This is a genomic window from Thermodesulfobacteriota bacterium, assembly GCA_040754335.1.
Classification (GTDB): Bacteria; Desulfobacterota_D; UBA1144; order Nemesobacterales; family UBA2774; genus 2-12-FULL-53-21.
Genome location: JBFMCV010000003.1, coordinates 402358 through 517138 on the forward strand (window position 1 = coordinate 402358; position 114781 = coordinate 517138).

A 114781-nucleotide genomic window follows, 5' to 3' on the forward strand; every position below is an offset into this window, starting at 1 on the left:
GTCTCCCCACACGTTTACCGTCGTCCTGAAGCGGTCTAGCAGCCAGTCTATCGCCAGTATCAGCCCTATACCCTCGACCGGGAGGCCAACCGATTTGAGCACGAGCACCATCGTCACGAGCCCCGCCTCCGGTATGCCCGCAGCCCCGATCGACGCGAGCGTCGCGGTAAAAAATACGATCACCATCTGCGCTATGCTCAATTCAATGCCGTAGCTCTGTGCTATGAATACCGCTGCGACCGCTTCATAGAGCGCGGTGCCGTCCATATTTACGGTCGCTCCCAACGGGAGCACGAACCTCGCGACCTTCGGACTAACCTTCGCCTCCTCGATCACGCCTTCCATAGTGAGAGGCAGCGTGGCCGAAGAAGAGGCCGTCGAGAACGCTGTGAGGAGCGCCTTGCTCAGGCGCGAAGCATACTCAAAGGGGTTCCGCCCGGAAAACAGGAAAAGTATAAAGGGCAATATGATTACCCCGTGAATAAAGAGCCCAGATATGACGCATAGGAAATATTTCCCAAGCTCGGCCGCAAGCGCGATCACCTGGCTCCCGCCCCCGGCAAGGCCTATCCGCTCGGCAATCAGTCCGAATATGCCGAGCGGGGTGAATATCATCATCCAGTGGACTATCTTCATAACGGCCTTGTCGAGCAGTGTGAACAATTCGACGGCCGGCTTGCTTTCCTTTCCGAGTGCGGCGAAAGCCGCGCCGAACAGAATTGCGGCAACGATAAGCGGGAGCACGTCGAACTCCGCAGCCGAGCTGAAAAGGTTTGGAGAGACGAACTCCAGTAAGAGTATCTCGACGATACTCATATTTTCTTTTCCCTTTATTATTTCCGGCATTACGCCCGTAAGAACGGCCCCCCCTTCGCCGGGGTGTACGAGACTCACGATGACGATGCCCAGCATGACGGCAATGGCTGTAGTCGAAAGAAAATAGACGAACGTTTTGAGACCCAGACGTCCCAATCTCTCGACCTTCATGATGCTGAGCGTTACCGAGACCAGTATCAGCGGGAGCACTATCATCTTTAAAGCGTTTATAAAAAGCTTCCCGAGGAATCCTGCTCTCACGCCCGTCTCGGGATAGACAGAACCCACGATCCCGCCGAGAACCACGCCCGCGATTATGCCGGCGATGAGATAATTTCGTCTAAAAAACTTCGTCAACGGTCACACCGATCACAAACGGAACCCATGATTATTTTCGAAATTGCGTGCCGTATAGATTCCGCTGCAGCCCGCATTATGAATGGACATAATATCATTTTTGACCTGATTATAATACCTCGAAGTCCGTCAATACCACCCGTCTGAATCCGAAAACAGTGACTGCGGCACTGACCCCGGTTATGTATGCGGTTATAATTCTTAACATGAATAAAACGAGTTATATAACCTTCATAACCATCTTTCTGATATGCATACTGACAGCTCCCTTCCCGGCGCGTCCTATGAGCGTACCGTCTATGAGCAAAAAGGAGGAAGGCTCCTTTGTCACCTCTTACAAGGAAGGAGGGACGAGGTGGAAAGCGACCTGGAGCACGGAAGAGTTCATCGAGGACGGCGAGAGAAGAGTGAGAGTGGTGCTGAATGCGGAGGGGATCACGAGCCCCTTCTCGAGGGACATGCGCTGGAAAGCAATCTCGGTCTGGAGGGCGGCATCGGGTTTTACCCCACTCGAATCCGCGACAGAGGTAAAGGATACGAAGGGTAAACTTGTCATGACCGAGAAAATTACCGTGGACGACGCCGGAGGAACAGTATCGTTCGCGAGGCGGGATTATGAAGGCGACGGGACAGCGGACGAGACGTACGTGACCGATCGGAACATACTGATCGTCGAGGGGCTCGTCCTCGCGCTCCGCTCGCTGCCTTTCGGCACCGGAGAAACGGTGAAGGCCCAGTTCCTCACGAACGAGCCCGAACTCTATAACGTCGAGTTCAAGCAAAGGGGAATCGAGAAAATAATTACGCCCGAAGGCGAAACGGAGTGCTATAAAGTCGAGCTGGTACCGAAATTAGGCGCGCTCAATCTGTTCAAAGTCTTTTTCCCGAAGACGTATTTCTGGTTTACGGTTGAGTCCCCTCACAGGTGGGTGAGATACGAGGGGTTCGAGAACGGACGCGATTCTCCCGTGGTCGTTATGGAAGCCTTGTCGTTTAAAGAATTCGGGAAGTGAAGATTTCCCCGGAACGCCCCTATTTCCTCTGGCTCCCGTCGGCGCAGAGCTGAGTGAGGATGCTGCACGGTTTTTCACTCCGGCCGTCGCACTCCTCCATCGCGGCCTTCACCGCCTCGTTCATGTCGGCGTAGTAGCCCCATCCGAGAGCGCCGTCCTCGCTCCTCGCCAGAGCTCCGCAATCGGTGAACGAAATCCTCATCTGACAGTTAGGCCCGTACTTCACACACTCGTCGACGGAAGCCTTCTCCGCCTGGACCCTCGTGGGATAGTTCCAGGCCACCCCGTATTGCCCGTTGTCCGCCGTGGCTATGGCGCCCCAGACATTAACCCGCTTGACGCTCCCGTCGGCGCACAGCTCGATGAACGAAGTACAGAGGTCGCTCGTATATTTGTGACATTCGGTGACGGCGTTGTTTCTCGCGAGATTGACCGTAGAATTAGTAGCCCACCCGTAGGAACCGTCAGGCGCCGTGGCGTATACAGCACAGTTATTGAACGCGACCCTCAGCTCGCAGCCCGTGTTGAATTGACTGCACCTCTCTATGGCGTCCTTCTCGGCCGACTGCTTCGAGGGCATGTTAGTTGAGAAACCCCAGCCCCCGCTGGGAGCAATCGTGATAGCTCCCCAGTTCCCCTGGTTGTCGTACGGTCCCGGAGTGGACGTGTTATAAACGGGCGGCGGATTGTAGTCGGTCGGGCCCGGTATTATCTGATTTTGATTATTGTTCGACCCATGGTTGTCGTCGTCACCGCCGCCGAAGATCAGATACCCGGCCAACCCAAGAACCAGAACTGCAGCTATTAAACCTCCGAGCTTCTTCTTATCTTCAGTGAAAGATTTCCCGCCCGAACCGTCCTTCTTCTCAAGAGGCCTTATGGTCTCCATGCGCGGGTCCGGCTCCCTCTTCGCTCCTCCGGTGGCGGGAGGAGAAACGCTGGAATCGGCGGCAACGCCGGCATCGGAAGGAGTCTCCGGACGCGCCCCCTGTCTCGAGAGAAGTAGTTTTATTGTTGACAGCAGCTGTCCCAGGTGCTTTTCGAGCGGCGGGGTCAGCGCGTCGAGCCAGTGCGGAGCGCTTATGAAATATTCGAGGGATTTGTTGGGGTCGACGTCTTCAACCCTGAACGGAATAACGGGTATTCCCTTGCTGACAGCACGCTCTACTTCCCTGATTATCTGCTGGGATTCATTGGCATTCGAGGAGAAAACAAGCACCATTACCCGGCACGCGCTTATGGCGTCTATAATTGCTTCGCCCCACTGGGTGCCCGGTACTATGTCTCTCGGCGCTATCCAGCACCTTATGCCTCCGTTTTCCAGAGTCGCGCATACTGCATCAGCTACAGGTTTATCTTTCGCTGAGTGACTGATGAATACATCATGTGCCATCTGTTTTCCCCCTCTCCAGAGGAAATACTGGAGGATTATAGCTGTGATTGACTACCCAGGCAACACCAAGCGCTTGGATTGAAAGACGATTCTCCAGTCTAGTGTTTCAGAAGACATTACCTCGGCCGTATTCTCGGCGATGCGTCCCAGGAATTGGTAAGAAGGTACGAAATCCGCCTTTTCGAGCTCGTTCCTGAGGTTCTCGAGATGTGCGCTCATGGCCTCGGACCTCTTCGCTATCTGCTCGAATTCCCCCTGAGTCCGGATGCCGTAGAACGCCGCGCCGAAAGCAGGGAACACGGCGCTGCAAAGAGTGAGCCAGTCGGAATGCCAGAAGAAATGGGCGGTCGCCGCGAAGAAAGTCAGCCCAAACAGTCCCATGCCAATTATATGCAGTGTGCCATGGATCCTGTGAAACCGGGGAGAATTTCGTCTATGGTAATTGATCTGTCCGGTTATTTCCTGATCCGACAGGAAGTCCCTGTAGGCGACGAGGTATTCTCTGTCTATCCTGGCGCCGACCATCCCGGCCTCGCGTACTATCGCCCTGAAATGCCAGTTCACCCACGTGCTCCTCGGGTCTCCGTACGTATCGTGCGCAGGCACTCTGAACGCAGGCGTCGTGAGGCCGAGCGGTGTAAGGAACCTTAGCTGCCTCAGCTGCTCGGACAAGAGCCTGTAGTCTATCCACCTCTCGTGCCATCGTTTAAAATTCCCTACCACGGTTATCCCGATTATCAGCACGATCAGTGCCAGCTCGCAGACTATCCAGCGAGTACCGAATCCCTCCGTGGTCGGGATAAGGAGAGCGAAGAAGACCGCGAAACCGGCCATCAGGTAATTGGCCACAAAAGAGCTCCTGTATATATTCGAATAATAGTTGGCGAGCTTGTCAGCCCACGTGTAGTGCAGAAGGAATTTGTCGTTTATCTGCCCCTTCACGGATTGCGGGAAGTCCGGACACGCATCCCAAACCTTCCGCCACTCTTCCGCAGTCTCCTCCTCGAAGTCCCTCACCCTGAATCCCCCGGTGTCTATCCTTTCGCCGCTGAAAATATTGCAGAAAGCCTCGAACAAGAATCCCCACGTCCATGCGGGCTGCTTCTCGTTGAAATACGTGCGGCTGAGGTCGGGTTTCTTCGGGTACTCGGGCTTGAGGATTCTCTTCAGTCTGAGCTCTAGCTCACGCAGGCCCACTTCCCTGAACCCTTCGTATTCCCCGCCCATGAGCACCATTACTTCATGCGGTGTCGCGGAGCTGATCCAGACGACAGGGATTTCGTTTACGAGCGATTCCCTGACGATCTGACCCGTGCCCCCCTTCCCTTTCGCATCCTCCCCGTCCCATATAGCGATAAGCACGTCGCTCTGCGCGAGCACCATACGGCCTACCGTCTGATATGCCTCGTTCTCGAGATCGGGCGTCGCCCGGGAGCCGTCGAGCTCGAGCACCGAAGAAGCGTTCCCCAGCACCGTGCGGTATTTTCCAAGCGACTCCCCGTCAGTGAAATCCTTTTCGTATTCATGCCGGTCGAAGGGAAGCGGGCACTGGAGCTCATACCCTTCCGCGAGCGCAGCTTCGGCCACGAGCATGTCCGCCCCCTCGGCGAGTGGCGATATAAGCCTTAGTATGGGAGGTCCCCCGTCGGTATACAATGATTCGAAAGACGATTTCACCTCGCGGGCGACATCGCTCACGTGCTTCAGGACCTCTTTCACCTTCATCCCGAGCAAGTCGATATCCGCCCTGTCGAGGCCGCTAGGACGGTGACCCGTAACGCCTACCCTGACCGCGAGGCGGGCTTTCGGCGGAGATTCCGTTTTATTTATTGCGTTCATTTCATTCTACCCTTTAGGCACTTCTATGGGCACGTTCCTGTGGGTCCAGAGCCAGTCACTGTTCTCCAAAAGCGCCTCCCTGCCCACGGCGATGAGTATCCTTTCCGGCGGCACTTTGCCGACCTCAAGCTCCCTCTTCGCAGAGGCGTAAGTCCGCTGTGCGAGGCTGTACCTCCTTTCGAGCTCGTCGTAAGCCTTTTTATTCTTATACGCCTGGGCCGCGACTCCTACCGCTGCGATCACACCCAGGAGTATCTGGAAATTATTTATAGCCTCGCTGTTCCCCACCCCCGCGAACAAAACATACATGCCGTAGACAAGAGCGACCAAAAGAGTCAATACAAAGGACAAAAACATGATATTCCCGAACTGTCGCGACCTTACCAGGAGCGGCCTTTTCTTCGATCCGAAATAATCGAGCTGGGATTGTATCCACAGCTTCTCCGTGATATCCAATGATGTCTCTTTTCTCCGAGAAGGCTCTCCATCACCGCCTCTCAGAGTCATTATCTCGATGCTCCTCACGGCCTTCCTGATCCATGTGAGCAGTCCCTCGTACTTGCTCAGGTAATGCGAGGACACGTTCTCGTTTATGCCGCAGAGCGTCCAGAAGAACTGCACTCTGAGCCCTTCGGCAAGCGCCCTGTAGTCGAGGAAACGGTCCTCGACCCTGTCCCTCGAGGTCTTTTTTACCAGGAGCGCGATCGCGGGGATGAGCCCTATATAACACAGGACCAGGTAAGAGCTCCAGTCGATGAGACCATAGAGAACAACGGCTGCAAAAAAGAGGACGTAGATCCAGTTGATGAGGCCCGCTGTCTTTTTTTGATATAACTGTGACAGAACATCCGCGCCAGAGTATAGGCAGATTATTTTACGGAGCGCAGGGTCCCCGGATATCTGCTCGTTATCCGATTCGCTCTGCAGAAGATAGTGTTTGGATTTCATAAGATCTATTTCACCGCGGTCGTCAAAATAATTCTTTATATCGAGGTTGAAACCGTCGATCCTTTCCATTATGCCAATGAATGGCGATCTTTCATATCCGTCCGTGATACCGGCAACGTTCTTTGTAAAGACAGAATCGTAGAGGTTGTCGAGGAGTCCGCTTACAGATTGGACAAGACCGAACAACTTGCTGGATACCGCTCCATAAACGGCGCCGGTTAAGCTGCGGGGTTTCTCAGGGCCAGCGGTCCCCGGTGGCGGAGCATCGTCGGGCGGGGCGTATTCCACTTTTGCCCCGGGACCAGCCGGGTCTATAGAGATTATCATGCTGCTGTCCATTGTATCCAGTCCGGATTTCGTCCCCCTGAGCGAGTACTCACGCGTTATGCCGCCATCACGCATCCATCTGATTATGCTGGCCGTCGCATCGGGCTCGCGCATGTCGCTACAGCCGGAAACTGCGATAAGAATTTCGCTGTGCTCGGCGATAAATGCGGCGGCGAAAGTATCGGTCATAGCCTGATTCTCCTCCGTGCCGTAACCCGCTTCTCCGAGTCTCGACCTCATCAGCGACGGGATATCGACCGACGAAGATGCCAGGGCGAGAAGCTCGGAGAACTCTCCCCTGCTCTTATCGTCCGGGAGCGCGTCCCGGTATTGAGCGGGCGGGAACGCGAGAACAGCTATAAGCACAGCGGAGAGGTGCTCGACCGCGAGCTTCGTAACCAGACAGTCTTCACTACCTGCAAGGGAAGATATAACGATGAACGGGGAGTTGGGAAACGTATTCCTGAGCCTGACCATCTCCGGGATCATCAGAGCCGAGATACTCTCCCGATCGGGGGGATCGCCCTTCCGGCCGCTAATACCAACAACAATCGGGATAAGATAATCATCGCTTATAAGCGGCATATTCGAGTGTTTTCGCTGATTCCGCTGTTCGCTCCGGAAAATCGACAGTATACCGGGGGCGTCTTTCCAATTGAATTCATATGATTCGATCGCGCAGTCCGCACCCTCTCCGCTGAAGAAATCTGGTCCGTCGGGCCTTCAACAGGCAAGTCCCCGTCCTCTGCGACGGCTCCCGCATTCACATCCGGCTCTCCTACCAATATACGATCGAACGGAGTTAAAGTTCCCGGATGCACCGGCTTACCCGAATTAACCATAGTGCGGCAATTACGCATTTGATACTTATTCCCCGCTTAAGCGAGCGATATTACAATTCTAATAATGCGTGAATAATAATTCAATAACGCTCTCAAGCAGGCTGATACCGGATGCCGGCATGGAGAAGCCTCTTCCGTGGTTCGCCACCGAGACATATCCCCCTGTCAGGGCAGGAACGGGTGATGACGGACACAGACCCGGCGCATATATCGGCAAAATGAATAATACTGTTGCCTAAATCGACCGTCACCGGATATAATTGAATGAATTATGCATCGAGTGTCCGTATAAGACCCTCAATACCGGAGGAAGCACCGTTATGAAAAAACAGAAGCTACTGATTCTTCTACTACTGGCGGCAAGTCCCTTTATTCTGACAGGGTGTCTCGCGGCAGCAGCCGTCGGAGGTGCGGCGGCAGCGGGCGCAGGCACGGTTGCATATATAAAAGGCGAGTTAAAAGCCACTGAAGAAGCATCTCTAAACAAGACATGGGCGGCGACGGTGGCCGCGGTCGACGATCTCCAGTTCATCGTGATCAACAAGATAAAAGACGATGTTTCGGGGGAGCTCGAAGCAAAGACAGCCGACAATAAAACGGTAAAGATAAAACTGAACAGGGTCACTGACAATCTGACCGACATCTCTATCAGGATAGGCACTTTCGGCGACGAAAGTCTTTCGCGATACATCCTCAGCAAGATTGAGGCGAGGCTCAAGTAAATCAGGGCCCGAATCCGCACCAGCACGGAATGAAAACATGCGGTACATACCGGCTGCCGAATGAAATCAAACCCATGGATTGATCCGGGACTCAAGACCGATTGAATGATTTCCCGTGAAAAAGCCTTACGGATTGCAAGGGACTGGATTGATTCCTGGAACAGGCACGACCTCGATTCAATCATGTCCCACTACTCCGAAGACGTCGTGCTTATCTCCCCTATTGTGATAAAGCTCCTGGGTGATGATTCCGGAACAGTCATGGGCAGGGACGCTCTGAGAGAGTACTTTAAAAGGGGGCTAGAAGCGTTTCCCGAGCTCAGGTTCGAGATGCTCGAGGTCTTCACAGGCGTCGACAGCTTGGTGCTTTATTACAGTAGACAAAACGGACCCGTGGGGGCGGAGGTCATGGAATTGAACAAAGATGATAAAATCAGGAAGGTCATCGCCCATTATGACCATGCAAAATGAGCTTGAGCACAAAATCGACCCGGAAAAATCGGGGTTTTCACAGAACTTTAACAATATTTTTTCTCCCTATTGCAAAAAAAATCCTAAAATGTTACCATGTGCGAGTCTGCTTTTTACTGATATCCGCTTTATACCCCTGATGAACTGCAATTTCTTCACAAAATCCATCACTTCTGTTGAAATACCTCTTTAACAATGAAACACAACTCCGATGTTCATATAAATATTTTTAGCGTAGAAAAAATTTTTCCCAGTATAACATTCTGTATTTACATGAATTTATTTTCGGATAAATGCGAGTCGACAAATACCCCCTTGACAACCACAACATATTGTGGTTCAATCGATTCATAGCACAATATATTATGTAATTTTACCCAGAGGAGGATGTCCAGATGTCTTCTGAGAAACTCAGCCCGACGCAGACGAACGGAAACGGCCATGGGACGAAGCTGATAGAGAAAAGCCCGGAACCTGAAATCGAATTACAAGCGGCTGAAAACACCCCGGCGGAGGAAGAAGAATTTGTCCAGAAGACGGAAGGAGTTATGGACATCCCGGAAAAAACCCTGAAAGCGTTTGGCGGCGACGAGCTGCGCGCAAGGGTTTTCTACGAAAAGTACGCGCTCAGGGACAAGGCCGGCAGGATCGTGGAGCTCACCCCGGAGGACATGTGGAGGAGGGTGGCGAGGGAAATAGCCTCTCCCGAGAAATCTAAAGAGCTGAGAAAAGAATGGGAAGACAACTTCTACTGGCTCCTTTCGAATTTCAAGTTCATCCCCGGAGGCAGGATCCTCTTCGGCGCCGGTCAGAACAGACGGTCCACGCTGCTTAACTGCTACTTCATGCCGATCAAGGAGGATTCGATCGAGGGCATTTTCGAATGGTGCAAAGAGGCGGCGAGGACATACTCGTTCGGGGGCGGCGTAGGGACAGACATATCCATACTCAGGCCCAAGGGCGCGCCCGTGAACAATTCGGCTATCTATTCCACGGGGGCGGTATCTTTCATGGACCTCCTCTCGACGACGACCGGCACCATCGGCCAGGCCGGAAGACGCGGCGCCCTTATGATAACGATCAACGTCAACCACCCGGACATACAGGAATTTATAGATGTTAAAAACGACACGGAAAGGTCCCGGGTCAAGTTCGCGAATATATCGGTCAAGATCTCGGACGAGTTCATGCGCGCCGTCGAGGAAGACAAAGACTTCGAGCTCAGGTTCGAGAACGAAAAGGTAAAGTACTCGAAAACCGTCCGCGCCAGGGACATATGGGAAAAGCTTGTAAAATCGGCATGGGCGTCTGCCGAGCCGGGCGTAATATTCTGGGATGCGGTGAAGAGGTATTCCCCGACCGAATACTCCGGAATGGAGGTAAACGGCGTCAACCCATGCAGCGAGCAGGCACTCGAGGATTACGGCAACTGCTGTCTCGGTAACGTCAACCTCTCCCCGTTCGTCAAAGACGCATTCACGGAAGAAGCCGCTATCGACTGGGAGAACCTCGAAAGGGCCTTCAAATACTCGGTCAGGTTCCTCGACAACGTGCTCGATTACAACATGAACAAGCACCCGCTCACGTATCAGACAAAGGCGTCCACGCACTCGAGGCGCATCGGCGTGGGCTTTACGGGCTTCGGCGACATGCTCTCGAAGCTCAACATCAAGTACGACACGCCCGAGGCGGTCGAGTTCGCGGACAAGATGTTCGAGCACATCAAGAACACCGTATACGAGGCCAGCTCCGACCTCGCGACCGAGAAGGGCAGTTTCCCTGCTTATGCCAGGGACACCCACCTGTCGGGAACATTCCTGAGAACGATCGACGAGCGTGTGCTCGACAAAATCAAGAGCCAGGGGCTCCGGAACGCCTGCATACTTACTGTGCCGCCGGTGGGCAGCGGTTCTGTGCTAGCTGGAACCACGAGCGGCGTAGAGCCGATGTTCGCGCTCTCGTACTTCAGGCGCTCCAAATCCCTTTCTAAAGGCGAGTTCAAGGTATACCACCCGCTCGTCGATGAGTACATGAAAAAGTACGGCCTCGAAAGCGAAAAAGAACTGCCTAAGACTTTCATAACATCGCACGAGATCGAGCCCGAAATGAGGGTGCGCATGCAGGCCGCGATACAGAAGCACATCGATTCCTGCATTTCCAGCACCGTCAACCTCCCGACCGACATCACGCTCGACGAGGTGGAGAAGATATACTTCCTCGCGTGGAAGCTCGGCTGTAAGGGCATTACCGTTTACAGGGAGGGCTCGAGAGAGGGCATACTGGTCACTGAGGACCAGGCGAAGGCCCAGCAGCAGACTAAAGACGAAACAAAGCTTCCGACCCAGACCCAGGACGAGGGGATGAAAAAAACCCATCACCCCAACCCCATCTCATCCCTTCGTCCATCCTTACTGCCGGAAATAAAGCCTATAAAAAGGCCGCAGTTCCTGCAGGGGTTCACGGAGGTCATAAAAACGGGGTACGGAAATCTCTACGTTACAATCAATACCTACGACGGGAGGCCGTTCGAGGTCTTCGTCCAGATCGGCAAATCGGGGTATTCGACGATGGCCGACGCCGAGGCCACGGGGAGGCTGGTTTCACTCGCGTTGAGATCGGGTGTGAGCGTAAAGGACGTAGTGGAGCAGCTCGAAGGGATCGGGGGCTCGTCCCCTGTCTTCTCCGAAGGTAAGCTCGTTATGTCCATACCGGACGCGATAGCGACCGTATTAAAGAAACACTTCGTCCAGTCGGCCGAGAACCCGGCGGAATCGGCAAAGCGGGCTGTGGATCTGAACCTCGAGCGCTGTCCCGACTGCGGAGACAGGGCGCTCGCGTTCGAGCAGGGATGCATGACCTGCCGAAGCTGCGGCTTTTCCAAGTGCGACTGACAGATTAAAAACCCTAGAAGAGGATGATGTTAAGCAAGAGGCCCGATCCCCCTAAAGGTTGGGTTCCTTGCTTTAATAGGATATTTTATATAATGACTTTTCAATCCCGCCCGCGGGTAACGATATGACGGCTGAACAAAAGAAAGGAAGTATTGTAGCCGGGCTCTTCTGGATGCTCGTCATATCCATTCTTCTTTTCTGGATACCCACCATAGGCCCCCTCATAGCCGGAATCGTGGGAGGGAAGAAGTCGGGCGGCGTGGGAAATGCAATACTCGCTGCTCTTCTCCCGGCGATCCTGATGGGCGTTCTGCTCTTCTTTTTCGGGTCACTCCTCACGGGCGCCCCTCTGATCGGCTTCGTGGCGGGCATGGGCGCGTTCGTTCTCGTAGTCTCGAACGTAGGCCCGCTCCTTATCGGCGCTATAATCGGGGGACTCCTCGCCGATTAGCCTGAGCTTGTCGTTCCACGCTCATAGCCGGAATCGTGAGGTTAAAGGGTTACCGGAGTCTATCTGAGAAAACTTTCCAGATGATCCTTGATATCAGAATTGGCGAGCTTCCACAGTGCCGCCTTCTCGATCTGCCTTATTCTCTCCCTCGTGAGGTTGAACTTCCTGCCGATCTCGTCGAGGGTGTATGTGCTGTGCTGGTCGATCCCGAACCTGAGCCTCAATATCTCCTCCTCCCTCGGATTCAATAGCATGAGGGCTTCTCTCAGCTTGTCGGTGAGATCGGATTTGGCTACGAGGGAATCGGGAATAACGGTATCGTTATCCGCGATGGAATCGAGGAGCGTCGTCTTCTCCCCGTCGAGTATAGGCGTGTCGAGGCTGATTGCGTCCTTTGTGGACCTCAGTATGCGCTTGACAACCTCGACCGATATGCCGGATTTGCGGGCTATCTCCTTGGGGGTGGGTTTTCTGCCGAGCTTTTTCGACAGGAGCGCATTTACCTTGTAGACCCTGTTGGCCTGCTCGAGGAGGTATACGGGGACTTTAATAGTCCTCGTCTGTCCCTGAAGCGCCCTCAGTATCGCCTGGTGTATCCACCACGAAGCGTATGTCGAGAACTTGAAGCCTTTTCTGTGGTCGAACCTTTCGACCGCTCTCATGAGCCCCATATTCCCTTCCTGTATGAGGTCGGAAAGCGGGAGTCCCCTGCCCATATACTTCCTCGATATCGTGATGACGAGCCTGAGATTCGCCTTTACGAACCTCTGTTTAAACCTTTTTGCGTTTTCCGAATAGACCCTGATAAACGCGTGAAGGCTCTTTATGCGTTTCTCGATATAGCCGTTCTTGAGTCTTTTATGTCCGTTCCTGTGGCGCGCAGAGCCGTTCATCTTTAACTTTCCGTCAGCCAATTTACCGACTAGGCTCACGAGCTCCCTCGACCTCGATTCGCATTTCTTTATTTTCGCCGAGATCTCGACCTCTTCCTGTGCGGTGAAAAGTGGCTCGACCGACATGTCCTTGAAATAGACGTAGAGGAGACGGAGCTGCTCGTCAGGCGTATCGTCGGATTTCGACTTCGAGCTTATTTTTCCAGAACCGTATTCATTTTCATTCCCCTCGTCCCTGGAATAGCTGTCCTTGAAATTTATGGATGAAACCTCGTCGTCATCCCTCTCGAACTCAACATACTCGCTTACGGATACAGTTTCATCGAACTCGTTGTATTTTGTTTCCATATCTTCATCCTTTTAAGAATATTCAATTGCTGAAACAAAACCGAAGGTGTTCCCGGGGATTAAAACTCAATAACAAGCTTTGGGAAAGAAAGGGGCGGGAAATTACCATTCCTCCTGATACTAAATCCGGCACATAAGTAGCTTTGCTTTTAAACAATCCTCTACCGTATACCAAGCAATTTCTTCGAATAACCAAAACGTCCTGCCTTCCGGTTACCGCCAATTCTATCAAATTCTAAAAACTATTGCAACCTACTTTGCCGAAGCGTAATTAGAAGCCACCTGCTTCCAGTTAACGACGTTCCACCAGGCCGCTATGTAGTCGGGTCTCCTGTTCTGATAATGGAGATAATACGCATGCTCCCAGACGTCGAGGCCGAGGATCGGGGTCAAACCTTCCGAGAGCGGGCTGTCCTGATTGGGGGTCGAAGAAAGTACCAATTTCCCGCTTTTGTCGACAGAAAGCCAGGCCCAGCCGCTCCCGAACCTGCCGGCAGCCGCCTTCGAAAACTGGTCCTTAAAGCCGTCGAATCCGCCGAAAGCGGATTTTATGGCGTCGGCAAGCTCTCCCGAGGGCTCCCCCCCGGCCTTAGGACCCATTATTGTCCAGAAAAGGCTATGGTTCGCATGCCCCCCGCCGTTATTCCTGACAACGGTCCTTATGTCTTCAGGCACCGCGTTCAGATCCCTGATCAGGTCCTCCACGCTCTTCTCCGCGAGCGCCGGGTACTTTTCCAGGGCCGCATTCACATTGTTAATGTACGTCTGATGGTGTTTTGTATGATGGATTTCCATGGTGCGGGCATCGATATGAGGCTCCAGGGCATCGTAACTATAAGGAAGTTTCGGTAATTGATACGGCATGGTTTCTCCCCCTAAATTAAAATTTTTTTCAAATGGAGAACCGATGTTTCAGGTATTTCACATTGAAAAATAGCTCTACAGCAAAGAACCTTGAATCAGAATGAGCCGGGTTTCAGGACCCGTCCAATCGATTTATTTTAACCAGTAATACCGGCCCTGTCAAAGCTTTTTCAGCGCTGCGTCCGCCCCGATTTTTATCTTCGGCTGAATTTACGGTATATTAAATGTGGCTCCGGGTACTCAAAATTGACAGAATCCTCTACAGCTGGTAATTTTTACCATATAGTAATTTGTATATCCTGGATTCATAATATCCATAATAGGGTACAATAATGCAGGTAACCAAAACGCTCGACTACGCCGTAAGATCTCTCACTTATATGGGGCACGAGCCCATAGTCAAACACAGCATGAAGGAGATTTCCGAGCACCAGCACATACCCATTAATTATCTTGCAAAGATCATGAGAAGGCTTGTCAAGAAAGGTATCGTCAGGTCTATGGTGGGACCTGATGGCGGCTATACACTCCGCAAAGCCCCGAGGGATATAAGCCTGCGGGACATTTATGAAGCGATAGAGGGAGAGATAAGGGTAGTGGACTGTATGGATAAAAGCGCTATATGTCATTTACACGAATCCTGCCCTCAGCTCCCGGTTTGGGACAGGGTACAGCTATCCATGGTAAAAATTCTGGAAGAGACGACGCTGGAGCAGATGCTTTCGGACAGGGGCCTGCACGGCTTTACCAGGGTGAATTAAGGAGGCTATATATAATGAGTATCGATTTGGAGAAATTGGCCGAGCAGGAATATAAATACGGATTCTTCACGGACATCGAGCAGGAGATCGCCCCCAAAGGACTCAGCGAAGACACGATAAGGCTGATTTCAGGCAAGAAAGAAGAGCCGGAATGGCTCCTCGAATGGAGATTGAAGGCGTATAAGCATTGGCTCACGATGAAGGAGCCCCGCTGGGCCCATATATCATTCCCGCCTATAGACTATCAGAACATAAGCTATTACGCTGCCCCCAAGGCCAAGGCGAGGCCAAAGAGCCTTGATGAGATAGACCCGGAAATAAGGGCGACGTACGAAAAGCTCGGCATTCCCCTTGACGAGCAGAAGATGCTCGCCGGGGTCGCCGTAGACGCTGTTTTCGACAGCGTGTCCGTAATCACTACCTTCAAGGAGAAGCTCGCTGAGGCGGGCGTTATATTCTGCTCTATTTCGGAAGCGGTACAGGAGCACCCGGAGCTCGTAAAAAAGTACCTCGGGTTCGTTGTGCCCCACAACGACAACTTCTACGCCGCTCTCAACTCGGCGGTATTCACGGACGGCTCGTTCGTATACGTCCCCAAGGGCGTCCGGTGCCCGATGGAACTTTCGACCTATTTCAGAATTAACGCCGAAAGCACGGGGCAGTTCGAAAGGACGCTAATAATCGCGGAGGAAGGAAGCTACGTGAGCTACCTCGAGGGGTGCACGGCTCCCAAGAGGGACGAGAACCAGCTCCACGCAGCGGTGGTCGAGCTCATTGCCCACAAGGACGCGACGATAAAGTACTCGACTATCCAGAACTGGTACCCCGGCAACGCAGAAGGCGAAGGCGGAATCTACAACTTCGTCACCAAGAGGGGAAGGTGCGTAGGCCGGAACTCCCATATATCGTGGACACAGGTGGAGACGGGTTCGGCTATCACATGGAAATACCCGAGCTGCATCCTGGAAGGCGACGGCTCCGTCGGGGAATTCTACTCAGTTGCGCTGACAAACAGGCGCCAGCAGGCGGATACAGGCACGAAAATGATACACATAGGAAAAAATACGACGAGCACGATCGTATCGAAAGGGATATCGGCGGGTCACGGACAGAATACATACAGGGGACTCGTGCAGATAGGAAAGGACGCGTCGGGAGCGCGAAACTACACGCAGTGCGATTCGATGTTAATCGGAGACAAGTGCGGTGCGCACACGTTCCCGTACATAGAGGTCAAGAACTCGACGGCTAGGATGGAGCACGAGGCCTCGACGTCGAAGATCGGCGAAGACCAGATCTTTTACTGTCAGCAGCGCGGTCTGTCCGCCGAGGACGCGGTATCGCTCATCGTGAACGGCTTCTGCAAGGAGGTCTTCAAGGAGCTCCCGTTCGAGTTCGCGATCGAGGCCGAGAAGCTTCTGAGCATAAGCCTCGAGGGTAGTGTTGGATAATAACTGCCGCCCGGAATAATTACCTGTAAAGAAAAAGCTAAGGAGACAGGACATGCTGGAAATAAGGAATCTGCACGTGAGCGTCGCAGATCAGGAAATAATCAAGGGACTCGACCTCAAAGTGAATGCCGGGGAAGTGCATTCCATAATGGGCCCGAACGGCTCGGGGAAAAGCACACTGGCGCAGGTGCTCGCAGGCCGCGAATCCTACGAGGTCACGGAAGGGGAAATCATATTCGAGGGGAAAGACCTCCTCGGGCTCGCTCCGGAAGAAAGGGCGTGCGAAGGGATATTCATGGCGTTCCAGTACCCGGTCGAGATACCGGGCGTTGCGAATACGTATCTTCTGAGAGAGGCGCTCAATTCTATCCGCAAATACAGGGGTCTCGAGCCTCTCAAGCACGTGGAATTCGCGAGGCTCGCCAAGGAAAAAATGGGAATCATGGGAATGGCCGACAATCTTCTCAAACGCTCCGTCAACGAGGGGTTCTCGGGCGGGGAGAAAAAGAAGAACGAAATATTCCAGATGCAGGTGCTCGAGCCCAAGCTCGCGATACTGGACGAGACCGATTCAGGGCTCGACATCGACGCCCTTAAAATAGTGGCCGACGGCGTAAACGCCCTGAGGAACCCCGAGAGGGCGTTCATCGTGATCACGCATTATCAGAGGCTTCTCGAATACATAGTGCCCGATTTCGTTCACGTGCTGGTAAACGGGCGGATAGTCAAATCGGGCGGCAAGGAGCTCGCTCTAGAGCTCGAGGACAGGGGCTACGGCTGGGTGGAAGAGGAAGCGAGGAAAGCGGTCAACAATTAAGGAGTATTTACCGGATGGGCATTATCTTCAGCAAAGAAAACGACGGTTACATGAAGGGGTTCGAGGAATTCAGAAAGGACGCCGCGGGTAAAGGGATACCGTGGGTTGAATCGCTCCGCGAGGAAGGGATCAAAAAATTCATTGAGCTTGGGTTCCCGACTCCCGAAAACGAGGATTGGCGGTTTACCAACGTAGCACCGATAGCACGAACAGCATTCAGCATCGAGAAGAACGGCCACAAGCAGGTTGCCCCAGCAGCGCTGGACAAATATACGTTTCCGAAATTAAAAACGATAAAGCTCGTTTTTGTGGACGGCTCTTATACTCAGGAGCTCTCCGATGTATCGGTCCTGCCCAGGGGCGTCGAAGTAATGAGCCTCGCTTCCGCTTTAAGCGGCGAAGAAGAGCTCGTAAAAAAATATCTTTCGAAATACGCCGATTTTAAGGACGAAGCGTTCACCGCGTTAAATACGGCCTTCATGCAGGACGGGGGCTTCATATATATACCCCGCGGCACGCGCCTGAAAGAGCCCGTGCATCTCCTCTACATCACGGTCAAGAGCGATAACGCCACGATAACCAACCCGCGAAACCTCGTAATTGTCGAAGACAACTGCGAGGCCAACATTATCGAGCATTATGTCTCTCTCGACGAGGGCGTATACTTCTCGAACGTGGTGACTGAGCTCGTGGTCGGAGAGAACAGCTCGGTCGGCCACTACATGATAGAATGCGAGAGCAGTAAGGCTTTCAACGTCTCTACGCTCCGCGCGCAGCAGGGGAGAAGCTCGAACATCCGCTCCCACTCGGTGCTCCTCGGAGGCGCTCTCGTAAGGAACAACGTCCACCCCGTGCTCGCCGGCGAAGGGTGCGACTCGCTCATCAACGGGCTCTACATGTCGACGGGCAGGCAGCACATGGATAATTACATGAAGGTCGAGCACGCAAGCCCCCACTGCGACAGCAGGCAGTTCTATAACGGCGTGCTGGACGGGAAGTCGAGGGGAGTATTCCACGGGCGCATCATAGTACACAAGGACGCGCAGAAAACGGACGCGAAGCAGACCAACCGCAACCTCCTTCTCTCGGACAGCGCGCAGATCGACACGAAGCCTCAGCTCGAGATTTACGCCGACGACGTAAAGTGCACTCACGGCGCGACCATAGGACAGATGGACGAGAACGCCGTATTTTACCTCCGCTCGCGAGGCATCGATGAGACTTCGGCGAGGGATCTGCTCCTGAGCGCCTTCACGAGCGGCACTCTCGAAAGCATGCAGCTTGAAGAGATAAGGAATTACTGCGAAGCGCTCGTAGCCGAATGGTTCGCCCGCAGAAAAAGCGAAACCGATTGAGATAATATCCCCCGAAAAACCCGGGAAACGCGCTATGGCCGAGTATCAGAAGATAGCTAAGACCGGAGACGTCCCGCCTGGCGAAGTCAGGTCTTTCCCCGCGGGGAGCGAGATGATCGCCGTCTGCAACGTGGACGGCAGGTTCTATGCCTTCAGGGACGAATGCACGCACCAGGCGTATCCCCTTTCGGACGGCATGCTCGAAGGCAGGAAGCTCACCTGCATCTACCACGGCGCCGAGTTCGACGTCGAAACGGGTGATGCCCTCTGCCTCCCCGCGACCGACGCGGTCGAGACCTACGACGTAAAAGTCGAAGGGGACGATATTTACGTCCTGATCGAGGATTAAGTTCAGTTATTCGCACCTGATTACGTAATCCCGATACAGCCGTAACTTTAGCAATCCGATACAAAATCGGCCCATCGATATAAATTCGTAATAGAGTATTCTCTTAATATGGCAATCAAGCTAAAACGCGCCTACGATAAGCCCGAACCGGACGACGGAATCCGCATACTGGTAGAAAGGCTCTGGCCTAGAGGGTTGTCCAAGAAAGACGCTCATGTTGATGAGTGGCTCAAGGATATAGCTCCATCAACAGAGCTCCGCAAGTGGTTCTCACACGACACAGCGAAGTGGGAAGAGTTCAGGAGGCGATATCATAAGGAGCTGCATAACAACCGGGACGCGGTAAAGAAGCTCTTGGATATTACGGAAGGAAAAGATGTCACTTTCGTCTACTCCTCGAAAGAAGAACGGTACAATAGCGCTTCCGCGCTGAAAGATTATATAGAAAAGCTCGGCAAATTTAAGTAGCCTGCTGTGCTGCGAGTCTGACGCCTGTCTTGATAACCTGTTCGTATTCCGCGAGCTTTCTCAGACTCACTCCGTGGTTATCAACGACTACGTAATGACAATACCTGTCGTTCCAGCAGCCAGTATTGAAATACTCGACCCCGTCCCGCCTCATATTGAAAGCCCTGTGCGTATGTCCGCAGAAAACGACATCGGCTTCCTGAAGTCTGCCGTACTCGAGAGCCCCGTCGGTCACGATGTTCGACGACCGCTTCCACGCCCTGTTCTCGAAGCAGAGCCGGTGGAAAATGTCTTTTCCGAGCACGAGGTCTATCCTCTGCAGCAATCTGTATAGCTCCCCCGCGCACGAGGCGAGAAACGTCTTGTTCCTGCTGTAGAAATCGAACTGGTGTCCGTGGATCGCCAGAAGTTTTTTCCCGTTCGACGTCCACTCGAATTCTTTCTCGGCTCGAATATTCAGAAGAGAGGGGATCGTATCGTAAAGACCTTCGTCGTGGTTCCCTTCCACCCAGATTATCTCCTTCCGGTGAGACATGCTCTTTACGAGATCGAGGAACTCCCATTCTTCGTCCCGTAGCCTTTCGATACTGGGCTTATCGAACAGATCCCCCAGGATTATCAGTCTGCTGTAACTCGCCGACCTGATAAACACGGACAACTCCCTGGCCCTGTTATAGAAGGAGCCGAGGTGTACATCCGAAACAATGAGTGTAGTCATATTCTTCCCGCCAACCTCCTTTTTTCGTATCTCCGACCGCATACCTTCACCCTTGTTGCCGCTTCATCCTCAAAACCATCATTTTTCATCATGCTAATGTTATAAAGTACGCAGTTTAAGGGAGTATTAGGGTTGGCTTAAGGAATTGTTAAAAAGGGTAAAAAATTAGGAAAAACTCCTATTTTTCGGAATTATTAGAAGTGAAATTTAAGGTTGTACGAGAAGTTCGGAAGTCTGGTTCCCTGAAAAACGGAAAAAGAGGGCGCAGGGCTCAAACCCTCCGCCCTCCAAAACTCAAAATCACTCCTGAAGCGTGAATACCTCCGTACACATATTCGGGGGATCTTCACAATCGAGCGTCAGCTGATCTTCCCCAGGACCGCATGTCAGTGTGCACTCATGACCGTTCTGACCAAAAATTATCAGGTTGTCGCTGTTAGATGAAAAGACTGTAGGTTCCAGGGGAAGCTGCATGAACTTGACATCGCCAGGGTTCGCACCGAATCCCGTAACTGTCAATTCGCCGCTGGTGATATCAGATACAGTAAAAGTCCCAATACCGCATCCGGCGCTCTGACTATTGTAAGTACCCACTTGAGCGCATGGTTCAACTGGCGGAGGCGTAGGGCTAGGCGGTCCTTCGCACATAACACCTTTACTCACAAAAAAACGATACTCGTGAGCATTCGATTGTCCACCAAAAAAAAAGGTACGGAAAGTAATCGTGGTTCTAGAGGCATATTTCCCCGTCCCAGGTGGACCGCATTTATAAGGCAAAGGCGATTCAGCGGACGACCCGGTTGGGTCAGTACCAATCCTCAAAGGCTGTTCGCCGAGATACAAAACAGGGGCCACGGAAAAATCTCGATAAATAAGTTGTTCAGTTATTTGTATGTTGTCTTGTTGTCCCTGAGCAAGAAGATTGGCAGTAAATGGGGAATTAGCGGGATGTATATCAGGAACGCCGCTAACAGTTAAAATTAATCCGTCAGCTGCTTCCGAGAGGTCTGAAAAATGGCTCAGCTCACCCGAAACTGTAGTCGTGTTTTCATCCGCATTGACGTCCTGAGTAAGATTCGCCAGTACCTCGAACTCCCCGTTTGAAGAAGTGAAGAGCAAGGCTCCCTCTGTTGCAATCGAGCCGTCACCCTGCACCGGTTTCTCGTCCAGAAGAAAACTGGCGGTCACAGGGACATTAAACTCGATGCCGTCGGGCTCAAGATTATATGTAAACTGCGGTTCCAAACCATCGGATTTGGCACGAGCTTCACCCCCATTAATGTCCGTTATCGTAATCTCCGTATCTTCCGGGAGTGCCCCGGGCGGGAATGTAAGCATAAGCCTCCCGTCCTTGCTCGTTATAGTTCCCCCTTCGGGTCCGATCACTTCGCTAACACCCCCTCCCCCATTTCCTCCGTTTTCCTCACAGGCGAAGAAAGAAAATGCAAACAGGACAACAAAGCATATCAATGATAATTTTCTCACGGTAATCCCCTCCTTAATTTTTTTTAGCTTTGTTTCCCGCGTAAAACGGGGAGGAATAACTCGGACAACTTCATCATATGAGCATAATACCGTCTGATAATTGAGCGAATACAGGGCGGTTTAGCAGATAGTCTGCTTTTAGTCCGTTATGCCGGATCGGAAGATGAGTAAATGGAATGTGGAACATGAACCTTGCCCTAAGCCGCGAATATCCCTCTTGCTCCAATTATCACACCTAAAGGGATTCAGTGTCAATATGGCATTTCTGCTTAATAAAAATTAAAGCTGAAAAGAGAATACTGTCAGTTTTTATCCGTCACAGCACCTTCGGACGCCGAGGAAACGAGCTTCGCATATTTTGCAAGCGCGCCCCTCTCCGCCTTCGGTTTGGGCTTCTTCCATGCCGTGAGGCGCCTCTTTATCTCGCTTTTCGGGATTTCGAGATTTATCTCACGCTTCAGGGCGTCGATGGTTATGGTATCGCCGTTCCTGATTACGGCGATAGCCCCGCCGTCAACTGCTTCAGGCGTGATGTGTCCCACGACGAATCCGTGGGTCCCTCCCGAGAACCTCCCGTCCGTGATCAGGGCCACGTCCTTCCCCAACCCCTTTCCCATGACCGCGGATGTCGGCGAGAGCATCTCCCTCATGCCGGGCCCGCCGCGGGGGCCTTCGTAGCGAATCACTATGACGTGCCCTTTTTTAACTTTCCCCGCCAGTATCGCTTTCAGCGCCTCTTCTTCGGAGTCAAAAACGATCGCCTTCCCGGTGAACGAAAGACCTTCCTGTCCGGAAATCTTCGCGACCGCTCCCTCGGGGGCCAGGTTCCCCCTCAGTATGACGATATGGCTGTCCTTCTTGAGGGGATTGCCGACGGGCCTTACTATCTCCTGACCCTTCGGATAAGTCCCCGCCCCTTTCAGGTTCTCCTTCACCGTGTTACCTGTTACCGTAAGGCAGTCCCCGTGAATGAGCCCTTCGTCGAGAAGGGTTTTCATGAGCGGGGTAAGGCCTCCGATCCTGCAGAAGTCGGCCATCATGAACCTGCCGCTCGGCTTGAGGTCGGCGAGCACAGGAACCCTCTTTCCTACGCGCGTAAAGTCGTCGATAGTGAGCCTGACGCCGGCCGCGTTGGCCATCGCAAGGAGATGCAGCACCGCGTTCGTAGAGCCGCCGAGTGTAATGACCACAGTAATCGCGTTCTCGAACGCCTTGCGCGTCATGATGTCGCGCGGGCGTATATTATTCTTTATCATGTTAAGCACAGCCGCTCCGGCATTGATGCAGTCGTTTTTCTTCTCCTCGGATATCGCAGCCTGGGCTGAGCTGTTAGGCAGGCTCATACCGAGAGCCTCGATCGCGGAAGCCATGGTATTAGCCGTGTACATGCCGCCGCAGGAGCCGGGACCCGGGATCGCATGGGTCTCGATGCTCTTCAGCTGGCTGTCTGAAATATCGTTATTCGCGTGAGCGCCCACGGCCTCGAAGACCGATACGATATCGACGGGCTTGCCGTTATAAAACCCAGGCATGATAGTCCCGCCGTAGACGAACACGGAAGGCCTGTTGAGACGCGCCATTGCGATTACGCACCCGGGCATGTTTTTATCGCATCCCCCGATCGCGACTACGCCGTCGAACCCTTCCGCCCCGGCGACCGTCTCTATGGAATCCGCTATCACCTCTCTCGAAACGAGCGAATATCTCATCCCGGGCGTGCCCATCGATATACCGTCCGAGACGGTAATGGTGTTGAATATGATTGCCTTCCCGCCCGCTTTGTCGGCCCCGTGCGCGGCGTCGAGCGCGAGCTTGTCTATATGCATATTGCAGGGTGTCACCATGCTCCAGGTGGACGCTATGCCGATCACGGGTTTTAAAAAATCCCTGTCCTTGAAACCCACCGCCCTCAGCATGGAGCGGTTGGGTGCCCTGTCGGCTCCTTCGACCACTATAGAGGAAAACTTCCGCAGCTTATCCGGCTTGCCCGCCGGACCCGGTATCTTTTTCAACACGAGCCTCCTGTCTAAACTGTCACGAAGATTAAGTTATTATCAACGCAATCTTTTTTTATGTCAATTTTGACTCCCGCGCAAAAACTAATTGAATCTGTGCCCCTGCGCGGGCTATCATGTTAATAGAGGGCGTATTAATGAATGGACGAAGGTTCTCCGGCAAATTCGGAATCTGAATCCAATCCAGTGCCGGGGAGGCATGCCATGAATGCACTTATAGTGACCGTTCTTGCGGGAGTCATCGGTACTGCGGGCATGAGCTTGATTCTGTGGGGTATAACGCGCTCCGGAATCGCAAACGCCGCGATGATAAGGGCGATCGGGAGTTTGTTCACACAGTCCTATGAAAACTCTTTCGGACCCGGCCTCGCCGTACACTTCATCGTCGGTATAATCATCGCATTCATTTATGTCGCATTGATAAGTCTGTTAGCGCCGACTTCTCTCGCCGGCACGATCGCGCTCGGAGGTATGATAGGGTTCGCACACGGGATCGCGTTCGGATTTACTCTCGTGGTCGCCGTAGCCGAACACCACCCTTTAGAGCAGTTCAGGCGGGCGGGCCTCGAGGTGGCAGTGGCGCATTTGTTCGGGCATGTCGTATACGGAGTCCTGGTGGGAGCGGTCGTCGGCCTGACGGGTGTAAGGTTTTTCGGCTGATTGAGCGGAGGGACGAATACCCGCGTCACGGATTATTAGAAACCGCCGACCGTATATCGTGAGCGGTCGTTCAAACTGCGCTATTTACCCACCGTGATCTCGACCCTTCTGTTCTTCTGTCTGCCTTCGGGGTTATCGCTTCCGTCGGGGTTTGTATTCGGGGCGACAGGCTCGGCTTCTCCGAGACCTTTGGCGATAATTCTGGCTCCATCGACTCCACCAGACTCAACAAGCCAGGTTTTGACCGAATCCGCACGCTTCTCCGAGAGTTTCAGGTTATACGAGTCGGAGCCTTTCGAATCCGTAAAACCCTCGACGACGACCTTCGAGTCGCCGTACTTGTTAATAACCTCGGCCACGTTTTTTAGAGTAGGCTCGGCTTCCTTGCGTATATCCCACTTATCGAAATCAAACAGTATGTCTCCCGAAAGCTCTATTTTGATTTCGGTGTCTGTTTCAGTCATCTCGAGTTCCTGCACCCCGCCCTTCGTATCAATGACCTCGCCGCCGATGTCCTCCGTTTTAAACTCGAGGTCAACCGTTTCAAAAACAAGACCGACCGGCTCACTTTTTAACTCCGATTGTGCGGCGGAATCACGGGATAAAATAAGTACGCCTGGAATTGCGGACACCAGGAATATTAACGATATTAGTAACGACAGCGGGGACCTCAACATAAGCCTCCTGTCATTTCACTATCGCTACGTCTTCGATTGGCGGCGCGCCGGGGAGGTATATGGTAATTGTCTCTACGCCTTCGGGAGGCGCAGGGAATTTGGCCCAGGCGTTCTTCGATTCGCCCGCGCCGAGAACAAAATACTTAAGATTGGTCCCGAGAGGCTTCCCTTCGGTGTCTTTGACTACAAGGTACTTCTTGTTATTGGCAGTATCCACGAAATAGACATGCTCTATTACGTCATCGTGATCGAACTTGCCCACGCGCGAGATATCTATCGGATCTGACCCGCTGTTCGAGTATTTAAACTTGAGGGTTAAAGTGCCTCCCGACGTGAGCTTGGCCTCCTTGAATTCGACAGTGACGTTATCCCATTCCGTATCCTCGACAACCGGTTCCGGGGCTGCCTTTTGCGTCTCCTCTTTAGAATCAGCCGGAGGCGCCTCGTCCTGCGCTTTTACGGCCGCCTGGACTCCGGAGAAGCAAAGAAACAGAGTAAAAAATAATAAATACATTCTGCAATGCGTATTCGATATTATTAAGCTCATTTGTTCCCTCCCGAGTCTCGGTTTAAGACCCGCCTAAACTCCGACCGCAAGACCGATTATGTGTTCATTATACTACTTTTGCAATCACAATTGATATACTTTATTTCTGTTTCAAGAACGGATTATCCGGGATAGGAGGAAAATCTTGAAAAGTCATATAACCCTCACAAGAGCGCTAATATCCTGTCGATCTCTCCGAAAGTCTTTATAATTTCTTCTTCGGTGTTGTAAAAATGAGGGGCGAGCCTGAGAGCTCCGCCCCTGTTGTTGACCACGATATACGATTCCCTTAATTTCTTCTTCAGCTCCACAGGGTCGAAATCCCCCGAAAACGACACTATCCCTCCCCTTTCATTCCGGCCGCGCGGCGTCCTGAGCCGGAAGCCCCTGCCCTCCGCTTCATCCATTATCAGATCGCAAAGGTCCCTGACCCTGTCCCCTATCCTCTCGATGCCTATTTCGAACAGCATGTCCAGGGCCGCTCCCAATGCCCTGATGCCCATTACGTTGAACGACCCTTCCTCGAACCTGAGTGCGTTCTCCTTTAGAGTGAAATCTATATTCTCAAAGTCGTAATCGCTCTTTACCGATTTCCACCCGATCAGATTCGGCATTAATTCCGATGCCAGCTCCATACGACAGTAGAATATGCCAGTGCCCTCGGGAGCAAGGAGCCACTTATGGCCGTCGGCTGCAAGGAAATCGATTCCTGATTCCCTCACGTCCATGGGGACGACGCCCAGGCTCTGGATGGCGTCCACAAAAAAGAGCGCCCCGTGACTGCGGCATATGCGGCCTAATTCCCGGAGGTCGATCATGAAGCCGTTTAAAGATTGAACGGAGCTCATCGAGACGAGCCTCGTGCGCTTGTCAATCAAGCCCTCGATGGCTTCTAGCCGTACGCGGTCGTCCTCGAGCGGGACAAGCCTGACCTCGACCCCTTTTCTTTTCAAATCGAGCCAGGGATAGACGTTTGACGGAAACTCCTTCTCGAAGACAATAACATTATCCCCTTCCTTCCAATCGAGCCCGCCTGTGACTATGGAGATGCCGTGGGAAGTGTTTTTTATGAATGCGATTTCGTCTTTCCCGGCGCCCACAAGCCTCGCCGACAGAGCCCTCACCTCCTCTACCCTTTCCATCCACCGATCATAGCCGAGAATGGCTCTTTCGGAGGCTTCTATCAGGAATTTTTCGACCTCCTTTATCACCCTGGCCGGCACGGGCGCGACGCCTGCATGGTCAAGATAAATGGCCGTCTTCACAATAGGAAACTCCTCCCTGTATCTCACGGTCCAATCCCTGTCAGCACCTTTGTGCCCATTATCGTTCATAGGAGGATAAACCTAACGCATACATTGCCCCCTATCAATTGCATAATACAAAAAAATTCTATTTGACAAAGTACAAAAAACGTGCAATAGTAAGCTCTTTGAAGTAGATTCTTAGGAGGAATCGAGCTTTATGCAGGGTAAAGTAAAGTGGTTCAACAGTTCCAAAGGTTACGGGTTCATCCAGTCGGATGAAATAGGGAAGGACGTATTCGTTCACTACAGCGTTATCGAAGGCGACGGATACAAAAGCCTTACCGAGGGTGAAACCGTAGAATTTGATATTACAGAAGGGCCGAAAGGACCCCAGGCTACAAAAGTAGTCAAATTGAGCTCGGGCCAGGCCTGATAGACATAACGATTTACGAATAGCAAGCGCGTTCTCTTTCCAAGAAGGCTCCATCAACATTGCTAAGACGTATTTCTTTGTCCGTTTTTTTTGACGTAAACGGACACGCCTCTCGCCGCTTACTTGACAGAGTAATCGAATGCCCGCAATATTTTAATAGTGTGCTTACGAGAAGGGAATTCCTTAGAAACATCCTTGCGGGAACAATCGGAGCGTTATCAGTTCCGATTCTAGGCCTCTACGAAGGCTCCAGATTCAACTTCGCCCAGCTCGAATACAATGGGGAGTGGGACCCGAGACCGAGGGATTACAAGAGGCTTATGAGCGCACTCGAGCTGAGGACGAGCATTATCGCCTCATACGAGAGAAAGATCCTGAGGCTCGCCGACGCCGACCTTTTTAATTATCCATTCCTTTACATGGCGGGCGACGAAAGCTTCGAGCCGTTCACGGAAGATGAAAAAAGGAGATTGAGGAAATACCTCAAGCTTGGGGGGACGCTCGTAATAGACGATGCGTCGGGCACCGAAATATCGCCATTCGATACGACCATCAGGGAGGAATTAAAGAAAATACTCCCCGAAACCCCTCTTATGCGCCTGAATCAGGACCACGTCGTCTACAAATCCTTTTATCTCCTCTATTCGGCGAGCGGGAGGATAATCCTGAACCCTTATCTCGAAGGCATCACGTTCGGGGATGAGGACAGGACGGCCGTTATTTATTCGAGGAACGACCTGGGCGGGGCGTGGTCTGAGGACGAGTTCGGGAAATGGGAGTTCGAGTGCCTGCCGGGCGGCGAATCCCAAAGGGAGCTCGCGTTCAGGCTGGGGATCAACCTCATACTTTATGCGCTTACCGGAAATTATAAGGAAGACCAGATACACATCCCTTTCATAAAGAGAAGGCAGCTCTTATAGGAGCCGGCCCGCCGCCGCCGCAAGTGGAAAAGGGTCCGGAATCCGCGGTGACGGCACATTACATCGGTTCGAGCTGAATCACGGCGAATACGGCTTCCTGGGGATCCGTCATAACGGCAAACCGTCCGACTCCGGGTATGTCCATCGGCACTTTGCATATTCCACCGCCGAGAGACCGGGCCTGATCGACAAAAGCGTCGCAGTCGTTAACCGCGAAATAAACGAGCCAGCTGGGAGGCACGTCTCCCCGGTTCTCGTCTATTTTCATCATTCCGGCAGCTGGCTTTCCCCCGTTCATGAAAACCGTATAGATCATACCGCCCATATCGTGCTCCTGCGCCGTCCACCCGAAGAGCCCGGTATAGAATGCTCCTGCTTTCCCAGTATCGTTCGTCATGAGCTCGTTCCAGCATAGAGCACCGTGTTCGTTCACGATACGGGCGCCTATGTGCTTCACCGGCTGCCACAGTGACAGGGCAGCACCCGCAGGATCGAGGATCATAGCCATTCTCCCGGCATCGAATACATCCATCGGTCCGACTATCACCTCGCCGCCCAATGACTTGGTTTCTTTAACGGATTCATCGACATTTGAGACGGATACATAGCTTGCCCAGTGTGTTGGAACGCCTCGTTCCTCCTGCTCGTCCCACATCTGGTACATTGCGCCAACCTCTTTTCCGCTGAGGGAAGCCATTGTATATACCTTATCGTCGCCGATCGGCACGTCCGTATAACTCCAGCCGAAAAGCTTCGAATAAAACCCCTTTGCTATATCGGCGTCTTTCGCCACAAGCTCCGGCCAGCAGAAAGTCCCCGGCGCGTATCCTGTCATTTCACTCATTTCTGGAAGCCTCCCGGATATTCAGGATTTCAATACGTCAAACGATAACACAAACAGGTTAACGCGATATGAAGCTCAATGAGTATAACTCACCCAAAAAAAGACTGGGGGTGATTTTTGAATCACCCCCAGTAGCCAAGAAGGACCCAAGGTGTTAGGGAGGGTATTGGCCCGGATAAAAGGTGGCATTATCAGTACACCATTCCATGATTAAGGAGATATTTAGAAATAATTAAGGCTGTGTTAATGTTTGAGTTAAGGTACTTATCCCTCGCCGGGATCCGAATTGAGTATGAATACAATCAGTCGCGGTCTTCCGCACAGGCTCGGAAGGATGATAGGCTACTCACCCGGACGGCCTGATCGTCCGGTAAAGAAAAAGGAGAAATCAGATGGAAAGATGGTATGTTCTGACTTTGCTTGCCCTTGTTTGTTTTTCTCTCGGCAGTTTTCTGGGGAAGGTCGCGTCCTTTAAGGACATCCCGTATCGCGTTTATTTCTTTGAAGCCGTCGGCACGCTTACAGTGTTCACGACATTCGTCGTCTGGAACAGGAACGCCATATTCAGCAACTTTTCCGTGAACTTCCCTGCCCTCCTCATGGGTCTTACCTGGGGCGTCGGCACGGTGCTCTTTATCGTCGCTATCAAATACGCGAAACTTTCAGTCCTCGTACCTCTGTCCGCGGTCTATCCCGCGCTGACGGTAATACTGGCGTTCGTATTCCTCGGCGAGAGGCTCGGGCCGAGGGAGATAACCGGAGTGGTATTCGCAGTCGTCTCGGCGGCGCTCCTGGCGAAGTAATAGAGTCTTATATAAGATGACCCGTAAGGTTAAAAAAGAGCCAGAACATTAGATACCGACTCATCGTGGAAATCCAGGCTCTCAAGAATGATCCGGTTCCTCGGCGTCTATGCTTCCAACAACTACGGCTTATTGTCTGTAAGAATATTTTCTTCGTACGGCGTAACAGAACGAAATAACTCCCAACACGCCAGCCAGGATCATCATTCCCCATTCGCTAACGGCAGGAATTGTAGTACGCTGACTCAGTTCGAAGGGTGAAAACACCAATGCGTCGGAACAAACCGGCAGCTCCGATATTATCTCAACACCGCCGTCTCCGGGATTCAGGGTTGCAAGGAGCCGATCCGAGGGAGTATCCAGAACAGAACCGTACAGAACTCCGGTTATGGGATTAAAATCCAGCGCATTGAACAGCGAAGATATATTTGTAAGAAATGTCCCCTGACCGGTATTACGGTTGATATTTATTAGATTAAAAATTTGCGCGCCAAACAGCGTCCCGTCTTCTCTTATCGCCAATCCGACTTCAACACCGTTAAAACCTATCGGACCGATTATCGCGCCCTGACCCGTACTCGTGTCAATTTGAAGAAGTCTGTCCGAACCGCCGGGACAAGCGTCCCCCCAGCCGTATAAGATATCTTGGTCATTGTAATAGGTTAGATCGGGTACTCTGCCGCATTCATTCGGATCGCCTTCGCGTCCGATCTCTCCTATCACGTTCCCCTGACCGCTGAACGGGTCTATTTCAATCAGGACTGCAACACGCGTTCCGTTCTCGTCCGCTTCGGCACTTCCCACCAGCCGGCCGTCGGTCAAAAAAGCCAGACCGCTCACACCAGCGAAACCTATCGGACCGATTACTGTTGATACCCCTGTCACCGGGTCTATTCTGTATAATGTGCTATTTCCGAAGCCCGGGTCGAAACCACAATCGTCAGGCATAGCGACAAAGAGTGTTCCGGCCGGAAGCACCTGAGAATAGGAAGACTTGTAGCTGATTATTAACGCACAGAAAATAAGGAATACGGTTAGCAGCTTACGCATGGGGAAGCCCCTCCCGGAAAAAAATTTTAAAAATGATATTTAATATATGTTATTTTGTCAATCCTTAAATCAACTTATCTCTGATTTCTATGCTGGAAATTATTCAAATCCGATCAGTGATTCCGTCTTAGGTGGTACGCATATGCGTTTCAATTCACTATGCGGTAAGTTGTATTCTCGTTTTTTGCCTTTTCAAGCTCCTCTTCCAGAAATGCAATCCTGTCTTGAAGCTGTCTGACACGTTCCGTCAAGGATTCGACAGGGTCTGGCAGCTTGTTATGCTCGAGGCCTGAATAGTAGGGAAAAACCTCTCCGGGCACGACACTGCCCGGTATGCCTACTACGGTCGAATTCGCCGGCACGTCTCTGATAACGACGGAATTCGCCCCGACCTTGGAGTTATCTCCGATCGACAGCGGTCCCAGTATTTTTGCGCCCGCGCCTACAGTCACGTTGTTCCCGACGGTCGGATGGCGCTTGCCCTTTGTAAAACTCGTACCGCCGAGTGTGACGCCGTGATAGATCGTCACGTTCTCCCCTATTTCGGAAGTCTCGCCAATGACTACCCCCATCCCATGGTCTATGAAGAACCCCTTACCTATCTCGGCTCCCGGGTGGATCTCGATCCCTGTGAAGAACCGTGAGAGCTGAGACATCACCCTCGCTGCGAATTTGAAGTTTTTCTTCCAGAGGCGATGCGCAATACGGTGGGATACGATAGCCTGAAAACCGGGATAGGCGACGATTACCTCGAGCGAGTTCCTCGCTGCGGGGTCCCTATCGAATACCGCCGCAAAATCAGTCTTTATGTCGTTTAGAATTCCCATAATTATTCAGTTATCGGGAAGAGAGCATCTATTATACAATATCCGCTACAGTAAATCGGGTTTATTCGTCACTATGCCGCTGACCCCTATCTCCCTAAGCCTTTCGGCGCTATGCCTGACATCCACGGTCCAGGTGAATAGAAGCATCCCGGCGTCACGGGCCCTCTCGGCGAGGCCCCTCGTAATAAACCACCTGAACGGCGCGACAGCGTCGGCGCCGCACTCTTTTGCAGTTCTCAAGGGGTCGGCCGAGGCAACGAGAATGAGCCCGGTTTTTAAACCCCTCTCCAGCTCCTTTACGGCCCTGAGCCTGACGGATTTGAACGAGACGATGAACACGTCGTCCATCACGCCGTAATCTCTTATGACCTTTATCACCCGCTCCTCGAGCATATCCTCCTTGAGCTCGATCACGAACTTCGTCTTTCCCGCCGCCGACTCGATCGCCTCTTCAAGCGTCGGTATCTTCTCTCCCATGCCGGCATCGAGCTCCTTAAGCTCATCGAGGGACTTCAACCCTACGAGTCCTTTCCCGTCGGTCGTCCTGTCGACCCCCCTGTCGTGGATAACCACCAGACGACCGTCGAGTGACTTTCTCACGTCGAACTCGACCATATCCGTCCCGAGCTCTATTGCTTTCCTGAAAGAACGGAGAGTATTCTCGGGCTCATAAGCGCTCGCGCCCCTGTGCGCTATCTTTATAAAGAACCGTTCCGGCGAGCTCACCACCTGAGTAATATACACAGTAATAACAGGTCTTTGCTAAAATACCGAAAAATAGTAGAATGCTTAGGAATGCAGGCTTTCTTGAGAGACATCGCGTACACACTGCGGCCCCAGCAATGGGTGAAGAACTTCCTGGTCCTGGCTCCTCCTTTCTTCGGCGGCGCTCTTTTCACGAACACCGACTTGTTTATAAAAATGTTCTTTGCTTTTATTGGGTTCTCTCTCGCCTCTTCAACAGCTTATATCATAAACGATATATCCGACATCGAGTACGACCGCCTGCACCCCAAAAAGAAGGAAAGGCCGCTGACTTCGGGCAGAATAAACATATTCACGGCGGTCGTCCTGGGAGTAGTGACCCTCGCGCTGTCGTTGTGGGCGTCCTTTACAATCGGCATCGATTTCCTTGTCATAACGGGGCTGTACCTCATGCTCTCACTCTCGTATTCGTATTACCTTCAGAAAATAGAAATAATCGACGTATTTTGCATCGCTATCGGCTTTGTCCTGAGGATCGAAGCCGGCGGCATAGCCTCCGGCATAGAGGTCTCCAACTGGCTTCTCCTCACGACCTTTCTCCTGTCTCTGCTCCTCGGATTCGGAAAGAGGCGCCACGAGCTCGCCCTGCACAACGGCCCGCAAAACTCTTTCAGGGAGGTGCTTTCCCGGTACAACACGAGCTTTCTCGACACAACGCTCAGCATCTTCGCAACCACAGCTATAGTTACATATGCCATATATACGGTCGAAATCGAGTCGAGGATATTCCTCATCACGGTCCCGCTTGCGGTCTTCGGAGTGCTCAGATACATGTACCTCGTTCAAACGGACACGAGAGGAGACCCGACCGAGTCACTTTATAAAGACAGGCCGTTATTGCTGACCGTATTACTGTGGTTCCTGATAACTACGGTTATCATCTATTTCCAGAATATCGCGGGCTTCTTCGAGTAAGTTTTCCGGAAGTCCTATACCTATAGCAGCCTGCGCCGCTTTTCTGGCTTTGTCCGTATCGCCTGTCTTGAGATATATCTTCGCCAGGAGGAGGTTCGCCCTTCCGTAATATTGATAGCGTTTCAATGCCTCTTTGACATATCTTTCCGCTTCAATATAACTATCGGCAGAGCCTGTCATCTCGCCGTTGATGTAATAAATAAGACCCAGGTGGTAGTAGGTCTTCCCGTAACCCGGATCGTACCCCAGCGCCTTGCGAAACCAAATTTCGGCCCTCTCGTACTCTCCCTTGTCCAGATAAACGAGCGCCATATTGTTCGCGGTAATCGCCAGCCCCCTCGGGCTGTCCTTAAGCTCCGGGGAAAGCGCTATTTTGAATTCCCTTATCGCCCCGTTGTGATCGCCGTTGTTGGACAGGGCGAGCCCGTAGTTCGAATGAGGGAGCGGATGATGAGGGGATTTGAGTGACGTATCTCTCCAGAGAGCCAGGTCGTCCCTCCAAATGCCCTGCCCTTTATATGCGACGACCGCGTACGAAACAATCAAAAGAAAGCCTAACCCCCATGCAACGGCCCTGAAATGCGCCCTTCTCGCGGCTTCCACCAACCAATAGCCGGTTAGAAGACAGAACCCTGCCGAGGGAATGTATAGATAGCGCTCCGCGAGGGGGGTGGGGGAAATCGAGACTATGGCTATCAGCATCGAAGGCGCGAGCGTAACCAGAATCCAGAATATGCCGAAGGCGGTGATATTTTCCCTCTTGTTTATGGATATGAAGCTCAGCGCCGCCAGCACCGCAAGCAGGACGATGGAAGAGATTATATAAGGGAATTCTTTCGGGACGCTGGTGATAAAAGGGTTAAAGCCGAAGGGAAATACCAGCTTGTCCATATACGCTAGGAATGAGCCCAGAAGGGTCTTGCTCAACCCGATATATATCGGGATACTTGATATTTGCTCCCCCGGGATTACCGCCTGTTTCACGCCCTCGCTTGCGAGTCCCTGATTTATCTCGGGGATCTCGAAAGCGAGTCCCCTGAGATACAGATAGAGCAGTGTTACGCCCAGATAGACCGCATATTTTGGAAGGTTCTTCCAATTGAAGAGCCTCCGGTTCATGAGGTCGAAGACGAGTGCCAATAGCGGAAAGACTATCGCGACCTCCTTTGAAAAAAGGGAGAGCAAGAGACTCAGTCCCGTGAGCGCTAAATACCATGCGCGCCTGTATGAAAGAATATGGCAAATAAAAGCGAGGAAGAGGAAAAGCGCGCAGAGTACGTCCGACCTTCCGGCAATCCAGGAAACGGACTCCACATGCATCGGATACAGGGTAAAGAGGAGTGCCGCCAGGAAAGCCGCCGCCTCACTTCCGGCGGCGCCGGATTCCCTCAATAAGAGAACTGCAAATACGTAAAAAAGGACCACCGAAAGAGAGTGGAACAGGAGGTTGCTCAGGTGATAACCGAAAGGCGATATCCCCCATAACCCGTTGTCCGCAACCCACGATATATATACGATGGGGCGGTAATAACGCTCCTGCTTGTTCTCAATATCCCCGGGTATCACGTAATATATAATGCTCGAAGGATCGTAATTGACGTTCTGCTTCGTTATCATCTCAATGTCGTCCCAGACAAAATCGTTTCTGAGCGATGGTGAGTAAAGGGCAAAGGAAAGGAGAAACAGGAAAAGAGCCGATAGCAGCCTGCTGGCTATGAGTTTGGATAACAATTCCATGAGCTGACTAATTATATCACCCTGGTGCGCGTTATATCGGCAGCCGGGGGAAGGAATTTCCGGGCAGTTATATCTTTAAGCCAGCGCCGTTTCCGGGTTAAGCCCCGACAAGCGCTGTCAGCGGAAGAGATCGTCTTCGGGACTTCTTATAATCTCCCTGGCCCCTCCGCCGCCCTTCTCAAAGACGTACCCACGGATAACTACGACGGGGACCGAATCAGCCTTTTCCATCGCGAGGCCGGCCGCAGAGGCTATCTCGTCTGCTACAGCCATTACCGTCGCGCTAAGGACGAGGCCCTTCGAATCCTTCCCACCCCTGTAGTCCTTGAGCGGCTTTATCCCCGAGCATCCTATCGCGATATCGACAAGCCCCTCCCTCCACGGTCTTCCGACGGTGTCGGTTATAATGACCGCCACGTCCGCTCCGGACTCCCGTTTAAACCCCTTTACGAGGTTCCCGGCAGACATGTCCGAATCGAGCGGCAGGAGCGTCACCGAATCTCCCCCCGACACGTTCGAGGCGTCGACTCCCGCGTTCGCCGAAATAACCCCGCCTCTCGTCTCGACGATCAGCCTGCCCTTTTCCGGCTTCCGCTGGTCCATCCTGATGATTTTCGTAGTCTCGCCGAGTATCACCTCGACGAGGCGGGGGTCCTTGCTCACCTCCCTCGAGAGCGTTAAAGCGAACGGGGACGGCTCCACTTCGCTCAGTTTAACTATGCGGTTCTCAGCCTTGGATACAATCTTCTGAGCGAAAACGACTATATCCCCGTCGAGCAATGAAAGCCCGTTGTCCTCAAGCGCTCGGGATAAGATCTTCACGAGATCGTCTCCGGGCTTGATCTCCGGGATGCCCCGTACCGGGATTATAGAAATTGAGCCTTGGGTGTTCGCCATATGCCTTCCTGTAAAAAATCTAAGCCGATCGTTCAAAGATAATAGTATAGAGCGAAACTTATGCAAGAAACGATATTTGCGGCGTATGCCGAACCCAGACTCGGTCTGGAGGGCGGTTCGGATATTTAGACGCCTGTCCGTTATACTTACATACCGAAAATGAAAGTCCCGAAGCTGATACATTCGATAGAGGAGCTGGTCAGGCTTGCGGACAAGGAGTTCTACTATAGGGAGAATAACCTTCAGCTGACGTTCTCCTCCGAGGACTCCGTCTTCGTAATAGGAACGAGGGAAGACGGAGCGGTTTATCTCTCCGTCTATTACGGCTCCGAGATGGGGTTCAAATTCTATATGGAGAAAGACGGAACGCTGCTTATGGAGGAAGGCAGCATTCCGGGGCTCCTCGAGCATTCCGGCCCTGAGCATTTACTTAACATGATAAACGACTCGGGCGAGTTCCTGCTCCGTTTTGGCAGGGAAGCAATAGAATGGGGGAGCTACGAGTTTAAAACCATGGATCAGGTCAGGGAGGAATTTGAACGACTCAGACAGGGGGATAAAAAGAAAGACACGGAGAGGGAGTGGCATTGATATGGAACATTGGAATATCCGATATTGCCAATAATTGCAGAGAGTTGTTTACACTATGTGACGATAATAACCCGTGAAAACACGTAAATTTAGAATTAAGATATAGAGCATTCTTTCATTCCTTGAAAACCCGCCAAAACTTTAAACTACTGCAAGTCACCTTGATAATTTTATCGCACGCATTTTATATTTACATTAACATTATATAATTACAAATAGCATTGGTACAGATATATGTTCGGAGAAACGAATATGAACAATCCAGATCTCATTACAAAAACAGCAACAAGGGAAATAATTGATGATTTCGCTGGCGAAATAAATAAAAGGAAAGCGGAAGGGGCAAAACCTACAAAGGAAGTTATTTACTTCAGAAGAGATCACATTGATGGTATTGAAAGAACTGTTTGCCTTGTCCCAATAGAACTACTAAGGTTTAGAAAAGATAATGGACGAATAAGATCGGACGTTGAAAGTTATGAAAGACTGCATGAACCCCTATTAGAAAGAAGTGAAAAAGCACAAGAAATTATAAAAAATTTTCTAAAGGAGAAAGACCCAGAACTTACAAAAATTTTACAAAATTCTATCTTGCATGCCGGACAACGAGAACCGGCAATAATAACCTGTGATGGATTTTTAATAAATGGTAATAGAAGAAAGCTGGTTCTCGAAGAATTATCAAAAACTGACGACAAATTTAAATGGATGAAAGTCGTGGTCTTACCAGGGAGAACCGATCCTGGTGGACCTCCGACTCTACTTGAAATTGAACAAATAGAAAATAGATACCAACTTCAAAGTGAGGGCAAAGCAGAATATTATAAGTTTGACAGAGCACTATCAATCAGGAGAAAAATTCAGCTGGGTATGTCGTTAGAAGAACAGTTAAGAGACGATCCAAGTTATATTGATTTGCCAGAAAAGGAATTTAACAAAGTAGTAAGAAACTATCAAGAAGAATATTTGGAACCATTAAAATGCATTGATAGATATTTAGATCACCTAAAAAGACCGGGACTATACGACACTATTTCTAAAGGAATCTCTGATAGAGAAGGAAGATGGCAAGCATTTCTCGATTATTACAATCACGTACGTAAAAAGTTAGATGATGATTCCAAAAGAATTGAATTAGGTATTGATGAAGATGAAAAAGGTGATGTCGAAGAAATAGCATTTAAAATTATTAGAAAAAGAGAATTCCCAGACTTGCCTAAAGCACATAAAATGATGAGAGACTTGCCCAAGTGGCTAGAAAATAAGGAATCCAAAAAGGAATTGTTCAAATTATTAGATATCGATCCAGATTTGCCAGAAGAAGAGTGTTTCGATGAAGATGGAAACGAATTTGATGAAAGAAAAAAAGATCAAAAATGGAGTGCTATTAATCAAGAGACGCTTATTAATCAGGTAAAAAAAGCCAAACGCTTATACGATAATCAGAAAGAACGTGAAACACCTTTATCATTACTTGAAGATGCATTAAAAAAGTTAGAACATGGAAACATGGACCCTAAAGCGGTTTATGTCCATGATCTTGAGAAAGCAATGAAACTAGCATGTAAGGTAAAAGAGGCCGCAGACAAGCTTGAGAGTACGTTTTACCATCTTAATAAAGAATACTCAAAGAAAATCAATAGACTCCAAAAATCATAGATTCTATGCTACTTAAAAATGCATCTAGATATCCTTGACAACATATTAGTAATTAAAGGAATTGATTCAAACCTTAAGCCAAGACACAAAAGTCAACTCAATGATTGGGGATTTACGAAAGATACAAGGGAAAATGATTTAAGACTAAACGATAATATTGAGACAGTACTACCTAAAGTCCTAAAATATTTTACTAAGTCAAACATCAACTATACCATTTCAGATTCGTGCAATAATCTAATCGAGGAAATATCAAAAAAAACGAATAGATTCAGGCAACTAATGGAAAGGGGGAAAGATTTTAAAGAAGGTAAATTTGATAGAGATGACTTCGCAAAGCATTTAAGTTTTCTCAGTACAAACATTCCGAGAAAGCTAAAAGAACATCAAATAAAAGCTGCATACCATCTCTACTTGGTAGGCAATGGAGCGAATTTTTCCGTCCCAGGTAGTGGTAAAACAACAGTTGTTCTATGTGCTTATGAACGATTAAAATCAAAGGGAGACGTCAACACCTTGTTTGTAGTAGGTCCAACGGCCTGTTTCGGACCATGGAAGGATGAATTTAAATTAGTGTTAGGCAGAAATCCTTCATGTTGCATTTTAGCTGGCGGAGACAAATTACAAAGAAAATTAGAATACTTCAAATCACATAACACTTACGAACTCTATCTAACAACCTTTCAGACACTATTAAATGATCAGGACGAAGTCTGCTCTTTTTTCAAAGAAAGAAAAGTAAATGTTTTCCTTGTGATTGATGAAGCTCATTATATCAAACAAGTTAATGGGAATTGGGCCAATGCTGTCCTAAAGATTGCGAACTATTCTAAGTATCGTTGCATCTTAACTGGTACACCCATACCTAGGAGCTATGTCGATTTATACAATTTGTTTGATTTCCTCTGGCCTAACTCAAATCTCATTACCTCCGAAGATAAAGCCAAACTGCGCATTTTAGAGGAAAAGAAAGAATACAAAACAGCACGAAAAGTGTTGGAACCAGCTGTGGGGCCATTATTTTATAGAGTCAGGAAATCGGAATTAAATCTAAGCCCACAAGTATTTCACGAGCCGATAATCATTCAAATGAATACTTATGAACGGAAAGTCTACGATGCCATCATGCAGAAAATAATAACCTATGCTAAAGAGGACTTTCTTAAAAATATCGAGTTGGTTTTGAAACTGAGGAGAGGAAGGATGATTAGATTAAGGCAGTGCTTATCATATACAAAACTACTAAGAACAGCGATCACCGACTACACAGAAGATATAATAGAAGACGACAATGATCTAAGATATGTGATTCGCAACTATGATAACTTAGAAATGCCGGCAAAACTACATTGCTTAGTAAAGCTTGTCAAAGAATTTCAAGAAAAGCAAGAAAAGGTCCTAATATGGGCAAATTTTATAAACACAATCAAATTGATTGAAACAACCTTTAAAGATTTAGGATTCTATTCTAAGAAGATCATTGGCGAAACACCTATAGAAAAAACTTCGCTAGAGGAAGAAGAGACTAGAGAAAAGATAAGAAACGAATTCGTAGATGAAGAAAGTGGACTTAACATATTACTAGCCAATCCTGCTGCTTGTGCCGAATCAATCTCACTACACAAAACTTGTCATAATGCGATCTATTACGATTTGTCATATAACTGTTCACAATATCTACAATCACTTGATAGGATTCACAGAGTTGGGGGATCAGAAGAAAATCAATCAAATTATTTCTTCCTCCAATACGAGAATACCATTGATCCAGATATCTTAAAGAACCTAAAATCAAAAGCCCGAAAAATGTATGATGTAATTGAAGGAGACTACAATATATATTCATTGGATATGTTCGAAGATAGTGACGAATTAGCTGCTTATGAAAGATTGTTTCTTGAACAATGAACTCTATATTTGATAATATTACCTTTCGGCAGATAAAGACTTTCATCGAAATTGTACACGCCTCATTGGGCAAGGAATACGAAGTCGTAAAACGCAACTATATGTCACAAGCTGAAAACTTTGATAATGTTATAGATTATTTTAAAGGATTAGGATTGATCAGAACTACGGAAAGTACAATAATAGAGAGTGATAATCTTAAAAGAATGCTAGATAAAAACGGCTCTGATGAAGGTGTGATTAAAAACTATCTGTTAGAAAAATCACTAAATTCCACTAACTCTTTTTCCAGTGAAGTTTATAGGTATTTGAAAAATTTCAGGGTCTCTAAAGAAAATATGTTTGAATACAAACCAACAACTGAAGCAAGATTGCGAGAAAGCGGCATACGCAATCTCTTTGTTGAATTAGATTTGGTCAAATATGACAAAAGAAAGAACAATTACAAAATAATGGATAATTACCTCGCAATTTTCGCCAGATATCTAGAAACAAAAAAAGTTACCCAAAAGGAACTGTCGTATTTAATTATTAAAAAAGAAGAGCTAGGATTGGCCGCAGAACTTGAAATATTACAATATGAAAAAAAGCGACTCGTAAACCATCCAGAGTTGTTGGAACATTTGAAACATGTTTCACAATCAGACGTTAATGCAGGTTATGATATTATGAGCTACGAGATAGAATCATCTAATAAAGAAACAGTACAACAGAGATACATAGAGGTAAAAGCCGTTTCTAAGCTCAACTATAAATTTACCTGGACAAGAGGTGAAATTGATACGTCCAAAGCTCTCAGTGGTCAATATTATTTATACCTATTGCCAGTAATAAGCAATAAGAAATTTGATATAGCCGGCTTAATAATTATTAAAAACCCTTATGTAGAAGTTTTTAAGAACAGGAAGAAATGGCAGATGAAAGAAGAGCAGTATAGTTTTTGGAAACAGACATGAGAAAGAACCATAATTCAAAAAAAGACCAGCTACGAGCTAACAAAGTCTATCTTGGCAATTGTCAAGAAATTCTCACAGATAATATTAGATTCCCGGACAAATCAATTGATTTTATTTTCACATCACCTCCATACGCAGATAAGAGAAAGAGATTTTATGGCAGCGTACATCCAGATAAATATGTAGAATGGTTCTTGCCGATCTCACTCGAACTATATCGCATTTTAAAGGACGATGGATCGTTTATTTTAAATATAAAAGAACATCCTAGGAATGGCGAAAGGGATACGTATGTAATCGAATTAATACTCGAACTAAAAAAACAAGGATGGTTATGGGTAGAAGAATATTGTTGGTACAAAAAGAATTCGTTTCCCGGCAAATGGTCTAATCGATTTAGAGACGCTTGGGAGCGATGTCTGCATTTCACAAAAAACAAAAAATTCAAAATATATCAAGATGCTGTAAAAGTGCCTATTGGAAAATGGGCAGAAAAGAGATTTAAATCTATGACTGATAATGATTTTAAAAGACACTTATCTCGAACAAACGGTACACTAGGTCGAAATGTATCCAATTGGTTAAATAGAAAGAGGGTATATCCACATAATGTTATAGTATTTGAAGAAGAGCACTACATATCAAACGTAATAGAACTAGCTACCGTTTGTAACAATAGAAAACATAGCGCTGCCTTCCCCTTAGAATTACCAACTTGGTTTATAAATCTTTTCACCAAGCAAGGAGATATCGTGCTAGATCCGTTTCTTGGATCCGGGACAACAGCTTATGCATCATTAGCAATGCAACGTAAGTACATTGGAATAGAGCTAATTGACTCTTTTGTAAAAGAGTTTGAGGAGCAAATACAAGAATTAGTTAATGATACTCGATAGATTTCACAACGGGAAAAAACCTTTTAATCCGCACAACAAATCGGTTAGTATTTTAAGTGTAATTCCACACATAGGAGGCTATACACAGAATGACCAGGAACAATATCGTGAAATCAGTGGTAGTTGCGATTTTTGCTATTTATTTGATAGCCGGAATGGGTACAGCACAAGTGCTCGCGCAGGACAATACCGAGCCCGCTAAAACGGATGCTATGGATAAAATGCATCAGGAGATGATGGCGAAATGGCAGGAATTCGCAATGCCGGGCGAAGGCCATAAGGCGCTTGAGTCCCTTGTCGGCACCTGGGAGTATACGGTCACATGGTGGGAAACCCCGGAATCCCAGCCCCAGAAATCGACAGGGACGAGCGAAGTGAAATGGATAATGGGGAGCCGTTTCCTCGAGCAGACGGCGATAGGCACAGCTATGGGCCAGGAATTTCAGGGCATGGGGATCATGGGCTACGACAATATGAAAAAAGAATATACCGGCGTCTGGATAGATAATATGGGGACGGGGATGATGACGAGCACCGGAACCTATGACGCGTCCGCGAAATCGTTTACGGAAAAGGGCTCCTTCTCATGCCCTCAGGAAGGCGGGGAGAAATCATTCCGCGGCGTAACCACTATCGACGGACCTGATAAATACACATACGAGATGTATGCCGCCGGTAAAGACGGGAAAGAAGTCCGGATGATGGAAATCGTATATACGAGAAAGAAATAACCGGAAGCCGTGCCTTAACCCTTTTTCCGGTATTTATCCCAGATAAACGGCGCAGCCAGCTGGCCGAGGAACGCCTTGGGCATTTCTTCTTTAATGCCCAGCGGTCCTACGTGCCGGTCCCTGGGATGATAGTACGTCCCGAAGAGGATGTCGAAAATCGCGAGATTCTCACCGAAGTTGTTGTTCCCCTCCTCCACTTTTTTGGAGTGGTGCCACCTGTGGACGTTGGGTGTGATGAATACATAGTTCAGAATCCCGCCGTGCATGTATACGTTGCAGTGCGTTAGCAAGCCTACGAACGCGGTGATCGAGCTGAAGTATATAAACACATCCCCCGGTACGCCCATTATAAAAAGTAGGGGTATGCTGAAAAGCAGGCCGCCGAAGGTATCGACGAAATGGAACCTCCCGGTGTTGAAGAACCAGAGCTTCTCGACGCTGTGGTGCACAGAATGGAATCGCCACATGAAATCCCACGTGTGCGCGAGACGGTGCTTCCAGTAAAGCCCGAATTCGCTTACGACCATGGCTATCACGACCTGGACCGCCATAGGAAGACCGGACGGCCAGAAAGAGTAGGCGGATTTATGCCCCATCGTCTCTATGATCCCGCTGATGAGCAGAAGGAAAAGCGCAAGCTGGATCAGCCCTTTGTTCAGGATGGTATGGGCGAAGTCGGGGAATTCCTGCCCGTCAGATTGTACCCACTCTTCACGGTACGGCATGACCCTCTCGAGTATGAAGAGCGAAACTGCGAGGCTAAGATATGCAATATTGAAATAGAGAGTCGGCCTGCCTGCTTCTATCCCGAGATAAACGACGTAAATCGGCACACCCAGCAGTAGGGGCCACAGGATGTATGACAGAATCTCTTTAGCGGTATTCCTTACCATAGGCAGCTCCTTTTGTCTCTCGGTATAAGTTCCATGATCTCCGGATCAAAAGCCGTGTTCGTTAAGGACAATCCATCGGAAACCGTCATTCTTAATAATCATACATCGGATTTTTTAAGATATTTTGAAGACCTCGCTCTCAATAAGACAGCAGCCAATTTGGCCTGACCGTATGCCAATCGCCTGTAAGTAACATGTCGACCGCCCCTTTCCGGTATTATCGCGTACTACTTCCACTTGATATTACAGCCGATGCTCGGCACCTGGTCCCCGCCGACCGCCTCGCCTTTTAAAATCCTGTCGAGCGCTTCCCTTATATTCCTGCCGGTTACGGGCTTACCGCTTCCCGGTCTCGAATCGTCCATCTGTCCCCTGTACACCAGTCTCAGAGAAGCGTCGAAGACATAAAAATCAGGCGTGCACGCGGCATCGTAGGCCCTCGCCACTTCCTGTGTCTCATCGAAGAGGTACGGGAAAGGGTAGCCGAGCCTGAGAGCGACGCTCTTCATGTTGGAGGGGGAGTCATCGGGATACTTATCGACGTCGTTCGAATTAATGGCGATGAAGGTTACTCCTTTCGGCATGTAATCGTTCGCCAGCTCTACGAGCCCCTTCTGTACATGCTTCACGTAAGGACAGTGGTTACAAATAAACATTATGACAGTCGCCTTGTCCGACATCAGCTCATCGAGACTATACTCTTTCTCATCGACCGGACACCAAAGACTGAAATGCGGGGCTTTAGTGCCCAAGGGCAGCATGTTGGAAGGTGTAAGGGCCATATCTATGCTCCTCCGAATTCAATTCTTTTCGTCATTAAAACTTATAACGCTGTATGAGCTGCCGTCAAGCACAGCTTTGCAGACATTTCAGTCATCTTACCCTCCCGGGACTCCGTATGTAAGAGCCGCGAACGGTCCGGATTCCGCAACGGCGACCCGGATACCGACAAACTCAAGACCGAGCGGGAGCATTACAATTAGACACTGTGGAATTTCCAAAAAGCCCGTTTCCGGGGGACGGCATTGTTCCGTGCGTATACAAATATCCTAGGGCGTATTACCGTTTATACAGTCTTAACCCGAATTTCTAAATATAACTTGACAGACCAGTCTGTCTAGTTTATATTTCCAATTCATGCAGAAAAGACGGGATATGACGAGCAGAGAGAAGATAATAAAAACCGCAACCGGCCTCTTCTATAGACAGGGGTATCATCAGACGGGTATCAACCAGATTATCGAGGAATCGGGTGTAGCGAAAGCCACCTTTTACAGCAACTTCAAATCCAAGGAGGAGCTGTGCATTGCATACCTGAGGGAGCTCGACCGCACCGACACAGACGCAGTAAAGAACATGCTCAACGCTATAACCGACCCGCATGAGAGATACATGGCGATTATTAAAGGAGTTAAGGATTATATCGAAGAGACGGAATTCCGCGGATGCGCATTTGGCAATATAGCGGTGGAGATAACCGAGCCCGACCATCCCATCAGGAAAGAGGTCAAGCTGCACGAAGACAGGTTCCGCTCGATCCTGAAGGACGTCGTACGGGATTTAAAAAACTCGAGGGCTGACTATAAACATATAAACGTTGAGCAGGTCACTGATAACTACTATCTGATTTTAGAGGGAGCTATATCGGCCAGCAAGAACTACAACGACACTTGGCCGCTTGAGCGAGCCGTAGAGGCTGTCGAGAGAATAATCGAATAAAATTTTTGCGAAATTGCAGACAGACTAGTCTGTCTCATCAAACCATTCAAGGAGGAGCACTAAAAATGTGCAGTGCATGCAATACGGGTATTAACCAGGCAAGATCGGACCAGTTCGCCGAAAAAATGTTCAGCCTGCTGAACCACGGCGCCCTCACCATAATGATTTCCATCGGGCACCGTACAGGACTTTTCGACGCCATGAGCGACCTGCCGCCTTCTACGAGCGCCGGGATCGCCAAAGCGGCGGGACTCAACGAGCGCTATGTGCGCGAATGGCTGGGAGCTATGGTAACGGGCGGGGTTGTCGAGTACGACCCGCAACAGGGGACATATCATTTGCCCGCTGAGCACGCCGCCTGGCTCACCAGAAAGGCGACGCCGAACAATTTCGCGGTATCGACTCAGTGGTTTTCCATAGCAGGCTCGGTCGAGGACAAAATAGTCGAGTGCTTCCAGAAGGGCGGAGGAGTCCCTTATGAAGAATTCAAACGATTCAACGAAGTCATGTCCGAGGAAAGCAACCAGACGGTCGTTGTCCCGCTGCTCGATCATCTTCTCCCCCTGGTCCCGGGGATCAAGGACTGGCTCGGCGCCGGTATCGAGGTGCTCGACGTCGGGTGCGGAAGCGGTTTCGCACTCGTCGAAATGGCAAAAACCTATCCGAACAGCAGATTCACAGGCTACGACCTCCTTCCGGAGGCTATAGAGCGTGGAAAGACGCGCGCAAAAGAGAACGGCCTGACCAATATCTCATTCGAATCCAGGGACGTATCCAAATTCGATGACATAGAGAGGTTCGATCTTATCACAACCTTCGACGCAGTTCACGACCAGGCGGACCCTGCCCGCGTCTTATCCAACATATATGAAGCATTGAAAGACGACGGCGTATATTTTATGCAGGATATAAAAGGATCGAGCCATGTCGAGAAGAATATGGACAACCCGCTTGCTCCATTCCTTTATACCGTATCGTGCACGCATTGCATGACGGTCTCGCTCGCGCAGGGCGGAAAGGGACTGGGCGCTATGTGGGGAAGGGAGCTCGCATGCGAGATGCTCAGGGAGGCCGGGTTCAGGGAGGTCGACGTAAAGGAGCTCCCCCACGACCCGATTAACTATTACTACATCGTCAGGAAATGAACGAATACGGAGCTGAGAGCTCAGAGTTAAAACGGAGAAGACCCGGGAACAGGATAGGATTATGAGGGGCCGGGCGTAACCGGGGACGAATCGAGAATCGGAATACAATTCGATCCGCTCCACTTGCCCTCGGTCACGGTAATCCCGCCTGTCGGAGACACGCTGAGCACGCCGCAGCTTTCTATCTTTGAATCGATTGTCGGTCTTATCGTTAACGTTTCAGAGTTGGCGTCGGTCACGAAATCCCTCCGCATGCCCGTGGGGACGAACGTGAAATTCAGAGGCTCTCCCGCCTGTCCCAGGTTTGCGGAGGCGACCAGATCGAGATCGGATTGGAACCTCTTCGAATGGGCGGATTGCATGCACCATACGGTGGACCCTACGTTGCTGTCCCCTCTTTCGAGAATAAGCGACACTTCTTCGTCCCCGGCCTGATACTGTGCATAATTGTCACACCGGGGACAGTCAGGGTCTGTTTCGTCGACATCATTGCAGCGGGCCAGGACGACCCTGTATTCTACCCCGTCTCTTACTGACCTCAGCTTGCCCAGCTGGAGCATTGAAGAAATATTATTCGTCACGCCGTCTACGGAGCGGCGGAGGGCGAATTTATCCGTGATATACGACGAACCTATCACGATAACGGTGATCATGACCGAGATCACGATCAAAATTTCAACGATATTATATCCGTCGGAGTTGCGTAAAGACCTCATTGATCGATTTCTCCCTAAAGGAGCTCCTCCCAGAATAGCGTCTGTGTCCTCGTCGGAAGAGGCGGCAGCTCCCAGACTATGAACTGGGACCCGCCTGCTACAGGACCCCCCGTGAAAGCAACCGACATGAGCACCGAGCCCCGGGCCCCGAAGGTAAGCTGCGCCGGAGTAGGCATTCCCTCGGCGACCGTCGCTCCGCCGGCAAGACTCTGCTGTACGGCCGACCCCTTAAGAATATCGCTGTCCTTAACCCCCGGTATTCGGGAAAGGGCCGCCGTTCCTGTAATGAAATCTAGGGCGAAAATTCTTCCCAGACCCGTCCCTCCGCTGCAGGGGTTCGAATTATCGACCTCGGGCGCGTAAGTGGTGAATATAAGGACCCTGTTTATTACCACCGGCACTCCGAACCCTTTCTCTCCGAGCTCGGGGTTGCCCAGGTTGCTCGGGAATTTAACCAGAAATTCTCCCTGGTCCGAGCTGAAATTGTTGGATGCAGTCGAGACGAACTGCCCTTCTACACCCGACTGGGCCGTGAGCTCAATCACCTGCCCGTCCGTGGTCAATGTAGAAGCGGTCTTTATGACATCCCCGCCTACGGCCGTTCCGCCCGCTAGAAACGCCGGTATGTAGTCGTCTATAAAGTTGTAGAGCTTTCCGGACTTCAATATGCTGCTGGGGTCTCTCCTGTCCCCGGTTACGAAAATTACATGGCGCCGCCCCAGGTCGTCGAGGACGATGGTCGGCGCAAAATAGATCGGCTCTACGTTGGTATTGGGGACCGCCGGTTGATCCTGAGCGTCGAAACATTCACCGTCCGTATTCGCGCAGAACGCTATACCCCCCGTCCAGTCTTCCGCGACCAGCACGAGGTTCCCACCCGGGCCGCTCTCCGAAATGCTCCCGTCGACCTCGATCGGCATCGAGATGTCGAACCTCCACATCCTGCCGCACGTGTCCCCGAAGTACGCGAGGTCCATATATCCGTCCGAATTAATGTCCACCGATGCGACCCTGCTCGGAACGTCGCAGACCATGTCCTCTATATTCGCCGGTGCCGAATTCCCCGAAGGTAACGGGTTGTCGGGATGGAATTTGTATATTTCCTTGCCTGTGCTTATGTCGATCACGACAAACGCATTGCCGAAATTGACGCCGTTCGTGGGATCCGTATCGAGAGGGTCGAGACCTCCGCCGACGAACATCACCCATCTGTCGACTGTACTGGTCTCATCACCCGTTGTAATTTTAACCCTGATCCTCCCCATAGAAGGCGTAGACCATGAGTTTCCGAAGTCGTTGTCGAATACCGTCCAGAGGTGTTTCGGGTATTCGAGGGTATCGGCTCCGTTAGTTATATGTTCATGAAGCGAGTCGGACGTGCCGCAACTTTCCCCGCAGGCGGGATTCGTCACATCGAGCGCGACATACGCCCCGCCGCCGTTCTGCGAGCCCGAGATGAGGACTGTGTGCCATTCCCTCCCGCAAAGGTCTATCACTCCGTCAGCCGTGCTCACCGATCCTTCGCATACATCCGGGTTCACATCAATCCCGTTTGGAAACCCGTCTATAAAGACATCCCCGATCACGGGCGAACCGTCAGAGAACGACCTCTGCGCAAAATTATCGAGTACGAATGTCTTAAAGTCGCCGGTCCTGTAATCAGGCGGGGCCGGAGTGCCGAAAACTATTTCCGCCGGCGAATTTGCCGAGCTCGACGGATTGGCGAGAGAGTCAGCCAGGTAAGTGGGCATCGCAATTCCGAACAGCTCGAACCCCGTACCTTCACTGAAGAAGGGGAATATCTCCTCTTCGAGAGTGAACGGATTTATCTTATCGTCCGCCTGGGCGCCCTCGGCGTTGGGGTCCTTGAACTCACCCGCGTGGAACGCGTGGAGGAATCCGTCATTAGCACCTACATAAACCACGGCCGATCTGTCTTTATAATTGACCGCGAACTGCTGGTAACCGGCATCGAAAAACAGCGGCGAGGGCGAGCCAACGACGACAGGGTTTGAATGGAAAATGTCCCCGAGCCTGATCGAGCATGTATCCAGGCTCCCGAAGTCCGCGTCCCCGTCCTGATCCTCAGGGTCAGGGCAGTTATACCCCATGGACGTGAAAGGCTCCGAGCCGTCGTCCTGAGCGGGGGCAGGGTCCAGGGAGGGCGAACCCATGGGATCGCCCACTGTCGGTATGCCCGTGTTTCCGACCAGGAAGTCGATTACCTTGTCCCTCATACATTCCTTGACGCACGTTCTGCATTCGGTCGTCGTCACGTTTGTACAGTCGACTATTCCTGTAGACCCGTCACAATCCGTAGGATTACCTGCGGGCGGTATGCAATAATCCGGTATAGGGTCGGTTACATCGCCGTCCGCGATACCGAACTGTCCCGGATTGATCGGCTCGTCTTCGTTATCGAGAGGCACGAGAGGTCCTTTGTACTTGATGACGTTCCCTGTAGTCTCAAAGTCAGGTCCGCTGTAAGGCGGGTCTTCCACATTATCACCATCGATAAGATCGGGAGCCTTGACCGTGTAGAGATTCCTCGCGGAAGAGATGATGTCCCTCTCTGCGAGCTCTTTCCCGGCCTCCCAGAAGAACTGCTTTGCGTTGTCATTCAGCGTCCCCTCTTCGTCGAATATCGCGAGTCCCTCGACCACGTCCGGGTCGGTAAGGTCAGAGCCTGCGGGGGGTCTTCTTATGACTTCTTTACTCCCTGTACTCTCGGGAACGTCTACAAATCCGTAGAGCGCGAGCCTGCCCTGCCAGTATCTTTCGGTCGTTATAGGTGTCAATATCGAGAGGAATATTCTGTCTCTGAGCGCAATGGCCGTTGAAGACTGAGGAGCCGTAGGAGATACTCCGGAAGTGCTGAAAATCTTTATCTGGCCTGCTATGTCGTGAAGGGCATCCGCTAGCTCTTCCGGGCTGTTAACGAAAAAGGCAAAATCTTTAAGCTGTTTATCAGTATCGTTAAACGGTGCCCCGGTATTGAAAAAAGTATTGTCAAAAATATTCACGCTCTGAAACTGGCATTGCCCGTTCTCACTCCTGTTCGACGCAGTGTTTTTACATCCCTGGAGTTGAGACGTCGCGGGAGCGGTATCTATATCTTTAACCCTCCCCAGATTCTTGAACACATCGAATTCAGTACCCTGTGGGAATATGAGCGGGTCATCGAGGTCGACAGACCCCGGCACTTCAACTCCGTTGGGAGCCGTGTGCTGTATTATCCCTTCGGTATGAGTCCCTCCGGCAAGCGCCATAGCATTGAGTGTCCTCCGTGCCTCCGGGCTCTCTATACCGAGTCCGATTACAAAGACAAGGACTTCCTTTTTATACGAATTTCCCTGGTTCGGGACAGGATTCCTAGAGTAGTACGTCCGCAGGTTGCTGACCGCCTGTATAGAGCTTCTTCTGTTTGCGTTGGTCGTCAATCCGCCCGTCGTCTGGTTGTTGCCCGAAGGACCGTTAGTCTCTCCTGCACACGTATCCTCACCGTCAGTAATGATTATCACAAACTCGGGCCTGCACTCGATGGATGGGTCCGACTGGAGCTCCACCTTGAATGCGCCGAGTGCGTCGTCGTTTATCACGTTCCCGCCAGAGTTGCCGCTGTTCGGGTTGTCATCGAACCCGAGGACCCACGCGAGCGGCGTACCCCCATCTCCCCGCTCCCTCCTGTAGAATGACCATATATTCCTGAGGTTCGCCTCGCTCGCCCCTGCGAAACCACCCTGAGCCAGCCTGTATGTATCGGGGTCGGTGCATCCGTCCCAATGGCCTTTCCCTGAATAGGAAAGCGGACGTATTCTAATGCCCAGCTCGTCCCCGTCAGCATCAGTCAGCTCGCTTGCAAGTTTTGTGTCGGTGGCGCCCGTAATCGGCAGGTACCTGTTCGAGCTCGGGTTCCCGTCGTCCCTCACTATCTGTCTCACGTTCCTGAACGGTGTGAACATATAGTCCTGACACGTGATGGAGTTGCTCGTCCCGTCGAACAGTTCATTGGGGTCGTCGCACATCTGTCCTGCTAAAGAATCGTCTGCATCGAGAAAGTCGAAGAGCACGCTGTGGAGTATATCCATCCTGCTGCTCCCGTATTGGGGCTTCCCGTCGCAGTCCGGATTTCCCGGGATTTTGCAGTTTTCGGACTTGTTTTTGGTTATGGCCTGTGAGGTTTGAACACAGGTTTTTACATTATTGTATCCCGTTGTATTATCACAGCCGGGGCTGGTCCCCCCTATGCAGTACTGAGAAGCGCATTGAGTAAAACCGGCCAGCGAGTCCATGGCCGCGGCAGCCTGAGAATACTCATTATCCTGAACGCCGTTGTTGTCGCAATTCGCTATTGTTTCCGTGAGAACGTTGTCGTTGTTCCCGCAAACGTCGTCAAAGATCGTATTCATCTGATCCTGGGTCAAAGCGGGAGCACCGCCGCCCGGCGGGGCCGTGATGCAAGCTATGTGTGAGAGTAGATCTTGTTCAGTTCCTACTATTCCGAACCCGTTGTGGTTCTTCGAGCCGCACACAGAGAGGTTCGAGATATTCTCCATGCAGTGAGCGGCTGACCTTGTGCACTGGGAATACGCAGGGGTATTGGCCGCGAAAGAATCGCAGTTGAATAGCTCTTCGCAATCCTCTATGACGCCGCTATCGTCCTCCTCGTCCCAGTTCCCTACCTGCCCTCCGCCCCAGCTCCTCAACATGGAGCCCGAGTAGTCCGTTATAAGCAGCACGTTCGGCTCACCGCCGACTATCTGGGAAATTATGATGTTGAGGTCTTCTATTTCGTTCTTTTTGATAGGCTCCCCCTGTGCCCCCTTTACGAAAAGGAGGAGGAGCATCAGGCAAAATATTTTCACCCTGTTGATCCCGAATTTCTTTTTAATATTCACTCTCGCATCCCGCATACTATTAATTTCACTCCACAATTTCATCTTCACTGCGAATACATCTGGTTCGCATTTCCGGGTATGAATGTCTCAAAACCAGCGGCTACCTCGGTGCCTGTATTTATCGTATCCTTAACGTCGTCTATATCCTTGTCCCCTTCGTCCTTACCTGTTACCCGAAATGTGACAGGAACGAGACCCGCCCCTCCCGAGGCGCTCGTTGACATGCTCGTATTCTTAAGCGGCCTCTGTATCGTTTTGGTTATAGGCGGTATTTCGACGATCTGGCCTGAACCTTCAGTAGCGCTGTCGAGGAGCCTTGGGCCCGACCTGCACCTGGCTCCGTTCCCCAACTCCTCGTCCAGTATCAGCAGCTCGCTCGCGCCGCCCTGCCCCAGAAGCACCGTGTCTTTATTCTGGAGGAGGAAGTACAGGACCTCTATCCCGATGATTTCGAACCTGTTCCTCCCCTCCCGTACGCAGTCCTCGGCCGCGAGGAAAGCCTCCTGGCCCTGCTTGTAATTGGACATGGCGCGGAAATCGTTATTCGAATTGAAGGACACAGTTGTCGCAAGCACGGACATCACAAGGAGCATTATCAATGCCATTATGATCGCGACGCCCTCTTCATTCCTACATATGTCTAAAGGGGCATTTTCCGCGATTGCACTATCTTTCTTTTCATCAAGTGATTTAAGCTTCATCATAAGATCAGCCGAACTCCTCTCTTGAATGATTCCTCATATAAACGGTCGTGGATAATATGCGGTACGTGTAACCTTCCTCAGGCTCGTTTGTCGTAGCCGACGGCGAAGCGACGGTCCTCTGCAATACGTCCGCTATGGCGGGGATTGTCTGTGTGTATTCTCCGCCCTGCATCTTTTGCGGCTTTATCTTGGATTTGACGACTATATATATTTCGACAGACCTTATGTCCTGCTCCCTCCCGTTCAAAGCCGTAGCCGTGAAGTCCGGGTACTTACCGTTGTTCGCGGCAAGGGGAACTCCGACTTTGGTAATCCCGCCGTTTGAGTCCTGTAGATTGAACACGAGCTGGAAATCGACGATGCCGGGCGCGTTCACCCCTCCGGCGATCGGGAGTACCTGGCCGCCGTTCCGCTGAAGAAGAAGCTCGTTATCTGCGAGGTCCACCATCAATGTCTTGGACGTGACTATGGTCATTTCGGACGTCTGCGAAGAAAAAGTAGGAAGGAACCCGTAGTCCACACCGTTCACAGCAGTACCGTTTATAAAATCCGAAAACCCGCCGAATGTTGACACAGGAAGATTATGGACTTTTATATCCTCGAGCGAATCTATAGTCGCAGTCTTGGTGCTTCCGTCGACGCTCGCACGCAGAATAACCGAGCATTCGGTGCATTTTTCCGGTTCCAGGTTGCAGTTAACCGTACTATCGGGGTTGCAGAGAGCCGTGCGTGACCTGAGACCCAGAAGTATTTCCGGATTTGCGGCGATCTCCCCTATCAAATTATTCGTATCCTCGTCGAACCACTGGGAAGGTAATCTTAGCTGGAGCGGATCGTTTTGAACGACCTCGATCAGGCCGGGTACCGACGGCAGATCGGTTCCGTCCTGTCCCCGTGTGATATCCCATGTGTATAAAGTAATGCAATCTGGAGGGGAGTTGGCGGAACCATCTTTATCTGTATCGACAGTACAGGGATTATTCCCTTCGCTTCCACCGTTAACAAATTGAACAGCAAAAGTCTTACCCTGGCGTGATCCTGCGTTCCTTATCTCCGTCGCCAGGTAATCCAGAGTCGCTCTTCCGGTCTGGTCCATGTCGACCGCTTCCTTCGTCATCTTGAACTGCCTCTGCTGCTGCTGGAGAGCGATCGTCATGCCCGTGATGATGATTGCAAGAATCGATACAGAGATCATTAGCTCGATCATCGTGAAACCCTTACTACCCGTTAACCGTGGCGTTCTTTCCATGTATATAATCCTCAAGGCACATGCGGAACAATTATTTCAGTCCAGGCGGGAATAAACTGACTCCAGTCTTCCTCGTGTGCGCTGAAAACCATGTTCTGCACGGCGAGTGCGTCTCTTTTGTTTAAGCCGCTTAATCCGGTTTCCGCAAACTGGCCCTTTGTCTTGATGCCGTAAGTCACGCTCAAAATAGTCTCAGGAGGGTCGGCCGACGCATCCGTATCCGAAGCCACCCGCTTGACCACGATCAGTGAATCACCTGCTCCCCCCGAACACTGCGCAGCGTTGCTCTTGAATGAGACCTTTTTAGGATCAAAGTCGTGCACGTCGATAACAGCACACGTCGTCTCGAGGGCCTGGTCCGGATCCGGGGTTACTTCGGCCAGCGGATTGCAGGGACATGTGTCGCATATCCTGTTTGAGTTGCTCGTCTTGCAGTACTGGAGGTGCGGCTCCGAATCGCTGCCAGGATTGAGCCTCCCGGCCTGCGCCTCGACGAATGCAATCGAATTTAGAATGTGCGCCCTCTTCACCTCTTCCATATCCCTGTCGGCTATGAACTGTATAATATTCGCTGCGTACGTTCCCTCCTCAGCCAGCTGTTTCTGCCTTAGAGAGAGGAACTGCATCTGAGCCATCGCAAGGAACCCCAGGGCCATGATGGTCACCGCGATCATTAACTCGGTAAACGTAAACCCCTTCTCGTTCGAAAGTGTAGTCATATCGACCCCGACTTTGTAAGACACATCTCATGAGATTTGCAAGTATTATGCCAGTGCAAAATTATGGGTAACTATCTGAGATTACTAAATATATCATTATATAAATTGAAGGAAACTATGGGTGGAAATGCAAAAATTGCCCTAATTGCGCAAAAAATGCATATAAAAGACAAATTATAGGTTCAGATTCCCTATAAATCGAAAAGTAAGGGTGGGAAATCCGGGTAACCCGAATTATCAGAATTTTTCTTCGTACCTGGGGAAGAGGCTGCTCCCCTTGACCACGGTCTGACCGGGTTTGATGAGATCCGCGCGCCCGGCGTCGGCGAGCCTGAGAGAGGAGAAGGGCTCCCCTGAGCCGAGCCTCCTCCATATCTCCTCCGAAGACGCAGGCATAAAAGGGTGAATCAGTATGGAGACAACTCCGATCGAGCGTGATATCGTAAAGAGCACGGTATCGAGCCTATCTTCTTTCTTCTCTTTAGCGAGCGACCACGGGGCCTCTTCGTCGACGTATTTATTGACGAGCGCTATGAAATCCCAAATCGCGCCGAGCGCCTTATGAAACGCTATTTCGTTCATCGCGTCCTCGACCTGTCCTAAAAGAGATGACGTCGCACGCTCTATAGAATTCTCGCTCCCGCCGAGTGGGCCGGGCGCAGGTATCTTCCCTCCCCTGTATCTCTCGAGCATTCCGAGAGTACGGCTGACCAGGTTTCCGAGCCCGTTCGCTAGGTCGCCGTTCACCCTGGTTATGATCGCGTTTTTGGAAAAGTCCCCGTCCTGCCCGAAGGGTATTTCCCTGAGAAGAAAATATCTGAAGACGTCCGCACCGAACTCTTCCGCCATCTGATAGGGATCGACGACGTTGCCGAGGGACTTTGACATCTTCTCCCCCTCGACCGTCCACCAGCCGTGGGCGAATACGGTTTTGGGCAGGGGTATGTTCGCCGACATGAGGAACGCCGGCCAGAAAACAGCGTGGAAGCGGAGAATGTCCTTACCGACAAGGTGTATGTTGGCCGGCCATATGCCTGCGAACCTTTCGGGGTCGTCGGGGAAACCGGCTGCAGTGATATAGTTTGTCAGTGCGTCGAACCATACGTATATGACGTGCCTCGGGTTACCGGGCACGGGGATTCCCCAGTTGAACGTAGTGCGGCTTATACTGAGGTCTTTAAGCCCTCCCTCCACGAAACGAACGACCTCGTTCAGTCTGTATCCCGGCTGAACGAATTCCGGGAATTTTCTGTAGTGCTCGAGAAGCCTTTCCTGATACCGGGAAAGCCTGAAAAAATAACTCTCTTCCTTGACCCTCTCGATTATGGGCCTCTTCTCTTCGGGGAGCTCCATTATCTCTTCATACTGTGTATCGGTTATGTACGCCTCGTTCCTCACGTCGTACCAGCCTTCATACTCATCGAGGTAAATATCGCCCGCGTCCTTGATCCTCCTGAAAATTTCCACTACGGCCCTCTCGTGGCGTTTCTCGGTCGTTCTGATGAAGTCGTCGTTCGTTATATTGAGGGCCTGTGAAAGGTTCTGGAACCGCTTGACGACGCGGTCCGCGAGCTCTATCGGTTTTTCACCGTGGGCCTCGGCAGTCCTCTCGATCTTCTGTCCGTGCTCGTCCGTGCCCGTAAGGAAAAAGACCCTGTCTCCCTTGAGTCTCCTGAACCTCGCAATCGCGTCGGCGGCTATCGTAGTATAGGCGTGCCCTATGTGAGGCACGTCGTTTACGTAATAAATCGGTGTTGTGACGTAAAAAGCTTTAGACATTCTATTCAGGTCTCCGTTCCGAACCCGCGTAACCGGGGAGGAATTTTTTCCGGCATTAAATTTTACACCGATTGCGGATCAGTCGTTGCCCGCATCGACAGCTAATTTCAAGAAAAGGTTGTCCAGAACGAGCTTCGCATTCGCATTCGCCCGGACTATATCATACCAAGCCGTCTCGACGCTCCTCTCCATTTCGAGTAAATGTTCCACATCCCATTTCCCGGACATGCTTTTTATAGATTCCCCGAAGTCCGTATTAGTCAGACAGTCGGAGCCTATCCTGGCAAGGGCGAGGTCGCGGAGCCAGAGTAATATAAACGTGAAACCGAGCTCTAGCCCGTCCGCTTCCTCCTGAGACGACCCCGAAGAAATATGCTCGGAGAGGCTCGATATATCGGAGGCTGAATTCTTCCTTATGTTTCCGAGCCTGGTTATCAATTCTTTTCTCCACTCCATCAGGTCACTGTCAAACCCCAACGCCTTTCCTATGCTCCCGCCCGAGAGCTTCGAGGTGAGGAGCGCCTGTTCCGAAGACATATTGCTCCGCTCTTTCAGAACCCCGGCGACGAGATCTTCGGGCAAAGCATTGAATTCAATCGTCTGGCACCTCGACCTGAGCGTGGGGAGAAGGGAACCGGGACGCGAAGATACGAGAATAATCACCGAGCCGGGCGGCGGTTCCTCGAGGGTCTTCAGAAACGCGTTCTGAGCGCTCTGATTCATCCTTTCCGCTTCATCGACGATCACGACTTTATACCTGCCTTCGAACGGTCTCAGGTAAAGCCTCTCCTCGATCTCGTCGCGGACCTGCTCGACTTTGATGTTTTTAACGCCGGCGAACTCGATGAGAATTACGTCCGGGTGAATCCCTTTCTCTATTTTCCTGCACGAGGCACATTCGCACCTTTCATCCGATACACGCGCGTCCCCGACACAGTTAAGGAGCTTGGCAAACTCGATCGCCGCCAGCTTCTTCCCCACGCCGTCAGGGCCCGTGAAGAGATACGAATGCGACACCAGATTTTCGCGCGCTGCGCGGCGGAGAATATTTTTTTGAAAATCGTGACCTGTTATTCCTTCGAACATTGCCCTCTAGCTGTCCCTGCGGGTAATCCGGGTCACATGCGATCCGGCATATCCGCTACGACGAAAGACGCTCCATCACGAGAGTCCTTATCTCCTCGTGCACTGCCGGTATATCTCTCGCCGCGTTTATACTCTTGATCCTTTCCGGCTCCCTCCTCGCGATGAGCATATATCCCTGCCTTATCATCTCGTGGAACTCGATCGGCTCCTCGTCCATCTTTGTGATAGACCCCCTCTCCTTGAGCCTCGTCAACCCCTCCCTTACCGGCAGGTTGAGGAGGAACGTGATCTCCGGTGTGACGTCAAGCGCCGAGGCTTTCGCGGCCTTGTTGACGAGCCTCATGTCGAGCTTCCTCCCGTAGCCCTGATACACGATTGTGGAATCGTAAAACCTGTCGCAGATCACGATCTCGCCGTTTTTCAGCCTGGGTTCTATAAAGTCTTTTACGTGCTGAGCCCTGTCGGCGCAAAAAAGAAAAAGCTCGGCCATGGGAGAGAGCACGAGGTCCCTCTCTTCCAGTATGATCGTCCGTATGAGGTTTCCCAGCTGCCCCCAGCCGGGCTCCCTCGTCACCGTGACATTGTACCCCTTGCCGGACAGATACTCGCTGAGGAGATTAGCTTGTGTGGATTTGCCGCTGCCTTCTATACCTTCGAATGTAATAAGCATATATTTGGATCTATCCTCGCGGATGAGAGAATCGGGTTACGGGGACACCGGAATGCCCGTCAACTGGTTTTAAGTTTCAATTCACCGCAGAATCCTACCATAATATCAATAACTGATACAGACCGGCTTCAATCCCCCTTTTCGAGAGCGCGGTTGAGCATTTTAAGCTCGGAGGCGGTGAGGTCTCTCCACTTGCCTCTCTCCAGATTTCCTATCTTAACTGGGCCTACGGACATCCTGGTCAGCTGCATGACGGGATGGCCGAATTTAGCGAAAAACCTCTTTACGAGGTGGTTCCTCCCTTCGTGAAAAGAGAGCTCGACCGTGGTCGATTCCCTGTCGTGCTTAACTATCTTTATCCAGTCGGGCTTCGCAGGACCGTCCTCAAGCTCCGTCCCGGCCTTCATCCTCGTATATGCGTCGCTGTTTACGATGCCCTTTACCCTCGCCCTGTAGACCTTGGGAAGCTCATATCTCGGATGGAGTATCCTGTTGGCAAGCTCCCCGTCGTTAGTCAGTATGATCAGCCCCTCGGCGTCGTAATCGAGCCTCCCGACGGGGAATACCCTCTCCGGTATGCCCTTTATGAGCTCCTCTATCGTTTGTTTCTTGTCCTGCCCCTCCCCGAGCGCCGTTATGAAGAGCTTGGGCTTGTAGAGCATAACGTACCTTTTTAATTCAGGCTCGAGCACGTTCCCCATCACCTCGACTCTGTCTTTGTCCGTATCGACGGTGCGCCCGAGCTCTTTCACGACCGCACCGTTTACCTTCACGCCGCCTGACTCTATGAGCTCGTCCGCCTTTCTCCTCGAAGCGACCCCGCACATGGAGAGATATTTATTCAGTCTGACAATCAATCCCTCTTTCTCCCTGACAATAGTAACGGGGTTTTACCAAATGGAACGACTGGAACCGCCGATATTCCGATAACAAGCACGATTTGTCGGAAGCCCGTTCGTCGACATCCCCTGCCGCATTCAATCCCGAAATGTTATATTGATCGCTCAATTCGCGTAAAGTGCCTCTCTCTTTGCCCAGAGCGTCTTGTTGCTTCCCCTCAGCACGAACTTGACGAACCCCTGGCTCTTATCCATCATCGCAGCCTTTTCGTTCCCGTTGAGCTTAACGCAGCGCGCATCGTCCGATATGATCCCTTCCGCGAGCCCTGTCTGCCCCTTCTCCGTAAATTCATAGTACTTCTGGATATCCACTTTATTGTAGCAGGCCGGATAACCCGCCTCGGTAAAGCACTCCCTGTTCTGAAAATCACAGACTGTCTTTTCGGCAAGGGCGTATTCCGTCTGAGCCAAGGTGAAGCCCGCGATGATAAGTAACGCGAGGAAGCCGGTAAATTTTTTCGTAACTAGATTTTGCAGCTTTAACTTGTCATCAATAATCACGGTGCTTATCTCCATTTGCGGCCGGTTGAGTGGTCACCACACCCGGAATTGTCAATTCATACCCGTACTCTGCTGTGCATACCCTGCCGGCGGCTCCATTTCAGATGCATCGACGTTTGCATTCTCGGACGATTTGAACGTCGCCTCCGCTTCCACTTTCCCTTCGTCGTACTCTATCGTCTCAATGGGAAAGCCGTTAAGCTGTCTCAACTGGTTAAAAACGTTCTTCTCGAACTGCGCCTGCTCTCCAACGAAGCTCCCGCCTTTGGAAAACGATTTGGCCATCTGATCCATGAAATCCGCCATGCGGAGCATAACGGTCATCATTTCCTCTCCGCCCTGGATGCTGTTCCAATTGGCGACGCAGTGCTGTCTCACCTTTTCATTGCCTTTGAAAACGTCGTATTTCGTACACGAGACTCCATTCACCTTCCCCTCCCCCGCTTTTTTCAGCACGGGCTCGACATATTGACCGCCGCCTGCTCCCGGCATCTTCTGCTTCATCATCTCCTTCATTTTTTCCTGCTGGTCGGGGGGCATGTCCTTCATGGCAGCCTCCATCTGGCTCATCGCCTGCTCGAGCTGCGTAGCGAGCGAGTTCATCGCCGCTTCGTCCATGATCATGTAGGTCTTATCATCGTGGTTGATCATTATCATTTCGTTCTTGTCGCCCCGGAACACCATCGAGCCCTCGAGCTCGGTCCCGTTCTCGTAAAAATCCATGCGCAGGTTGTTGTCCTTCACCTTGCCTTTTATCTGGCCGACAGATTGGGGATCCATCTCCTTCTGCTCCATCACGAAAAGAACGTCGGCGCGGGAATTATACGCAACCAGGAATGCAAATACGGAAGCCGCCATTATTTTTAACATTTCTGCCCTCCTTTCAGTTTAAAATTAATTCTAACATATAAGACCCGACATTCATCTTCCGATCGGGGTCCGGTATTTAGCGGCAGATACCCTTCAAATTCTTGACAATTCCCCATCACATCTTAATCTAATTCAGTGCTCAGCGGTTATGTCCCCATACTGATAATAATGATCCTCGCTATCGCGCTCGCGGCGGCGATGCTGGGGCTGTCGGCCGTGCTCGGACCCAGGCGGGAATCCAAAAGGAAACTGTCCCCCTACGAATCCGGCATACCCCCTACGGGAGACACACGGGGCAAGTTTTCCATAAAGTACTATCTCGTAGGCGCGCTGTTCATACTCTTCGACGTGGAAGCGGTTTTCCTGTTTGCCTGGGCCGTGGTCTTTAAAGAGCTCGGCTTACTGGCGTTCATAGAAATCATAGTGTTTCTGATAATCATCCTGGGCGGTTATTTTTATATAGTGAAGAAAGGAGCGCTCGAATGGGAGTAAATTCGAATTCCCTTCTGGGCGGCGACGGCTTCATCACGACGACGATCGAGGCGTTCGCCAACTGGGGGAGAAAAAACAGCCTCTGGCCGATGCCTTTCGGAACGGCGTGCTGCGCTATCGAGATGATGGGCGTATTCGCTTCGAGGTTCGACCTTTCGAGGTTCGGCGCCGAGGTAGCGCGCTTCTCGCCGAGACAGGCGGATCTCATGATCGTATCGGGCACCATCACCTACAAAATGGCCTCCGTCTGCAGGAGGATATACGACCAGATGCCCGAGCCTAAATGGGTGATCGCTATGGGCTCATGCACCTGCGGGGGCGGCCCCTTCGACAGCTACGCCGTAGTCCAGGGAATAGACGAGTTCCTCCCGGTGGATGTGTACATAGGGGGATGCCCGCCGAGGCCCGAGGCCGTTATAGACGCAGTCATGAAGATACAGAAAAAGATAGACCTCGAAGGTGCTCCGATACTATGAGCCTCGATATCGAATCCCTTATAGAAGCTTTAAACAATGAAAACCCGGCGCCCGTCAAAGAAAGGATCACCTTCCGGGGGGAAACGACCCTCGTCATAGACAAAGACAGGATTTCCGACGTTTGCAGGCGGCTTAAGGAATTATTCGGATTTACATTCTTGGCGGACCTCACGGCCGTCGATTATTTAGAAGTCAAGTCGCCCCGATACGAGGTCGTCTATCATGTCCACAGGTTCGGCCCGGAAATCGATGAGAATATAAGAATTAGGCTCAAGGCCGAGCTCGACGGAGACGATCCCAAAATAGATTCCGTAACCGATATATGGAGCGGGGCCGACTGGCTCGAAAGGGAGGTCTACGACATGTTCGGCATTGTATTCACGGGCCACCCCGATTTGAGACGGATCCTCATGCCTGAGGACTACGAGCCCTACCCGCTGAGGAAGGACTTCGACGTGAGGGACCGCGAGGCTTCCAGGCGCTCGTTCGAACGGGCGCTCAGGGAAGGGACCGAGTAATGGAAAGAGTGGAATTCATCAGTACCGATACCGACTATAACCCCGACACCGGCATCAGGACCGAAACCATGATGCTCAATATGGGGCCCCAGCACCCGTCAACACATGGGGTGCTGCGCGTGGTGCTTTACCTCGACGGCGAGACGGTGGTGAAGGCGGTCCCGTACATCGGCTATCTGCACAGGGGCATCGAGAAGCTCTGCGAGCACATTACTTATCAGCAATGCCTGCCGTACACGGACAGGATGGATTACCTCGCCTCCATCTGCAACAACATAGGCTTTATACTCGCGGTCGAAAAATTGCTCGGGATCCAGGACGCGATCCCGGAGAGAGCTAAGACGGCGGAAGTAATACTCTTCGAGCTCGGCAGGATCGAGTCGCACCTGGTCGGAATAGGTACGAACGCGCTCGACCTGGGGGCGATGAGCGCATTTCTTTACTGCTTCAAGGAGAGGGAAAGGATATACGACATACTGGAGACCGTATGCGGCGCGAGGCTCACTACGTCGTATCCCAGAGTAGGCGGGCTCCCGCTCGACCTCCCGGAGGATTTCGAGGAAAAGGTCAGGAACTTTTTGAAGGTCTTTCCGGGCACGCTCGATGAAGTGGACAAGCTCCTCACAAGGAACCGCATATGGATCGAGAGGACGAAAGGTGTCGCCACGATAAGCGCCGGGGACGCGATAGATCTGGGTCTCACGGGCCCTGCCCTCCGGGGAAGCGGGGTTCCCTATGACGTGAGAAAGGCCATGCCTTATCTCGGTTACGAGAACTACGATTTCGAGATACCCGTAGCGAACGAAGGGGACGCGTATTCGAGGTTTCTCTGCAGGATGGAGGAGATGCGCCAGAGCCTGAGGATAATCGAGCAGGGCATAAACAACCTGCCGGACGGCCCTTACGCGGCTGACCTGCCAGACGTAGTGTTGCCCGAAAAGCAGCTCACGTACACGAGAATGGAATCCCTCATAAGGCACTTCGTTCTGGTCTATGAGGGCTTCAAGCCCCCCGTGGGAGAGGTCCAGCATGCTGTGGAAAACCCGAAGGGCGAGCTCTCTTATTACCTCGTGAGCGACGGAACGGGGAAGCCCTACAGGATGCGCGTGAGAGGGCCTTCTTTCGTAAACATGCAGGCGCTTCCGCAAATGGTCCAGGGGAGACTTCTCGCGGACGTCATCGCCGCCATCGGAAGCCTCGATATAGTGCTCGGAGAGATAGACCGGTAGGCCTTATCACCTCGATCCAAATCTTTCCCCGATTTCACCGGAAATTAATAACGAAATAAAACGCCCCATGACATTGTCTCACGGGTTTGTGTGCAGCTTCCTGGAATTTTAGGAGTGCAGTATCAGAGAGACGACCAGCATTTGGTTGCTAGGGGATTGAAGTCGCCGTTATGCACGTGGACGCATAGGCTCTGTCCCAGGTCGGTCTGCGCGAGGAGTATCACCTTCTCCGCAACCGACTGGGCGTTTTCCTTGCTCACTCCGTCGGCATATACCCACAGATCGAGCTGCGACTGCCATGAAGCCTGTATGACGTCGGGGAGCGACTTCACTTCCTGGGCGAAATTCTGCTGCGCCATGGTAGGGCTGAACCCCTGGTCCTGGGAATATGCGGGCATAGTTACCGAAAGCATTAATGCCGCGGCCAAAGTTAAATTAAGAAGCATCCTCCTCATTGCCAAACCCTCCACCCAGGTCTCTTACTGGCCGGCGGTTGACGTCGGAGGTTTTATTACCTCGACGCCGCTCGGCGCCGTGAAATTGAACAAGGAATCCGAAACCCCTTTATCGATCTCAATATTCTTCAATAAAACCTTGGTCAGATTCCCGAAAGGATCGTAGAGATAGAGCGTATTCACCATCATGGTGCTCTTATTTATGGCCAGGGTTACCTTGTTGTAATCTTCCCCTTCCTCCTTCGGCCTGAGGTCTATAAGGTAGCTCCCGTCCGACTCGAATTCACCCGATTCGGAGAAGCTTGTTCTGTAGAGCTCCTTTATTTTCCCGAGCCCTGAAAGGAGGGTCGAGGTGGTTTCTGTTTCCGAGACCTGAGTTAACGGGGATTCTATCACCTGCTTTTCCTCTTCGTTATAGAACCAGAGAGTACGCCCGTCGGACACTATCTGGTCCTTGTAAGGCTCATAGTAATTCCACCTCATCTTGCCCGGCTTCTTGAACCAGACTTCGCCGTCCGATTTCTGCACGGTGTTGAGTGCCTTCACCGTTGCCTCCTGAGTGAAATCCGCATGAAAATCCTCTATCTCCTCGTACTTCTTCTGTATCCTGTCGACCACGACATCGATACTTTCCGTCTGACCGGAATACCCGGCGCTCGACGTAAATAATAACCCCAAAATGACTAAAATGATCTTTTTCAACTCGTATGCCTCTCGCTTATCTGACTTAAATCAATATATACTTCCCTGGGCTTCCCCGCTACTTCCTGTGGTCCTACAACGCCCTCTTTCTCCATTATTTCCACAATCCTGGCAGCTCTATTATAACCTATTTTGAGCTTCCTCTGGAGCATGGATATTGAGGCCTGACGGGTCTCGGCTATCGTCCTGAGCGCTTCATAGTATAGCTCGTCCTTTTCGCCCTCGAGGTCTTCGCCTCCCTCGGATTCCTCTATATACGTAATCTGCTCGTTATAAACAGGCGATCCCTGGGATTTTACATACTCCGTGATCCCCTCTCTTTCCTCATCCGAGATTAGCGCCCCCTGCACCCTGAGCAGCTTCGACGTCCCGGGCTCGAGGAAGAGCATGTCCCCTTTCCCGAGGAGCCTCTCAGCCCCGCCCGTGTCGAGGATTATGCGGGAGTCTATCTTTGACGATACGAGGAACGATATCCTGGCCGGGAAATTCGCCTTGATCAGACCCGCTACTATATCGGCTGACGGGCGCTGCGTCGCGACGATCAGGTGGATACCCGCAGCGCGCGCCTTCTGAGAGAGCCTCGTGATCGATTCTTTTATTTCGCTCGGCGCGATCATCATCAAGTCCGCAAGCTCATCGAGCACTATGACTATGTAGGGGAGGAGCCTGTCCCACTTGTCTTCGGACTTGAGCCTTTCGACGTTCCTGTTGTGCGTCTCTATATCCCTTACGCCCTCCTCGGACAGGATCCTGTACCTCTTCTCCATCTCCTCCACCGCCCACCTGAGCGCGGCTGCGGCCTTTTTCGGCTCCGTGACCACAGGGTGGAGCAGGTGCGGGATGTCTTCATAGACCGAGAGCTCGAGCATCTTTGGGTCGATCATTATAAATTTAAGCTCGTAGGGGCTCGCCTTATACAGCATGCTTGTAATGACGGCGTTAAGGAGCACGCTCTTGCCCGAGCCTGTCGTGCCCGCTATCATCAGGTGGGGTGCCTTCCTCAAGTCCATGTAAAACGGCAGTCCCGATATGTCCTTTCCGAGGGCGAGCGTCAGCATCGACTTCCTCTTCGAAAATTCCACGTCCTCGAGGAGCTCCCTCAGCACTACGGTCTCCCTCTTTGCATTCGGAACCTCTATCCCGATAACGTCTTTCCCCGGAATAGGGGCTATTATCCTTATGCTTAGCGCGCTCAGGCCCATTGCCAGGTCGCTTTCGAGGGAGGCGATCCTGTTGATCTTTATGCCGGGGGCTGGCTTGTATTCAAACATCGTAATCACGGGGCCGGGCCTGATTTCAGTAACCTTCCCCGAAACCCCGAAGTCTCGCAACTTTTCCTCGATGAGCCTCGCCTTCTCGTAAACGGCGTCCCTGTCTATCTCCACTCCGGATTCCATCTTCGGGTCGAGCAGGTCGAGCGGCGGTATCTTATAGTCCTTATGAATTACCTCTTTCTTGGGGAAGAAGTCCTCGAGCCCCTTCAACTTCGGCTGCTCGACGACTATCTCGGGCTTGTCGTCCTCGTCAGGTTCATCGTATTCCTCTTCCTCTTCTTCGGGGAGATCGTCCTCGAAAAGCGCTATGTCTTCTTCTGCCTTTTTCCTGCCGTTGAGCTTGATAATACCGTTTCCTTTTTGTCTCGCGGGCCTGGCGTCTGCGCGCACCTTAGGTTTGGTCAGCAATCTTGTCATATATACTAAAAATTCCCCGCCCGTCATCACGACATACTTCGATACCGCGTACGATTTCTCGGCCACCCACATTGAAACGCTCCCGAGCGCTCCCAGCAAGTCCGAAAGTGTAATTCCCGATATTATTATTAAACTGACGAGAAGGACTATGGTTACAATGAGATAGGAGCCGATAGTGCCGGCTATGCTGTCCCTCATAATGGAAGCAGCCGTGTCTCCCACCCACCCCCCGCCGGGCGTGAATCCGAGGAGTTCTGTATCAGGGTAGAGGAGCCCGAGGAAAACCATCACCGATATGAGCAGAAGGAATGCGGAAGCTGTTTTTCTGTAGAGGCTGCCCCCGGCCTTGTTTATGAAAACGACGACAGAGGTGTAAAAAAGAACCAGCGGAACGACGAAGGCGCATACCCCGAAGGCCATACCGAGAATGCCCGATATGTAAACGCCGATCGATCCCATGGCGCCTTTGACATCGACGCCTGTCTTTCCGCTGTAGAATATGAGGCTCAGGGCCGAGAAAAGCCCTGCCGTGAATAAAAAGGCGGCTATTATCTCCCGGACTATGTAGTCAGGGGACTCCTGTCTGGCGCTAACTTTTCTTTTAGCCATCTTTTCTTAAAGCTAATTATACAATAGTCGGGATAAGTATGCAAAATTGTTGATTTTCAAATAAATGCTTCTATTGATGCGGAATAAACATAACAGACCGTCAGGGTGGAATAATGCGAAGCGGAGGGAACCATCGATGACGGTGACTAATTATCTAATATAGGCAGGATGTTAAGAATCATCAGCCGCCGTTAAACGCCATAAGGACCGAGCTTGCAGCCTTTATCGCCAGGTCCCACGAGTCGAGCGGAAACACGCCGAGGACGAGTGTCCCCACGGAAAGTACGATTAGCGCGACCGAGGATGCGATCTTGAACGAAGGGAATGCGGCCGTCTCTTCCTTCATGTAAGCGAAGACTAGAACCTTCAGATAATAGTACGCCGACACCACGCTGCTAAGTATGCCTATCACCGCAAGCCAGTAGAACCCCGCCTGTACCGCGGACAAAAACACCCTGTACTTGGCGAAGAAGCCGATCGTAGGAGGTATGCCTGCAAGCGAGAACATGAACACCCCCAGCGCAAGCGCGAGGAAAGGCCTCCTCCCCCAGAGCCCCGCAATGTCCTCGAACGTCTCGCACTCATGCCCCTCACGTGAGAGATACGCAAGTACGCCGAACGCCCCAAGGTTCATGAACGTATAGGCGAAGAGGTAGTAGATAACGCTGCCGACGCCGAGCTCTTTCCCGCCGTAGGCAGCTACCACGCCCACGAGGGCGTACCCCGCGTGCGCGATGCTCGAGTACGCGAGCATCCGCTTTATGTTCTTCTGCGTAATGGCGGCGATGTTGCCGACTATCATCGTGAATATCGCGACTATCCAGAGGACGGGCATTATGCTCACCTGGAGCTCGTAGATACCCTCGAAGATCACCCTCAGCAGGATAGCGAAGGCGGCGGCCTTCACGCCCACCGACATAAAGGCGGTAGCCGTCATAGGTGCCCCTTCATAGACGTCGGGCACCCACTGGTGGAGGGGGAATGCGCCTATCTTGAATATGAACCCCGCGAGCACGAGCGCGCTCCCGGCTACGAAGAGGGGATTCGCCATGTCGAAGTTCTTGAATATTTCACTCAGGTATATAGAGCCCGAGGCCCCGTAAAGAAGGGCAATCCCGTAAAGGAGTATCGCCGAGGAGAACCCGCCGAGAACGAGATACTTTATGCCCGCCTCGGTAGAGCGCGCGGACTTCCTGTTAAAAGCCGACATCACGTAAACGGAAATGGACATTATCTCGAAGCCCAGGAAAAGGGACATGAATTCCGTGGCCGAGGCCAGTATCATCATCCCCGAAGTGGAAAAAAGAATGAGCGCATAGAATTCGCTCGTGTAATGTATGACGCCTGTCAAATAGTCCTTTGAGAAAGCGACTGCGACCGCCGCGCCGAGCAGGAAAATGAGGTTGAAATACGCTGCAAACTGGTCGAGCGACAGCGCGCCCGAGAAAGCGGACATATCGCCGCTGAACCTCTTTAGATTGAGAATAAAAGCGAGGGCGAGACCGGCGAGCGCGACCCAGAAGAGGTTCTTTTTCACCTCTCCCTTGCTTACAGGGTCGAGTATCATCAATACAATGCCGGTAGCGATTAGAGATATTTCGGGGCCTAAAAGTAGGGTGCTGCTGACCGCTTCGCTCAAATCCATTAAGGAATTCTCCGGCTCAAGTGCTTGAAAAACGCGAGGTGGATTTTCGGGAGTTTAGTATGTGGGAGCTACAGGGGGTTGTCAAGTTTAAAAATCAGTCAGGAAACGGGGGAGCCTTCGACGTCGCAATCAGGCTGAGAGACCTCTTCGATACTGTGTATGGAAGGGTTCTCGCCGCAGAGAGGGCAGCGAGGGTCTTTCTTTATGGCGACTGTGTTGAACGACATATTGAGCGCGTTGAATACGAGGAGCCTGTCCGTGAGCGGCTCGCCTATCTCGAGAATCTGTTTCAGCGTCTCCAAAGCCTGCATCGTCCCAATCGTGCCCGCAGCGGCGCCGAGAATACCGACTTCCTGGCAGGTCGGTACGAGCCCCTTGGGCGGGAGATCGGGATAGAGGCACCTGTAACAGGCCCCTCCCGCATGGGGCTTGAATACCGCCACCTGTCCTTCGAACTGGAAAATAGCGCCCGAAACGAGCGTCTTCTTCTCGAAATAACACGCGTCGTTCGCGAGGTATCTCGTCGGGAAATTGTCAGACCCGTCGACGACTATCTCGTAGTCCCTTATCATGTCGCGTATGTTGTCCTTGGTCACATGCCCGTCGTGAAGCACGATGTCCACGTCCGGGTTAAGCCTTTCGAGCTTTTCCCCTGCAGATTCCGTCTTGGGCTTTCCTATGTCTTCCGTGTAATGAAGCACCTGTCTGTGGAGGTTCGATATATCCACGCTGTCGGAGTCGGCTATGCCTATGGTTCCCACACCGGCCGCGGCTAGGTAGAGGGCAATAGGCGAGCCGAGCCCTCCCATGCCCAGGCAAAAGACCCTCGCTTTAAGGAGCTTCTCCTGCCCCGCGCCGCCTACTTCAGGGAGGAGGATGTGCCTGCTGTACCTGTATATCTGCTCTTCTGTCAACCGCATTTTTCCCTCTCAATCCTCGACTAATTCTACCGCATCTTCTATAAACCTGGAATCGAAGTCCTCGAGCACCCACGCCCTCGCGTCGTTATACTTTCCGCTGTTTATTGAGAATATCATGTACACCCATTCGGGCCACGCCCTCTGCCTGTCCGTTTCGGACGCGATCGACGGATGGTCGGGGTGCGAATGGTATATGCCCACTATCTCTAGGCCGTTCGCACGCGCCCATTCGTCGGCTTCCTTGAACGATACGGGGTCGAGGTCATACCTGTCGTGGGCCCTTTCGGTGTTCAGGTTCCTGCATTCCCTGAAGTGCATGATCTTGCCGTCTTTACCTATGAGCACGCCGCAGACCTCGTGAGGGAAACCCGCCTCGGCGTGTTTTATTATTCCGCCGTAAACCGACTTCAGTATCCTTACCACCAGATACCCCCGCTCAGATACCGGTACCCGCCGTCGGGGAAAATGGTGACGAGCACGCCCTCTTTAAGCCTCTTAGCGTACTCGAGGGTTGCGTAAGCGACGGCTCCGCCCGAATGACCCACGAAGATACCCTCCTTCTTGAGAAGCTCCTTCATGAAGTCATAGGCGTCTTCCGTCGTGACTCTTACCAGTTCATCGGGGTAAGTGGCATCGTAAATGCCGGGGACTATAGAGGTAGGCATGTGCTTCATGCCTTCAAGCCCGTGCAGAGCCTCCGCGGGCTCGACCGCTATGGCAACTATTTCCGTGTTGAATTCCTTAAGTCTCTTCGACGTGCCCATGAAAGTGCCGCTCGTGCCGAGGCCCGCCACGAAGTGGGTCACCCTCCCCTCCGTCTGCTCCCATATCTCAACCGCCGTAGAGTCGTAATGTGATTTCGGGTTCTCGGGGTTGTTGTACTGATCGGGCATGAAGTATTTATCCGGGTTTTCGGCCTTCAGCTTCCTCGCGAGCCTTATCGCCCCGTCCGATCCCTCGAGAGGGTCCGAGTATATTATCTTCGAGCCGAAAGCCTGGAGGGTCTTTTTTCTTTCGATATTGATATTCTCAGGTATTACGAGCTCCACTTTATAGCCGAGCGCGGCCCCTATCATGGCATATGCGATAGCCGTATTGCCCGAGGAAGAGTCCATCAGGATCTTATCCGGCGTAAGCTTCCCCGTGCGAATACCGTCGAGTATCATCCAGAGGGCGGGCCTGTCCTTTACGGATCCCCCGGGATTAAACCACTCCGCCTTGGCATATACCTCGACGCCCGGAGAGAGGCCTTCCGTTATGTGCGTGAGTTTGATAAGCGGGGTATCCCCCACCAGATCGATTACGGAATCTGCTTTCTTAAGTCTCGTTTCGAGTGATTTTTTTCTTGCCAGGGAATAATCCATCAACGGCGCTCAATAAGGAGTTTGTAGAACTCGCCATCTTGTCTGACGTCGAGAATCTTGTGCCCTTCGGCCTGGATGCTCTTCGGGACGTTGTTCAGTGGCTCACCTTCCCTGAGTATGACCTCGAGCACCTGGCCCGAGGACATAGTCTCAAGCTTGAGCTTGGTTTTTACATACGTCATCGGGCAGATCTCTTTAGTAATATCTATCTGATTATCGGCCTTGCGAGTCTCCATCTTCTACAAACCTCTCCCACTATCCCCCTCTAAAATTTAAATAATTCCAATGAAAAGATTACCATAGGGGCAAAACCTTCACAAACCAGCCCCCTTTTCAAGAATTTCCGGGATTAATGCGAGGTTGAGTTAAACGCGGGGTTTATCGTATCAAGCACCGTATTGACAGGATCATTTGTCCTCGGCTTTAATATCGATGACAGGGTTCTCAGGCCCGGAGCTTCTTCTCGCGATGTTTTTCCTCCTCCCCTCGGCGGACATTTTTCCGAGCCAGAAAGCGATCAGTATTATCAACACTATCAACAGTATCTTGGTCATATTTCTTTCGTCCCGCCCCTCAAGCCTTGCTTTTCGTTTTCTTTCCCAGACCGAGCCAGGAGATCACTGATTCGAATACGAATCTACCGTCTGTGCCTCCGAGCACGCCCTCCGAGCACCTCTCCGGGTGGGGCATCATCCCTATCACGTTTCCCGACTTGTTGCATATACCCGCGATGTTACCGATAGAGCCGTTCGGGTTAGACTCTTCCGTCAAGTTCCCTTCACCATCGCAGTACCTGAACACGATCTGCGAATTATCCTCGAGCGCCTTCAGCACGTCCCCGGTACAATAATAACTCCCTTCGCCGTGAGCGACCGGTATCCTGAGCACGTCCCCCACTTTGAGATTCCCCGTAAACGCGGTCTTGTTGTTCTCCACCCTTATATTAACCCATTTGCATACGAACCGGAGCGAGGAGTTCCTGATAAGCACGCCCGGAAGGAGGTCGGCCTCGACGAGTATCTGAAACCCGTTGCAGGTCCCGAGCACGGGCCCGCCTCGCGATGCGAATTTTTCGACGGAATCCATGATGGGAGACAGGCTCGCTATGGCGCCCGTCCTCAGATAATCGCCGTACGAAAAGCCGCCCGGAATGATGATGCAGTCGAACCTGCCGAGGTTCGTGTCCTCGTGCCACACGAACTCGCAGCTCTGCCCCATCACGTGCTTGATTACGTGGTAGCTGTCGTGATCGCAATTGGACCCCGGGAACACGATAACGCCGAATTTATACATGCTGCTCCTCTACATTCACGACGAAGTCCTCTATCACGGGATTCGAAAGGAGCTTCCTGCACATCTCGTCGACCCTCTTCCTTACGCTCTCCGCGCTCCCGTCCTTTATCCTGAGCTCGATCAGCTTCCCCACCCTGGCGTCATGCACTTCTTCGAACCCGAGGTTCGCAAGCGCCGAGAGCACCGATTTTCCCTGCGGGTCCAGGACGACGGGCTTAAGCCTCACCTCTACTTTGACTTTATATTCTTTCATATGCGTTCCAAGGATGTAGTTTCCGCTATTTATTTCCCAATAGCGTCGATACGAGCCTCTCGAGCTCGTCGTCGGAATAGTAATCGAGCTCGATCCTTCCCTTACCTTTATTATATATAATCCTGACCTGGGTGCTCATCGCCCCCTTAAGCTCGTCGGTAAGCCTCTCCAGATAAGGGTCCGTGCTCGCGGGCTTAACCTCCGCCCGTTTTTCCCTGGTCATATTCCGGATAAGGCTTTCAGTCGTTCTCACGGAGAGCTTTTTCTTCTTTATCGCATGTAGAACGAGATTCGCCTCCGAATGCGACTCGATGCCGAGTAAAGCCCGGGCATGCCCCGCGGTTATTTCCCCCTCTATGAGCGCCCGCTTGGCTTCGTCAGATAACCTGAGCAGCCGGAGATGGTTCGTAATCGTCGACCTGTCCTTACCTATCTGTACGGACACCTCTTCATGCGTGAGTCCGTACACCTCTATCAGGTGCTGGTATCCGGATGCCTCTTCGATCGGGTTCAGGTCCTCCCTTTGGAGATTTTCTATGAGCGCGAGCTCGAGGGCCTCCCTGTCGGAAGCGTCTTTGACTACGACCGGGACTCTCACGATTCCCGCCCTCTGCGCAGCCCTCCACCTCCTCTCACCCGCGATTATCTCGTACCCGCTCCCCGCCTGGCGCACGACTATGGGCTGAAGGATGCCTTTCTCCTTTATGGAAGCCGTCAGCTCGGAAATGGTGTCGTCATCGAAATCCTTCCTCGGCTGAAGCGTGTTGGGCCTGATCTCATTAATGCTGACCATCGTAGTCCCCTCCCCCCTGCTCTCTTTCGGTATCAGGGCATCGAGTCCTCTACCCAACGTGGCTTTCTTCAATTCTTTCCCCTCCGTTCTTTGCAATTATTTCCTGCGCGAGCGATATATATGTCTGCGCTCCGATCGACTTCACGTCGTAGAGCAAAATAGGTTTGCCGTGACTCGGGGATTCGGCGAGCCTCACGTTCCTGTAGATGATCGTTTCGAACACCTCTTCACTGAAATAGGTCTTGAGCTCGTTGGCGACGACGTGACAGATCTTGTTCCGCGAATCGAACATGGTGAGCAGATAACCCTCGATCTTGAGCTCGGGATTGATCCTCTGGCGTATCAGGGATATAGTGCGTTTCAGCTGGCCGAGACCTTCGAGCGCATAGTACTCGCATTGTACCGGGACGAGGACTGAATCCGCGGCCGTAAGCGCGTTCACCGTGAGGAGGCTCAAGGAAGGAGGGCAGTCAATAAAAATATAGTCATACTCACGGGCTATATCGCTTATTGCCTCTTTGAGCTTCCACTCCCTGTTCTCAAGATGTATCAGCTCGACCTCGGCTCCCGTGAGATCGGGGCTCGCCGGGACCACCGTTAAATAACCTTTGAGAGATTCGGGCTCGATTTCAATCGTGATGTCCCTGATACTCACGTCACCGATGATCGCGTCGTAGATGGTTTTTTTGATTTCGTCCTTATTGATCCCGACCCCGCTCGTTGCATTCGCCTGCGGATCGAAATCGATGAATAAGGTCTTTTTTTGTGCGGCTGCAAGAGACGCGGCGAGGTTAATGACAGTAGTAGTCTTACCTACGCCGCCTTTTTGATTCGCCACACATATAACCTTTCCCATATCCCTCTCCCCCGGTTACTTAAAAACTTCCCCCGTGTGATCTTTTTGGATATTTCTATAAATGAAATCCTTTTTACGGTTTCGAGCGACTCGCAATCCAAGATAGATAGTACCATATTATCCATTTATCATCTTGAGCCGCAAGACCGGAGCCTTATAATAGTCCGAATCCCGCATGCAACGCCCATAAAATCGATTACATACATAATCCTTTATCATGACAGCGTTTTTCGAATGTTGTGGAAGAAATTAAATACGGGGTTGAATTTGCCGGGGAATATATGTATGATTGGAATCCTGGAAAACGGAAACTGATCAGCGATTTCCGTGCCTGGTAACCCGAGGGGTCTGGTTGCCTAACAATTGTGAAGGAGGGGATATGGATAAGGATAGCCTTACTATAATGCTGATTACTCCGGGCGGTAAAGGTCCCAAAGCCCTTAACTTAAAAATTGCACATCTCAAAATAATATCTTTCACCTTCGTGTTTTTTACTGTCGTCTCTCTCGTTTCGTTCGTATCCACTTACACCTTCTACAAGGCATCGGAATCAAAAACCAGGTCAGTAAAACACCTGGCCAATACGATCGATACGCTGAGCCAGGATTTAATAGTAAACAAGTCGAGCGAGGCCGGCCTCAGGGTGAGAATGAAGGACATCGAGAACAAGCTCCTTGAAATGCAGGAAATGCTCGACAAGAAGGGTATCAAGAAAGACCTGGCCGTCGGGGGCGAATTCATCCCAGCTGACAGGCTGAGCATATCGTATGTAGATTTCATGCAGAAGGATATCGACGAGCTGTTCAACACTATGAAAAACCTGCCGGTCGGAACACCGCTCGAAGGAAAGATAAATTCAGGGTTCGGCTACAGGAAGGACCCGTTCCGTTCGAGGATCGGATTCCATTCGGGCGTAGACATCGATGCGAAGTTCGGAGACCCGGTGGTCGCGACCGCGGACGGCACGGTAAAAGAGACCGGATGGCAGGGGAGCTACGGGAAGACCATAGTGCTCCGGCACGAGGACGGGTTTGAAACGATATACGGACACCTCTCGAAAATCTCGGTGGAAGAAGGACAGGAAGTGAAAGTGGGGGAAGTGATAGGAAAGGCCGGAAATACCGGGAGGTCCACCGGTACGCACCTCCATTACGAAGTGATAAAAGACGGCAAGAGGGTGAATCCCTCCAATTTCCTGTCGCTGAAATAATCATGGGCATGTTCGACAACAAGCGCGGCGCAAGAGCCGTAAAGCCCGAAACAAGCCATTTCACCACATCAATAGGAGAAGAGTGTGTTTTCGAGGGGAACATCTCCACCTCCTCCTCGACAAGGATAGACGGGAAGCTCATAGGCAAGATATCCGGGGAAAACACGTTGATAGTAGGCGAGCGAGGGGTAATCCTGGGAGAGGTCAAGGCCTCTGAAGTCATAGTCTACGGAAGGATCGAGGGTATCATCGATTCGGAGAGGCTCGAAATAAAAGGGAGCGGCATCGTAACGGGCGATATATTCATTGACAGGCTTGTGATCGAGGAAGGCGGCGTCTACAACGGCAGATGCGGGATGAGCGAGCGCGTCGGGCAATACGTATCCGAGCCGGGTGCGATCGAACCTAAGAAAGCCGACTCAGAGACAATCGAGCTCGAACCACCGCAGATCAGAGCGAAAGAGCTTTAATACTTCTGCAACGTTCACGCGCAAGATTCGCGCGATAATAATTCATAATATCCTTTCCACGTCTTTCGCTATTTCCTTGGGATCCATTTTGCTCTGAGGGTATCTCAAAACAATCCGGCCTTCGGGGTCGATCAGATATATGGATGAAGTGTGGCCCATCAGGTATCCCGAGTCAGAGCCGGTTTCCTCTTTCATATAGAACGCGTGATAAGAGTCGGATACATTCTTAATCTCTTCGGGCGTGCCGGTGAGCCCGATAAAGTCCTTGTTAAAAAAGGTTACGTATTTCTTGATCTCCGCCTGGGTATCTCTCTCGGGGTCTACCGTCACGAACAGTACCTGCACTTTGTCCCCGTCCTCCCCGAGCTCGTTTACGACGTTATTCAGTGTCGATAACGTAACGGGACAAATATCCGGGCAGTGGGTATAACCGAAGAACATGAACACGGCCTTCCCTTTGAATTGCCCGAGCGATACCTTCTCCCCGTCCTGGTCGGTGAGCGTGAAGTCGGGCGCCCTCATGTCGTAGGAGCTGCCGTAAAAGCTCTCCTTGCTCTTGATTGAGAAAATCTGATAAATAATTACTGCCCAAATGACGAGCACCAGGGACAGCACGGTAACGGATGCGATCAGTATCTTTTTTCTTTTCATGATTGTCTGGTTTGATAAACGGGATATAGGTTCCAAAAACGTAGAATATATTACCCGCTAATCCGGCGGTGCGCATGAAAAATAAGCGCCGTGCGAAGTCATCTGCACAGTCGCGAGAAAGAAGGGTTTATTAATGGGCATCTATTAATAACGAGGAATGTATATAAAAACAAAAGGGAATGCCCGGACCTTGTCGCGAGCATTCCCTTTTTAAAGGAGGATGGAGGATGACTTGTTAAGCCTTACGTTTAAGATTAGTAATAAAAATAAAGTATTCTACTTAAAATGTCAAGGGGATATTTTTCGGCAGTTCAAAATCGTCGTATCCGGCCGTATTTATACGATTATTTAACGAGGACAAAGCGGCCGGCCCGGTGAATTTTCTCATTTATTTTAGATATTTAAATCCTGATACGATCCGTATAGAACGGCCGCGAGTGAGCGTAAATCTTGAAAGTTAACCGGCCCGTGATATATTTTTCCACTTTAGTTTGAGCTTGCCGGGCTGCTAATTTCACCGGAAACTGCACCCGATTTCGGCAAAAGTCGATATTTTAACTCAAAGAAAGGCGACGTAGCTCAGGGGCAGAGCAGGGCTCTCATAAGGCCCGTGTCGGTGGTTCGATTCCACCCGTCGCCACCACAATATTTAACCGAGCCGAGTCTATCAATTCCACTATCCTGTCTTCACATATGTTTCTCAGGAATGGCGGTTGATTAAAGTCCGTATATATACTTAACAACATTAGTACACAGAGGAGAGTGAGCGATGGGCGATCTAAACACATACATACACGATCTGCCGAAGGCGGAGCTCCATCTGCATATCGAAGGCACCCTCGAGCCCGAGCTCCTCTTCGAGCTTGCAGAGAGGAACTCGGTGAAGCTCCCTTACCCCTCTATCGAAGCCGCGCGCAGTGCATATAATTTCGAAGACCTCGAGGATTTTCTCGATACATATTACGAGTGCATGAAGGTGCTCCTCCGTGAGGAGGATTTCTACGACCTCACAACGGCTTACCTGAAAAAGGCGTTCTCCCAGAACGTCCGCCGCGCGGAGATTTTTTTCGATCCCCAGGCGCACACAGGACGAGGAATCGCTTTTGAAACGGTGCTGGACGGCATCACAGCTGCGCTTGAGGACGGCAGGCGCGAGCCGGGCATAAACTCGGGGCTCATACTCTGCTTTCTCCGTGACTTGAGCGCGGAATCAGCGATGGCGACTCTCGAGCAGGCGTTACCCTATAAGGACCGTATAATAGCCGTGGGCCTCGATTCCGCCGAGCTCGGCAATCCGCCCGGAAAGTTCAGGGAAGTCTTCGATGTTGCCAGGAGAGAAGGTTTTCTCACCGTCGCGCACGCCGGAGAAGAGGGTCCCCCCGAATATATCCGGGAGGCCCTCGACGTGCTCAAAGTGTCGCGCATCGATCACGGCGATAAATGTCAGAAGGATGAAAATCTTATGCAGTATTTGGTTAAGACCCAGATACCTCTCACCGTCTGCCCTGTATCGAACGTCAAGCTGCGGATCTTCGACAAGATGAGCGATCACAATTTTAAGTATTTACTCGAACGCGGTCTATGCGTTACGATCAATTCCGATGACCCCGCATATTTCGGGGCTTATGTCGAAGAGAATTACCGGGCGGTTAAGGACGCCCTTGGGCTCACGCGGGAGCAGATCGCTCAGGCCGCCAGGAACAGCTTCACCGCATCGTTCCTAAGCGATGCTGAGAAAAAGCGCTACATAGATGAAATCGAGAGATTGTAACGGGATGGGCAAAGCGGGGCTCCACTAAGACCCCCCGCACCGGCTCGATTCCACTTGCCGCCATTCATATAAATCTCTTACTTACCACTAAAGTTTAACCATTTTCTTCACCGGAAATTAATATTCCTCCGATACCATCATTTATACTCTTTATTGTGTTCAAGGTGATGGTATGGAATCCCGGAACAAGCACGATGAAGCCCCGGCAATAAATATTTCGGCGGGGAAAAAACCCGGCAAGTCCCAACACGAGCTCCTGCGTTTGATCAAACAGTTAAGCGAGATACGCGACGAGATGACGCGCTTCGCCGACAGATTCAGCGGCTCGTTGCGCGCAATCGACCCCGCGTACAAAGAAAGCGCAATAAACCTGCTCAATTATCTGGCTTTCAGACGGCACGACCTGAGAGCGCTTCAGTCGGAACTGGCCGAGCTCGGTCTCTCGTCACTCGGACGCTCTGAATCGCACGTCCTGGCGACGATAGACGCCGTGCTCCACACCTTATCCCGCCTCGCCGATCTCCCCGTTCAGGTTCCGGGCAGCGGGGGAGACGGTCTCGACTTCAAATCCGCGCGGCAACTGCTGGAGGAGCATACGAAGACCCTTCTGGGCCCGGCGCCAGGGGGAAGGAACGTCCATATAATGGTGACGATGCCGAGCGAAGCTGCTCGCGATTACGGGCTCGTCCGCGGACTACTTGAGAACGGTATGGACTGTATGCGCATCAACTGCGCTCACGACGACCCGGAGATATGGTCGCTAATGATCGGGAACCTCGGCCGTGCGATGGAAGAAACGGGGAAACCCTGCAGGGTAATTATGGATATACCCGGCCCCAAGCTCCGCACAGGCCCGGTCAGCCCCGGCCCCTCGGTAATAAAATACCGTCCGCAAAGGGACGCATACGGCAAGGTAACGAAACCCGCGAGCGTGCTTCTCGCCGCCGAAGGGTCCGAGCCTCCGCTCCCGAACGCCTACGGCGCGGTTTTGCCCGTTCCCGCGGATTGGCTTTCAGGGTTGTCGATCGGGGACGAAATAAGATTCGTCGACGGGCGCGGGGCGAGGCGCACTATGACGATTACGGCAAAATCAGGAGAGGGGTTAAGAGCCGAGGCCATGAAAACGGCCTATGTAACACCGGACACAATGCTCCGATGCAGGAAATACGGCAGGTCCCGGAAACACGACGTCAGGGTATGCAGCTTCACTCCTCAGGAGAACCACATATCCCTCCGGCAGGGGGATATGATAACTCTCACGCCGAACCTCAATCCCGGGTGTCCAGCGGAATACGACGAGGCGGGCAATCTTTTATCGCACGCGGCTATCGGCTGCACTATTCCGGAGGTGCTGGCAGATGTGAAGCCGGGCGAGCACGTCTGGTTCGACGACGGGAAGATAGGCGGAGTAGCGGAAGGAAGAGATTCCGGGGGCATTCTGATCCGCATCACGCATACGAGCTCCTCGACCGGCAAGCTTACTTCCGATAAAGGCATAAACTTTCCAGAGAGCAAGCTCGATCTGCCGGCGCTTACCCCAAACGACATACCGATTCTAGAGTTCATAGCGGAGAATGCCGACATAGCGGCGCTGTCGTTCGCGAATACCCCGGACGATGTAAAAACTTTGTTGTCTCACCTGAAACACCTTGGCAAAGATAAGCTCTCCATCGTGCTCAAGATCGAAACGCGGCGCGGCTTCGAGAACCTTCCCGCTATGCTCTTGGAAGCCATGAAAAACCCGAGCTGCGGCGTGATGATAGCGAGAGGAGACCTTGCGGTCGAGATGGGTTTCGAGCGCCTGGCCGAAGTGCAGGAGGAAATATTATGGCTCTGCGAAGCCGCTCATATACCGGTAATATGGGCGACGCAGGTGCTCGAAAGCCTCGCGAAGCAGGGCTCGCCGACGAGGGCGGAGATCACGGACGCCGCCATGGGGCACAGAGCCGAATGCGTCATGCTCAACAAGGGCCCTCATATACTCGAAGCGTTAAAAGCGCTCGACGACATACTGAAGCGCATGGAAACCCATCAGCTTAAAAAGATGTCGATGCTCCGCGAGCTCAGGCTCGCATATAATTTCCCGCACGAATGAACCATAGCGGAACTGCGCCACATAAGTCTCCTCCTCTCGCGTAAGAGCAAATCCGGATTCCTGACACCGGCTCCGGCTCATCGGAATTCATTAATCTCTGGTTTTCGTCAATCGGGATTATAATTTTCAGACTATAGCCGATAACCAGCTTGCAGGGAGGAAATGACATGCCTGAGAAATATACCGCTTTAAATAAACCGCTTTATTGCGCCTTTTGCATAACGCTTCTCATATTGTATTTATTGAGTATTTCCTGCGACGAGGGCTCGGGCCGAGAGCCAGGACGGGAAGCTGTCGCGGTTATCGTCGAGAAGTCGCGGGATACAAACGAGACGAATGATTTCTTAAGAATAGTATTCCTGCCGAGGGACGTCGTACCCACGCAGCTCGGAAGGCCGAGCGCTCTCAGGGTCTTCGTCGGTGCTTCGGTATTCTATGAACCCCCTGTCTCTCTCGAAAAGACCGCGGCGTTTTTGGGCATCCCCGTCGGGCAAAACGAACGCGGCCTCGACCTCGTGGCCTTCAGATGCATACCCGGCGACCCCGCCGCGATCGAGCCGAGTCTCGCGACATGGCCGAATGTATTTACAAGAGTGGTGGATGACCTGGGAGGGCAGTTCACGTGTCCGTCTGCGGATCCATCGCCTGAGAACGAGCTCCTTTGTCTCGCCGAGGACTTCACGAACACCCCGAGCGAGGTCGTCACCAAAAGCATAGCGAATGCGGTTGTTCTCGGGGCGCTCATAATGACCGATCCGGACCTGGCCGGGGTCCTCGGGAATTTATACGGCATTTCACCCGCATTCAGCGGACTCGGCCTCTCCGTGAACGCCGGGAGCGGAAGCGCCCTTACGGCCGAGGAAGCTCTAGCGAGGTCGGTCGTCCCCGAATATCTGATGAAGAACGCGACTCTCGGGGAGGCAGGGTGCTTCTGCATTCGTGTCCCTCCCTACGAAGGAAGGGAGGAAGACCCTCTCGACATGGATTTTATTATGAAACAGGGCGGCTTCGGCGAATGCAATTTCGTGGACAGGCTGGGATTATGAGACCAAACAGCGCTGAAGAAAAAAGCTATTTCTTCTTTCCCTCGTCCTTTTCGAAGTCAAGCGCGCATGAGTTTATGCAGTAACGGAGCCCGGTAGGCCTGGGACCGTCGGGGAAGACGTGGCCCAGGTGCGCGCCGCAGTTGCTGCAGACGACCTCCGTCCTCGCCATGCCGTAGCTCCTGTCGTCCTCTTCTTTTATCTTCCCTTCCTCGGCGGGCTTATAGAAGCTCGGCCATCCGGTGCCGGACTCGTATTTCGTATCGGAACTGAAAAGTTCTTCCCCGCAGCAGACGCACTTGTACATGCCTTTTTCCTTGTTCTCATAGTACTTCCCTGTAAAAGGCCTCTCAGTCCCCTTCTGCCTGGTTACGTAATACTGCTCGTCCGTGAGCTCTTTCTTCCATTCCTCGTCCGTTTTCTTCATTTTCTCGGTCATATACGCCTCCTCGTGCATCGCCTTATAACAGCGCCCGGCAATAACTATAGGATACAGACCGGGCAAAACCTAATCAATACGCAAAACTTGCCCACCGCCAACGGCGGCTCCTGAATTGAACAGACTGTTATACGGTATAAACGGGAAAAAGGATTTTTCGGGGAGGGACGATTACTACATTTCTCCGACTGGAAACTGCGGCTCTCCGCCCAGCCTCAGCTTCTCAATAGTAAGCCAGGCGGTCAGAGCGCCCAGGAAGACGAGCCCGGCCGCGATCTTCATCATGAGCCTGAAAGAGCCGAGAAACGAGTCCGTTATCGCGGTGCGTATCTCTTTTTTGGTCGCATCCGGAAGCGACTCCGGTATGTCTATAGCGGCCAGCTTTATGCGCTGGGAGTCTATGATCTCGATCGTGTCCTCGTTCAGATTGAGGGCCCTCAATTCCTTGTCGAGGTTTTTGTTAAACCCGGATAGGGCGAACACGCCCAGTATGGCGACCGAGAGCAGGCCCGCGATCCTTCCGACCGTATTATTTATCCCCGAGGCGACGCCCGAGTGCTCGAGGTCGATCGAGCTCATCACGGCCGTAGTGAGAGGCGATATGGTTATCGCCATCCCGAGGCCGAGGACAGCGATTGCGGGGAAAAACGTAGTCCAGTAGCTCCCCCCGATGCCGGGAAGAGTGAATAGAAGGAATCCCGCACCGGCAAGGAGCGTCCCGATTATGAGCGGAGGCTTTGCACCGTAATTGATCACGAGCCCGCCAGCCCATCTGGAGAAGAGGAACAGCGCCAGCACGAGAGGCAGGAACGCAATACCTACGCCTGCGGCGGAATACCCCTGGAGCTGGATGAGATTAAACGGTATGAAGAACACCCCGCCCACCCAGGCCGCCCAGAACAGTATCGAGATAAAATTCGCCCCGCTGAAGGTTTTGGATTTGAAGAGTCCGAGGGGCATCATAGGCGACGGAGTGTATGACTCATACGCAAGAAACGCGATGAGGGCAAGGCCCCCGGCTACGAATGGCACGATTACCTTGGGGTGTCCGAACCCCGAGTTGCCCGACTCGATCAAAGCGTAAACGATGCACCCGAGGCTCATAATCGCGAGAAAAGAGCCTATTATATCGAGCCTCCCTTCACCATTGTCCTTCCTGCTTTCGGGTATCCGCCAGAATAGACTCGTGAGCACGACTATGCCTATCGGTAGGTTGATGAAAAAAACGAGCCGCCAGGAAACGTTCTCAGCGAGCCATCCCCCCAGAATAGGACCGAGGGCAGTCGTTATCGCGGTGAACGCGGACCACGTGCCGATTGCTCGGCCGCGCTCGGCCTCGGTGAACGAGATATTGATGATTGCGAGACTCCCGGGAACGAGAAGGGCCCCCCCTACCCCCTGGAAAGCCCTCGCTACAATGAGCTGCGGAGTGTTCGCGGAAAGACCGCACCACACAGAGGCACCGGTGAACAAAACCACGCCAAGCGCGAATATGCGCTTCCTTCCGTACTTATCCCCGAGCGCTCCGCCGAACAGCATGAGCGAGGACATAAACAGGGCGTATGCCTCGATTATCCACTGCATCTGGGGTATCGTGGCGTCGAGCTCCATCTGTAGCACCGGAAGCACGACATTCATGGCGGTGCTGTCTATAAAAGCCATGCCCGAGCCGAGTATCGTTACCAGTAAAACCCATCTTCCGGCGGTTTTACCTGCGGCGAGGCTATTCGAAACACTCTTTATAGAGCCGCCTTCCAGCGTCCCTCTAGCGGATTCTCTCATCATGAAATGACACGAGTGGACTTGTTATTGAGTTTATGCTTTCAGGAACAGTATTCTCGGATACGGCGGAATAAAATAATCCCGGAATCAAATTTTTGCTCCGTGATTCGATCAGATGTGAACTAAGTGAGATCAATTAATATTTGCTTATCCGAAAAAAAATCCCTAGCCGACTTAATTCTACCTGCTGAAACAGGAATTACATCATGAGTCTCCGCTTTTGATTATTCCCAGGTTAATTTGCTGAAATCGAAAGAATAAAACTAATCGTACGCCCACGAGTGATTCCAGCCGGCACGGGTTTCCGCGCCTTATTCCCGGGCATTCGAAGTAAATTGATATTCGTCAGGCGGCCGTACGGTCGATACGGGCGAGGCTTACCAATTCCGAGGCGTTCGATATCAAAGAACCCCACTTATCGCTCCCCATTGCTTCCTTTATTTCCTGCTGGGCTTTTTTCCATAACGGGTATGCTTCTTCGAGCTTCCTCTTCCCGGATTCGGTTATGACCACGATACGTGTCCTCCTGTCATCGCCGGGCTCGATTCTTATCAATCCGCTCTTTTCCATGGGATTGAGATTCCTCGACAGGGTCGTACGGTCAGCCACCATCTCGTCAGAGAGCCTCGTAACCGTGATCGGCCCGTGGGCGAAAGCAAGAGCAAGCAATGTGAATTGAGTCGCCCGCAGATTGATCGCTCTCATGGAATTGTCGAATATCTGTGTCACCACCCTCGCCGCCTTTCTCAGGTTGAAGCAGGTGCATTCCCTGCATTCCATTATAGAAGCGAGGTCCGGATTATTCCCATCTTGAACCTTATCCCTGTACATATTGTCCATAATCCCTCCGCGACGGTTCAAATTAATAATAAATGACGGTTTGATCGTTTATCATTCACAAAGAACCCCCGTTATATATCGCCGACCGTATGTTCCCGGAGTCCCAATGTAATAATATACTCCAAATAGAAGAAAGTATGTCAATCGTCAAAGTGTCATGCGAATACTCAGGACGGAAAACATCTCCCGAACGCTTTCAATAATGCAATAGACCCCTTGAGCCGGATTTTCTTAAGAAGAAGCGGCATGATGATCCCGTGCTCCTTCCTTATGAATCCGAGCCATGCGCTGCTCTCGGCGGTTATATGCAGATTCGGAACACCCGTCAGCTCCTTGCGGATCTCGATCGTTCCATTCCTTATTACGACAGTCGCCTGGACGCTCTCCTTGCCGGTGAACGTAAAATGATATGTGGCGTCCATACCCTCCGATTTATCTCTTTGAAATGTCAGTTTAAGCCCGTCGAGGAACCCGGATATCGATTTCGGCCTCAATCCGTTCGATACGGCCTTTACGGTTTTGTGCGGAAACCTTTTTGCCGCATGCGCTTCAGCATCGGAATTCGGAACGACGTAAACCGTCTCCTCCTTCTTCTGTAAAGGCTTAACGACATCATCGAGGTACTCCCTCCGGTTCTCGAGGAAGGGCCCGATTACGTCTTCTCCCGCGGGGCAGACAGCCATGCAGTAAGCGGCCTTATAATTCGCCCCGTAGGAAAGGCTCTGCCACATCGAAGCCGACTCGGAGTCGCTGAATTTACGGAGATAATCTCTCGCGTCCCTGCTGTCTGCTATTCCTTCGACCCAGCTCGTGAACCCGCTCATGAATTCGCGGTAGTTATGAGTATAGCAAGCCGAAAAGTTAAAGTACCCGTCGGGTGCGATCGCTCCCACGGGACAGGCCGCGACACAGAGCTTGCACTCGAGGCAGGGGTTGTAATCGATCGGGTTGTCATAAGATTCTAGCTCGGCGTCAACGAGCACTGTCCCGAGGAGTATGAAGTTCCCGAATTTCGGGTGTATAACGTTCCGGTGTATGCCCATATGCCCGAGCCCCGCTGCGACAGCCACGGTCTTATGAGATACGACCCATATCTTTTCCGGGAAGTTGCCCATCTCCATCGGGAAACCCATAGACGGGTTCACGGCCCGTATGCCCCTTTCTTCCAGCGCAGAAACTATCCTGCGTGCCACCTCGTTTACTTTGTCGCCTATATGATGGAATTCCAGGTTCGATACCGAGCGCGCAGGACTGCGGATGGGCTCGCGGTTCATCCTGCAGACGAAGCTTACGAGGGATTTTGTCCGCGGGAAATAACCGAGTATGTCGTCTTTATCTCCAGAAAGTGAAGGGCGGTCGATGGCAACGAACCCTGCGTCGTCGGCGCCCGCTTCAATGCAAACGTCACGCAGCCACGTTGTATCCAGCTTGCCCGATGGGCTTAAAACGTTCTCGGCCCGATAATTACCGCCTCGGCTCATGTAATAATTTATCACGGTCGGGTGCTCTTCCATTCTCGACATTATCAATTACCTCTTCTCCGAACAGTTGCTCCCATTTAGTTAGGAGTATCTACACGTAATGTCCTAAAAATTTTTACTTCTTTTGTACTCGATCGACCAGCACGGATAACCGTGAAGTCAAAGCCGTCCATTCATACTGACCCATCATCTTTTTTATTTCTTCCTGTGTTCTCTGCCAGTATGGATATGCCTCTGAAAGCTTCTTTCGGCCCTCCTCCGTAATGTTGATGATACGTACACGCCTGTCATCGCCGTCCTCAACTTCGACGAGACCGCTCTTTTCGAGGGGTTCGAGGTTACGGGCCAGTGTCGTACGGTCAGTCACCATAACCTCGGCGAGCTTGGATAAGGCAACCGGTCCCATAGCTTGCGTGTGAGCGAGGAGTGCAAATTGTGTGCCCCTCAGACCCGTCGGCCTCATATTATCGTCATAAAACTGCGTTACGACCCTCGTTGCCTTACGCAGATTAAAACAGGTGCATTCCCTGCATTCGGCCAGAGCCTTCGGATCCAGGTCTTCTAACAGATTCTTTTCTTTTATGCGTTTATTCATCACTGATTCAGTCCCGTTCACAATAGGAGTATATACACCTAATATTTACTTGTCAACCGCAAAGGTTTTGGAGAAAAAATTTTACATAACTCTATAGAGGAATATACTATTCGGAGGCTTTGTGCTTGAAGACGGATTTTATAAACACGTGAGACGGAAATAAATATGTCTGTGGTCAAAAACAAAAAGATAATCCTGGGCGTGACCGGAGGGATAGCCGCCTACAAATCCTGCGAGCTTGTAAGAAGCCTCGTTAGGGAAGAAGCTTCCGTGCAGGTAATTATGACCCAGAACGCAATGGAGTTCGTAACCCCGCTCACGCTGCAGACCCTATCCGGGAACCGTGTCGCCACGAAGACTTTCGATCTCGGATGGGAATCCGAAATAGGGCACATAAGCCTTGCGGACAGCGCTGACATTATAGTCGTAGCGCCGGCTACCGCGAGCTTTATAGGCAAGATCGCGTCCGGCATAGCCGACACCCTACTTACGAACGTTATCCTGGCGACTCTCTCGCCGGTTATCCTGTGTCCCGCGATGAACGTAAATATGTACAGCAACCGGGTCGTGCAGGAAAACCTGGAGAAGCTCAGAGAGCGCGGGTTTATAATTGTCGAGCCCGCCGAGGGCAGCCTCGCCTGCGGGTGGGAGGGAAAGGGGCGGCTCCCCGAAATCTCCGATATAGTGAACGAGATCGAAAAGACCCTGACTCCAAAGGACCTCTCCGGCGAAAGGGTACTCGTGACAGCGGGCGCGACGAGGGAATTTATAGACTCTGTGAGATTTATCTCTAACCCGTCCAGCGGAAAAATGGGTTATGCGCTCGCAAAAGAAGGCCTCATGCGCGGAGCAGATGTTGTTCTGGTATCAGGGAAAACGAACATCGCCCCTCCCTCCGGGGCCAAAGTCGTCGAGGTGGTGAGCGCAGGCGACATGTATGAATCGGTTATGGAATACCTCGACTGGTCGACGATTGTTATAAAAGCCGCGGCAGTCGGGGATTATACGCCTTCTGAAAGAACAAACGGCAAAATCAAGAAAGACGAAAACGCCAGGGTGCTGAAGCTCAAGAACACGAAGGACATTCTGAAAGCAGTCGGCGAGAGGAAGAACGGCAGATTCGTCGTGGGGTTCGCCGCCGAAACGGACGACCTCATCGACCACGCAAAGGATAAGCTGAAAAGAAAAAACGCCGACCTGTTTATCGCGAACGATGTATCGGTCCCCGGCGCGGGTTTTGAGACGGATACGAATATCGTTCACTTCGTTTACCGCGACGGAAAAACGGAAGCGATGCCCAAGGCAGCCAAGCCTGAAATCGCAAGGATGATATTCGATAAAATAATCGAACTGAAGTCTTCTAGTGCACGCTTATAGATTCGATCAGGAAATTTAGTCTCTGAACGATCTCTTCAACCGTGCTGTCTTTGGTTATATAGCCGATCGCCCCCATATCGAGACATTCCGTAATTTTCCTCATTTCGGAAAGTGCTGTCAGCATCACGACCGGTATGCTCTTAAGCTCAACGTCGTTCTTCAGTATTTTAAGGAACTCAACGCCGTTGTAGTTGGGCATCACGATATCGAGCACAATAACGTCGGGCCTGAACTTCTCCAATACGGAAAGCGCGTCTTCTCCGTCCGAAGCCGAAACAACCGTATAGTTTTTCGCGGTGAGTATTCTGGTATAGAGTTTCCTTAATGATTCTTCGTCTTCGATCAGCAGAACTTTTGGCATACGTCAGGACCTCATCACATATAATCTTCGCGGGCGGCCGCAAGCCCGGAGCCAGGCCTATTAAACCTTCGTTGAACCTTGTAAGATGCCGCCTATCCGAATTATACCGCCAAAAAGATTTGCGTGTGATTATTTAGTTCAACAGTATAGTATCCGGGACGGCAGCCGATAGGGTATGCAGAGCCGTCCCTTGACACCAATTGCGATTATCTCGGATTTTGCAAGAACCGCAGATGCTTACGAGTGAGTCCCTAACTGTATGTATGAAAGATAAACGCTATTCACCTAAGACAGCGTCTTTACACGCCTTGGCCACCCTGAACTTCACAACCTTTTTAGCCGGTATCTTGATCTCGGCGCCTGTGGCGGGATTCCTGCCGATTCTCGCCTTACGCTTGGACAACACCAACTTCCCTATCCCGGGGATCGTGAACTGTTTGCTTCTCTTTGCTTCCTTGTAAGCAATCGCAGCCAGCTCGTCCAATATCTCGTTTGCTGTCTTCTTGGTGATCCCTGCCAATTCGGCTATATGGTTTGATAACTGAGATTTTGTCATCGGGTTTCTCTCGGCCATCTCCCTCTCCTTTAAAACTGGTTTTAGTGTCATCAATAGTACAGAAAAGCACTGTAAAAATCAATATTTCCGCGAAAAATAGGAGCGATTCCAAAGGGCGGTCTTGCCTTCACTTTTAAACCTCGGGAGTTTGAGCGTCAAACCATGAGCCATGCTCAAGAGAGCACCGCTCAGAGGGCACGCTTCCACCAGAACACTATCAGAACGAGCGCGGCTGCGACCGGTATCACGATCATCCACAACACCTGCTCGACGAACGCTGCGCCTAGAACGCACGTCCCCAGCACTATGCCCACGACCATGAACCGCCAATCGAAATGCACTCCTGCGAGGAAAGTAGCAAGCGCGAGTGCCAGAAGAGACATCAGAGCGAGCTGATTATAATCTATGCGGCCTGTACGCTGGAACAGGAAATAAATAAGGACAACGGCCGCCAGGAGCCCAGCCCAGTGGAGAAGCTGGACGCGGATTATCCTCGACATCCCTTCCCCTCGCCGCCTTGCCTTCGACCATCCTATGTAAATGCTTACCGCCCCGAAAACAGGCGCCATCGCCGCCCAGTACCAGAAGCTCTCTTCCGGCATGAAATTTGTCACACCAATGCCTATCGCCGACAGAGCCATGAGTGTAACGAGAATCGCTTCTTCCGTATGAATCTTCTTCGCGAAACTTCTTTCGCTGGATGAGATATCGGGATCCGGTAAAGAGCCATACGGTTTATCGTCGCTCATGAGTCAGCCCTCCTTACCCATTATATCACCCGACCTGCCTGCAAACAAAGCCGGACGAGGGAAAGGTCGGGTCTATCCGGAAAGCAGAGTCTCCGTCGAGCAAGAGACGGCCTGTAACCGGCATCTTTTTTTACGCCAGGGATATATTACGGAACTGCCTGAGAGCCGTGAGAGAATCAGTATGTGTTCCGTCAGAAACCGGAAACCGCGGACAGGTTCCAAACACTGGGGGAGAGCATGTTGTCTAGTCCGGTCAAAAAGCCGGATTGATAAAGCTGTAATAGATGCCGCCTACGGCGAGCAGCGCCGTTCCAAGGAGCAGAGCGAACGCGAGGACGGCGAAGAGTGCGTCGTAGGTTTTGCCCGCGCCTTCGCTTCCCGTATTACCGTTTTGAGCCATGACTTAAGCCTCCCGAAGGATATACAGGACAAGTATTTTATGCCCTTCGAAACTTATGTCAAGAAGTAGAGTAAGGTAATATATCAACGAATCTTACCTTTGCCTGATACCGGGCACATACGGGGAATGAATGAAAAGAATAATCTTGTATACGGGGAAAGGCGGCGTCGGGAAAACGACGGCAGCCGCAGCGACAGCGCTTCAGTCGGCCAAGAGGGGACACAAGACATTAGTCGTCTCGACAGACCCCGCCCACAGCCTGAGGGACTCGTTCGATATCGACATCGGACCGGAGCCCAAAAAAATCATGAAAGACCTTTACGCCCAGGAAATCGACGTCTTCTATTCAGTCGATAAATACTGGGGGAAACTCACGGGATATATACAATCTCTCTTCAACTGGATGAAGGTGGACGACGTACTGGCGGAAGAGTTCAGCATCTTCCCGGGAATGGAGGAGGTTTCGTGTTTCCTCTGGGTATACAGCCATTTCAAGGACGGGGACTACGACGTTATCATCGTGGACAGCGCCCCTACGGGGGAGACGCTCAGGCTCCTCTCCCTGCCTGATGTCGCGAGGTGGTGGATAGTGAAGGTCTTTCCCATCGAGAGGAAGCTCCTCAAGGTGGTAAGGCCGGCGGTGAAGGTCGTATCCGATATGCCGCTCCCCGAAGAAGAGACGTATTCCGCGATCGAGGACCTCTTCGAAAAGCTGAACTCCATACACAGGACGTTCTCAAACCCGGAGATTACGTCGATAAGGCTCGTGCTCAATCTCGAAAAGATGGTAATAAAGGAAACCCAGAGGGCATACACTTATCTCAACCTCTACGGTTACAACGTGGATACCGTTATAGTGAACAGGGTGATGCCGAAAGAGCTCGACCATCCCTATTTTAATGAATGGAAGGAGTTCCAGAAGAATTACAGGAAGGAAGTCGGGGAGCTCTTCAGCGAGATCCCGATACACGAAGCGCCTCTGTTCTCTAAGGAGGTTCTCGGCTTGGACGCGCTTCTGGAGTTCGGCGACAGGCTATTCTCAAAAAAAGACCCCGTGGATATTTTCTACAGAGGGAAATCCTACGAGGTAATCAAAGAGAGAGGAGCTTACACGCTTTTATTGAAGCTGCCCTTCGTCAGCAAGGAAGAGGTCAAGCTCCATCAGGTGGGCGAGGAGCTTACCATACAGATCGAGAACCAGAGGAGGAATATTTTCCTGCCCAGCTTCCTCGCCAGGCTGAACGTGGAGAAGGCGAACCTCGAAGAAGGGATATTGAAAATAAGCTTCGAGAGAGGCGGCGGCTCAAAAAAATAAGATGCAGCAGCCTGTTATGAGGCATTCCCCGGAGCCCCCGGATGAACTATAATTATACAAATTAGGGACCTTAAAACTGTGACGGATTTAACGGTAAATTAACGTGAAATTCAACACCGCTTAATACATAGTAATTATTATATTAATCATGGGAATAGAGCTGAACGATATAACCATTATCCTTCCGACGAGAAACGAATCCGCCAACATACGTAATTTTTTAAGATCAGTCCCTGAAAATATCAACATGGTAGTTGTAGATGCGAGCGAAGACCCGACAGCGGATATTGTTTCCTCTGCCCGTCCCGATTATACTACCGTGATCAGGCATCCCGGAACCGTCACCGAAGCTCGGCGGATAGGCGCCGATGCCGCAACTACCCCGTGGCTGCTCTTTACTGACGCGGATATCGTATTCTCCCAGGATTACTTCGGGAACGTCGGGAGCCTTGGAGAATACGACCTGATATACGGACCCAAGCTGTCCCTCGACCGCTTTCGCGCCTATTACAAATGGTTCGCATACGGCCAGCGTCTCATTCACGCGCTCGGCGTGCCAGCCGCCTCGGGATCGAATTGCATCATCAGGAGGGAAGCCTACGAGAGGTCGGGAGGGTTCGACATGGAGCTCACCTGCAACGAGGATTCCGAGCTCGCTTGGCGGATAGACCGCATGGGATACAGGTCTTACTTTACCTCCGATTTGGTTGTATATGCCGGAGACCACAGGCGGCTCGAAAGGGGCGTTATAAAAAAGACACTACACTCGATCACGAGATGCACGGCTTTATACTTCGACCTGATTCCCGACAGGCTCAAAAGCAGCGATTGGGGTTATTGGTCGCATATAAACACGAACCGGGAGCTGCAAAATGGGAACTGAGAAAAAAATATACCAGCAGACTTCCGATCCGATAATCCTGCCGCTTGACTGGCGGGACAAGTCAGCACGTATAATTTCGAACCTGTTCAGCCCGCCGCTCGTGGCGCTTGCCTGTATTCTGGTGACCGCGCTCGCGACCAAGAGCGAATCCTCATTATTCTGGATACTGGTATTCATTGCTCTGCTGATCATCCCTCCTACAGTGTTCGTCCTTACGCTCGTACACAGGGGAAAAATAAGCGACTTCCATATGAACATCAGGGAAGAACGCGCACAGCCTCTGTTTGCTATATTCGCCTATGCGGCCCTCATCTTCCTCGTAATGTATTTGGGCGGTGCTCCCAGACTGATGCTGATAGTAACCGCGGCGGCTCTCCTTCAAATACTCCTCGTCTTCATAATCACCCTTAAATGGAAAATAAGCGGTCACTGCACCTCGGCCGCGGGACTCGCGTTTCTTACGATTGCGCTTTACGGAGAGAACGTTATACCGCTCACGCTCATAGTGCCCATGATAGCCTGGTCACGCATCAGGCTCGGCAGGCATACGATTTCACAGACCCTTGCGGGGAGTTTCCTCGGAGCGGCAACCGTAATAATCATTTTATATCTGACGAACGTCCTTTGAGCACTATAGCAAGCTTCGAACGAAGTACCGGCAGAGGAGCGAAATAAAAATGAAAATAATGCTCGTCACGGATGCTTGGCATCCTCAGGTAAACGGCGTAGTGCACACATGGAGTTACATCACGAACATCATCGGGAGGGACCACGACGTAGCTGTCCTGAATCCTTATATAGAAGGTTCGGAACACCTCCCGCTCAAGCTTCAGGGAAACATACCGATCCTGAAAAACGCGAATCAGATCGTCAGTAAATATTATGACGAGCACCTGCCCGACAGGGTGCATATAGCGACGGAAGGGAGCCTGGGCCTCGCCATGAGGCAGTTCTGCAGGAAAAACAAAATCAACTACAATACGTCCTACCACACGAGACTAGCTGACTACGGGTGGGTTCTTTACGGGGTTCCCACGTTCCTCACCTGGCTCTACGTGAGGTGGTTCCACAGGTGCAGCAGGAAAGTTCTCGTGACCACAAAGAGCATAGCAAGGCAGCTCGGACTAAGTAACTGCATCGTATGGGGTCGGGGGGTAGATACCAGGCTCTTCAATCCCGGAGACGGAGAAAAAACCGCTCGCGAAAAAACCATTATAACCGTGGCCAGGGTGAGCAAGGACAAAAATCTCGACGATTTCTGCAGAATACCCGGATACAGGAAGATCCTCGTGGGCGACGGACCTTATCTGAGTACCCTCAAGAGCAGATACCCCGACGTCGAATTCGCCGGGTACGTACCCCACAACAGGCTTAAGGACATATATACGCAGGCTCAGGTATTCGTATTCCCGAGTAGGTTCGATACGTTCGGACTCGTGATACTCGAGGCCATGGCCTGCGGCTTGCCGGTAGTGGCATACGATGTCCCGAGCCCGAACGACATTATTCAGAACGGGATCACGGGATACCTGGGAGACAGCCTGGAAGAGAACGTCGAGAAAGCCTTCAACAAACTGAGCTCCCTATCGCGCAATGCGCTCGAGTACGCTTGTACACAGAGCTGGAAATCGATCGCCGACCAGTTCGTAAATCATCTCATGTGATACCATTTAACTTAACATTCTTACCTCCCCCCGCCGGACGAATCACCGAATAGAATAAGCATGCATCGAAATGCAGATTTAATTCCGTCTTAACCGGAATATAAAATTGCCTTAACAAGAAAGCGCTAGAATAATATCATCTGCTATTTGATTGCCCGCCTCTCTCACCGGGCACTCTAAAAGATTCGGGCGGGTCCCGGCCCGCAGGGACCCGTCCTTTTTTTCCACGGCTCAACCAATTTATTTAAATATTCCAGGTCGCAATAGAACAAAGATCTAAATATCGATGCCTTATTTCTTAACACAATCTTCACACAGTCTTAACAATCGACATATAGAATTACCCCCATCAATTTCCTGGAGGGGTGAAATGGAAACGGATAATCTGGACAGATCTCTGTTGGAGAGCAAATTCGAAAGGCTAATATCGAAATCGAAAGACTATATCAACACGAGGAACGAAGGAGAGCTGGAATCACTCAGGAACGACCTGATTCATCTCAAGGTAAAGCTCGAGACAGCGATAGAAAAAAGCAGGAAGAAACAAAATCCGAATAATGTTACCGCCCTCAGACTCATGCTTTCGATAATCCAGAAACTCACGTATTCGGTACACCTTATGGAAAACCTCAAATCGAAAAAACCCATGTGTACCGATTTCGATACCAAACAGATGCTCGACGTACTGCTCCCGCATATAAGGATTCTGGTCGAGAATGAAAACTGGCGTGAAAAGCTGGATACGAAAAAACTGGAAGAAGACTACTCGTATATCGAATCTCTGGAGGACCAGCACAAGAGGGTCATGCTCACGTACCTGATCCAGGACTGGCACAACATAGACGAGGTTATAAACCTGCTGAAAATCGGCGAGCTATACAAGAATATTGCAGAAAAACTGGTAAGCCTCTCCATCATATCAAACGTATCCAACAACGGTGATAAAAGACTGAAAACATCTTAGCCCCGTCCGCAGAGGAATCCCGGCAGGTGTGACACTTACATTAATGACCGTTTTTTTCAGTCCGTCCCGCCCGCGCCGTTTTTATTGAAATCCGGCTCCGCAATATAATCGTTCAGCGCGTCAGCCCTGGAAGTGCCGTCGAGTATCCTCTCCACGATTAACGGAAGGTTGTTCTTGTAGTTCGCGTTAAATACAAAATCCGAATTTATCCAGTCGCATAATTTATTTTCGAAACCCTGTCCCAGGTTCCTGACCACAGGTATACCCAGTCTCTCAAGCGCCTCGGCGTTACACTGCTGCTCATATTGTCTCCTCATGGGAATGACCATCAGTTTTTTGCCGAGGTAGAGCGTCTCGGCGGGGGTTTCGAACCCCGCGTTGCAGAGTATGCCCTCGCACTCGGACAGGCTTCTCACGAACTCGCCGTTATTCACGGGGTAAACGGTGACGTTCGAGTCCTTATAAGGCTCTCCCTTGTGATGCTTCGAAAACACCTCCCACCTGACGTCTATCTTCTTTAACAGTCCCGAGAGGAAGCTGTAATCATAGGAAGGAAGGTAGACCGTATAATGCCCCCTGTTCTTTACATCGGAGTTTCTTATCTCCTCCCTTATTATCGGCGTGAATATAAAATCGTCGTATTCCTGGAAATGAAGTCCTATGTGAGTGGGAGACGGCGAGTACCATTTGATTATGAGCTCCTGTATACGGTTTTTTTGTCTGGGTCTCGGGATGTTCGGGGAAAGGAATGCAGCCTGGTGAGACAGCGAAACGGAGGGTGCGCCCCTCAGTTTCGACGACCATGCCGTGATCGGCTCGAAATCGCTCACTACCAGGTCATACTTGTCTACCGGTATATTATATATGTCCGAGAGCAACTTGTACGGGCTGAAGTTTTTAATAGAGTGCCAGTAGTCTATTCCGCCCCGTTTCCCAAACGTGAAACCCAGGCCCGGGAGCTTGAATTTCACTTCGAACCCGGGATCGACCTCGTGATGATAGCCGCTCACGAGAACATCGACTTCCGCATGCTTGAGAAGGTACTTGAGCAGCTCCCTGCATCGGGAGATATGACCGTTTCCCGTACCCTGAATTCCGAATAATACTTTCATACCCTGTTCAGTAAAGAAGAGCCCCTTCCATCGGGCTCCGGCCCAAATCAGTAAGTCGTCATGAATATGCCGTGCGTCCGATGAATCAATTATATTCCATGCATTTCAGCTACTTAGGTTCCTTCGACATTAGCCGGGACATGTTTTAGCGCCCTCGGTGCAACCGAGCATCCATAGCATCCAAAACCCAATTATATTCCATAAACAGAGTTATTCCAAGCATATAGGGCCGAGCAGTCCGTCCCGCAGCTAACCCATCAGCAGCGGGTTTTACGATAAGGGTATTGTATTTTTTCTGCATTAAGGGAATATTAAAAATATATTAAATGGACTCAATCGTACCGAAACGTCCTTCGTAACCCAATGTCCGTCAAAACTGGACTTTATATCCGCTTGTTTGATATAATTGATACATTTTATAAACGTGGAATTCACTGTCGCTTAATACGGATTAAATAATAAGATGGTATTAAACAGTTAACACTTAAATGCGGAGAAGCGCATGCTGGCAAAGAAAGTCATATCTTTAAAAGACACCGTAACCACATCAAACGTGCTCAGGAAAGCTTTCCGGTGGAAATTAAGACAGTTCAAACCGAAGGTGCCGCTCTACATCGAAAGCAGCAGGTTCCTAATCAAAACCGTCGAGAACAGTTTCGAGCTGGAGAAGGCGCTCAATTTAAGATACGAGGTCTTTTACAGGGAAACCCTGAATAAGGAAAATTTTTCCGGGACAGACATAGACAAGTTCGACAGGCTCTGCGATCACCTGATAATTCTCGACAAGAAACAGAATATAGTAGTGGGGACTTACAGATTCATCTCCTCGACCTTCTCCGACAAATTCTATTCCGAGACGGAATTCTCAATGGACCAGATAAAATCCGCCCCCGGCATAAAGCTCGAGCTCGGAAGGGCGTGCGTACACAAGGACTACAGAAACGGCACGGGGATAGCGCTCCTGTGGAAGGGGCTGTCGGAGTATTTCAAGAAGATAAACGCCAGGTACCTCTTCGGGTGTTCGAGCATCGGCACGACGAACATCGTCGAGATCAGCCTTATTTACAAATACATAAAAGAGCTCTACCTGTCGCCCGAAGACTTCAGGGTCTATCCCAACGAAAAACACAGGATCAAGGAGCTCGATCACTATCTGAGCGCCTTCGACAAGTTCGCCATCAGGACGGAATCGATCGAGGACTTTATCCCTCCTCTCCTCAAGAGCTATCTCAAGGCGGGATCGGTCATTTGCGGTGAACCGGCGCTCGACAAGAAGTTCAAGTGCGCCGACTTCTTCACGGTCCTTGACCTCGACCTTATAACCAAATCCTTTGAGAAGAAATACAAGGCACCTAATGATCAGGAAGTATAAGAAGCTCTTCTTTTTTTTTGTATAGTCTCATCCTATATCCTGATCGCAACGTCCTTCCGGGCGATGATAAGCGATAAGAAAAGGAAACTCGTATGGTCGACGAGATTCGCATCTTTCTACAATTCGCTCCTCGTAAAGACGTTCGGGATCAATGTCAGTGTCACTGACCGGCGGAACACCTCCCCCCGAGGCGGAAGTAACTATCTCATACTGTCAAACCACCTATCCTACCTCGACATCTTCATCATCTTCTCGATCTTTCCAGCAACTTTCATTGCGAGCGTCGACGAAGTCAAGGACACGTTCCTCCTCGGAAAGGTGACGGAGCTGAGCGGAGGCTTTTTCGTCGAGCGGAGGAACCGCTCGGGGCTGAGGAGGGAGATCGAGTCGATCACGGACATATTAAGGCTCGGCGTGAACGTAGTGCTCTTCCCCGAAGGGACCACATCGAACGGGGAGCGGGTGCTGCCCTTTAAAACGCCCCTATTGAGCATGGCCGAGAAAGGAGGTGTCGAGATCCTGCCGCTCTGCATAAGATACAGCAGGATCGACGGGGAGGAGCTCAACGAGAACAACAGGGACCTCGTCTATTATTACGGCGACATGAAATTCTTCGATCACTTTAACAAGCTGCTGACAGTTAAATCCATAGACGCAGAATTAATACTGCTTGAAAAAATCGACCCTGATGAAGCTCAGTCGAGAAAGGAGCTTGCGAGCTCTGTATACGGCATTATCAACGACACTTTCCTCAACGGCGCGGCCCCGGATAAAGCCGCCGCGCGATGAGCACCGCATATTCAATAGAGAGCATTTTCACTTTGAATCCGGCAGAAGCTGCTCAGGCTCTGACGAGGAGCGAGAGGGATTCTATATGATACGTTTGAGGAAACATATCGAACGGTTTTAATCTTTGAAGACGATAACCCGAATCTATCAACATCCTCAGATCCCTCGCGAGCGTGGCGGGGTCGCATGATACATAGATGACTTTCCCGGGCGAGAGTCGCGCAATCCCCTCGACCGCTCCCTTTGCGCCCTCTCTCGGCGGGTCGAGCACGACTATATCCACGGGCTTAGCGCCAGGGCCGGTATCTCGCAAGTACTCTTCGCACCGGGCGTTCTGAAAAATTATATTATTTATTCCGTTTAGACTCGCGCTTCTTTTCTCGAGTTCAACCGCTTTTTTACTCAATTCAACCGAAATAACACGTTCTGACGACGTCGCGAGGGGTATGGAAAAATTACCTGCGCCCGAATAGAGGTCGATGACCGTCTCCCCGCCTTTCAGCTCCGCCCACTCGACGACTGTAGAAACAAGAGCTTCGTTGACAGGCGCATTCGACTGCGTAAATAGAGAAGGTGCGGTTAGAAGCCTGAGACCGCAAACGGACAACTCGAACTCTGTCTCGTCCGCTCCCTGAACCGATACGTTTTCCGTCTCCCCGTGCCTTCTCAGGTGCCTAGCGAGCGAACCGAGAGGAGCGGGCCCGCTTCCCGGCCTGGGCGCAAGCGTTATATAAGCCTTCGTCCCGTCCGAAGACAGATATATCCTATCGAGCGGATAACGCGGGTCCCCGATAGAGGAAAGAACGTCCGACAGCCTCGCTATCGCTTTATTTATGACCTCGTCTGCGACCGGACACGAATCGATCTTTACGTTCGTCCTGCTCATCCCGCGGTAATAGCCGACGTGCCAGCCCATTCCGGAATACCATGCCGAAAGCAGGACGCGCCTCCTGTATCCGTACTCGGACGGCGAAGGGAAGATGGGCTCCGGGCGGACATCCCTGATCCCGCCTATCCTCTGAACGGTCTCTCCGAGTATGTTTTCCTTCTCCCTGAGCTGCGCTTCATAACCGAGATTTTGAAGCTGGCATCCGCCGCAGATGTGAAACACACGGCACGGAGGCTCCACCCGTTCCGAGGAAGGCTCGACCAGCGTCTCGATCACTGCTTCGGCGAATTTGCCTCTGTCTCTGGTAACCCTTATATCGACGACGTCGCGCGGGAGCCCGCCCTTTACAAAATAGACCTTCCCCTCTTTCCTCGCTATACCGCTTCCGCCGTATGCAAGCCTCTCTATCTCTACGCGCAACTCTGTCCCCTCATGTTTAAACTATAAACATGGCGTCCCCGTAGCTGAGGAACCTGTAATCCAGCCGGAGCGCCTCGTGATAAGCCCTGAAGATAAAATCCCTGCCTGCGAACGCGGAAACGAGCATAAGAAGCGTCGACCGCGGGAGATGGAAGTTCGTGACGAGTGCGTCTGAAACCTTGAATCCGTAGCCGGGGAGTATAAAGAGACCGGTCTCCCCCCTGCACGGCACGACTTCGCCCGATTCGTTTACCGAGGACTCGAGAGTCCTGAGAACAGTCGTTCCGACCGCTATCACCCTTCCGCCCCGGGACCTCGCGCTGTTAACGGCATCGGCCGTCTCTCGGGGTATCTCGCGGAACTCCCGGTGCATATCGTGCTCTTCGACGAGCTCCGATTTCACAGGCTTGAACGTGCCGATGCCGACGTGGAGAGTGACGTACGCCGTAAGCACGCCTCTCCGCTCGATTTCCTTGAGGAGCGCGGGAGTAAAGTGCAGCCCCGCAGTCGGAGCGGCTATAGCTCCCGGCTTTTCCGCATAGACGGTCTGATAGGAGACCCTGTCCCGGGCGTCGGGCTCGCGCTTGATGTATGGAGGAAGCGGCATCCTGCCCGATTTTTCTATATACGAATCCGGGGCTTCGCTGAATTCTACGAGCCACACGTCTGCGCCATTACTGAAGAGCTTTCCCGAAGGGCCGTCATCGAACCCGATCACAAGCCCCTCTCTCGGATTCCTTACGAGACATGTCCATGTCCGGTTGTCCACCTTTCCGACGAGAAGTAATTCGGCTCTTTCTCCGGATTTTTTCCTGCCGAAGAGCCTTGCCGGTATCACCTTAGTATCATTAAGTACGAGGAGGTCCCCCGTGGTGAGGAGACCGGGGAGTTCTGAGAACTTCCTGTGTGTTATTTCGCCATTCCCCCGGTCAAGTACCATCAGCTTCGAGTTCTGCCTCTCCGCGGCCGGACGGTATGCGATCCGCTCATCGGGCAGATCATAATCGAAGTCTGACGTCTTCATCGGGATCGGATCTACTTCCCCTTCTTTTCGAGGAGCTTCCGGACCGAAAGCCTGAGCGCATTCAGCTTTATAAACCCGGTCGCGTCCGCTTGGTTGTATATGCTGTCCTTCTCGAACGTGGCCAGGTCTTCTTTATAAAGAGAGTAAGGAGAGCGCCTGCCGGCGAGTATGATATTCCCCTTGTATATCTTGAGCCTTATCGTGCCTGTAACGCTCTTCTGCGATTCCTCGACCGCGGCCATGAGCATGTCCATCTCGGGGGAATACCAGAAACCGTAGTATATGAGCTCCGCGATCCTCGGGATGAGGGAGTCCCTCATGTGCATGATTTCCCTGTCCATTGTCAACGATTCGAGCGCCCTGTGAGCGGCGTGGAGTATCGTGCCGCCGGGGGTTTCATAGACCCCGCGGGACTTCATGCCGACGAACCTGTTCTCGACGAGATCGACCCTGCCTACGCCGTTAGACCCGCCTACCTTGTTGAGCACCGTGAGCAGCTCGACCGGGCTGAGCTCCTTACCGTCTACCTTCACCGGAACGCCCTTTTCAAATTCTATGTCGATATAAACGGGCTCGTCAGGCGCCCTCTCGGGTGAGACCGTCATCTCGAACATATTTTCAGGCGGCTCGGACCACGGGTCTTCGAGTATCCCGCCCTCGTAGCTCGTGTGGAAAAGGTTCCTGTCGCAGCTGTAGGGTTTCTGCTGCGTGACCGGGACGGGGATACCGTGCTTCTCCGCGTATTCTATGAGCGAGCTCCTCGAGTTGAGGTCCCACTCCCTCCACGGCGCTATCACCTTGATCGCCGGGTCGAGCGCATAATACGTGAGCTCGAAACGCACCTGGTCGTTCCCTTTTCCGGTAGCGCCGTGCGAGACGGCGAACGCCTTTTCCTTCTTAGCAATCTCTATCTGCTTTTTCGCTATGAGCGGCCTGGCGAGAGAGGTCCCGAGGAGATAAGACCCTTCGTAAACCGCAGCCGATTTTATGGCTTTGAATACGAAATCGCGCACGAACTCGTCCCTCAAATCCTCCACGTACACCTTGCTTGCGCCGGTGCGGAGCGCTTTCTCCTTCGCCTCCTCAAGGTCCTCCCCCTGACCGAGGTCGGCGACGAAGGCTATAATCTCGGCGTCGTATTCCTCAGCCAGCCATTTGAGGATGACAGAAGTATCGAGCCCGCCGGAATAAGCCAGCACTATTTTGTCGGTCTTGCTCATAATATGATATTCCTCCATTAAACCGAGACAGCTCGGACATCAAGTTTCGGATCAGATTTGTAATTTCTCTCGCAGATAAACGCCGTCACGAAGAATAATAATCAACGTGGCCAGCTATGCTCCATGCTCCGACGGGGGCCTGAGATCGTGGAGGTAAAACTTTGCGTTGTGACTCTCATAAAATTTCTCGAGCGTAAAACCTATGTACTCTATCTTCTCCTGGTCATCACCCATGTATGAGGCGCGTTTTACCTCGTCCGATATCTTGCAATTTACCGGAACGTCGTTCGAGGGCTCCTCGTGCGAGATGAACCTCAGAGTCAAATCGCCGTTCTCCATTTTGAAATCCCTGGGTATGACAAAACCAACCGCCATTTTCGCGCTGATCAGCTCTACTATAAGCAGTCTTACGACGCTCGTGCCGATCCCTTCCGTACCGCCCTCGACCTCGAACCTGTAACCGAAATAATCGAGACTCTGATTCTTTTCGTGGAGGGATCGCAGATACCAGTAGTCTTCCGAATCAACCCAGCACATAATCTGAAGCATTCTCGCCTCCAAATCCAGATCAATATTTTAGTAAGAAACCCCGTTTATTATACCCACAAAAAAATTCGCCGCTCACGGACGGGAACTAAACAAGCCCTATTACGCTCAACTGACTTCCGACCCCCTTACCTTCCCGCCTGTAGGAAAAGAAACCCGGATTACATTTAGTGCATATCCCGAGATTTTCGATATTAGCGACGCCTACCTTCTCGAGCATGCCCCTGTTTATTCCCGGAAGGTCGAGCATATATTTGAAACTATCTGTCTCCGCTAGATATTGACCCCAGTCCTCGAACCTGTCTCTGAACAGGGACGCCACGTCCTCGCCGACCTCATAGCAGCACTTCCCGACCGAAGGGCCTATAACGGCGCTGAGGTCGGAGGGTTTGAGTCCGTATTCCTCATCAATTTTCTCAAGTGTCGAGTCCAGTATCCGCAGCACCGTACCTCGCCATCCGGCGTGTACCGCCCCGGCCACTGTTCCGTCATGGTCCGTGAGCAGTATAGACACACAATCCGCCGTCGATATGCCGACGCCGATGCCCCTCAAGGACGTCACTATAGCGTCCCCCTCCGAGACCTTAGCCAGCCCCAGCGCGGCTTTGTCCCTCAGCACGAAGACCCCCTTCCCGTGAACCTGATTGAGTGTTGCCAAGCCGGAAAACCCGAAGTACCCCGCGACTTCGGAAGGGTTTCCATCGGCGTCCCTGTCCGCAAAGCCGTGAGCAACGCCGGGGAGTGAAGACAGCAGCTTTGATTTGATCCAGCCCATGATCTAGAGACTATTTTCCCCGGATTCGGCGAGAATGTTAAGGGCTTCATTCATATCCCGCGGAACGGCGGCCGTAAATTCAACGAACTTTTGAGTATGGGGATGGAAAAAGCCGATCCTGGACGCGTGGAGGGCCTGCCTTCCTATTTTCCCGGCCGCGGCGGCTACCGCCGCCGACTTATGTTTTTTGAATCCGTACACAGAGTCGGCAAGTATCGGATAGCCGTTCTCGGAAAAGTGGACCCTTATCTGATGCGTCCTGCCCGTTTTGGGCTCGGCTTCGACAAGGCAAGCGTCTTTAAACCTTTGTACGACTTTCCATAGCGTAAGCGACTCCCTGCCGGCCTTCGCCTTCGAAGACATTTTTTTCCTGTCTACAGGATGCCTCCCAATTTTAGAGGAAAATGTCCCTGAATCCTTTTTTAAATTCCCCTCGACAATGGCCAGGTATTTCTTCTCGACCGCCCTCGTCTTGAACTGATTTACGAGTGAGTTATGGGCTCTGTCGTTTTTCGCGACTACCATTACGCCCGACGTGTCCTTGTCGAGACGGTGCACAATGCCGGGTCTTATCTTGCCGCCGATTCCCGAAAGGTTCTTAAACCTGAAGAGGAGCGCATTTACGAGCGTCCCGCTCCTGACGCCCGCGCCCGGATGCACGGCCATGCCCGGAGGCTTGTCCACGACGGCTATGCAGTCATCCTCATAGAGAATGCTAATGGGAACGTCCTCGGGAACGACGTCCAGAGGCTCGGGCGCCGGCAGCGTGACCAGCACCTCTTCCCCGCATTCGAGTTTCCTCGAAGGTTTAATATGCTCACCCCCGACAAGCACGAGCCCTTTCTCTATCAAACCCTTTATCCGGGACCTGGTGAGCCCCGCAAGAAAATGGGGGAGGGCGGTGTCCGCCCTGATGCCCGAAAGCTCGGGAGGGACAACAAAGGTTTTCGTTTTCTCCTCTTTATTCATGGCAGCCGGGAAAAAAGTTATTCCGAGGGAGGATTATTTCTTTTCTCTCCTCTCCTGCATTATCTGCTTCACTGCGGTTGAGATTACGCCCGGAAGATTCTTGTTCCACCTGAGATTTCTGAGATCGAAGTCCCTCAACTGCCTTATTAAATTTATGGAGATGTGCGACGGAGTCTTCGGGTTATTGACGAGGGACAGCTTTACCTGATAGAGCCTCGCCCATCTCCTGCTGTCCGCTATCTCTCTCAGTATCTCCTCGTTCACGATCTTCGACTGGGAAATGAGCACGATTTCACTGTCGGTAAGTCTCGGGTTCTTGAGCACGGCCTTGGACACTATCCTGTTCGGGTCTTTTATCAAAATGGTCCGGGCCTCCCTGTTGCCCAGTATGGCGAGCTTGATCTTCTGGCCTATATTGAGCATGCTGATCTTCACCATTACATTCTGATTGTGGGTATCCGGCGCATGCTCTTCCTCCTCGCCGGAGTCCTCAACGAGCTCGGCGTCGAGATCAATACCGTCAAGGAACGACTCGTTCACGCCTTCGATGAGCGCGGCTGCTTCTTCGGCGGGGACGACATCCTCATCGGGAAGAGGCGTTTCTTCCCCAGGGAATCCGGTCATTGCCGACTTTTTGCCGAGATAGAGCTTCAGGAATTCGAGCACTCCGTCGAGAGTGGACCGCGTTACGGCCGGGTTTTTGCTGAGAGACTCCACTATGCCGTCTGAACGTGCGACGCGCTCATGGTTATTGGCGATGAGCTCTATGAGACCCTGGTAGTGTGTTTTTTCCGCGAGATATGCGACCGCGGCGTCCGGTGTCGAGTTGTTAAGCGCAATTTGCTGGAGGCGGCTTTCATCCTCCAGTACTCGCGCGAAATGATCGAGGAGCCCGGGGTGGGTGCCTGAATCCGTAAGCACGTTCGAAATAACGTCGGGCGGCATACCGCTCAGGGTCTTCCGGGCTTCATCCGCAACTTCCCGGTCATCGTCACGGGTGAGAACATACAGGATAAGAGTGAGATCTTTAGGTGTTGCGGGCACGAGCCCCTGAGCCGCCATCAGGCGGAGCTCTTTGGGACGGGTTTTGTCCGTGAATTGTCTCAGGGAATCAGGTAAGTTTTCAGCCATAATCTCCTACGCCGGCCGCGGTCACAAGATACAACACGGGTAAATATACCGTAAATTCGGATACCGGGACGACTGTCCGCGGTCCGTGTCCCGGCGAGGCATTGAATGACGGGGGAACCGGAGAGGCTTGACTTATTCCGTTTTTGACAACATTTCTTTATGATGCCGGAGCATCACTGATCGAGGAGGAACAGAGATGGCAGGGGATGAAAATATAGTCAGAAAGTACGAGGGAAGATGGGCGACCAAACCCGAGCAGGTCGATGAAGGCATACTGTTCAGCTTTTATTCACCCGGCGCCAGAGAGATTTTTTTATCAGGGGATTTTAACGGGTGGAAGCACGGCACTCTCCGCCTCGTCAAAGGGGGTGACAACGTTTGGCGCATCATACTCAGGCCTGCACCCAACAGGTCTTATGACTATAAGTACATTGTCGACGGGAGCTGGATCACGGACCCGAATAACCCCGACCTGAACCCCGATATTGCAGGCGGAGCCAATTCGATAATATATATAGGCGAGAAAGGGAACCTGCTTGCGAAGGACGACCCGGAGAGGCACAAATTCACCCTCGAAGGCAGGGGCATACAGCACGGCACATTCTCCTCCGAGAGGTATAAAAGGAGTTTCGACCTCTATTACGTACTGCCTCCCGGTTATAGCGGCGAGCCCCTTCCGGCGGTCATATGTCTTAATAATTACATAAAGTCCCAGGAAATAGACAGGTACTGCCGGAAATACGGATACATCGGCATACTCCCTTCGCCCGATATAGGCGGGGATTATATAAGAAAAGGCAAGCTCAACATATTTTCTGAGCTCGTAAAAGAAGTGAAGGAGCGGTTCAGAATCGACGATGACAGATTATATGTAACCGGCATGTCCAACGGAGGACTCGAGGCGTTTCTCGTATCACTATATTTCCCCGACCTGATAGCCGCGTCAGCCGTCGTGTTCGGGCCCTACAGGCTTAGGTACTATAAGGACAAAATCAGCCAAATGAATAAGGATGAGATCAAGAGATTTTTGGCGAACCTCGAATTCCCGCAGAGGATGCTCCCGAACCTAATCAACACCCCCGTGTACATTTCCCACGGCGGAGGGGACGAAGCCGTGCCTGCCGACGACGCCATAGTGCTCCACGAAATACTTGAGAAGCTCGGAACACCCGTGAAGTTCAATTTTTATCCCAAAGAAGGCCATACATGGCTCATGGTCGACGAAGACCTGCCGAACGTATTCGACTGGTTCGGGAAATTCAAACGCAATAAATACCCCAGGAGCATCTACTACACCGCCCCTTTCGGGATATTCAAGAATAAAGTTTTCTGGGCCGAATTCATGCCGTACGAGGTGACGCAGCCCGTTAGGATCCGCGTGGGCGTTACAGGAGATAAGGGCATACGCATAGATTCGGATAACGTGAAAAAGATAACATTGAACCCGTCCGAAGAGCTTATACGAATATCCGAGAACACTAAGATAGATACGGTAAGCAAAAATGCCAACATAGATTTAAATACGGATGTCAACGAAGCGGTAATCACATTTTAGCGCAATGTCCGGTATGACTATGAACAACGCAGAATCGGTGGAGCAGGAGCTTCTTTCAATACCTTTCGGGAACAGCAAGGTAGACGCCCTCTTTTACAAAAGCCCCCTGAGACCGGGCGGTCAGGAGAAAGAACCGGTCATCATCCATATACACGGGTTCCTCGGGAATTTCCTCGAAGGGAGCCAGCGCTATCTGCCGCCGATCCTTGCCGAGGCCGGTTATTCTTCTCTGTCCATAAATACGCGCATGGCCACTTTCGGCCTCTTTTTCGGATACGGGATCATCGACGATACGATTCCACAGATAGATACGGCGATCGTTTATCTGAAAAACATGGGCTATTCCAAGATTATCCTGTCAGGGTACAGCCTCGGGAGCAGCATCGTGCTCAGGTACGTATCGCTCAGGAACGACCCGGCTCAATTCCCGGCTCTCAAAGGCATCATCGCCCTTTCGACACCATACTCGACCGCAGAGACGATACGGAACAGATGGAACAAGTGGGGGAGCAACCCTTCTTACGACGAGATATACAGGAGGGTGAAAGAGACGCTCAAACCGGACCCGTACACCTCTTCCGAGGACCGCACCGTGATTATATACAAAGCCAGGGGAGATACGCTCAACCCCGAACACACGGAGCTCTACACGTACAAGACCTGGTGGTACCTGGCGGGGCCGGAAGCGGAATCCTCGAAGTGCTACAAGCAGATCGCAAGAATCAGGATACCGATACTGCTTATCCAGGGCAGACAGGACGCGGAGCTCGGACCCGGAGAAGCCGACGACCTCGCAAGAATAGCCCGTAACGCGGGCAACAGGGACGTGTCCGCGCTTTACCTGGACGCGGATCACAACTTCGACGGTAAAGAGGAGGAACTGGGGGAGGCAATAAAAAAGTGGCTCGGCAGAAGATTCGGATATAAGCAGCTTGCCCCAAAATGATCCATAGACAGCGGAAGCTCATAAACATAAATTCAAAAGACGATTTCCTCATCCACTCCCTCCTGGTCACGTGCGAATACGAGAAACCGGAAGACCTCTTCGAGACACCCATAGTGATCATGGTGCACGGGGTCCTCGGTCATTTCCTGGCGCGGGGAACCCCGCGGCAGCTGCCCCCGCTCCTGGCCGAGCGCGGCATAAATTCCTTCTCTATAAACACCAGAATGGCTCATCTGGGACAAATATTCGGCAGGGCGATATTCGACACGACGGAGTACGACATAGAAGCAGCCGTGAAATTCCTCAAAAAAGAGGGATACACGAAGATATTCATACTGGGCTTCAGCCTCGGTGCGAACCTGGCCGCTTACTATGCGGCGAACAGACCCGAGCCCGAGGTGAGGGGGCTGATACTCGAAGGCTGCGCGTATTCCCTGCCGGATTCCCAGAAAAAGAGGTGGGACAAATGGCGGAGCGTCCCGTCCTACGACGAGGTATACGAAAAGGCGAGAGAGCTGCTCGGCCCCGACCCTCTTACGAGCCCACGGGACGAGATATTCCTCGTCAACAGGGCGTGGGGCGATACGTTCAGTCCTTTCCACAATGAAATCTACACGTACAAGACCTGGTGGTTCATGAGGAGCCCTGAGGCCCATCATGCAAAAACCTGCACAGTTATCCGGAGTGTGAAGATACCTCTGCTCTTCCTTCAAGGCGTGAACGACGACATACTCGAAGAACGTGAGGCGAGGGATCTAGCCCGGCTTGCGGTGGAAGCGGGAAACGCCTCGGTCGAGGTGAGATACATAGAGAACGCACAGCACGACTGCATGGAAAACCCTGATGCCGCATCTGATGTTATAGCAGCGTGGATCGGGAGCATCGCGGGGAAAAGCGCATAAGAAGAATCCATGATCTGTATCCTGTCGGAATAACCGACTTACCCTTCAATAAACCCTCAAGAGAGAGACAGCGCATATCGGCCCGTTAGAATTCAAAGCCATGATTTGACCCGGTTTATGACGAAATTTGTAATAATTTTGATATAGTTTCAACGATTACGCAAAAAAAGTAAAATATAGAAGCAGCTTACAGAGCGGATAGCTTGTGGCATGGATTTTGCTCATTTTAATTGAAGGCATTTTATAGATCGGCACAACGGCTCTATCGATTACTTACGGCTTTTTAATTTTTTATAAAGAGAGAAGCAGACTGTTGAGTTTGGAAGACCCAGATGGTTAAAAGGCAAGTCATAAATCTAGCGGAACCCGAATCCGCCGGTGCAAAAATCGTAACACTAAAGTGGAGCGAAATTCTCGAAAGCGCATTCGAATACTACAAAGCCGATTATATACCCGCATGGGCGCTTAACCAGACACACCTCAACAGCTCAGGAGACAAGCTGTTCATATCGAAAAAGAGCAGCGAGTGGGTGAGCTGGGAGAAGATAGACGCGTCTGAACGACCCGATATCGCGACCCTCTTCGACCTTCTGCCGGACCTTCCGGAAGACGGCCAATACAAGAGGCTCATTCGAGAGCTTGTCGATGAAGGAGTAAGGGACCCGGAAGACCACTTCTGGGAGAACATGTTCTCGTACAGATCGGCGAAGGACCTTTTCGTAAACGGAAAGAGGTACAGGATCGAATGGGAAGCATAAACCTTTCGCTGCATACGTCTCCGATACAGATAAAGCCTATTCCGTAACTACTCTGACAGAGATGCGTTTTCCTCGCATAAGCTCCCTTGCGCTTCCCTGATTCACCGATATCTCGAGAAGACCTGAACTTCCTATTATTGCCACGAGCTCGCCCTTTTCGGCCTCCCCGTACGCACCGGATACGCCGTCTATACCGTGTCTGCCTGCATAAATCCGGGAGCCCGTCCCGACCGCCTTTCCCGGTATGTTCGTGATGAGGTTTCCGAAGGAATCCGCGTACAGGACCTCACCCGATATTTCATTACCATATACGGACGGCTGAGGAATCTCGAGTTTAACCGGCTCTGGCGCCTTATCGCCGAGCTCGCGAATCCCGACCCCTGATGAGATGTGAGCCGCCGCGGGGGCGAAAATGTCCCTCCCGTGGAACGTGGCGCTCACATCCTTGAGCATGTATCGTGACCTTGTGATCTCTATTGCAACCGGGCTGTCGAGGCAACCTAGCGCAGGGGAGAATATGCCGTTATCGGGTCCGACGAAGAAATAACCACCGGCCTCAATCGCAATGGGGCGCCTCGGTCCTCCCACGCCGGGGTCTACAACGGCAACGTGGACCGTCCCATGCGGAAAGCAGCCATAATAATTTCTGAGCTTGAAGGCTGCTTCGAATATATTGTACTTCTCTATCTCGTGCGTGATGTCGACGATTACCGCATCCGGGTTTATCCCGAGGATCACCCCCTTCATCACGCCCGCATAATGGTCTTTAGTCCCGAAGTCGGTAATCAATGTAATGACGTTTTTCAAGGCCCTTTGCCCTTTTGAAAAATAGTGCTAAATTGGTCGATAATTACAATAACGCAATAATAAGGAAATGAAAATGAAGCTCGCCATACTGGGGTCAGGCACATGCGTGCCTTATACGGAGAGGGGGTCGTCGGGATACGCGCTCGAGCTTCCGGGAGCCCGGATATTGCTCGACTGCGGGAGCGGGACGACGTGGAAGCTCGCCCGTGCGGGAATAAGCTATCTCGACATCGACCACATTTTTCTTTCGCACCTCCACCCGGACCATACGGGCGACCTCGTGCCTTTTCTCTTCGCCACCAAGTACGCGTTCGGGTCGCCTTACGGCTCAAGGCGCGAAAAACCGCTCAAATTATGGGGAGGGCCGGGGTTCGTGAAGTTCTTCGAAGCGCTCAAGAACGCGTACAGGGACTGGATACTGCCAGATGGGCTATCCGTAGAAGAGATCGGTATCGGCACGAGAGACTTCGGCAGATTCTCTCTGACAGCGGCAGGGGTGACGCACATAGAGAGCAGCCTCGCTTATAGAATCGACGCCGGGGGGAAGTCAATCGCCTACTCGGGCGATACGGACTACTCGGAGGCACTTATCGAGCTCGCCCGCGGGGCGGATGCGCTCGTAATAGAATGCGCGCTTCCGGATGACAAGTTGAAAAGGAGCGGACATCTCACCCCTGGCGAGGTCATTGAAATCGCGAACATGTCGGAGGCGAAGAGGATCATAGTAACGCACCTCTATCCCGCATGCGATGAAATGAATGTCGTAGAAAGGATAAGGAAAGGCGTAAACGCGGAAGTCATCGAGGCCCGCGATCTCCTCGAGATCGAGATATAAACTCCTGACCGCCGTCACACCGCATAACCGGTTGACAATAAAAGACGATACTGCTTTAATGAGTGAAGGAGGTAACGACAATGGAGCTAATGGAAGCTATAGGAAGCAGAAGGAGCATCCGTTTCTACAAACCCTGGAAGGAGGTCGAGGACTGGAAAATACAGACGATGCTTCAGGCCGCGCGTTATGCGTCGTGCCAGGGGAACTGCAACTCGACGGAAGCGATAGTCATCGATAAAAAGACCTACCCCAAAGAGGATTTCGAGAAGATAATCGAATGCGCGTCCCCCTTCAACGAGATACACCTGAGGCAGGCCCCGATAGTCATAGCGTGGCTCATAAACCTCGATGCCTGGTACCAGGAGCTCGTCCAGTCGTTCGCGGTGCTGTTTCCGGCTAGAGCGATAACGGCCGCTCACGGATGGACTTACCAGCTCCTTACAGAGGTCACTTACCCGCGCCTCATGAGCTTCCCCAAGGACAGGACTGAAGACCTGCTCAGGATCGAAGCCGGGCAGGCCATTGCAAACGCCCTTCTAGCCGCGACAGAGCTCGGCCTGGGCTGCTGCCTGCTTGCCACGGGGAGAAAACCGGCCGATTTCCCCAAGGTGCTCGGCGTTCCTGAAAATATCGTACCTATATGGCTCATGTCCGTGGGCTATGCGGCGGAATCGCCCGGACAGAGGCCGAGAAAACGGTTCGACAGGCTCTACCACCTGAACAAATACGGGAACCCCCTCAGGGAAGACGAAAAGGTCAAGCAGGAGCTTGCGCTGAAAAAGATGATACAGCCGATGGACCCGCTTCCGGGGAGGGAAGAGGAACTGAGGCATATATGCAGGATGTTCGGGCTCAAGGAAGACATGCCCGATATGCCCAGGGACAAGATAAAAGCCCTTTACGAGGAAGACTCGCCCTATTACGGCGAGCTCCCGCCGGGACTCGAGGAAAAGGGAGTCTGATACCGACAAGGAGATACCCGGAGAATATTCACGCGCGCTCGCTTTTTGAGGAGCGGGAGAGGAGCTTCATCGCGGCTTCCTTTACCTCATCCACGCTTATATCCGCAAGGCATCTCACACCGTAAGGGCACCGAGGGGTATATCCGAACCTCGTGCAGGGACTACAGTCGAGGTGCCTGTTGATCACTACGTGATTCTCCCCCCGTGGCGCCCACTTATTTTCTATGCCCGCGCCGAACAGGGACAGAGTAGGAGTTCCGACTCCGTATGCTATGTGCATGAGCCCCGTATCACCCGAGATAAATAGATCGAGCTCCGAAATAACGGCCGCCGTCCCTCCGAGCGTGGTACACCCGACGTAGTCCAAAAGGTATCCATCGATACACCTGTTTTTAAAAAATTCTGCGCCGCTCTTTTCCGCTTCGCCTCCGAGAATCACGGTGCCTATATTCTCCTCCTGGAGCCTACGCGACAGGTCCGCGAATTTATCTGCGCCCCACCTTCTTTCAGAGACCGTGGCTCCGGCGAATATGCCTACGGCCGCTTTTTTACCTTTCCTGAAGTCCGAAACTGCAGAGGTTATATCGTCATGAGATCGCAGGACGAGCGGCATGAACGGCCTATCCCTATCGAACTCGTATTTCTTCCCGGTGAGAGCCGATACGAGATTGAGAAAGCTCACGGCTTCGTAATCGTCATGACTGTAGGGGACCTTGCGCGTGTATAGCCCGGCCCTTTCATTCGTCGCAAACCCGACCCGCTCGGGGGCGCGCGCGAGGTAAGCGAGCGCAGCCGTCATGCGGTGCCACTGCTCCGTGTCTATCACTACATCGTACCCGCCCCTTATCACTCTATGGAGCGTCTCGTGGGGCTGCCTGTCGTAAAGAAGGAGGTTGTCTATATACGGGCACACGGCGAATATTCCCCAGTTCCTTTTCTCGGCGAGCACATCGATCGTATAGTCCCTGTAATGGTTCCTGAGCTCGGAAAGGGCCGGATAGAGGAGCACGGCGTCCCCTATGCCGCCCGGCCTTATGACAAGTATCTTACGGCTCTCCCTTTCCCCTGTTTTCCTGGGGCTGACCATTAATTTAGAGACCGAACAGGAGATACTTCCCAGCACACCGTCGAGTCTCTTGAGCCCTTCTATCTTCCAGTTCATATCGTTTGACCGGGCATGTTTATAGCGGTATACGCGCAGCCTGCGAGCACGCTCCGACCTCTAGTATAAATCTTGCGGGATGAATAGGGTAGGCTGAAATCGAATCTTCGGAATTATCTGCAAGCACTAAAAAACCGGAAACTGCTGCGCATCCCTGCGCAAGGAGGCAGGCCCGCTCAGTGCTTCTTGCGTCAAGCCACAGTTATATCCTCGTCGAGGTAAACGTTCTGAACGGCGTTAAGTATCTCGACGCCATCTTTCATAGGCTTCTGGAAAGATTTGCGTCCCGTGATGAGCCCCATGCCGCCCGCCCTCTTGTTAATGACCGCCGTCCTCACGGCCTGTGCGAGGTCGTCCTCTTCCCTGCCCGTGGAAGCGCCGCCTGAATTTATCAGTCCCGCGCGGCCCATGTAGCAGTTCACGACCTGATATCTAGTGAGGTCGATCGGGTGATCGGAGGTGAGCTTCGAGTAGACCTTGGGGTCGGTCTTGCCGAACTTGAGCGCGAGGAACCCCCCGTTATTCTCCGCCTGCTTCTGCTTCACTATGTCGGCCTCTATAGTGGCCGAGATATGGTTCGCCTGCCCGGTGAGGTCGGCAGATAAATGGTAATCCACCTTCTCGGTGCTGAACGCCGGGTTCCTGAGGTACGCCCAGAGCACGGTAACGAGACCGAGGGTGTGGGCGTAACTGAACGCCTCCGCGACCTCCTGTATCTGACGGTCGCTCTCCTCGGAGCCGAAGTAAATGGTGGCTCCTACGGCGACCGCCCCCATCTGAAAGGCCTGGTCCACGTTCGCGAACATTATCTGGTCGTATTTGTTCGGATAGGTGAGTAGCTCGTTGTGATTGAGCTTTACTAAAAACGGAATCTTGTGCGCGTATTTCCTCGATACCGCGCCCAGAACGCCGAGCGTGGAAGCGACTGCGTTGCACCCTCCTTCAATCGCGAGCTTGACGATATTCTCAGGGTCGAAATAGATGGGATTTGGCGCAAAGGATGCCCCGGCCGAGTGCTCTATCCCCTGGTCGACTGGCAATATGGACAGATAACCGGTGCCGGCGAGCCTGCCCGTGTTGTACATCAACTGGAGGTTCCGAAGCACGGAATTAGGCCTGTCGGAAGGAGCGTAGACCCTCTCGACGAAATCAGGGCCTGGCAGATGCAGCAAGTTCCTCGAAACGGTTTTGCACTTGTGGTCGAGCAGGTATCCGGCCTCTTTGCCGAGCAGTCTGACTACGGAATCCGTCCCTTCTTTCACTTTTGCCTTCGCCATTTTTACACTCCGTTTATTTGTTACTGATATGTGATTTTAAAGATAACACGAAATCATTTGGATGGATAGATTTTGGGGGCCTGACCGATTACAAAATTCCGAAAGCGGAAACAGATTACCCCGCGGCGAGAGAGATTTTCTCTTCCCTGTCGTTGAGTATCGAAATTCCCGGAAGCTCGTCGCCGCCCAGGAATTCGAGAAGCGCGCCGCCGCCAGTGGAAATGTGAGTGATCTCGAGATCGAGGACCTCCGCCTCCCTTATGGCGGCTATAGTTTCTCCGCCCCCGACTACGGTAGTCGCCCCCCTCCACGTGGCGAGCGCCACGGACCTTGCGAGCTGAGTTGTGCCCGCCGAGAAATCGCCTATCTCGAAAACCCCCATTGGGCCGCTCCAGAAGATAGAGCCCGTGCCCTTTATAAGATGGTTGTACTTGGCTGCGGTCTTGGGCCCGATGTCGTAGCCTTTAAGGTCGTCCGGTATCTCGCCGTCCACAACCATGCAGTTCTTCCTTCCTTCGAGATTCCCCGCGACGACATGGTCCACAGGGAGAAAAATCTTGTCGCCGTATTTATCGAGCGCTTCCTTCGCCCAGCCCACGAACTCGTCCTCCACTATGGAGCTGCCGATGTTCACGCCCTTGGCCTTTAGGAACGTATAAGCGGCCCCGCCTCCTAGCAGCACCCTGTCAGCCTTCTCGATGAGGCTCTTAAGCGCGTGAATCTTGTCCTTGATCTTGCTCCCGCCGACGATCACCAGGAACGGACGGTCCGGGTTCTCGCGGAGCCTCGTCAGGAACTTCAATTCCCTGCTGACCAGGAACCCCGCGACCCTGAGATCGAACATCGACGCCATTCCGTATGTGGAGGCGTGCTTCCTGTGCGA

The 114781-nt window shown here is 51.7% G+C and carries 113 protein-coding genes and 1 tRNA gene (2 of these 114 running past the window's edge); 48 read left to right on the top strand and 66 right to left on the bottom strand.

What is annotated here, in order from left to right; translation table 11 throughout:
• Window positions 1-1173: the 5' portion of a dicarboxylate/amino acid:cation symporter gene (locus AB1598_08190; protein ID MEW6144978.1), read on the bottom strand. 54 nt of this gene lie to the left of the window's left edge; the window shows 1173 of its 1227 coding nt (coding positions 1-1173); it begins with the start codon at window positions 1171-1173; the stop codon falls past the left edge of the window.
• A 299-nt stretch (window positions 1174-1472) separates the two neighbouring features.
• Between AB1598_08190 and AB1598_08195 the strand changes: the two genes are divergently transcribed.
• Window positions 1473-2186: a hypothetical protein gene (locus AB1598_08195; protein ID MEW6144979.1), complete on the top strand. Its 714-nt coding sequence runs from the start codon at window positions 1473-1475 to the stop codon at window positions 2184-2186.
• A gap of 19 nt (window positions 2187-2205) precedes the next feature.
• Here AB1598_08195 and AB1598_08200 read toward each other — a convergent pair whose 3' ends face one another.
• The 3 genes from AB1598_08200 to AB1598_08210 are packed head-to-tail and all read right to left on the bottom strand — an operon-like array spanning window position 2206 to window position 7182.
• The gene (locus AB1598_08200) at window positions 2206-3579 is read right to left on the bottom strand and encodes a DUF4189 domain-containing protein (protein MEW6144980.1); all 1374 of its coding nucleotides are present in this window, start codon (window positions 3577-3579) and stop codon (window positions 2206-2208) included.
• 51 nt (window positions 3580-3630) lie between these two features.
• Entirely contained in the window at window positions 3631-5418 is a 1788-nt protein-coding gene (locus AB1598_08205) for a DUF4231 domain-containing protein (protein ID MEW6144981.1), read from the bottom strand.
• A gap of 6 nt (window positions 5419-5424) precedes the next feature.
• Window positions 5425-7182 carry a hypothetical protein gene (locus AB1598_08210; protein MEW6144982.1) on the bottom strand — a complete coding sequence of 586 codons (1758 nt, stop codon included), beginning with the start codon at window positions 7180-7182 and terminating at the stop codon, window positions 5425-5427.
• 673 nt (window positions 7183-7855) lie between these two features.
• Between AB1598_08210 and AB1598_08215 the strand changes: the two genes are divergently transcribed.
• From AB1598_08215 to AB1598_08230, 4 genes are all read left to right on the top strand, one after another.
• Window positions 7856-8257: a DUF3568 family protein gene (locus AB1598_08215; GenBank protein MEW6144983.1), complete on the top strand. Its 402-nt coding sequence runs from the start codon at window positions 7856-7858 to the stop codon at window positions 8255-8257.
• Window positions 8258-8362: 105 nt separating this feature from the next.
• Window positions 8363-8728, top strand: a complete 366-nt coding sequence (locus AB1598_08220) for a nuclear transport factor 2 family protein (protein MEW6144984.1) — start codon at window positions 8363-8365, stop codon at window positions 8726-8728.
• 395 nt (window positions 8729-9123) lie between these two features.
• Window positions 9124-11619, top strand: a complete 2496-nt coding sequence (locus AB1598_08225) for an adenosylcobalamin-dependent ribonucleoside-diphosphate reductase (protein ID MEW6144985.1) — start codon at window positions 9124-9126, stop codon at window positions 11617-11619.
• Between the two features lie 124 nt (window positions 11620-11743).
• Window positions 11744-12070, top strand: a complete 327-nt coding sequence (locus tag AB1598_08230; protein ID MEW6144986.1) for a hypothetical protein — start codon at window positions 11744-11746, stop codon at window positions 12068-12070.
• A gap of 59 nt (window positions 12071-12129) precedes the next feature.
• Here the strand turns inward: AB1598_08230 and AB1598_08235 are convergent, their stop codons facing one another.
• Both AB1598_08235 and AB1598_08240 read right to left on the bottom strand, forming a co-directional pair.
• Window positions 12130-13311: a sigma-70 family RNA polymerase sigma factor gene (locus AB1598_08235; protein ID MEW6144987.1), complete on the bottom strand. Its 1182-nt coding sequence runs from the start codon at window positions 13309-13311 to the stop codon at window positions 12130-12132.
• A 252-nt stretch (window positions 13312-13563) separates the two neighbouring features.
• A complete protein-coding gene (locus AB1598_08240; GenBank protein ID MEW6144988.1) occupies window positions 13564-14175 on the bottom strand; it encodes a superoxide dismutase in 612 nt (203 codons plus the stop codon).
• Window positions 14176-14507: 332 nt separating this feature from the next.
• Between AB1598_08240 and AB1598_08245 the strand changes: the two genes are divergently transcribed.
• From AB1598_08245 to AB1598_08270, 6 genes are all read left to right on the top strand, one after another.
• Window positions 14508-14936: an Rrf2 family transcriptional regulator gene (locus AB1598_08245; GenBank protein ID MEW6144989.1), complete on the top strand. Its 429-nt coding sequence runs from the start codon at window positions 14508-14510 to the stop codon at window positions 14934-14936.
• A gap of 14 nt (window positions 14937-14950) precedes the next feature.
• Window positions 14951-16387: a Fe-S cluster assembly protein SufB gene (sufB, locus tag AB1598_08250; protein ID MEW6144990.1), complete on the top strand. Its 1437-nt coding sequence runs from the start codon at window positions 14951-14953 to the stop codon at window positions 16385-16387.
• 52 nt (window positions 16388-16439) lie between these two features.
• Complete coding sequence (gene sufC, locus AB1598_08255; GenBank protein MEW6144991.1) at window positions 16440-17204, top strand: Fe-S cluster assembly ATPase SufC; 765 nt, start codon at window positions 16440-16442, stop codon at window positions 17202-17204.
• A gap of 14 nt (window positions 17205-17218) precedes the next feature.
• On the top strand, window positions 17219-18559 hold the full coding sequence (gene sufD, locus AB1598_08260) for a Fe-S cluster assembly protein SufD (protein ID MEW6144992.1): 1341 nt from the start codon (window positions 17219-17221) through the stop codon (window positions 18557-18559).
• A 34-nt stretch (window positions 18560-18593) separates the two neighbouring features.
• Complete coding sequence (locus AB1598_08265; protein MEW6144993.1) at window positions 18594-18908, top strand: non-heme iron oxygenase ferredoxin subunit; 315 nt, start codon at window positions 18594-18596, stop codon at window positions 18906-18908.
• A gap of 108 nt (window positions 18909-19016) precedes the next feature.
• Window positions 19017-19376 carry a DUF488 domain-containing protein gene (locus AB1598_08270; protein MEW6144994.1) on the top strand — a complete coding sequence of 120 codons (360 nt, stop codon included), beginning with the start codon at window positions 19017-19019 and terminating at the stop codon, window positions 19374-19376.
• Here AB1598_08270 and AB1598_08275 read toward each other — a convergent pair.
• The 3 genes from AB1598_08275 to ilvD all read right to left on the bottom strand — a co-directional run bounded on the left by AB1598_08275 (window position 19369) and on the right by ilvD (window position 23591).
• A complete protein-coding gene (locus AB1598_08275) occupies window positions 19369-20094 on the bottom strand; it encodes a UDP-2,3-diacylglucosamine diphosphatase (GenBank protein MEW6144995.1) in 726 nt (241 codons plus the stop codon). The genes AB1598_08270 and AB1598_08275 overlap by 8 nt on opposite strands.
• 300 nt (window positions 20095-20394) lie before the next feature.
• Window positions 20395-21579 carry a hypothetical protein gene (locus tag AB1598_08280; GenBank protein ID MEW6144996.1) on the bottom strand — a complete coding sequence of 395 codons (1185 nt, stop codon included), beginning with the start codon at window positions 21577-21579 and terminating at the stop codon, window positions 20395-20397.
• A gap of 302 nt (window positions 21580-21881) precedes the next feature.
• Entirely contained in the window at window positions 21882-23591 is a 1710-nt protein-coding gene (ilvD, locus tag AB1598_08285) for a dihydroxy-acid dehydratase (GenBank protein ID MEW6144997.1), read from the bottom strand.
• Between the two features lie 207 nt (window positions 23592-23798).
• On the opposite strand from ilvD, the gene AB1598_08290 reads away from it, so the two are divergent.
• A complete protein-coding gene (locus AB1598_08290; protein ID MEW6144998.1) occupies window positions 23799-24254 on the top strand; it encodes a hypothetical protein in 456 nt (151 codons plus the stop codon).
• An 80-nt stretch (window positions 24255-24334) separates the two neighbouring features.
• Here AB1598_08290 and AB1598_08295 read toward each other — a convergent pair whose 3' ends face one another.
• The 3 genes from AB1598_08295 to AB1598_08305 form a co-directional block, all read right to left on the bottom strand.
• Window positions 24335-24931, bottom strand: a complete 597-nt coding sequence (locus AB1598_08295; GenBank protein MEW6144999.1) for an OmpA family protein — start codon at window positions 24929-24931, stop codon at window positions 24335-24337.
• A gap of 10 nt (window positions 24932-24941) precedes the next feature.
• The gene (locus AB1598_08300; protein ID MEW6145000.1) at window positions 24942-25478 is read right to left on the bottom strand and encodes a hypothetical protein; all 537 of its coding nucleotides are present in this window, start codon (window positions 25476-25478) and stop codon (window positions 24942-24944) included.
• A 164-nt stretch (window positions 25479-25642) separates the two neighbouring features.
• Window positions 25643-26743, bottom strand: coding sequence for an aminotransferase class V-fold PLP-dependent enzyme (locus AB1598_08305; GenBank protein MEW6145001.1), 1101 nt, complete (start codon window positions 26741-26743; stop codon window positions 25643-25645).
• A 199-nt stretch (window positions 26744-26942) separates the two neighbouring features.
• On the opposite strand from AB1598_08305, the gene AB1598_08310 reads away from it, so the two are divergent.
• Window positions 26943-27158: a cold shock domain-containing protein gene (locus AB1598_08310; protein ID MEW6145002.1), complete on the top strand. Its 216-nt coding sequence runs from the start codon at window positions 26943-26945 to the stop codon at window positions 27156-27158.
• Between the two features lie 161 nt (window positions 27159-27319).
• Window positions 27320-28078 (top strand): DUF4159 domain-containing protein, encoded by a 759-nt coding sequence (locus tag AB1598_08315; protein ID MEW6145003.1) that lies wholly within the window; start codon window positions 27320-27322, stop codon window positions 28076-28078.
• A gap of 58 nt (window positions 28079-28136) precedes the next feature.
• On the opposite strand, the gene AB1598_08320 is transcribed toward AB1598_08315, so the two are convergent.
• The gene (locus AB1598_08320) at window positions 28137-28922 is read right to left on the bottom strand and encodes a VOC family protein (protein ID MEW6145004.1); all 786 of its coding nucleotides are present in this window, start codon (window positions 28920-28922) and stop codon (window positions 28137-28139) included.
• Between the two features lie 392 nt (window positions 28923-29314).
• Between AB1598_08320 and AB1598_08325 the strand changes: the two genes are divergently transcribed.
• Window positions 29315-29725, top strand: coding sequence for an EamA family transporter (locus tag AB1598_08325; protein ID MEW6145005.1), 411 nt, complete (start codon window positions 29315-29317; stop codon window positions 29723-29725).
• A 129-nt stretch (window positions 29726-29854) separates the two neighbouring features.
• On the opposite strand, the gene AB1598_08330 is transcribed toward AB1598_08325, so the two are convergent.
• From AB1598_08330 to AB1598_08340, 3 genes are all read right to left on the bottom strand, one after another.
• Entirely contained in the window at window positions 29855-30775 is a 921-nt protein-coding gene (locus AB1598_08330) for a hypothetical protein (GenBank protein ID MEW6145006.1), read from the bottom strand.
• Window positions 30776-30924: 149 nt separating this feature from the next.
• Window positions 30925-31602: a serine O-acetyltransferase gene (gene cysE, locus AB1598_08335; GenBank protein ID MEW6145007.1), complete on the bottom strand. Its 678-nt coding sequence runs from the start codon at window positions 31600-31602 to the stop codon at window positions 30925-30927.
• A 45-nt stretch (window positions 31603-31647) separates the two neighbouring features.
• Window positions 31648-32346, bottom strand: a complete 699-nt coding sequence (locus AB1598_08340) for a glycerophosphodiester phosphodiesterase family protein (GenBank protein ID MEW6145008.1) — start codon at window positions 32344-32346, stop codon at window positions 31648-31650.
• A 51-nt stretch (window positions 32347-32397) separates the two neighbouring features.
• Here AB1598_08340 and AB1598_08345 point away from each other — a divergent pair, with 51 nt between their 5' ends.
• On the top strand, window positions 32398-33282 hold the full coding sequence (locus tag AB1598_08345) for a decaprenyl-phosphate phosphoribosyltransferase (GenBank protein MEW6145009.1): 885 nt from the start codon (window positions 32398-32400) through the stop codon (window positions 33280-33282).
• Here the strand turns inward: AB1598_08345 and AB1598_08350 are convergent.
• The gene (locus AB1598_08350) at window positions 33217-35019 is read right to left on the bottom strand and encodes a tetratricopeptide repeat protein (protein ID MEW6145010.1); all 1803 of its coding nucleotides are present in this window, start codon (window positions 35017-35019) and stop codon (window positions 33217-33219) included. The two genes, AB1598_08345 and AB1598_08350, sit on opposite strands and share 66 nt — an antisense overlap.
• 117 nt (window positions 35020-35136) lie before the next feature.
• A complete protein-coding gene (cofE, locus tag AB1598_08355; protein MEW6145011.1) occupies window positions 35137-35916 on the bottom strand; it encodes a coenzyme F420-0:L-glutamate ligase in 780 nt (259 codons plus the stop codon).
• A gap of 159 nt (window positions 35917-36075) precedes the next feature.
• Here cofE and AB1598_08360 point away from each other — a divergent pair, with 159 nt between their 5' ends.
• From AB1598_08360 to AB1598_08385, 6 genes are all read left to right on the top strand, one after another.
• Entirely contained in the window at window positions 36076-36507 is a 432-nt protein-coding gene (locus AB1598_08360; protein MEW6145012.1) for a hypothetical protein, read from the top strand.
• A gap of 252 nt (window positions 36508-36759) precedes the next feature.
• The gene (locus AB1598_08365; GenBank protein MEW6145013.1) at window positions 36760-38166 is read left to right on the top strand and encodes a hypothetical protein; all 1407 of its coding nucleotides are present in this window, start codon (window positions 36760-36762) and stop codon (window positions 38164-38166) included.
• An 18-nt stretch (window positions 38167-38184) separates the two neighbouring features.
• Window positions 38185-40074 carry a DEAD/DEAH box helicase gene (locus AB1598_08370; GenBank protein MEW6145014.1) on the top strand — a complete coding sequence of 630 codons (1890 nt, stop codon included), beginning with the start codon at window positions 38185-38187 and terminating at the stop codon, window positions 40072-40074.
• Window positions 40075-40175: 101 nt separating this feature from the next.
• Window positions 40176-41030 carry a DUF3883 domain-containing protein gene (locus AB1598_08375; protein MEW6145015.1) on the top strand — a complete coding sequence of 285 codons (855 nt, stop codon included), beginning with the start codon at window positions 40176-40178 and terminating at the stop codon, window positions 41028-41030.
• A complete protein-coding gene (locus AB1598_08380) occupies window positions 41027-41926 on the top strand; it encodes a site-specific DNA-methyltransferase (GenBank protein ID MEW6145016.1) in 900 nt (299 codons plus the stop codon). The genes AB1598_08375 and AB1598_08380 overlap by 4 nt, the downstream gene beginning before the upstream one ends.
• Window positions 41927-42015: 89 nt before the next feature.
• Window positions 42016-42657 carry a DUF1579 domain-containing protein gene (locus AB1598_08385; protein MEW6145017.1) on the top strand — a complete coding sequence of 214 codons (642 nt, stop codon included), beginning with the start codon at window positions 42016-42018 and terminating at the stop codon, window positions 42655-42657.
• Window positions 42658-42671: 14 nt separating this feature from the next.
• On the opposite strand, the gene AB1598_08390 is transcribed toward AB1598_08385, so the two are convergent.
• Together AB1598_08390 and AB1598_08395 are read right to left on the bottom strand one after the other, a co-directional pair.
• Window positions 42672-43550, bottom strand: a complete 879-nt coding sequence (locus AB1598_08390) for a sterol desaturase family protein (protein ID MEW6145018.1) — start codon at window positions 43548-43550, stop codon at window positions 42672-42674.
• Window positions 43551-43777: 227 nt separating this feature from the next.
• Window positions 43778-44332 (bottom strand): thioredoxin family protein, encoded by a 555-nt coding sequence (locus AB1598_08395; protein ID MEW6145019.1) that lies wholly within the window; start codon window positions 44330-44332, stop codon window positions 43778-43780.
• Window positions 44333-44705: 373 nt separating this feature from the next.
• On the opposite strand from AB1598_08395, the gene AB1598_08400 reads away from it, so the two are divergent.
• Both AB1598_08400 and AB1598_08405 read left to right on the top strand, forming a co-directional pair.
• On the top strand, window positions 44706-45269 hold the full coding sequence (locus AB1598_08400; protein MEW6145020.1) for a TetR/AcrR family transcriptional regulator: 564 nt from the start codon (window positions 44706-44708) through the stop codon (window positions 45267-45269).
• Window positions 45270-45334: 65 nt separating this feature from the next.
• The gene (locus AB1598_08405; GenBank protein ID MEW6145021.1) at window positions 45335-46414 is read left to right on the top strand and encodes a class I SAM-dependent methyltransferase; all 1080 of its coding nucleotides are present in this window, start codon (window positions 45335-45337) and stop codon (window positions 46412-46414) included.
• A 59-nt stretch (window positions 46415-46473) separates the two neighbouring features.
• On the opposite strand, the gene AB1598_08410 is transcribed toward AB1598_08405, so the two are convergent.
• From AB1598_08410 to AB1598_08460, 11 genes are all read right to left on the bottom strand, one after another.
• Window positions 46474-47130, bottom strand: a complete 657-nt coding sequence (locus AB1598_08410; GenBank protein MEW6145022.1) for a hypothetical protein — start codon at window positions 47128-47130, stop codon at window positions 46474-46476.
• Window positions 47131-47144: 14 nt separating this feature from the next.
• Window positions 47145-52028 (bottom strand): hypothetical protein, encoded by a 4884-nt coding sequence (locus AB1598_08415; protein MEW6145023.1) that lies wholly within the window; start codon window positions 52026-52028, stop codon window positions 47145-47147.
• 44 nt (window positions 52029-52072) lie between these two features.
• Window positions 52073-52732 (bottom strand): pilus assembly PilX N-terminal domain-containing protein, encoded by a 660-nt coding sequence (locus AB1598_08420; protein MEW6145024.1) that lies wholly within the window; start codon window positions 52730-52732, stop codon window positions 52073-52075.
• A gap of 4 nt (window positions 52733-52736) precedes the next feature.
• Window positions 52737-53981 carry a prepilin-type N-terminal cleavage/methylation domain-containing protein gene (locus tag AB1598_08425; GenBank protein ID MEW6145025.1) on the bottom strand — a complete coding sequence of 415 codons (1245 nt, stop codon included), beginning with the start codon at window positions 53979-53981 and terminating at the stop codon, window positions 52737-52739.
• Window positions 53982-53992: 11 nt separating this feature from the next.
• Window positions 53993-54700 carry a prepilin-type N-terminal cleavage/methylation domain-containing protein gene (locus tag AB1598_08430; protein ID MEW6145026.1) on the bottom strand — a complete coding sequence of 236 codons (708 nt, stop codon included), beginning with the start codon at window positions 54698-54700 and terminating at the stop codon, window positions 53993-53995.
• A gap of 237 nt (window positions 54701-54937) precedes the next feature.
• Window positions 54938-56479, bottom strand: coding sequence for a methionine--tRNA ligase (gene metG, locus AB1598_08435; protein MEW6145027.1), 1542 nt, complete (start codon window positions 56477-56479; stop codon window positions 54938-54940).
• A gap of 78 nt (window positions 56480-56557) precedes the next feature.
• Window positions 56558-57565 carry a DNA polymerase III subunit delta' gene (gene holB, locus AB1598_08440; GenBank protein MEW6145028.1) on the bottom strand — a complete coding sequence of 336 codons (1008 nt, stop codon included), beginning with the start codon at window positions 57563-57565 and terminating at the stop codon, window positions 56558-56560.
• Window positions 57566-57620: 55 nt separating this feature from the next.
• Entirely contained in the window at window positions 57621-58235 is a 615-nt protein-coding gene (gene tmk / locus AB1598_08445) for a dTMP kinase (GenBank protein ID MEW6145029.1), read from the bottom strand.
• Window positions 58236-58363: 128 nt separating this feature from the next.
• A complete protein-coding gene (locus AB1598_08450) occupies window positions 58364-59092 on the bottom strand; it encodes a pseudouridine synthase (protein MEW6145030.1) in 729 nt (242 codons plus the stop codon).
• 147 nt (window positions 59093-59239) lie between these two features.
• Window positions 59240-59635 (bottom strand): hypothetical protein, encoded by a 396-nt coding sequence (locus AB1598_08455; protein MEW6145031.1) that lies wholly within the window; start codon window positions 59633-59635, stop codon window positions 59240-59242.
• A gap of 51 nt (window positions 59636-59686) precedes the next feature.
• Window positions 59687-60505: a hypothetical protein gene (locus tag AB1598_08460; protein ID MEW6145032.1), complete on the bottom strand. Its 819-nt coding sequence runs from the start codon at window positions 60503-60505 to the stop codon at window positions 59687-59689.
• Window positions 60506-60673: 168 nt separating this feature from the next.
• On the opposite strand from AB1598_08460, the gene AB1598_08465 reads away from it, so the two are divergent.
• From AB1598_08465 to nuoD, 4 genes are read left to right on the top strand one after another with little or no spacing between them, the layout of a single operon-like run.
• On the top strand, window positions 60674-60997 hold the full coding sequence (locus AB1598_08465; protein MEW6145033.1) for an NADH-quinone oxidoreductase subunit A: 324 nt from the start codon (window positions 60674-60676) through the stop codon (window positions 60995-60997).
• Window positions 60988-61473, top strand: coding sequence for an NADH-quinone oxidoreductase subunit B family protein (locus AB1598_08470; GenBank protein MEW6145034.1), 486 nt, complete (start codon window positions 60988-60990; stop codon window positions 61471-61473). Before AB1598_08465 ends, AB1598_08470 begins: the two co-directional genes overlap by 10 nt.
• Window positions 61470-61991 carry an NADH-quinone oxidoreductase subunit C gene (locus tag AB1598_08475; GenBank protein ID MEW6145035.1) on the top strand — a complete coding sequence of 174 codons (522 nt, stop codon included), beginning with the start codon at window positions 61470-61472 and terminating at the stop codon, window positions 61989-61991. Before AB1598_08470 ends, AB1598_08475 begins: the two co-directional genes overlap by 4 nt.
• On the top strand, window positions 61991-63220 hold the full coding sequence (nuoD, locus tag AB1598_08480; protein ID MEW6145036.1) for an NADH dehydrogenase (quinone) subunit D: 1230 nt from the start codon (window positions 61991-61993) through the stop codon (window positions 63218-63220). Before AB1598_08475 ends, nuoD begins: the two co-directional genes overlap by 1 nt.
• A 122-nt stretch (window positions 63221-63342) precedes the next feature.
• Here the strand turns inward: nuoD and AB1598_08485 are convergent, their stop codons facing one another.
• The 13 genes from AB1598_08485 to AB1598_08545 all read right to left on the bottom strand — a co-directional run bounded on the left by AB1598_08485 (window position 63343) and on the right by AB1598_08545 (window position 73801).
• Window positions 63343-63633 (bottom strand): hypothetical protein, encoded by a 291-nt coding sequence (locus tag AB1598_08485; protein ID MEW6145037.1) that lies wholly within the window; start codon window positions 63631-63633, stop codon window positions 63343-63345.
• Window positions 63634-63699: 66 nt separating this feature from the next.
• Window positions 63700-64377, bottom strand: coding sequence for an outer membrane lipoprotein chaperone LolA (gene lolA / locus AB1598_08490; protein ID MEW6145038.1), 678 nt, complete (start codon window positions 64375-64377; stop codon window positions 63700-63702).
• On the bottom strand, window positions 64374-66677 hold the full coding sequence (locus tag AB1598_08495) for a DNA translocase FtsK 4TM domain-containing protein (protein ID MEW6145039.1): 2304 nt from the start codon (window positions 66675-66677) through the stop codon (window positions 64374-64376). The genes lolA and AB1598_08495 overlap by 4 nt, the downstream gene beginning before the upstream one ends.
• A 181-nt stretch (window positions 66678-66858) precedes the next feature.
• On the bottom strand, window positions 66859-68322 hold the full coding sequence (locus tag AB1598_08500) for an NADH-quinone oxidoreductase subunit N (GenBank protein MEW6145040.1): 1464 nt from the start codon (window positions 68320-68322) through the stop codon (window positions 66859-66861).
• Window positions 68323-68420: 98 nt separating this feature from the next.
• The gene (moeB, locus tag AB1598_08505) at window positions 68421-69242 is read right to left on the bottom strand and encodes a molybdopterin-synthase adenylyltransferase MoeB (protein MEW6145041.1); all 822 of its coding nucleotides are present in this window, start codon (window positions 69240-69242) and stop codon (window positions 68421-68423) included.
• 9 nt (window positions 69243-69251) lie between these two features.
• Window positions 69252-69665, bottom strand: coding sequence for a M67 family metallopeptidase (locus AB1598_08510; GenBank protein ID MEW6145042.1), 414 nt, complete (start codon window positions 69663-69665; stop codon window positions 69252-69254).
• Entirely contained in the window at window positions 69659-70606 is a 948-nt protein-coding gene (locus tag AB1598_08515) for a cysteine synthase family protein (GenBank protein ID MEW6145043.1), read from the bottom strand. Before AB1598_08515 ends, AB1598_08510 begins: the two co-directional genes overlap by 7 nt.
• Window positions 70606-70842, bottom strand: coding sequence for a sulfurtransferase TusA family protein (locus AB1598_08520; GenBank protein ID MEW6145044.1), 237 nt, complete (start codon window positions 70840-70842; stop codon window positions 70606-70608). The genes AB1598_08515 and AB1598_08520 overlap by 1 nt, the downstream gene beginning before the upstream one ends.
• A 171-nt stretch (window positions 70843-71013) precedes the next feature.
• Window positions 71014-71160 carry a hypothetical protein gene (locus AB1598_08525; protein MEW6145045.1) on the bottom strand — a complete coding sequence of 49 codons (147 nt, stop codon included), beginning with the start codon at window positions 71158-71160 and terminating at the stop codon, window positions 71014-71016.
• A 19-nt stretch (window positions 71161-71179) separates the two neighbouring features.
• Window positions 71180-71899, bottom strand: a complete 720-nt coding sequence (purQ, locus tag AB1598_08530; GenBank protein MEW6145046.1) for a phosphoribosylformylglycinamidine synthase I — start codon at window positions 71897-71899, stop codon at window positions 71180-71182.
• Window positions 71892-72152, bottom strand: a complete 261-nt coding sequence (gene purS, locus AB1598_08535) for a phosphoribosylformylglycinamidine synthase subunit PurS (GenBank protein ID MEW6145047.1) — start codon at window positions 72150-72152, stop codon at window positions 71892-71894. The genes purQ and purS overlap by 8 nt, the downstream gene beginning before the upstream one ends.
• A 25-nt stretch (window positions 72153-72177) precedes the next feature.
• Complete coding sequence (locus AB1598_08540) at window positions 72178-73017, bottom strand: ParB/RepB/Spo0J family partition protein (GenBank protein ID MEW6145048.1); 840 nt, start codon at window positions 73015-73017, stop codon at window positions 72178-72180.
• Window positions 72995-73801, bottom strand: coding sequence for an AAA family ATPase (locus AB1598_08545; GenBank protein ID MEW6145049.1), 807 nt, complete (start codon window positions 73799-73801; stop codon window positions 72995-72997). Before AB1598_08545 ends, AB1598_08540 begins: the two co-directional genes overlap by 23 nt.
• 379 nt (window positions 73802-74180) lie before the next feature.
• Between AB1598_08545 and AB1598_08550 the strand changes: the two genes are divergently transcribed.
• A complete protein-coding gene (locus AB1598_08550) occupies window positions 74181-75011 on the top strand; it encodes a peptidoglycan DD-metalloendopeptidase family protein (GenBank protein MEW6145050.1) in 831 nt (276 codons plus the stop codon).
• 2 nt (window positions 75012-75013) lie between these two features.
• Window positions 75014-75481 carry a polymer-forming cytoskeletal protein gene (locus tag AB1598_08555; protein MEW6145051.1) on the top strand — a complete coding sequence of 156 codons (468 nt, stop codon included), beginning with the start codon at window positions 75014-75016 and terminating at the stop codon, window positions 75479-75481.
• A gap of 42 nt (window positions 75482-75523) precedes the next feature.
• On the opposite strand, the gene AB1598_08560 is transcribed toward AB1598_08555, so the two are convergent.
• Window positions 75524-76132: an SCO family protein gene (locus AB1598_08560; protein MEW6145052.1), complete on the bottom strand. Its 609-nt coding sequence runs from the start codon at window positions 76130-76132 to the stop codon at window positions 75524-75526.
• Window positions 76133-76700: 568 nt separating this feature from the next.
• Between AB1598_08560 and AB1598_08565 the strand changes: the two genes are divergently transcribed.
• The 4 genes from AB1598_08565 to AB1598_08580 all read left to right on the top strand — a co-directional run bounded on the left by AB1598_08565 (window position 76701) and on the right by AB1598_08580 (window position 81044).
• Window positions 76701-76775: transfer RNA gene (locus AB1598_08565), tRNA-Met, on the top strand.
• Window positions 76776-76901: 126 nt separating this feature from the next.
• The gene (locus tag AB1598_08570; GenBank protein MEW6145053.1) at window positions 76902-77903 is read left to right on the top strand and encodes an adenosine deaminase; all 1002 of its coding nucleotides are present in this window, start codon (window positions 76902-76904) and stop codon (window positions 77901-77903) included.
• 172 nt (window positions 77904-78075) lie between these two features.
• The gene (locus tag AB1598_08575; protein ID MEW6145054.1) at window positions 78076-79998 is read left to right on the top strand and encodes a pyruvate kinase; all 1923 of its coding nucleotides are present in this window, start codon (window positions 78076-78078) and stop codon (window positions 79996-79998) included.
• A gap of 167 nt (window positions 79999-80165) precedes the next feature.
• On the top strand, window positions 80166-81044 hold the full coding sequence (locus AB1598_08580; GenBank protein ID MEW6145055.1) for a hypothetical protein: 879 nt from the start codon (window positions 80166-80168) through the stop codon (window positions 81042-81044).
• A 25-nt stretch (window positions 81045-81069) separates the two neighbouring features.
• On the opposite strand, the gene msrB is transcribed toward AB1598_08580, so the two are convergent.
• From msrB to AB1598_08605, 5 genes are all read right to left on the bottom strand, one after another.
• The gene (gene msrB / locus AB1598_08585; GenBank protein ID MEW6145056.1) at window positions 81070-81480 is read right to left on the bottom strand and encodes a peptide-methionine (R)-S-oxide reductase MsrB; all 411 of its coding nucleotides are present in this window, start codon (window positions 81478-81480) and stop codon (window positions 81070-81072) included.
• 174 nt (window positions 81481-81654) lie between these two features.
• On the bottom strand, window positions 81655-83265 hold the full coding sequence (locus tag AB1598_08590; GenBank protein ID MEW6145057.1) for an MFS transporter: 1611 nt from the start codon (window positions 83263-83265) through the stop codon (window positions 81655-81657).
• Window positions 83266-83607: 342 nt separating this feature from the next.
• Entirely contained in the window at window positions 83608-84102 is a 495-nt protein-coding gene (locus tag AB1598_08595; GenBank protein MEW6145058.1) for a MarR family winged helix-turn-helix transcriptional regulator, read from the bottom strand.
• A gap of 167 nt (window positions 84103-84269) precedes the next feature.
• A complete protein-coding gene (locus AB1598_08600; GenBank protein MEW6145059.1) occupies window positions 84270-85625 on the bottom strand; it encodes a 4Fe-4S binding protein in 1356 nt (451 codons plus the stop codon).
• A gap of 73 nt (window positions 85626-85698) precedes the next feature.
• Complete coding sequence (locus tag AB1598_08605; protein MEW6145060.1) at window positions 85699-86178, bottom strand: MarR family winged helix-turn-helix transcriptional regulator; 480 nt, start codon at window positions 86176-86178, stop codon at window positions 85699-85701.
• A gap of 165 nt (window positions 86179-86343) precedes the next feature.
• On the opposite strand from AB1598_08605, the gene coaBC reads away from it, so the two are divergent.
• Window positions 86344-87555, top strand: coding sequence for a bifunctional phosphopantothenoylcysteine decarboxylase/phosphopantothenate--cysteine ligase CoaBC (coaBC, locus tag AB1598_08610; protein MEW6145061.1), 1212 nt, complete (start codon window positions 86344-86346; stop codon window positions 87553-87555).
• On the opposite strand, the gene AB1598_08615 is transcribed toward coaBC, so the two are convergent.
• The 4 genes from AB1598_08615 to AB1598_08630 form a co-directional block, all read right to left on the bottom strand.
• Window positions 87539-87916, bottom strand: coding sequence for a response regulator (locus AB1598_08615; protein MEW6145062.1), 378 nt, complete (start codon window positions 87914-87916; stop codon window positions 87539-87541). The two genes, coaBC and AB1598_08615, sit on opposite strands and share 17 nt — an antisense overlap.
• Window positions 87917-88193: 277 nt before the next feature.
• The gene (locus tag AB1598_08620; protein MEW6145063.1) at window positions 88194-88490 is read right to left on the bottom strand and encodes an HU family DNA-binding protein; all 297 of its coding nucleotides are present in this window, start codon (window positions 88488-88490) and stop codon (window positions 88194-88196) included.
• A 170-nt stretch (window positions 88491-88660) separates the two neighbouring features.
• Entirely contained in the window at window positions 88661-89221 is a 561-nt protein-coding gene (locus AB1598_08625; protein MEW6145064.1) for a hypothetical protein, read from the bottom strand.
• Between the two features lie 253 nt (window positions 89222-89474).
• Entirely contained in the window at window positions 89475-89621 is a 147-nt protein-coding gene (locus AB1598_08630) for a hypothetical protein (protein MEW6145065.1), read from the bottom strand.
• A 130-nt stretch (window positions 89622-89751) separates the two neighbouring features.
• Between AB1598_08630 and AB1598_08635 the strand changes: the two genes are divergently transcribed.
• From AB1598_08635 to AB1598_08655, 5 genes are all read left to right on the top strand, one after another.
• Complete coding sequence (locus AB1598_08635; protein ID MEW6145066.1) at window positions 89752-90936, top strand: ArsA family ATPase; 1185 nt, start codon at window positions 89752-89754, stop codon at window positions 90934-90936.
• A 148-nt stretch (window positions 90937-91084) separates the two neighbouring features.
• Complete coding sequence (locus AB1598_08640) at window positions 91085-91819, top strand: glycosyltransferase (GenBank protein MEW6145067.1); 735 nt, start codon at window positions 91085-91087, stop codon at window positions 91817-91819.
• Window positions 91809-92447 carry a phosphatase PAP2 family protein gene (locus AB1598_08645; GenBank protein MEW6145068.1) on the top strand — a complete coding sequence of 213 codons (639 nt, stop codon included), beginning with the start codon at window positions 91809-91811 and terminating at the stop codon, window positions 92445-92447. The genes AB1598_08640 and AB1598_08645 overlap by 11 nt, the downstream gene beginning before the upstream one ends.
• Window positions 92448-92496: 49 nt before the next feature.
• Entirely contained in the window at window positions 92497-93483 is a 987-nt protein-coding gene (locus AB1598_08650; GenBank protein MEW6145069.1) for a glycosyltransferase, read from the top strand.
• Between the two features lie 370 nt (window positions 93484-93853).
• The gene (locus AB1598_08655; protein ID MEW6145070.1) at window positions 93854-94447 is read left to right on the top strand and encodes a hypothetical protein; all 594 of its coding nucleotides are present in this window, start codon (window positions 93854-93856) and stop codon (window positions 94445-94447) included.
• Window positions 94448-94503: 56 nt separating this feature from the next.
• Here the strand turns inward: AB1598_08655 and AB1598_08660 are convergent, their stop codons facing one another.
• Complete coding sequence (locus AB1598_08660) at window positions 94504-95559, bottom strand: glycosyltransferase family protein (protein MEW6145071.1); 1056 nt, start codon at window positions 95557-95559, stop codon at window positions 94504-94506.
• A 502-nt stretch (window positions 95560-96061) separates the two neighbouring features.
• Here AB1598_08660 and AB1598_08665 point away from each other — a divergent pair.
• Together AB1598_08665 and AB1598_08670 are read left to right on the top strand one after the other, a co-directional pair.
• On the top strand, window positions 96062-96931 hold the full coding sequence (locus AB1598_08665) for a GNAT family N-acyltransferase (GenBank protein MEW6145072.1): 870 nt from the start codon (window positions 96062-96064) through the stop codon (window positions 96929-96931).
• A 63-nt stretch (window positions 96932-96994) separates the two neighbouring features.
• Window positions 96995-97720 carry a lysophospholipid acyltransferase family protein gene (locus AB1598_08670; protein ID MEW6145073.1) on the top strand — a complete coding sequence of 242 codons (726 nt, stop codon included), beginning with the start codon at window positions 96995-96997 and terminating at the stop codon, window positions 97718-97720.
• A gap of 52 nt (window positions 97721-97772) precedes the next feature.
• Here AB1598_08670 and AB1598_08675 read toward each other — a convergent pair whose 3' ends face one another.
• The 7 genes from AB1598_08675 to AB1598_08705 form a co-directional block, all read right to left on the bottom strand.
• The gene (locus AB1598_08675) at window positions 97773-99029 is read right to left on the bottom strand and encodes a class I SAM-dependent RNA methyltransferase (GenBank protein MEW6145074.1); all 1257 of its coding nucleotides are present in this window, start codon (window positions 99027-99029) and stop codon (window positions 97773-97775) included.
• A 16-nt stretch (window positions 99030-99045) separates the two neighbouring features.
• Window positions 99046-100053, bottom strand: a complete 1008-nt coding sequence (gene queA, locus AB1598_08680; protein ID MEW6145075.1) for a tRNA preQ1(34) S-adenosylmethionine ribosyltransferase-isomerase QueA — start codon at window positions 100051-100053, stop codon at window positions 99046-99048.
• 11 nt (window positions 100054-100064) lie between these two features.
• A complete protein-coding gene (locus AB1598_08685) occupies window positions 100065-101273 on the bottom strand; it encodes an argininosuccinate synthase (GenBank protein MEW6145076.1) in 1209 nt (402 codons plus the stop codon).
• A 114-nt stretch (window positions 101274-101387) separates the two neighbouring features.
• On the bottom strand, window positions 101388-101822 hold the full coding sequence (locus AB1598_08690; protein MEW6145077.1) for a hypothetical protein: 435 nt from the start codon (window positions 101820-101822) through the stop codon (window positions 101388-101390).
• A gap of 85 nt (window positions 101823-101907) precedes the next feature.
• The gene (gene pgeF, locus AB1598_08695; GenBank protein MEW6145078.1) at window positions 101908-102594 is read right to left on the bottom strand and encodes a peptidoglycan editing factor PgeF; all 687 of its coding nucleotides are present in this window, start codon (window positions 102592-102594) and stop codon (window positions 101908-101910) included.
• 3 nt (window positions 102595-102597) lie between these two features.
• A complete protein-coding gene (locus AB1598_08700; protein ID MEW6145079.1) occupies window positions 102598-103563 on the bottom strand; it encodes an RluA family pseudouridine synthase in 966 nt (321 codons plus the stop codon).
• Between the two features lie 33 nt (window positions 103564-103596).
• Window positions 103597-104694 (bottom strand): hypothetical protein, encoded by a 1098-nt coding sequence (locus AB1598_08705; GenBank protein ID MEW6145080.1) that lies wholly within the window; start codon window positions 104692-104694, stop codon window positions 103597-103599.
• A 196-nt stretch (window positions 104695-104890) separates the two neighbouring features.
• Here AB1598_08705 and AB1598_08710 point away from each other — a divergent pair, with 196 nt between their 5' ends.
• From AB1598_08710 to AB1598_08725, 4 genes are all read left to right on the top strand, one after another.
• Window positions 104891-106249 (top strand): prolyl oligopeptidase family serine peptidase, encoded by a 1359-nt coding sequence (locus AB1598_08710; GenBank protein ID MEW6145081.1) that lies wholly within the window; start codon window positions 104891-104893, stop codon window positions 106247-106249.
• A 19-nt stretch (window positions 106250-106268) separates the two neighbouring features.
• The gene (locus AB1598_08715; protein ID MEW6145082.1) at window positions 106269-107195 is read left to right on the top strand and encodes a hypothetical protein; all 927 of its coding nucleotides are present in this window, start codon (window positions 106269-106271) and stop codon (window positions 107193-107195) included.
• The gene (locus tag AB1598_08720) at window positions 107192-108097 is read left to right on the top strand and encodes an alpha/beta hydrolase (GenBank protein MEW6145083.1); all 906 of its coding nucleotides are present in this window, start codon (window positions 107192-107194) and stop codon (window positions 108095-108097) included. Before AB1598_08715 ends, AB1598_08720 begins: the two co-directional genes overlap by 4 nt.
• A gap of 332 nt (window positions 108098-108429) precedes the next feature.
• Entirely contained in the window at window positions 108430-108855 is a 426-nt protein-coding gene (locus tag AB1598_08725; protein MEW6145084.1) for a hypothetical protein, read from the top strand.
• 36 nt (window positions 108856-108891) lie between these two features.
• On the opposite strand, the gene AB1598_08730 is transcribed toward AB1598_08725, so the two are convergent.
• On the bottom strand, window positions 108892-109662 hold the full coding sequence (locus AB1598_08730) for an SAM-dependent chlorinase/fluorinase (protein ID MEW6145085.1): 771 nt from the start codon (window positions 109660-109662) through the stop codon (window positions 108892-108894).
• 73 nt (window positions 109663-109735) lie between these two features.
• Between AB1598_08730 and AB1598_08735 the strand changes: the two genes are divergently transcribed.
• Complete coding sequence (locus tag AB1598_08735) at window positions 109736-110497, top strand: ribonuclease Z (protein ID MEW6145086.1); 762 nt, start codon at window positions 109736-109738, stop codon at window positions 110495-110497.
• An 80-nt stretch (window positions 110498-110577) separates the two neighbouring features.
• Window positions 110578-111459 carry a nitroreductase family protein gene (locus AB1598_08740; protein ID MEW6145087.1) on the top strand — a complete coding sequence of 294 codons (882 nt, stop codon included), beginning with the start codon at window positions 110578-110580 and terminating at the stop codon, window positions 111457-111459.
• A 28-nt stretch (window positions 111460-111487) separates the two neighbouring features.
• Here the strand turns inward: AB1598_08740 and AB1598_08745 are convergent, their stop codons facing one another.
• The 3 genes from AB1598_08745 to AB1598_08755 all read right to left on the bottom strand — a co-directional run.
• Window positions 111488-112621, bottom strand: coding sequence for a glycosyltransferase family 9 protein (locus tag AB1598_08745; protein MEW6145088.1), 1134 nt, complete (start codon window positions 112619-112621; stop codon window positions 111488-111490).
• A gap of 191 nt (window positions 112622-112812) precedes the next feature.
• Window positions 112813-113898: a class I fructose-bisphosphate aldolase gene (locus AB1598_08750; protein MEW6145089.1), complete on the bottom strand. Its 1086-nt coding sequence runs from the start codon at window positions 113896-113898 to the stop codon at window positions 112813-112815.
• Window positions 113899-114013: 115 nt separating this feature from the next.
• Window positions 114014-114781, bottom strand: the 3' portion of a protein-coding gene (locus AB1598_08755) for a phosphoglycerate kinase (protein MEW6145090.1). The gene runs 453 nt beyond the window's last position; only the last 768 of its 1221 coding nucleotides appear in the window; its start codon lies beyond the right edge, outside the window — the gene reads right to left on this strand; the stop codon is at window positions 114014-114016.

Excerpts from the sequence above, each read along its gene's own strand:
- AB1598_08745 (MEW6145088.1), bottom strand. The coding sequence starts at position 112,621 with ATGAACTGGAAGATAGAAGGGCTCAAGAGACTCGACGGTGTGCTGGGA.
- AB1598_08210 (MEW6144982.1), bottom strand. The coding sequence starts at position 7,182 with ATGATCCCGGAGATGGTCAGGCTCAGGAATACGTTTCCCAACTCCCCG.
- AB1598_08690 (MEW6145077.1), bottom strand. The coding sequence starts at position 101,822 with ATGCTTCAGATTATGTGCTGGGTTGATTCGGAAGACTACTGGTATCTG.
- AB1598_08590 (MEW6145057.1), bottom strand. The coding sequence starts at position 83,265 with ATGATGAGAGAATCCGCTAGAGGGACGCTGGAAGGCGGCTCTATAAAG.
- AB1598_08685 (MEW6145076.1), bottom strand. The coding sequence starts at position 101,273 with ATGAGCAAGACCGACAAAATAGTGCTGGCTTATTCCGGCGGGCTCGAT.
- AB1598_08325 (MEW6145005.1), top strand. The coding sequence starts at position 29,315 with ATGGAAAGATGGTATGTTCTGACTTTGCTTGCCCTTGTTTGTTTTTCT.
- AB1598_08545 (MEW6145049.1), bottom strand. The coding sequence starts at position 73,801 with ATGGGAAAGGTTATATGTGTGGCGAATCAAAAAGGCGGCGTAGGTAAG.
- AB1598_08620 (MEW6145063.1), bottom strand. The coding sequence starts at position 88,490 with ATGGCCGAGAGAAACCCGATGACAAAATCTCAGTTATCAAACCATATA.
- AB1598_08525 (MEW6145045.1), bottom strand. The coding sequence starts at position 71,160 with ATGACCAAGATACTGTTGATAGTGTTGATAATACTGATCGCTTTCTGG.
- AB1598_08645 (MEW6145068.1), top strand. The coding sequence starts at position 91,809 with ATGGGAACTGAGAAAAAAATATACCAGCAGACTTCCGATCCGATAATC.
- AB1598_08230 (MEW6144986.1), top strand. The coding sequence starts at position 11,744 with ATGACGGCTGAACAAAAGAAAGGAAGTATTGTAGCCGGGCTCTTCTGG.
- AB1598_08385 (MEW6145017.1), top strand. The coding sequence starts at position 42,016 with ATGACCAGGAACAATATCGTGAAATCAGTGGTAGTTGCGATTTTTGCT.
- AB1598_08360 (MEW6145012.1), top strand. The coding sequence starts at position 36,076 with ATGAAAGTCCCGAAGCTGATACATTCGATAGAGGAGCTGGTCAGGCTT.
- AB1598_08395 (MEW6145019.1), bottom strand. The coding sequence starts at position 44,332 with ATGGCCCTTACACCTTCCAACATGCTGCCCTTGGGCACTAAAGCCCCG.
- AB1598_08220 (MEW6144984.1), top strand. The coding sequence starts at position 8,363 with ATGATTTCCCGTGAAAAAGCCTTACGGATTGCAAGGGACTGGATTGAT.
- AB1598_08700 (MEW6145079.1), bottom strand. The coding sequence starts at position 103,563 with ATGAATAAAGAGGAGAAAACGAAAACCTTTGTTGTCCCTCCCGAGCTT.
- AB1598_08215 (MEW6144983.1), top strand. The coding sequence starts at position 7,856 with ATGAAAAAACAGAAGCTACTGATTCTTCTACTACTGGCGGCAAGTCCC.
- AB1598_08330 (MEW6145006.1), bottom strand. The coding sequence starts at position 30,775 with ATGCGTAAGCTGCTAACCGTATTCCTTATTTTCTGTGCGTTAATAATC.
- AB1598_08400 (MEW6145020.1), top strand. The coding sequence starts at position 44,706 with ATGACGAGCAGAGAGAAGATAATAAAAACCGCAACCGGCCTCTTCTAT.
- tmk (MEW6145029.1), bottom strand. The coding sequence starts at position 58,235 with ATGCTTATTACATTCGAAGGTATAGAAGGCAGCGGCAAATCCACACAA.
- queA (MEW6145075.1), bottom strand. The coding sequence starts at position 100,053 with ATGAAGACGTCAGACTTCGATTATGATCTGCCCGATGAGCGGATCGCA.
- AB1598_08300 (MEW6145000.1), bottom strand. The coding sequence starts at position 25,478 with ATGAGCTTAATAATATCGAATACGCATTGCAGAATGTATTTATTATTT.
- AB1598_08630 (MEW6145065.1), bottom strand. The coding sequence starts at position 89,621 with ATGGCTCAAAACGGTAATACGGGAAGCGAAGGCGCGGGCAAAACCTAC.
- msrB (MEW6145056.1), bottom strand. The coding sequence starts at position 81,480 with ATGACCGAGAAAATGAAGAAAACGGACGAGGAATGGAAGAAAGAGCTC.
- purS (MEW6145047.1), bottom strand. The coding sequence starts at position 72,152 with ATGAAAGAATATAAAGTCAAAGTAGAGGTGAGGCTTAAGCCCGTCGTC.
- AB1598_08470 (MEW6145034.1), top strand. The coding sequence starts at position 60,988 with ATGGGAGTAAATTCGAATTCCCTTCTGGGCGGCGACGGCTTCATCACG.
- sufD (MEW6144992.1), top strand. The coding sequence starts at position 17,219 with ATGGGCATTATCTTCAGCAAAGAAAACGACGGTTACATGAAGGGGTTC.
- AB1598_08275 (MEW6144995.1), bottom strand. The coding sequence starts at position 20,094 with ATGACTACACTCATTGTTTCGGATGTACACCTCGGCTCCTTCTATAAC.
- AB1598_08650 (MEW6145069.1), top strand. The coding sequence starts at position 92,497 with ATGAAAATAATGCTCGTCACGGATGCTTGGCATCCTCAGGTAAACGGC.
- AB1598_08520 (MEW6145044.1), bottom strand. The coding sequence starts at position 70,842 with ATGGAGACTCGCAAGGCCGATAATCAGATAGATATTACTAAAGAGATC.
- AB1598_08425 (MEW6145025.1), bottom strand. The coding sequence starts at position 53,981 with ATGGAAAGAACGCCACGGTTAACGGGTAGTAAGGGTTTCACGATGATC.
- AB1598_08710 (MEW6145081.1), top strand. The coding sequence starts at position 104,891 with ATGGCAGGGGATGAAAATATAGTCAGAAAGTACGAGGGAAGATGGGCG.
- AB1598_08735 (MEW6145086.1), top strand. The coding sequence starts at position 109,736 with ATGAAGCTCGCCATACTGGGGTCAGGCACATGCGTGCCTTATACGGAG.
- AB1598_08670 (MEW6145073.1), top strand. The coding sequence starts at position 96,995 with ATGATAAGCGATAAGAAAAGGAAACTCGTATGGTCGACGAGATTCGCA.
- holB (MEW6145028.1), bottom strand. The coding sequence starts at position 57,565 with ATGTTCGAAGGAATAACAGGTCACGATTTTCAAAAAAATATTCTCCGC.
- sufB (MEW6144990.1), top strand. The coding sequence starts at position 14,951 with ATGAGTATCGATTTGGAGAAATTGGCCGAGCAGGAATATAAATACGGA.
- purQ (MEW6145046.1), bottom strand. The coding sequence starts at position 71,899 with ATGTATAAATTCGGCGTTATCGTGTTCCCGGGGTCCAATTGCGATCAC.
- nuoD (MEW6145036.1), top strand. The coding sequence starts at position 61,991 with ATGGAAAGAGTGGAATTCATCAGTACCGATACCGACTATAACCCCGAC.
- AB1598_08245 (MEW6144989.1), top strand. The coding sequence starts at position 14,508 with ATGCAGGTAACCAAAACGCTCGACTACGCCGTAAGATCTCTCACTTAT.
- AB1598_08495 (MEW6145039.1), bottom strand. The coding sequence starts at position 66,677 with ATGGCTAAAAGAAAAGTTAGCGCCAGACAGGAGTCCCCTGACTACATA.
- moeB (MEW6145041.1), bottom strand. The coding sequence starts at position 69,242 with ATGCGGTTGACAGAAGAGCAGATATACAGGTACAGCAGGCACATCCTC.
- AB1598_08655 (MEW6145070.1), top strand. The coding sequence starts at position 93,854 with ATGGAAACGGATAATCTGGACAGATCTCTGTTGGAGAGCAAATTCGAA.
- AB1598_08465 (MEW6145033.1), top strand. The coding sequence starts at position 60,674 with ATGATCCTCGCTATCGCGCTCGCGGCGGCGATGCTGGGGCTGTCGGCC.
- AB1598_08270 (MEW6144994.1), top strand. The coding sequence starts at position 19,017 with ATGGCAATCAAGCTAAAACGCGCCTACGATAAGCCCGAACCGGACGAC.
- AB1598_08560 (MEW6145052.1), bottom strand. The coding sequence starts at position 76,132 with ATGAAAAGAAAAAAGATACTGATCGCATCCGTTACCGTGCTGTCCCTG.
- AB1598_08225 (MEW6144985.1), top strand. The coding sequence starts at position 9,124 with ATGTCTTCTGAGAAACTCAGCCCGACGCAGACGAACGGAAACGGCCAT.
- AB1598_08595 (MEW6145058.1), bottom strand. The coding sequence starts at position 84,102 with ATGGACAATATGTACAGGGATAAGGTTCAAGATGGGAATAATCCGGAC.
- AB1598_08430 (MEW6145026.1), bottom strand. The coding sequence starts at position 54,700 with ATGACTACACTTTCGAACGAGAAGGGGTTTACGTTTACCGAGTTAATG.
- AB1598_08370 (MEW6145014.1), top strand. The coding sequence starts at position 38,185 with ATGCATCTAGATATCCTTGACAACATATTAGTAATTAAAGGAATTGAT.
- AB1598_08200 (MEW6144980.1), bottom strand. The coding sequence starts at position 3,579 with ATGGCACATGATGTATTCATCAGTCACTCAGCGAAAGATAAACCTGTA.
- AB1598_08640 (MEW6145067.1), top strand. The coding sequence starts at position 91,085 with ATGGGAATAGAGCTGAACGATATAACCATTATCCTTCCGACGAGAAAC.
- AB1598_08195 (MEW6144979.1), top strand. The coding sequence starts at position 1,473 with ATGAGCAAAAAGGAGGAAGGCTCCTTTGTCACCTCTTACAAGGAAGGA.
- AB1598_08380 (MEW6145016.1), top strand. The coding sequence starts at position 41,027 with ATGAGAAAGAACCATAATTCAAAAAAAGACCAGCTACGAGCTAACAAA.
- AB1598_08715 (MEW6145082.1), top strand. The coding sequence starts at position 106,269 with ATGAACAACGCAGAATCGGTGGAGCAGGAGCTTCTTTCAATACCTTTC.
- AB1598_08615 (MEW6145062.1), bottom strand. The coding sequence starts at position 87,916 with ATGCCAAAAGTTCTGCTGATCGAAGACGAAGAATCATTAAGGAAACTC.
- AB1598_08635 (MEW6145066.1), top strand. The coding sequence starts at position 89,752 with ATGAAAAGAATAATCTTGTATACGGGGAAAGGCGGCGTCGGGAAAACG.
- AB1598_08515 (MEW6145043.1), bottom strand. The coding sequence starts at position 70,606 with ATGGATTATTCCCTGGCAAGAAAAAAATCACTCGAAACGAGACTTAAG.
- AB1598_08705 (MEW6145080.1), bottom strand. The coding sequence starts at position 104,694 with ATGGCTGAAAACTTACCTGATTCCCTGAGACAATTCACGGACAAAACC.
- AB1598_08295 (MEW6144999.1), bottom strand. The coding sequence starts at position 24,931 with ATGTTGAGGTCCCCGCTGTCGTTACTAATATCGTTAATATTCCTGGTG.
- AB1598_08570 (MEW6145053.1), top strand. The coding sequence starts at position 76,902 with ATGGGCGATCTAAACACATACATACACGATCTGCCGAAGGCGGAGCTC.
- AB1598_08500 (MEW6145040.1), bottom strand. The coding sequence starts at position 68,322 with ATGGATTTGAGCGAAGCGGTCAGCAGCACCCTACTTTTAGGCCCCGAA.
- AB1598_08365 (MEW6145013.1), top strand. The coding sequence starts at position 36,760 with ATGAACAATCCAGATCTCATTACAAAAACAGCAACAAGGGAAATAATT.
- AB1598_08740 (MEW6145087.1), top strand. The coding sequence starts at position 110,578 with ATGGAGCTAATGGAAGCTATAGGAAGCAGAAGGAGCATCCGTTTCTAC.
- AB1598_08235 (MEW6144987.1), bottom strand. The coding sequence starts at position 13,311 with ATGGAAACAAAATACAACGAGTTCGATGAAACTGTATCCGTAAGCGAG.
- AB1598_08475 (MEW6145035.1), top strand. The coding sequence starts at position 61,470 with ATGAGCCTCGATATCGAATCCCTTATAGAAGCTTTAAACAATGAAAAC.
- pgeF (MEW6145078.1), bottom strand. The coding sequence starts at position 102,594 with ATGGGCTGGATCAAATCAAAGCTGCTGTCTTCACTCCCCGGCGTTGCT.
- AB1598_08555 (MEW6145051.1), top strand. The coding sequence starts at position 75,014 with ATGGGCATGTTCGACAACAAGCGCGGCGCAAGAGCCGTAAAGCCCGAA.
- AB1598_08345 (MEW6145009.1), top strand. The coding sequence starts at position 32,398 with ATGCAGGCTTTCTTGAGAGACATCGCGTACACACTGCGGCCCCAGCAA.
- AB1598_08390 (MEW6145018.1), bottom strand. The coding sequence starts at position 43,550 with ATGGTAAGGAATACCGCTAAAGAGATTCTGTCATACATCCTGTGGCCC.
- coaBC (MEW6145061.1), top strand. The coding sequence starts at position 86,344 with ATGTCTGTGGTCAAAAACAAAAAGATAATCCTGGGCGTGACCGGAGGG.
- AB1598_08750 (MEW6145089.1), bottom strand. The coding sequence starts at position 113,898 with ATGGCGAAGGCAAAAGTGAAAGAAGGGACGGATTCCGTAGTCAGACTG.
- AB1598_08410 (MEW6145022.1), bottom strand. The coding sequence starts at position 47,130 with ATGAGGTCTTTACGCAACTCCGACGGATATAATATCGTTGAAATTTTG.
- AB1598_08240 (MEW6144988.1), bottom strand. The coding sequence starts at position 14,175 with ATGCCGTATCAATTACCGAAACTTCCTTATAGTTACGATGCCCTGGAG.
- AB1598_08460 (MEW6145032.1), bottom strand. The coding sequence starts at position 60,505 with ATGTTAAAAATAATGGCGGCTTCCGTATTTGCATTCCTGGTTGCGTAT.
- cysE (MEW6145007.1), bottom strand. The coding sequence starts at position 31,602 with ATGGGAATTCTAAACGACATAAAGACTGATTTTGCGGCGGTATTCGAT.
- sufC (MEW6144991.1), top strand. The coding sequence starts at position 16,440 with ATGCTGGAAATAAGGAATCTGCACGTGAGCGTCGCAGATCAGGAAATA.
- AB1598_08660 (MEW6145071.1), bottom strand. The coding sequence starts at position 95,559 with ATGAAAGTATTATTCGGAATTCAGGGTACGGGAAACGGTCATATCTCC.
- AB1598_08265 (MEW6144993.1), top strand. The coding sequence starts at position 18,594 with ATGGCCGAGTATCAGAAGATAGCTAAGACCGGAGACGTCCCGCCTGGC.
- AB1598_08205 (MEW6144981.1), bottom strand. The coding sequence starts at position 5,418 with ATGAACGCAATAAATAAAACGGAATCTCCGCCGAAAGCCCGCCTCGCG.
- AB1598_08665 (MEW6145072.1), top strand. The coding sequence starts at position 96,062 with ATGCTGGCAAAGAAAGTCATATCTTTAAAAGACACCGTAACCACATCA.
- AB1598_08485 (MEW6145037.1), bottom strand. The coding sequence starts at position 63,633 with ATGCTTTCGGTAACTATGCCCGCATATTCCCAGGACCAGGGGTTCAGC.
- AB1598_08725 (MEW6145084.1), top strand. The coding sequence starts at position 108,430 with ATGGTTAAAAGGCAAGTCATAAATCTAGCGGAACCCGAATCCGCCGGT.
- AB1598_08550 (MEW6145050.1), top strand. The coding sequence starts at position 74,181 with ATGGATAAGGATAGCCTTACTATAATGCTGATTACTCCGGGCGGTAAA.
- AB1598_08320 (MEW6145004.1), bottom strand. The coding sequence starts at position 28,922 with ATGAGTGAAATGACAGGATACGCGCCGGGGACTTTCTGCTGGCCGGAG.
- AB1598_08575 (MEW6145054.1), top strand. The coding sequence starts at position 78,076 with ATGGAATCCCGGAACAAGCACGATGAAGCCCCGGCAATAAATATTTCG.
- metG (MEW6145027.1), bottom strand. The coding sequence starts at position 56,479 with ATGTCTAAAGCTTTTTACGTCACAACACCGATTTATTACGTAAACGAC.
- AB1598_08625 (MEW6145064.1), bottom strand. The coding sequence starts at position 89,221 with ATGAGCGACGATAAACCGTATGGCTCTTTACCGGATCCCGATATCTCA.
- AB1598_08580 (MEW6145055.1), top strand. The coding sequence starts at position 80,166 with ATGCCTGAGAAATATACCGCTTTAAATAAACCGCTTTATTGCGCCTTT.
- cofE (MEW6145011.1), bottom strand. The coding sequence starts at position 35,916 with ATGGCGAACACCCAAGGCTCAATTTCTATAATCCCGGTACGGGGCATC.
- AB1598_08600 (MEW6145059.1), bottom strand. The coding sequence starts at position 85,625 with ATGTCGAGAATGGAAGAGCACCCGACCGTGATAAATTATTACATGAGC.
- AB1598_08605 (MEW6145060.1), bottom strand. The coding sequence starts at position 86,178 with ATGAATAAACGCATAAAAGAAAAGAATCTGTTAGAAGACCTGGATCCG.
- AB1598_08290 (MEW6144998.1), top strand. The coding sequence starts at position 23,799 with ATGAATGCACTTATAGTGACCGTTCTTGCGGGAGTCATCGGTACTGCG.
- AB1598_08720 (MEW6145083.1), top strand. The coding sequence starts at position 107,192 with ATGATCCATAGACAGCGGAAGCTCATAAACATAAATTCAAAAGACGAT.
- AB1598_08310 (MEW6145002.1), top strand. The coding sequence starts at position 26,943 with ATGCAGGGTAAAGTAAAGTGGTTCAACAGTTCCAAAGGTTACGGGTTC.
- AB1598_08405 (MEW6145021.1), top strand. The coding sequence starts at position 45,335 with ATGTGCAGTGCATGCAATACGGGTATTAACCAGGCAAGATCGGACCAG.
- AB1598_08420 (MEW6145024.1), bottom strand. The coding sequence starts at position 52,732 with ATGATGAAGCTTAAATCACTTGATGAAAAGAAAGATAGTGCAATCGCG.
- AB1598_08375 (MEW6145015.1), top strand. The coding sequence starts at position 40,176 with ATGTCACAAGCTGAAAACTTTGATAATGTTATAGATTATTTTAAAGGA.
- AB1598_08350 (MEW6145010.1), bottom strand. The coding sequence starts at position 35,019 with ATGGAATTGTTATCCAAACTCATAGCCAGCAGGCTGCTATCGGCTCTT.